99 protein-coding genes, 7 tRNA genes and 2 pseudogenes (1 of these 108 running past the window's edge) are annotated in these 115,343 nt (G+C 60.8%); 29 read left to right on the top strand and 79 right to left on the bottom strand.

Features of this window, described 5'->3' with window-relative positions:
* From OKW98_RS09865 to OKW98_RS09850, 4 genes are all read left to right on the top strand, one after another.
* On the top strand, positions 1–122 hold the end of the coding sequence (locus tag OKW98_RS09865; protein WP_265388980.1) for a RidA family protein. The gene continues 298 nt to the left of window position 1, outside the view; 122 of the gene's 420 nt are visible here — the last part of the coding sequence; its start codon lies beyond the left edge, outside the window; its stop codon occupies positions 120–122.
* Positions 119–1,300 carry an NAD(P)/FAD-dependent oxidoreductase gene (locus OKW98_RS09860; RefSeq protein ID WP_265388979.1) on the top strand — a complete coding sequence of 394 codons (1,182 nt, stop codon included), beginning with the start codon at positions 119–121 and terminating at the stop codon, positions 1,298–1,300. Before OKW98_RS09865 ends, OKW98_RS09860 begins: the two co-directional genes overlap by 4 nt.
* Positions 1,297–2,142, top strand: a complete 846-nt coding sequence (locus OKW98_RS09855) for a GNAT family N-acetyltransferase (RefSeq protein ID WP_265388978.1) — start codon at positions 1,297–1,299, stop codon at positions 2,140–2,142. Before OKW98_RS09860 ends, OKW98_RS09855 begins: the two co-directional genes overlap by 4 nt.
* 361 nt (positions 2,143–2,503) lie before the next feature.
* Complete coding sequence (locus tag OKW98_RS09850) at positions 2,504–3,967, top strand: aldehyde dehydrogenase family protein (protein WP_265388977.1); 1,464 nt, start codon at positions 2,504–2,506, stop codon at positions 3,965–3,967.
* Between the two features lie 238 nt (positions 3,968–4,205).
* On the opposite strand, the gene pepN is transcribed toward OKW98_RS09850, so the two are convergent.
* The 7 genes from pepN to OKW98_RS09815 all read right to left on the bottom strand — a co-directional run bounded on the left by pepN (position 4,206) and on the right by OKW98_RS09815 (position 11,276).
* Complete coding sequence (pepN, locus tag OKW98_RS09845; protein ID WP_265388976.1) at positions 4,206–6,902, bottom strand: aminopeptidase N; 2,697 nt, start codon at positions 6,900–6,902, stop codon at positions 4,206–4,208.
* Positions 6,903–6,931: 29 nt separating this feature from the next.
* Complete coding sequence (locus tag OKW98_RS09840; RefSeq protein WP_265388975.1) at positions 6,932–7,762, bottom strand: DUF2797 domain-containing protein; 831 nt, start codon at positions 7,760–7,762, stop codon at positions 6,932–6,934.
* On the bottom strand, positions 7,759–8,019 hold the full coding sequence (locus OKW98_RS09835) for a YeaC family protein (protein WP_074888021.1): 261 nt from the start codon (positions 8,017–8,019) through the stop codon (positions 7,759–7,761). The genes OKW98_RS09840 and OKW98_RS09835 overlap by 4 nt, the downstream gene beginning before the upstream one ends.
* A 29-nt stretch (positions 8,020–8,048) precedes the next feature.
* Positions 8,049–8,921: a rhomboid family intramembrane serine protease gene (locus OKW98_RS09830; RefSeq protein ID WP_265388974.1), complete on the bottom strand. Its 873-nt coding sequence runs from the start codon at positions 8,919–8,921 to the stop codon at positions 8,049–8,051.
* Positions 8,918–9,889, bottom strand: a complete 972-nt coding sequence (locus tag OKW98_RS09825) for a metallophosphoesterase (RefSeq protein ID WP_265388973.1) — start codon at positions 9,887–9,889, stop codon at positions 8,918–8,920. Before OKW98_RS09825 ends, OKW98_RS09830 begins: the two co-directional genes overlap by 4 nt.
* On the bottom strand, positions 9,889–10,779 hold the full coding sequence (locus OKW98_RS09820; protein WP_265388972.1) for an NAD(+) kinase: 891 nt from the start codon (positions 10,777–10,779) through the stop codon (positions 9,889–9,891). Before OKW98_RS09820 ends, OKW98_RS09825 begins: the two co-directional genes overlap by 1 nt.
* 179 nt (positions 10,780–10,958) lie before the next feature.
* Positions 10,959–11,276 (bottom strand): hypothetical protein, encoded by a 318-nt coding sequence (locus tag OKW98_RS09815; protein WP_265388971.1) that lies wholly within the window; start codon positions 11,274–11,276, stop codon positions 10,959–10,961.
* A gap of 71 nt (positions 11,277–11,347) precedes the next feature.
* Between OKW98_RS09815 and OKW98_RS09810 the strand changes: the two genes are divergently transcribed.
* The gene (locus OKW98_RS09810) at positions 11,348–12,394 is read left to right on the top strand and encodes a DUF1853 family protein (RefSeq protein ID WP_265388970.1); all 1,047 of its coding nucleotides are present in this window, start codon (positions 11,348–11,350) and stop codon (positions 12,392–12,394) included.
* Here OKW98_RS09810 and OKW98_RS09805 read toward each other — a convergent pair.
* The 5 genes from OKW98_RS09805 to OKW98_RS09785 form a co-directional block, all read right to left on the bottom strand.
* Entirely contained in the window at positions 12,357–13,640 is a 1,284-nt protein-coding gene (locus OKW98_RS09805) for an arsenic transporter (RefSeq protein ID WP_265388969.1), read from the bottom strand. The genes OKW98_RS09810 and OKW98_RS09805 overlap by 38 nt on opposite strands.
* Positions 13,634–14,872, bottom strand: a complete 1,239-nt coding sequence (locus tag OKW98_RS09800; protein WP_322114173.1) for an MFS transporter — start codon at positions 14,870–14,872, stop codon at positions 13,634–13,636. Before OKW98_RS09800 ends, OKW98_RS09805 begins: the two co-directional genes overlap by 7 nt.
* 257 nt (positions 14,873–15,129) lie before the next feature.
* A complete protein-coding gene (locus OKW98_RS09795) occupies positions 15,130–16,470 on the bottom strand; it encodes an MFS transporter (protein WP_265388968.1) in 1,341 nt (446 codons plus the stop codon).
* A 150-nt stretch (positions 16,471–16,620) separates the two neighbouring features.
* A complete protein-coding gene (locus OKW98_RS09790; protein WP_265388967.1) occupies positions 16,621–17,637 on the bottom strand; it encodes a 1-aminocyclopropane-1-carboxylate deaminase/D-cysteine desulfhydrase in 1,017 nt (338 codons plus the stop codon).
* A gap of 106 nt (positions 17,638–17,743) precedes the next feature.
* Positions 17,744–19,783 (bottom strand): NADPH-dependent 2,4-dienoyl-CoA reductase, encoded by a 2,040-nt coding sequence (locus OKW98_RS09785; RefSeq protein WP_265388966.1) that lies wholly within the window; start codon positions 19,781–19,783, stop codon positions 17,744–17,746.
* A 283-nt stretch (positions 19,784–20,066) separates the two neighbouring features.
* Here OKW98_RS09785 and OKW98_RS09780 point away from each other — a divergent pair, with 283 nt between their 5' ends.
* The 4 genes from OKW98_RS09780 (at position 20,067) to ilvA (ending at position 26,394) form a co-directional block, all read left to right on the top strand.
* On the top strand, positions 20,067–21,707 hold the full coding sequence (locus OKW98_RS09780) for a methyl-accepting chemotaxis protein (protein ID WP_265388965.1): 1,641 nt from the start codon (positions 20,067–20,069) through the stop codon (positions 21,705–21,707).
* A gap of 209 nt (positions 21,708–21,916) precedes the next feature.
* The gene (locus OKW98_RS09775; RefSeq protein ID WP_265388964.1) at positions 21,917–23,068 is read left to right on the top strand and encodes a carbon-nitrogen hydrolase family protein; all 1,152 of its coding nucleotides are present in this window, start codon (positions 21,917–21,919) and stop codon (positions 23,066–23,068) included.
* Positions 23,069–23,071: 3 nt separating this feature from the next.
* Positions 23,072–24,112: an AraC family transcriptional regulator gene (locus OKW98_RS09770; protein ID WP_265388963.1), complete on the top strand. Its 1,041-nt coding sequence runs from the start codon at positions 23,072–23,074 to the stop codon at positions 24,110–24,112.
* 767 nt (positions 24,113–24,879) lie between these two features.
* On the top strand, positions 24,880–26,394 hold the full coding sequence (gene ilvA, locus OKW98_RS09765; RefSeq protein ID WP_265389697.1) for a threonine ammonia-lyase, biosynthetic: 1,515 nt from the start codon (positions 24,880–24,882) through the stop codon (positions 26,392–26,394).
* Between the two features lie 186 nt (positions 26,395–26,580).
* On the opposite strand, the gene OKW98_RS09760 is transcribed toward ilvA, so the two are convergent.
* From OKW98_RS09760 to OKW98_RS09610, 31 genes and pseudogenes are all read right to left on the bottom strand, one after another.
* Positions 26,581–27,468, bottom strand: a complete 888-nt coding sequence (locus OKW98_RS09760) for a DUF2242 domain-containing protein (protein WP_265388962.1) — start codon at positions 27,466–27,468, stop codon at positions 26,581–26,583.
* A 261-nt stretch (positions 27,469–27,729) separates the two neighbouring features.
* A complete protein-coding gene (aroA, locus tag OKW98_RS09755; protein ID WP_265388961.1) occupies positions 27,730–28,995 on the bottom strand; it encodes a 3-phosphoshikimate 1-carboxyvinyltransferase in 1,266 nt (421 codons plus the stop codon).
* Positions 28,996–29,191: 196 nt separating this feature from the next.
* A tRNA-Asp gene (locus OKW98_RS09750) sits at positions 29,192–29,268 on the bottom strand.
* 122 nt (positions 29,269–29,390) lie between these two features.
* Positions 29,391–29,467 (bottom strand) — tRNA-Asp (locus OKW98_RS09745).
* An 83-nt stretch (positions 29,468–29,550) separates the two neighbouring features.
* Positions 29,551–29,626: transfer RNA gene (locus tag OKW98_RS09740), tRNA-Val, on the bottom strand.
* A gap of 162 nt (positions 29,627–29,788) precedes the next feature.
* Complete coding sequence (locus OKW98_RS09735) at positions 29,789–31,000, bottom strand: O-succinylhomoserine sulfhydrylase (protein ID WP_265388960.1); 1,212 nt, start codon at positions 30,998–31,000, stop codon at positions 29,789–29,791.
* 21 nt (positions 31,001–31,021) lie between these two features.
* On the bottom strand, positions 31,022–32,530 hold the full coding sequence (gene purF, locus OKW98_RS09730) for an amidophosphoribosyltransferase (protein WP_265388959.1): 1,509 nt from the start codon (positions 32,528–32,530) through the stop codon (positions 31,022–31,024).
* Positions 32,531–32,542: 12 nt separating this feature from the next.
* On the bottom strand, positions 32,543–33,130 hold the full coding sequence (locus OKW98_RS09725) for a CvpA family protein (RefSeq protein WP_037011737.1): 588 nt from the start codon (positions 33,128–33,130) through the stop codon (positions 32,543–32,545).
* 290 nt (positions 33,131–33,420) lie between these two features.
* On the bottom strand, positions 33,421–34,125 hold the full coding sequence (locus tag OKW98_RS09720; RefSeq protein ID WP_265388958.1) for an SPOR domain-containing protein: 705 nt from the start codon (positions 34,123–34,125) through the stop codon (positions 33,421–33,423).
* Positions 34,109–35,415, bottom strand: a pseudogene (folC, locus tag OKW98_RS09715) (bifunctional tetrahydrofolate synthase/dihydrofolate synthase). The gene OKW98_RS09720 and the pseudogene folC overlap by 17 nt, the downstream one beginning before the upstream one ends.
* Positions 35,412–36,332 (bottom strand): acetyl-CoA carboxylase, carboxyltransferase subunit beta, encoded by a 921-nt coding sequence (gene accD, locus OKW98_RS09710; protein ID WP_265389696.1) that lies wholly within the window; start codon positions 36,330–36,332, stop codon positions 35,412–35,414. Before accD ends, folC begins: the two are co-directional and overlap by 4 nt.
* 283 nt (positions 36,333–36,615) lie before the next feature.
* Positions 36,616–37,236 (bottom strand): phosphoribosylanthranilate isomerase, encoded by a 621-nt coding sequence (locus OKW98_RS09705; RefSeq protein ID WP_265388957.1) that lies wholly within the window; start codon positions 37,234–37,236, stop codon positions 36,616–36,618.
* A gap of 59 nt (positions 37,237–37,295) precedes the next feature.
* The gene (gene truA, locus OKW98_RS09700; RefSeq protein ID WP_265389695.1) at positions 37,296–38,120 is read right to left on the bottom strand and encodes a tRNA pseudouridine(38-40) synthase TruA; all 825 of its coding nucleotides are present in this window, start codon (positions 38,118–38,120) and stop codon (positions 37,296–37,298) included.
* A gap of 210 nt (positions 38,121–38,330) precedes the next feature.
* The gene (locus tag OKW98_RS09695) at positions 38,331–41,147 is read right to left on the bottom strand and encodes a FimV/HubP family polar landmark protein (protein WP_265388956.1); all 2,817 of its coding nucleotides are present in this window, start codon (positions 41,145–41,147) and stop codon (positions 38,331–38,333) included.
* A 116-nt stretch (positions 41,148–41,263) separates the two neighbouring features.
* Entirely contained in the window at positions 41,264–42,274 is a 1,011-nt protein-coding gene (locus OKW98_RS09690) for an aspartate-semialdehyde dehydrogenase (RefSeq protein WP_265388955.1), read from the bottom strand.
* A gap of 109 nt (positions 42,275–42,383) precedes the next feature.
* Positions 42,384–42,947, bottom strand: a complete 564-nt coding sequence (locus OKW98_RS09685) for a DUF1285 domain-containing protein (protein ID WP_265388954.1) — start codon at positions 42,945–42,947, stop codon at positions 42,384–42,386.
* A 10-nt stretch (positions 42,948–42,957) separates the two neighbouring features.
* Positions 42,958–43,563 carry a DUF4823 domain-containing protein gene (locus OKW98_RS09680; RefSeq protein ID WP_265388953.1) on the bottom strand — a complete coding sequence of 202 codons (606 nt, stop codon included), beginning with the start codon at positions 43,561–43,563 and terminating at the stop codon, positions 42,958–42,960.
* 116 nt (positions 43,564–43,679) lie between these two features.
* On the bottom strand, positions 43,680–44,366 hold the full coding sequence (locus tag OKW98_RS09675; protein ID WP_265388952.1) for a TetR/AcrR family transcriptional regulator: 687 nt from the start codon (positions 44,364–44,366) through the stop codon (positions 43,680–43,682).
* Positions 44,367–44,820: 454 nt separating this feature from the next.
* Positions 44,821–45,606, bottom strand: coding sequence for a TatD family hydrolase (locus OKW98_RS09670; RefSeq protein WP_265388951.1), 786 nt, complete (start codon positions 45,604–45,606; stop codon positions 44,821–44,823).
* Positions 45,607–45,620: 14 nt separating this feature from the next.
* Positions 45,621–45,977 carry a PilZ domain-containing protein gene (locus OKW98_RS09665; RefSeq protein ID WP_037011754.1) on the bottom strand — a complete coding sequence of 119 codons (357 nt, stop codon included), beginning with the start codon at positions 45,975–45,977 and terminating at the stop codon, positions 45,621–45,623.
* A gap of 43 nt (positions 45,978–46,020) precedes the next feature.
* The gene (locus OKW98_RS09660) at positions 46,021–47,007 is read right to left on the bottom strand and encodes a DNA polymerase III subunit delta' (RefSeq protein ID WP_265388950.1); all 987 of its coding nucleotides are present in this window, start codon (positions 47,005–47,007) and stop codon (positions 46,021–46,023) included.
* Complete coding sequence (gene tmk / locus OKW98_RS09655; protein WP_265388949.1) at positions 47,000–47,644, bottom strand: dTMP kinase; 645 nt, start codon at positions 47,642–47,644, stop codon at positions 47,000–47,002. The genes OKW98_RS09660 and tmk overlap by 8 nt, the downstream gene beginning before the upstream one ends.
* 43 nt (positions 47,645–47,687) lie before the next feature.
* The gene (gene mltG / locus OKW98_RS09650) at positions 47,688–48,941 is read right to left on the bottom strand and encodes an endolytic transglycosylase MltG (RefSeq protein WP_265388948.1); all 1,254 of its coding nucleotides are present in this window, start codon (positions 48,939–48,941) and stop codon (positions 47,688–47,690) included.
* 3 nt (positions 48,942–48,944) lie between these two features.
* Positions 48,945–49,760: an aminodeoxychorismate lyase gene (gene pabC / locus OKW98_RS09645; protein WP_265389694.1), complete on the bottom strand. Its 816-nt coding sequence runs from the start codon at positions 49,758–49,760 to the stop codon at positions 48,945–48,947.
* Positions 49,760–51,004 (bottom strand): beta-ketoacyl-ACP synthase II, encoded by a 1,245-nt coding sequence (gene fabF, locus OKW98_RS09640; RefSeq protein WP_265388947.1) that lies wholly within the window; start codon positions 51,002–51,004, stop codon positions 49,760–49,762. Before fabF ends, pabC begins: the two co-directional genes overlap by 1 nt.
* Before the next feature lie 107 nt (positions 51,005–51,111).
* Positions 51,112–51,348, bottom strand: coding sequence for an acyl carrier protein (gene acpP, locus OKW98_RS09635; RefSeq protein ID WP_016973676.1), 237 nt, complete (start codon positions 51,346–51,348; stop codon positions 51,112–51,114).
* Between the two features lie 186 nt (positions 51,349–51,534).
* Entirely contained in the window at positions 51,535–52,272 is a 738-nt protein-coding gene (gene fabG / locus OKW98_RS09630) for a 3-oxoacyl-ACP reductase FabG (protein WP_265388946.1), read from the bottom strand.
* 15 nt (positions 52,273–52,287) lie between these two features.
* On the bottom strand, positions 52,288–53,226 hold the full coding sequence (gene fabD / locus OKW98_RS09625) for an ACP S-malonyltransferase (protein ID WP_265388945.1): 939 nt from the start codon (positions 53,224–53,226) through the stop codon (positions 52,288–52,290).
* 138 nt (positions 53,227–53,364) lie between these two features.
* Positions 53,365–54,372, bottom strand: a complete 1,008-nt coding sequence (gene plsX, locus OKW98_RS09620; RefSeq protein WP_265388944.1) for a phosphate acyltransferase PlsX — start codon at positions 54,370–54,372, stop codon at positions 53,365–53,367.
* Positions 54,373–54,376: 4 nt separating this feature from the next.
* Positions 54,377–54,559: a 50S ribosomal protein L32 gene (gene rpmF / locus OKW98_RS09615; protein ID WP_003179396.1), complete on the bottom strand. Its 183-nt coding sequence runs from the start codon at positions 54,557–54,559 to the stop codon at positions 54,377–54,379.
* A gap of 13 nt (positions 54,560–54,572) precedes the next feature.
* Positions 54,573–55,100 (bottom strand): YceD family protein, encoded by a 528-nt coding sequence (locus OKW98_RS09610; protein ID WP_133777399.1) that lies wholly within the window; start codon positions 55,098–55,100, stop codon positions 54,573–54,575.
* Between the two features lie 106 nt (positions 55,101–55,206).
* On the opposite strand from OKW98_RS09610, the gene OKW98_RS09605 reads away from it, so the two are divergent.
* The gene (locus OKW98_RS09605) at positions 55,207–55,785 is read left to right on the top strand and encodes a Maf family protein (RefSeq protein WP_265388943.1); all 579 of its coding nucleotides are present in this window, start codon (positions 55,207–55,209) and stop codon (positions 55,783–55,785) included.
* 72 nt (positions 55,786–55,857) lie between these two features.
* Here OKW98_RS09605 and OKW98_RS09600 read toward each other — a convergent pair whose 3' ends face one another.
* The 3 genes from OKW98_RS09600 to rluC are packed head-to-tail and all read right to left on the bottom strand — an operon-like array spanning position 55,858 to position 58,487.
* The gene (locus OKW98_RS09600) at positions 55,858–56,850 is read right to left on the bottom strand and encodes a S49 family peptidase (RefSeq protein WP_265388942.1); all 993 of its coding nucleotides are present in this window, start codon (positions 56,848–56,850) and stop codon (positions 55,858–55,860) included.
* Positions 56,851–56,857: 7 nt separating this feature from the next.
* Positions 56,858–57,538, bottom strand: coding sequence for an HAD-IA family hydrolase (locus OKW98_RS09595; protein WP_265388941.1), 681 nt, complete (start codon positions 57,536–57,538; stop codon positions 56,858–56,860).
* Positions 57,528–58,487 (bottom strand): 23S rRNA pseudouridine(955/2504/2580) synthase RluC, encoded by a 960-nt coding sequence (rluC, locus tag OKW98_RS09590; protein ID WP_265388940.1) that lies wholly within the window; start codon positions 58,485–58,487, stop codon positions 57,528–57,530. The genes OKW98_RS09595 and rluC overlap by 11 nt, the downstream gene beginning before the upstream one ends.
* A 713-nt stretch (positions 58,488–59,200) precedes the next feature.
* Here rluC and rne point away from each other — a divergent pair.
* Positions 59,201–62,527 carry a ribonuclease E gene (rne, locus tag OKW98_RS09585; protein ID WP_416148246.1) on the top strand — a complete coding sequence of 1,109 codons (3,327 nt, stop codon included), beginning with the start codon at positions 59,201–59,203 and terminating at the stop codon, positions 62,525–62,527.
* 101 nt (positions 62,528–62,628) lie between these two features.
* Here rne and OKW98_RS09580 read toward each other — a convergent pair whose 3' ends face one another.
* From OKW98_RS09580 to OKW98_RS09545, 8 genes are all read right to left on the bottom strand, one after another.
* Positions 62,629–63,225 carry a nucleotidyltransferase family protein gene (locus OKW98_RS09580; RefSeq protein ID WP_265388938.1) on the bottom strand — a complete coding sequence of 199 codons (597 nt, stop codon included), beginning with the start codon at positions 63,223–63,225 and terminating at the stop codon, positions 62,629–62,631.
* A gap of 56 nt (positions 63,226–63,281) precedes the next feature.
* Positions 63,282–64,301 carry a UDP-N-acetylmuramate dehydrogenase gene (gene murB, locus OKW98_RS09575; RefSeq protein ID WP_265388937.1) on the bottom strand — a complete coding sequence of 340 codons (1,020 nt, stop codon included), beginning with the start codon at positions 64,299–64,301 and terminating at the stop codon, positions 63,282–63,284.
* A 46-nt stretch (positions 64,302–64,347) separates the two neighbouring features.
* Positions 64,348–65,112 carry a 3-deoxy-manno-octulosonate cytidylyltransferase gene (gene kdsB / locus OKW98_RS09570; RefSeq protein WP_265388936.1) on the bottom strand — a complete coding sequence of 255 codons (765 nt, stop codon included), beginning with the start codon at positions 65,110–65,112 and terminating at the stop codon, positions 64,348–64,350.
* Entirely contained in the window at positions 65,109–65,294 is a 186-nt protein-coding gene (locus OKW98_RS09565) for a Trm112 family protein (RefSeq protein WP_003174668.1), read from the bottom strand. Before OKW98_RS09565 ends, kdsB begins: the two co-directional genes overlap by 4 nt.
* A 17-nt stretch (positions 65,295–65,311) precedes the next feature.
* A complete protein-coding gene (lpxK, locus tag OKW98_RS09560) occupies positions 65,312–66,307 on the bottom strand; it encodes a tetraacyldisaccharide 4'-kinase (RefSeq protein ID WP_265388935.1) in 996 nt (331 codons plus the stop codon).
* Positions 66,307–66,738 carry an ExbD/TolR family protein gene (locus OKW98_RS09555; protein ID WP_065993112.1) on the bottom strand — a complete coding sequence of 144 codons (432 nt, stop codon included), beginning with the start codon at positions 66,736–66,738 and terminating at the stop codon, positions 66,307–66,309. The genes lpxK and OKW98_RS09555 overlap by 1 nt, the downstream gene beginning before the upstream one ends.
* Positions 66,735–67,409 (bottom strand): MotA/TolQ/ExbB proton channel family protein, encoded by a 675-nt coding sequence (locus tag OKW98_RS09550; RefSeq protein WP_265388934.1) that lies wholly within the window; start codon positions 67,407–67,409, stop codon positions 66,735–66,737. Before OKW98_RS09550 ends, OKW98_RS09555 begins: the two co-directional genes overlap by 4 nt.
* Positions 67,410–67,493: 84 nt before the next feature.
* Complete coding sequence (locus tag OKW98_RS09545) at positions 67,494–69,710, bottom strand: DNA internalization-related competence protein ComEC/Rec2 (protein ID WP_265388933.1); 2,217 nt, start codon at positions 69,708–69,710, stop codon at positions 67,494–67,496.
* 153 nt (positions 69,711–69,863) lie between these two features.
* On the opposite strand from OKW98_RS09545, the gene OKW98_RS09540 reads away from it, so the two are divergent.
* Positions 69,864–70,385, top strand: coding sequence for a DUF2062 domain-containing protein (locus OKW98_RS09540; protein WP_265388932.1), 522 nt, complete (start codon positions 69,864–69,866; stop codon positions 70,383–70,385).
* Between the two features lie 156 nt (positions 70,386–70,541).
* Here the strand turns inward: OKW98_RS09540 and OKW98_RS09535 are convergent, their stop codons facing one another.
* The 3 genes from OKW98_RS09535 to OKW98_RS09525 form a co-directional block, all read right to left on the bottom strand.
* On the bottom strand, positions 70,542–71,321 hold the full coding sequence (locus OKW98_RS09535; RefSeq protein ID WP_065993104.1) for an ABC transporter permease: 780 nt from the start codon (positions 71,319–71,321) through the stop codon (positions 70,542–70,544).
* A complete protein-coding gene (locus OKW98_RS09530) occupies positions 71,318–72,250 on the bottom strand; it encodes an ABC transporter ATP-binding protein (protein ID WP_265388931.1) in 933 nt (310 codons plus the stop codon). The genes OKW98_RS09535 and OKW98_RS09530 overlap by 4 nt, the downstream gene beginning before the upstream one ends.
* 219 nt (positions 72,251–72,469) lie before the next feature.
* Positions 72,470–73,093 (bottom strand): glutathione S-transferase family protein, encoded by a 624-nt coding sequence (locus OKW98_RS09525; RefSeq protein ID WP_265388930.1) that lies wholly within the window; start codon positions 73,091–73,093, stop codon positions 72,470–72,472.
* Positions 73,094–73,306: 213 nt separating this feature from the next.
* Between OKW98_RS09525 and OKW98_RS09520 the strand changes: the two genes are divergently transcribed.
* The 3 genes from OKW98_RS09520 (at position 73,307) to OKW98_RS09510 (ending at position 76,627) form a co-directional block, all read left to right on the top strand.
* On the top strand, positions 73,307–75,751 hold the full coding sequence (locus OKW98_RS09520) for an acyl-CoA dehydrogenase (protein WP_265388929.1): 2,445 nt from the start codon (positions 73,307–73,309) through the stop codon (positions 75,749–75,751).
* Between the two features lie 197 nt (positions 75,752–75,948).
* On the top strand, positions 75,949–76,152 hold the full coding sequence (locus OKW98_RS09515) for a hypothetical protein (protein ID WP_265388928.1): 204 nt from the start codon (positions 75,949–75,951) through the stop codon (positions 76,150–76,152).
* Between the two features lie 64 nt (positions 76,153–76,216).
* Positions 76,217–76,627, top strand: coding sequence for a PA2817 family protein (locus tag OKW98_RS09510; RefSeq protein WP_265388927.1), 411 nt, complete (start codon positions 76,217–76,219; stop codon positions 76,625–76,627).
* 477 nt (positions 76,628–77,104) lie between these two features.
* On the opposite strand, the pseudogene OKW98_RS09505 reads toward OKW98_RS09510, so the two are convergent.
* The 4 genes and pseudogenes from OKW98_RS09505 to OKW98_RS09490 all read right to left on the bottom strand — a co-directional run.
* Positions 77,105–77,266, bottom strand: a pseudogene (locus tag OKW98_RS09505) (class II aldolase/adducin family protein); the annotation flags it as partial.
* Between the two features lie 40 nt (positions 77,267–77,306).
* Positions 77,307–78,764 carry a calcium-binding protein gene (locus OKW98_RS09500; RefSeq protein ID WP_265388926.1) on the bottom strand — a complete coding sequence of 486 codons (1,458 nt, stop codon included), beginning with the start codon at positions 78,762–78,764 and terminating at the stop codon, positions 77,307–77,309.
* Positions 78,765–79,016: 252 nt separating this feature from the next.
* On the bottom strand, positions 79,017–79,835 hold the full coding sequence (locus OKW98_RS09495) for a class II aldolase/adducin family protein (protein ID WP_265388925.1): 819 nt from the start codon (positions 79,833–79,835) through the stop codon (positions 79,017–79,019).
* Between the two features lie 359 nt (positions 79,836–80,194).
* Positions 80,195–81,094, bottom strand: a complete 900-nt coding sequence (locus tag OKW98_RS09490; protein WP_265389693.1) for a LysR family transcriptional regulator — start codon at positions 81,092–81,094, stop codon at positions 80,195–80,197.
* Between the two features lie 110 nt (positions 81,095–81,204).
* On the opposite strand from OKW98_RS09490, the gene OKW98_RS09485 reads away from it, so the two are divergent.
* Positions 81,205–82,380, top strand: coding sequence for a saccharopine dehydrogenase family protein (locus OKW98_RS09485; RefSeq protein WP_265388924.1), 1,176 nt, complete (start codon positions 81,205–81,207; stop codon positions 82,378–82,380).
* A 96-nt stretch (positions 82,381–82,476) separates the two neighbouring features.
* On the top strand, positions 82,477–83,475 hold the full coding sequence (locus OKW98_RS09480) for an NAD(P)H-quinone oxidoreductase (protein WP_265388923.1): 999 nt from the start codon (positions 82,477–82,479) through the stop codon (positions 83,473–83,475).
* 341 nt (positions 83,476–83,816) lie between these two features.
* On the opposite strand, the gene OKW98_RS09475 is transcribed toward OKW98_RS09480, so the two are convergent.
* The 7 genes from OKW98_RS09475 to OKW98_RS09445 form a co-directional block, all read right to left on the bottom strand.
* On the bottom strand, positions 83,817–84,431 hold the full coding sequence (locus OKW98_RS09475) for a LysE family translocator (RefSeq protein WP_265388922.1): 615 nt from the start codon (positions 84,429–84,431) through the stop codon (positions 83,817–83,819).
* Between the two features lie 114 nt (positions 84,432–84,545).
* Positions 84,546–85,193 (bottom strand): 2OG-Fe(II) oxygenase, encoded by a 648-nt coding sequence (locus OKW98_RS09470; RefSeq protein ID WP_265388921.1) that lies wholly within the window; start codon positions 85,191–85,193, stop codon positions 84,546–84,548.
* Positions 85,190–86,467 (bottom strand): hypothetical protein, encoded by a 1,278-nt coding sequence (locus OKW98_RS09465; protein WP_265388920.1) that lies wholly within the window; start codon positions 86,465–86,467, stop codon positions 85,190–85,192. The genes OKW98_RS09470 and OKW98_RS09465 overlap by 4 nt, the downstream gene beginning before the upstream one ends.
* A 13-nt stretch (positions 86,468–86,480) precedes the next feature.
* Positions 86,481–87,650 carry a hypothetical protein gene (locus tag OKW98_RS09460; RefSeq protein WP_265388919.1) on the bottom strand — a complete coding sequence of 390 codons (1,170 nt, stop codon included), beginning with the start codon at positions 87,648–87,650 and terminating at the stop codon, positions 86,481–86,483.
* Between the two features lie 1,062 nt (positions 87,651–88,712).
* Positions 88,713–89,735, bottom strand: a complete 1,023-nt coding sequence (locus tag OKW98_RS09455) for a branched-chain amino acid aminotransferase (protein ID WP_265389692.1) — start codon at positions 89,733–89,735, stop codon at positions 88,713–88,715.
* A 650-nt stretch (positions 89,736–90,385) separates the two neighbouring features.
* Complete coding sequence (locus OKW98_RS09450; protein WP_265388918.1) at positions 90,386–91,249, bottom strand: NADP-dependent oxidoreductase; 864 nt, start codon at positions 91,247–91,249, stop codon at positions 90,386–90,388.
* A 600-nt stretch (positions 91,250–91,849) separates the two neighbouring features.
* Complete coding sequence (locus tag OKW98_RS09445; RefSeq protein WP_265388917.1) at positions 91,850–92,755, bottom strand: LysR family transcriptional regulator; 906 nt, start codon at positions 92,753–92,755, stop codon at positions 91,850–91,852.
* 212 nt (positions 92,756–92,967) lie between these two features.
* Here OKW98_RS09445 and OKW98_RS09440 point away from each other — a divergent pair, with 212 nt between their 5' ends.
* From OKW98_RS09440 to OKW98_RS09430, 3 genes are all read left to right on the top strand, one after another.
* Positions 92,968–93,573 carry a cysteine dioxygenase gene (locus OKW98_RS09440; protein ID WP_265388916.1) on the top strand — a complete coding sequence of 202 codons (606 nt, stop codon included), beginning with the start codon at positions 92,968–92,970 and terminating at the stop codon, positions 93,571–93,573.
* Positions 93,573–95,153, top strand: a complete 1,581-nt coding sequence (locus OKW98_RS09435; protein WP_265388915.1) for a rhodanese-related sulfurtransferase — start codon at positions 93,573–93,575, stop codon at positions 95,151–95,153. The genes OKW98_RS09440 and OKW98_RS09435 overlap by 1 nt, the downstream gene beginning before the upstream one ends.
* 298 nt (positions 95,154–95,451) lie before the next feature.
* Positions 95,452–96,474 carry an ABC transporter substrate-binding protein gene (locus tag OKW98_RS09430; RefSeq protein WP_265388914.1) on the top strand — a complete coding sequence of 341 codons (1,023 nt, stop codon included), beginning with the start codon at positions 95,452–95,454 and terminating at the stop codon, positions 96,472–96,474.
* Between the two features lie 121 nt (positions 96,475–96,595).
* Here the strand turns inward: OKW98_RS09430 and OKW98_RS09425 are convergent.
* The 4 genes from OKW98_RS09425 to OKW98_RS09410 form a co-directional block, all read right to left on the bottom strand.
* A tRNA-Gly gene (locus OKW98_RS09425) sits at positions 96,596–96,671 on the bottom strand.
* Between the two features lie 3 nt (positions 96,672–96,674).
* Positions 96,675–96,750 (bottom strand) — tRNA-Glu (locus tag OKW98_RS09420).
* A gap of 103 nt (positions 96,751–96,853) precedes the next feature.
* A tRNA-Gly gene (locus OKW98_RS09415) sits at positions 96,854–96,929 on the bottom strand.
* Positions 96,930–96,931: 2 nt separating this feature from the next.
* Positions 96,932–97,007 (bottom strand) — tRNA-Glu (locus OKW98_RS09410).
* A gap of 264 nt (positions 97,008–97,271) precedes the next feature.
* On the opposite strand from OKW98_RS09410, the gene OKW98_RS09405 reads away from it, so the two are divergent.
* Positions 97,272–98,045 (top strand): hypothetical protein, encoded by a 774-nt coding sequence (locus tag OKW98_RS09405; protein WP_133776437.1) that lies wholly within the window; start codon positions 97,272–97,274, stop codon positions 98,043–98,045.
* Positions 98,046–98,094: 49 nt separating this feature from the next.
* On the opposite strand, the gene OKW98_RS09400 is transcribed toward OKW98_RS09405, so the two are convergent.
* Both OKW98_RS09400 and OKW98_RS09395 read right to left on the bottom strand, forming a co-directional pair.
* Positions 98,095–98,577, bottom strand: coding sequence for a GAF domain-containing protein (locus OKW98_RS09400; protein WP_265388913.1), 483 nt, complete (start codon positions 98,575–98,577; stop codon positions 98,095–98,097).
* Positions 98,574–99,467 (bottom strand): ATP-binding protein, encoded by an 894-nt coding sequence (locus OKW98_RS09395; RefSeq protein WP_265388912.1) that lies wholly within the window; start codon positions 99,465–99,467, stop codon positions 98,574–98,576. The genes OKW98_RS09400 and OKW98_RS09395 overlap by 4 nt, the downstream gene beginning before the upstream one ends.
* Positions 99,468–99,554: 87 nt before the next feature.
* Here OKW98_RS09395 and OKW98_RS09390 point away from each other — a divergent pair, with 87 nt between their 5' ends.
* A complete protein-coding gene (locus OKW98_RS09390) occupies positions 99,555–101,873 on the top strand; it encodes a hybrid sensor histidine kinase/response regulator (protein ID WP_265388911.1) in 2,319 nt (772 codons plus the stop codon).
* A gap of 11 nt (positions 101,874–101,884) precedes the next feature.
* Here the strand turns inward: OKW98_RS09390 and OKW98_RS09385 are convergent, their stop codons facing one another.
* Positions 101,885–102,385 (bottom strand): glutathione peroxidase, encoded by a 501-nt coding sequence (locus OKW98_RS09385; protein WP_265388910.1) that lies wholly within the window; start codon positions 102,383–102,385, stop codon positions 101,885–101,887.
* Between the two features lie 84 nt (positions 102,386–102,469).
* Positions 102,470–102,868, bottom strand: a complete 399-nt coding sequence (gene msrB, locus OKW98_RS09380; protein ID WP_265388909.1) for a peptide-methionine (R)-S-oxide reductase MsrB — start codon at positions 102,866–102,868, stop codon at positions 102,470–102,472.
* Between the two features lie 192 nt (positions 102,869–103,060).
* Between msrB and OKW98_RS09375 the strand changes: the two genes are divergently transcribed.
* On the top strand, positions 103,061–104,272 hold the full coding sequence (locus OKW98_RS09375; protein ID WP_265388908.1) for a pyridoxal phosphate-dependent aminotransferase: 1,212 nt from the start codon (positions 103,061–103,063) through the stop codon (positions 104,270–104,272).
* A gap of 267 nt (positions 104,273–104,539) precedes the next feature.
* Entirely contained in the window at positions 104,540–105,427 is an 888-nt protein-coding gene (gene htpX / locus OKW98_RS09370) for a protease HtpX (RefSeq protein WP_265388907.1), read from the top strand.
* A gap of 74 nt (positions 105,428–105,501) precedes the next feature.
* On the opposite strand, the gene OKW98_RS09365 is transcribed toward htpX, so the two are convergent.
* On the bottom strand, positions 105,502–106,158 hold the full coding sequence (locus tag OKW98_RS09365) for a thiopurine S-methyltransferase (RefSeq protein ID WP_265388906.1): 657 nt from the start codon (positions 106,156–106,158) through the stop codon (positions 105,502–105,504).
* Between the two features lie 105 nt (positions 106,159–106,263).
* On the opposite strand from OKW98_RS09365, the gene OKW98_RS09360 reads away from it, so the two are divergent.
* From OKW98_RS09360 to OKW98_RS09350, 3 genes are all read left to right on the top strand, one after another.
* Positions 106,264–107,031 carry a DODA-type extradiol aromatic ring-opening family dioxygenase gene (locus OKW98_RS09360; protein WP_265388905.1) on the top strand — a complete coding sequence of 256 codons (768 nt, stop codon included), beginning with the start codon at positions 106,264–106,266 and terminating at the stop codon, positions 107,029–107,031.
* Positions 107,032–108,559: 1,528 nt separating this feature from the next.
* A complete protein-coding gene (locus OKW98_RS09355; RefSeq protein WP_265388904.1) occupies positions 108,560–109,528 on the top strand; it encodes a colicin E3/pyocin S6 family cytotoxin in 969 nt (322 codons plus the stop codon).
* Positions 109,525–109,758 (top strand): hypothetical protein, encoded by a 234-nt coding sequence (locus OKW98_RS09350; RefSeq protein WP_265388903.1) that lies wholly within the window; start codon positions 109,525–109,527, stop codon positions 109,756–109,758. Before OKW98_RS09355 ends, OKW98_RS09350 begins: the two co-directional genes overlap by 4 nt.
* Before the next feature lie 221 nt (positions 109,759–109,979).
* On the opposite strand, the gene OKW98_RS09345 is transcribed toward OKW98_RS09350, so the two are convergent.
* Entirely contained in the window at positions 109,980–111,656 is a 1,677-nt protein-coding gene (locus OKW98_RS09345) for a DEAD/DEAH box helicase (protein ID WP_133776427.1), read from the bottom strand.
* A 415-nt stretch (positions 111,657–112,071) separates the two neighbouring features.
* Here OKW98_RS09345 and OKW98_RS09340 point away from each other — a divergent pair, with 415 nt between their 5' ends.
* A complete protein-coding gene (locus OKW98_RS09340) occupies positions 112,072–112,863 on the top strand; it encodes a crotonase/enoyl-CoA hydratase family protein (protein WP_265388902.1) in 792 nt (263 codons plus the stop codon).
* On the opposite strand, the gene OKW98_RS09335 is transcribed toward OKW98_RS09340, so the two are convergent.
* Positions 112,864–113,619 carry a spermidine synthase gene (locus OKW98_RS09335; RefSeq protein ID WP_265388901.1) on the bottom strand — a complete coding sequence of 252 codons (756 nt, stop codon included), beginning with the start codon at positions 113,617–113,619 and terminating at the stop codon, positions 112,864–112,866.
* 249 nt (positions 113,620–113,868) lie between these two features.
* On the opposite strand from OKW98_RS09335, the gene OKW98_RS09330 reads away from it, so the two are divergent.
* Positions 113,869–115,215: a class II 3-deoxy-7-phosphoheptulonate synthase gene (locus OKW98_RS09330; RefSeq protein WP_265388900.1), complete on the top strand. Its 1,347-nt coding sequence runs from the start codon at positions 113,869–113,871 to the stop codon at positions 115,213–115,215.
* The last annotated feature ends 128 nt before the right edge of the window (positions 115,216–115,343 follow it).

Here is a 115,343-nt window from a genome sequence, read left to right as displayed (position 1 = left end):
GCGAGCATCGGCCCGCCCGCGCCGTGGTGCCGGTCCCGGTTTTGCATCACGGTTACCTGATTGAGATAGAAGCCATAGCCCGTGGCCTGCAACCCCATAACCTGGGAGAGGACCGTTCATGAACCCGCAAAAAAGCGATGTGCTGGTAATCGGCGGCGGCGTCATGGGCGCCTCGTCGACGTTTTTCCTGCAGCGGCGCGGCCGCTTGGTCACCCTGCTGGAGCGCGACCAGATCGGTCAGTACGCCAGCGGCGTGAACTTCGGCAACGTCCGCCGCCAAGGACGTTATCTGGGCCAGCTCGAACTGGCGAACCGGTCGTGGGGCTTGTGGAAACGCCTGCCGGAGCTGATCGACGATGACCTCGAATTCATCCCCAGCGGGCACATGCGCGTGTGTTACCGCGAGGACGAAATCGCCGAGCTGGAGGCTTATGCCGCCGCGCCGGAAGCCGAGCAACTGGACCTGAAAATCTATCGCGGTGCCGAGCTGCACACGCGTTTCGGCTTCCTCGGCGCGGAGGTCAAGGGCGGCTCCTACGCGCCACACGATGGTCACGCCAATCCGCGTCTGGCGGCCCCGGCCTTTGCCCGCGCGGCACGGCGACTGGGCGCACGCATCGAAGAACGCACCGAAGTCGCCGACGTGCAAAAGGTCGGCGGACAGTTCCACGTCACCACCACCGACGGGCAATTGTTTGTCGCCGAACAGCTGTTGATCACGGCCGGCGCGTGGGCGACCAAACTGTCTCAACAGTTCGATGAACCGGTGCCGCTGGAGCCCAATGGCCCGCAGATGTCGGTGACCGAGCCGGTGCCTTATGCCTTGCCCACGGTGATCGGCGTGTTCACCAAAATCAAGGAAGAGGTGATCTACTTTCGGCAGATTCCGCGCGGCAACATCATCATCGGCGGCGGCGCCCGTTGTGCGCCGGACATGGTCAACCGTCGGGCATTTTTCAAGCCTGAAAGCCTGATCAATCAGATGCGCCAGATGAAGCGGCTGGTGCCCGGCGCCGAGAAGCTCAACATCATCCGCACCTGGAGCGGCATCGAAAGCTACACGCCGGACTCGTTGCCGGTGATGGGCCCCAGCGGCATGGTTGACGGGCTTTTTTACGCCTTCGGCTTCTGCGGCCATGGCTTTCAGCTCGGCCCTGGCGTCGGCGACGTGATGGCCGAATTGATCAGCACCGGCAGCACCAGCACGTCCATCAGCCCCTTCGACATCCGCCGGTTTACCCAGCCATCGCTGGTGCCGCAACTGGCAAACAGCCTTATCAGTACAGGAAAACTCATATGAGTGACGCCTACGCTTATCGCATGGCCACTGCGGCCGACATGCCCGCCTCCCACGCGCTCTCCGTGCATTTGAAGTGGCCCCATCGCGAGGAAGACTGGGCGATGGTGCAGCGCACGTCCGAAGGCTTCGTTGCTGAACATCACGGGCAGTTGGTGGGCGTGGCGTTCGCCTGCCATCAGGGTGGTTATTCTTCCATCGGGTTGGTGATCGTCAGTGATCAGCACCAGAGCAAAGGCATTGGCCGCCAATTGATGAACCTGTGCCTGGACGCCACCGCGCGGCGCACGCCGATCCTCAATGCCACTGAATCGGGTGCGCCGCTGTATGTGAGCATGGGCTTCGTCGAATACGCGCGGATTCAGCAACATCAAGGCGTGCCGCAGACGCTGCCGGTTCTGGCTGCAACGGGAGGCGCGCTGTGTCGTGAAGTGACTCAGGCCGAGTACCCGCAGGTGATCGAACTGGCCAATGCCGGCAGCGGGCTGGACCGCACGGCGGTGCTCAACGATCTGCTGCCGATGGCGGAGTGTGTGGTGGGCGTCGAGGTGCACGGGCAACTGAAAGGCTGCGCCCTGCTTCGTCGCTTCGGGCGCGGCCACCTCATCGGGCCGGTGGTTGCGCAGAACCTGGAGCAGGCGCAGCAGATGATCACGCACTTGCTGGGCCTGATCCCCGGCGCGTTCGTGCGCTTCGACATTCTGGCCGATTGCGGTCTGGTGGACTGGCTGGAGGGTCAGGGGCTACCGTGCGTCGATCGCGCGCCCCGCATGGTACTGGGCGAACCGCCGCGGTCACGAGATGGGATTGCCCAGTTTGCGATGGTGACCCAGGCCATTGGCTGAGTGTTGGCAAGCGCTCCGCGATTTGTAGGACCGGCTTTAGCCGGGAAGGCTTCAGATGCCACGCCGCGAAATTGATGTCGCTCACACTGGCCTCTTCCCGGCTGAAGCCGGTCCTACAAAAACAGACCGCATACACCCCGCCAATCAGGCAGCGTACGCAATCCCTAGTGGGACCGGCTTTAGCCGGGAAAGCGTCAGGCGCCACGCCGCAAAATTGATGGCGTACACGCCGCCGGATTCAGCAGATTCTCCCTTGCAGACCGCAACAACGGCATCTTTTGCCTGGCCCGGTTTGTTAGCGTATCGAGACGTCAGGACTCGCTGTTCGCAGCCCTTATCACCGCTCCAGGGAGCTAGCTGGATGACCTCACACTCTTCAGATACCCACGGCATCGAGCTGCAAAACGCCGGGCATTTCTACATCAACGGCGAGTGGATCTCCCCCGCTGTTCCGGCCCGCCTGCCCGTGGTCAATCCGGCCACCGAAGAGGTTGTGGCGGAAGTGGCGCGGGGCTCGGCCGAGGACGTTGATCGCGCAGTCGCAGCAGCGCGTGCCGCTTTCCCTGGCTGGTCGGCAACGCCGGTCAATGAACGTGCAGCGATCCTGGGAAACATCCACGCGCTGATCCTTGAGCGCAAGGAGTCGCTGGCCCAGACCCTGTCGCTGGAAATGGGCGCCGCCATCAGTTTCTCCCGCGCCATGCAAGTGCCACTGGCCGCCGAACACGTGCGGGTCGCTCGCGATCTGCTGTCCACCTACCGCTTCCAGACCGTTGAAGGCACCACCGCCATTCAACGCGAAGCCATCGGCGTCTGCGGCCTGATCACGCCGTGGAACTGGCCGCTGTATCAGATCACCGCCAAAGTCGCGCCGGCCCTCGCCGCCGGTTGCACCGTGGTGCTGAAACCCAGCGAGCTGTCGCCGTTGAGTGCCCTGCTGTTCGCCCAACTGGTCCACGATGCGGGCCTGCCGCCTGGCGTGTTCAATCTGGTGAACGGCAGCGGCGCGGACGTCGGCGCCGCCATCGCCGCGCACCCCGACATCGACATGATCTCCATCACCGGCTCAAACCGTGCCGGCGCCCTCGTCGCACAAGCGGCGGCGGTAACGGTGAAGCGTGTGACCCAGGAACTGGGCGGCAAGTCGCCGAACGTCATACTGCCCGACGCCGACTTCGCCAAAGTCGTGCCCTTGGGGGTGATGTCGGCCCTGCGCAACGTTGGTCAGTCGTGCAGCGCGCCGACCCGAATGATCGTGCCCCGCGCCCGCCTCGCCGAAATCGAAGCGCTGGCCGCCGCCACCGCCAACGCATTGATCGTCGGTGACCCGCAATCGCCCGAAACCCAGCTCGGCCCGATTGCCAACGAAGCACAGTTCAGCCGCGTCCAGGCCATGATCCAAGCGGGCATCAGTGAAGGAGCAAAGCTGCTGTGCGGCGGCCCGGGCCGCGTGCCTGGGTTTGAAAAGGGCTTCTATACCCGGCCAACGGTGTTCTCCGAAGTCGACTCGGCAATGCGAATCGCTCAGGAGGAAATCTTCGGTCCGGTGCTGTGCATCCTGGCCTACGACACCATCGACGAAGCCGTGGCGATCGCCAACGACACGGTCTACGGCCTGGGCGCCCACGTGCAGGCGCAGGACCTGGAACTGGGCCGCGCCGTCGCTTCGCGCATCCGTGCCGGGCAAGTGCATTTGAACCATCCGGCATGGGATCCCATGGCGCCCTTCGGCGGCTACAAGCGCTCGGGCAATGGTCGTGAATACGGCGTGCAGGGGTTTGAAGAGTATCTGGAGACCAAGGCAATTATCGGCTTCAACGGCTGATCCCCCACTCGCCGGAATCCTCGGACGTCTGGACTTGTGGGACCGGCTTCAGCCGGGAAGGCGTCATTCGTTACACCGCAAAATGGATGGCGCACAAACCGGCCTCTTCCCGGCTAAAGCCAGTCCTACCAAGGTATCGCGGGCAAGACAGCATCCGAAGCCGCTAAAACCATAAATCAGCGGCCATAAAAAAGGGCTGTCCGCGCAAACGGACAGCCCTTTTCAACATCCGCCCGACTTACGCCAGGCTTTTGCTCACCACTTCATACACGTCCGGCGACAGCGGGCCGGAGGCAAGAATGCGCTCCAGTTCCGCCTTCATCAGCGCTTGCCGCGCGCTGTCGTATTTGCGCCAGCGGGTCAGTGGCGCCAACTGGCGGGAGGCGATCTGCGGGTTGAAGCCGTTCAGCTCGATGACCAGATCGGCCAGGAAGCGATAGCCCGAACCGTCCGCCGCATGGAAGTTGATCAGGTTCTGCCCGGCAAAGGCGCCGATCAGGGCACGCACCTTGTTCGGGTTCTTCATGGTGAACGCCGGGTGCTGCATCAGCGCTTTCACACGCTCCAGCCCGCCCGGCAAGCCGCTGCCGGCCTGCACGCTGAACCACTGATCCATGACCAGCGCGTTGTCCTTGAAGTTTTCCGCGAACACTTCCAGCGCCTTGGCCTTCTCGGCGTCGAACGGCGAGTTCACCAGCACGGCCAGCGCGGTGAGGCGCTCGGTCATGTTGTCGGCGCTGTCGAACTGGTCGATGGCGGCGGCCAGCACGTCCGGCTTGCCGGTCAGCATCAGGTACGACAGGGCAATGTTCTGCAACGCACGGCGAGCGAAGTGCTCGGATGCGGCCACGTACGGCGTCTGCTTCGACAGCTCGCGGTTAGTCTGATAACGCTGCCACAGCGCGTCGCTCAGGCTGTCAGCCAATTGCTGACGGGCAAATTCGCGCGCAGCGTGGATGGCGTCGACGTCAGCCACTTCGCTGATTTCGATCAGATAGGCCTCGCCCGGCAGCGAAAGCATTTCCGCGACCATGGCCTGATCCAGGCTGTCGTCGGTCAGCACGGTGTGCAGCGCGGTGATCAGACGCTGATCCATGGCCAGCGGCTCGCCCTTCTGGTGCTGGCCGATCAGGTCTTGCAGCACCTGAACCGACAATTGCTGACCGGCATCCCAACGGTTGAAGCCGTCGCTGTCGTGCTGCATGAGGAACATCAGCTGATCGCGGTTGTACGGAAAGCTCAGTTTCACCGGCGCCGAGAACCCGCGCAGCAACGAAGGCAGCGGCTGCTCGGCGATGTCGACGAAGGTGAAGGTCTGCTCGGCTTCGATCACCGAGAGCACGCGTGAGGTGTTCACCGCCGGGGCCTCGCCGTGCAGGCGCAGCGGCAGTTCCTGACCTTGGGCGTCCAGCAGGCCCATGGCGACCGGGATCACGAACGGCAGCTTCTGATCGCCCGGCTGGCCTGGCGTGGTCGGCGCGCTCTGACGGAAGGTCAGGCTGTAGGTTTTCGCGGCAGCGTCGTAAGACTCGCTGACCGCCAGACGCGGCGTTCCGGCCTGGGAATACCAGCGCTTGAACTGGGTGAAGTCGACACCGTTGGCGTCCTCCATGGCCTTGACGAAGTCGTCGCAGGTCACGGCCTGGCCGTCGTGGCGCTCGAAGTACAGATCACTGCCCTTGCGGAAGCCTTCGGCGCCCAGCAGCGTGTGGATCATGCCGACCACTTCCGAGCCCTTTTCGTACACGGTCAGGGTGTAGAAGTTGGAAATCTCGATGAAGCTGTCAGGGCGCACGGCGTGGGCCATGGGGCCGGCGTCTTCGGCGAACTGGTGGGTGCGCAGGTAGGCGACGTCCTGGATGCGCTTGACCGTGGCCGAGTTCATGTCCGCGGAGAAGCCGGAATCACGGAACACCGTGAAGCCTTCTTTCAGCGACAGCTGGAACCAGTCGCGGCAGGTGACGCGGTTGCCGGTCCAGTTGTGGAAGTATTCGTGGGCGACGATCGCTTCAACGCGCTGGTGGGCGGCGTCGGTGGCGGTTTCGGCGCGGGCCAGCACGGCGCTGGAGTTGAAGATGTTGAGGCCCTTGTTCTCCATGGCGCCCATGTTGAAGTCGTTGACGGCGACGATCATGAAGATGTCCAGATCGTATTCGCGGCCGTAGACCTCTTCGTCCCAGCGCATGGACTTCTTCAGGCTGTCCATGGCGTGCTGGCATTTGTCGACGTTTTCCGGCTCGACGAAGATGCGCAGCGTGACCTTGCGCTGACTCATGGTGATGAAGGTGTCTTCAATGCACCACAAGTCACCGGCCACCAGCGCAAACAGGTAAGCCGGCTTCTTGAACGGGTCTTCCCACGTTGCCCAGTGACGGTCGCCATCTTCGGAAGGACCGGCGGCGATCAGGTTGCCGTTGGACAGCAAAATCGGGAAGGCCTGCTTGTTGGCGCTCACGGTCGTGGTGAATTTGCTCATCACGTCGGGGCGGTCGAGGTAGTAGGTGATCTTGCGGAAGCCCTCGGCCTCACACTGGGTGCAGAACATGCCGCTGGATTTGTACAGGCCTTCCAGGGCGGTGTTGGTTTCCGGGTGGATCTTCACGGTGGTGTCGAGGGTGAAGGTCTCGGAGGCCGGCTGCACGGTCAGGCTGTCGGAGGTCAGCTGGTAGCCGTTCTGTGCAAGGTCGCCCTCGGACAGGTCGACATCCGCCAGCTTCACCGACAGCAGTTCAAGCTGCTGGCCGTCGAGTTCCAGCGGCGGCAGGGCCGCGCCCTGAGCAAGCGCGGCGCGCTCCGGGTTACGGCGCATCACCAACTGCGCGTGGACCAGCGAATGGTCCTCGAACAATTCGAACGTCAGGTGGGTCTCGTCAATGAGGTACTCAGGCGCCTGATAATCCTTCAGGTAAATCATTTTCGGCTGGTCGGTGCGCATGCGGTTGTCCCTTCTTCTGCTAATACGGGCTACTGATGCACGGCGAGTTGATACGCCGTGTATTTGCGAATATTGATCACGCCGGTGTCAAAGATCAGGTACTGCCCTTTGACGCCCATCAGGGTGCCTTCGGCGATCGGGTCCTTGTCCAGGTTGAAGCTGACGATCTTGGTCGGATACGCCTCTACCGGGTATCGGATCTCGATGGGCTCGACATCGTTCATCACCTGAATGGCCTGCAGGCCAAAGCGCATCTGCAACGCGACCAGGCCTTCGGCGCAGGACTCGAACAGTTGCTGACGAATCGCCGTCAGATCAACCGCCGGTGCGTCGCCCTTGAGCAGCGCGCGCCAGTTGGTGCGATCGGCCACCTGACTACGGAACAGGTCTTCGACGAAACCGGACTGTTGCCGCGTGGCGCAGCGCACGATCGGCAGTGCCTGGCTGGCACCCTGGTCCAGCCAGCGCGTTGGCAGCTGGGTGGCGCGGGTGATGCCGACTTTGACGCCCGACGAGTTGGCCAGATAGACCACGTGATCGGTCATGCAGAACTGCTCGCCCCACGCCGGATCGCGGCAGGTACCATGCTCGTGATGGCAGCGCTCCGGGCTCATAATGCACAGGTCGCACTGCGCCAGCTTGAGCATGCACGGGTAGCAATAGCCCTGGCTGTAGCTGGTTTTGGTGCGCTTGCCGCAATGGCTGCAATGAATCGCACCGAGGAATTCCAGGCGCACGGTCTTGCCGATCAGCGGGTTGACCGGGATCTGTGAATCACCCAGCCGAAACGCATATTCCACCCGCGAGGCCTCAAGCCGCGCGGACATTTTGTTGACGGAGCCTCTGCCGATTTCAATCAATGAATGGAATCCGATTTAAACAAGATATTGGGCACCGGCGCCGACTTCGACGCGCACTCTTGCGGGCCCATGTAGCCGATGCGCTGGTCCTCGGGCACGTTGCGCACTTCCCAGGCAATCAGCGCCTGCAGCGACAGCTCACGCTGTTCCTGGGTCAGCTTGCGGCCGTCGGACCATTTGCCGATTTCCACCGCCAGCTTCAGGCTTTCGTAGACGTCCGGGGTGATGTTTTCGATCATTTCGACAAAAGAGGACATTGGGTTCTCCCAGAATTAGGCGGGCGATTTTAATGTGTGCGGCGGGCCAGTGCACCGCCCACAAGACCTGTAGCACAACCGATGATCAGTCCGCCGACGTGGGCGCCGTTGGCGATTTCGCCAAAACCGAGCACACCGACGACACCGGACAGGCACACCACCAGCCAGATCAGCATCATCCCCAGAACACCGCGTGGTAGACGATACATGGGGTTGGGGGCGAGCAATTGAAAGATCCAGCAATGACCAAGCAAGCCATACAGTACGCCGGACAGCCCGCCGAACAGGCTCGGGCCGCTCCAGACATACTGGGCGTAGTTGGAAAACGCACTGAAGGCCAGGGTCAGCCCGAGCAGTTGCCAGCGGCCCTGGCGCATTTCGATGCGCCGGCCCAGCTCCCAGAACCACAGCGCGTTCATCACCAGGTGCAGCAGACCGAAGTGAATCAGCATCGGCGTGACGACCCGCCACCACTGCCCCGCCGCCAGTGAGGTTTCCACCGGCAGGAAGCTGATGTACTCGCCGCTGATGCGGAAGTCGTTGAAGGTCAGCCAGCTCAAGGCCTCGAAATTGTCGCCGAGCAAGGTCACGCCAGCGACAACCAGGCACAGCAGCAAAATCACGCTGGTCACCGGGCTGTTGCGCACTTGCACCAGCGGACTCGGCCGGCTGACGGCCACCACTTCCCGGCCCGGCGGCAACTGCGCGGTCGGGTCGCCTTCGGGGTATTGCTGATACAACTGGCGAATGTCATCGGCCAGTTGTGGAGCATCAGGCACCCACAGCACTTGCTCGCCGGCCTCCTCGCTGACCCGATGGGGCACGTTGAGGCGCCGCAGCAACTCGACAAAACCACTCAGGTCGGTGTTCAGCGGCAAACGCAATACAGCAACCGGACTCATTGACCAATCTCCGGTCGAGTAACGTCGACCCAGACGAATTTGTCCGGGTCGATCTGGGTTTCCTGATCCAGCCGATAGGCGACCAGCTTGCCGTACAGCACGGCGCTGTAATCCAGGCAGGCCAGATTGGGGCGGATCGGCGCGGGAATGCCGCTGCGCCAGTAGTGGCCGACGAACAACAGCGGCTCATCGGCGCCGTAACGCAGCAGCGCGTTTTTCTCGCTGGGGGACAGCGGCCGCCGCGCCACCGGTTCCGGCAGCGCGTCAGGCTGAAACACCACGTCGCCGTAGGTCTGCGGATCGTCTTCCCAGAACTTGGTGCGGAATGAGCCGCGGGTCAGGCCGTCACCACCGGTCAGGGTCATGCCGTGGGGCAGGCGCATGTCGGTACCGCGCAGCAGGCGATCAAACACCGCGCAGGCAAAACTGCCCGGCTCCGCCGACGCCTGCACGAAGGCCTGGTCGATGCGACCGTCACCGTAAACGCTGCGCAACGGCTCGATCACGCTGGCATCCCAACAGGCATGCACCACGCGGAAGCGCTCGGCGTCGATGAACAGCGGCAGCTGGTAAAACCATTTGAGGAAGTCGTTCCAATCACCGGGATGCTGCTCGAACTGCGCCAGAGTTTCGCCCAGCAGGCGGGCATGGCGCGGCGTGTGTTCGCGCACCCACTCATGGCCGCTGTCGGGCGGCGCCGGCGTGCTCCAGCCCAGCGCGTTGAATTCATGGTTGCCCATGATGCAGAACGCCTGGCCGGCCTCGACCATGTCACGGACGATGTGCAGCGCTTCGCGAATACGCGGGCCGCGGTCGATGATGTCGCCGAGGAACACGGCAATGCGTTCAGGGTGGCGCCAGACGCCGGCCTGAAAGCGGTAACCAAGGGTGTCGAGCAAGTGCTCAAGGGTCTGGGCACAACCATGCACGTCACCGATCAGATCGTAGCCACGCGCGGGATCGAGCATCAGTCGCTCCCGCCGCCAAGCCGACTGCCCCAACCGAGTTTGGTCCGGCAGACTTCGTAGTAGTTGTGATCGAGGGGGTGAATGAGTCGCAGCTTCTGCGGCTTCTTTTTCACGGTCACGGTGTCACCCGGCGCGCAGGTGAAGTGGTTCTGGCCATCGCAGGAAACCTGTGGGTAGATCGTCATGTCCTTTGAGACAACGATTTTCAGCTCACTGTTTCCGTCGACGACAATCGGCCTGCCGGACAGCGTGTGCGGGTACATCGGCACGATGACGATGGCGTCGAGTTTGGGGTGCATGATCGGGCCGCCCGCCGACAGGGCGTAGGCCGTCGAACCGGTGGGCGTGGCGACGATCAGCCCGTCGGCCTTCTGGCTGCAGACGAACTGACCGTCGATGTAGATTTCGAACTCGATCATCCGCGTGGATTTGCCGGGGTGCAGCACGACGTCATTGAGCGCGTCGCCCTGCCCGATCGCTTCACCGTGACGGCGCACTTCGGCCTGCAACAGGAAGCGGTTTTCCACCAGATAGTGGCCGTCGAGGACTTCGGCGACTTTGACTTCCAGCTCGTCCGGGCGGATGTCAGTGAGGAAGCCCAGGCTGCCGCGGTTGATGCCCAGCACCGGCACGTTGTGCTTGGCCAGGGCTCGGGCAGCGCCGAGCAGACTGCCATCGCCGCCGACGACGATGACCATGTCGCAGACTTCGCCGAGCATCTTGCGCGTGGAGGTCTGCAGACCATGCCCCGGCAGGACCTCGGCGATGGTGTCTTCGAGGATCACATGCAGGTGCCGCGATATCAGGAATTTCTTGAGTCGGCGAACGGTCTCCACCACCTGGGTACTGCCCAGGCGACCAATAATGCCGATATTTCGAAATTGCTCCATGGGGCTCCCGCAGGCTTGATGCGTGTAAAGAACGCGATTATGGGGCGAAGGGGTCGGGTGCGGCAAATGAAGCGCTCTGCCCACCGTGCTATCACCTCAAATCCGGCGCAAAAACAGAGCATCCGTAGGCGCCGCCTTGCTGGCGAATGCAGTGTGTCAGTCGGCGTATTGAGTGCTGGTTAATCGCGTTCGCCAGCAAGCCGGCTCAGTGGATTTACCTGAAACACGCCATTGGCGTCGGGCACAAAACCTGTAGGAGCGCGCTTGCCCGCGAAGACGTCGGCAGGTTCACCACCGACGGCGACTGACACACCGCTTTCGCCAGCAACCCGGGGCTCCCACAGCAGATTTATGTCAAACACACAATTGGCGTCGAGCACGAAACCTGTAGCAGCGCGCTTGCCCGCGAAGACGTCGGCAGGTTCGGCACTGATGAAAGCTGATACACCGCGTTCGCGGGCAAGCGCGCTCATACAGTAGATCTCGGCAGCGCTCATGATAGTCAGCGAGGCAGAACCTGCAGGATCCGCGTCAAACGGACGATGGGTGCCGGGCGTCGACGGGGATAATGATCCGGTGGCTGCAAGCGCCCATCACCCGCTATCCTGCCCCGATGACAAACCCGTTCCCGACCCTGAGCGCCCTGCCCCGTCAGCTGCGCACGCCCACCGTGCGTGACCTGGCGTGGGTGATCCTGTCACCGCCACTGCTGGCTGAAACCCGGTGGCCTCAACGTCACCCGCTCAGCGGCAGCGACTGGGTGCAGCACCCCGAAGCGCTGGAAGCTTTTTTGCAGAAACTGGACCGCGACAACAGCGCCCTCGACGACTGGCTGGCGAGAACCTCGACGCGCCGGCTCGGGCTGTATTACGAGCGGCTGTGGCAATTCGCAATCCAGCACGCGCCTGGCGTCGAGTTGCTCGCGGCGAACCTGCCTATTCAGGGCGAAGGCCGTACGCTGGGCGAGCTGGACCTGCTGCTGCGGGACAGTCAAGGCGTTCACCACGTTGAGCTGGCGATCAAGCTCTACCTTGGGCTTCAGAATAAGGACGGCGACGATCCAGCCCACTGGCTCGGCCCCGGCGCCCTCGACCGGCTGGATGTGAAGCTCGCGCACCTGAATCAGCATCAACTGCCCATGTCAGCGCGCCCGGAGAGCACCGCCATGCTCGCCGCGCGGGGTGTGGACACCTTCAGCGCTTCGCTCTGGTTAGGGGGTTATCTGTTTTATCCGTGGCCCCCTCATCCCTGGCCAGAGACCGCAGCTTCGCCACAAGGGGCGCACCCTGAGCATCTGCGCGGAAAGTGGCTGCATCAACAGAACTGGCCGGGCTACGCAGAACAAACGCTGGAAGGCCGCTGGCAATTACTGCCGCGTCCGGCCTGGCTGGCACCCGCGCGCTGCGACGAGGCCTGGACACCGCGCCAGTTTCAGGACTGGCTGGAGGCCCTCGACCCGCTGGCGCCCGCGCAACTGCTGGTGCGCCTGATCCGCCACGCCGACGGCCACTGGGAAGAGGCCGAGCGGTTGTTTCTGGTGTCGGACCTGTGGCCGAACCTGCCGGACGCGCGCCGGGTTACAGGCTCAGTCGCAGCACCAGCGCCGCGAGGGTAATCAACAGCACCGGCACGGTCAGCACAATGCCGACGCGGAAGTAATAGCCCCAGCCGATGGTCACGCCCTTCTTCGCCAGCACATGCAGCCACAACAAGGTCGCGAGGCTGCCGATCGGGGTGATTTTCGGGCCCAGGTCGCTGCCGATGACGTTGGCGTAAATCATCGCTTCCTGAAGCAGGCCGTGGGCGTGGCTTGCATCAATGGACAACAGCCCGATCAGCACCGTCGGCAGGTTGTTCATCACCGACGACAGCAGCGCCGTCAGCACGCCCGTGCCCATCGCCGCGCCCCACAAACCGTGTTCGGCGAAACGATCGAGCCAGGTGGCGAGGTAATCGGTCAGGCCCTGATTGCGCAGGCCGTACACCACCAGGTACATGCCCAGAGAGAAAATCACGATCTGCCACGGCGCGTCTTTCAGCACCTTGCGCGTCGAAATGCGATGGCCCTTGGCTGCAATGCCCAGCAGGATCGCCGCGCATACCGCGGAGATCGCGCTGATGGGAATCCCCAGCGGTTCCAGGGCAAAACAGCCCACCAGCAAGATCCCCAGCACCCACCAACCGGTCATGAAGGTCGCGCGGTCCTTGATCGCCGAAGACGGCTCGGCCAGTTGCGAGGCGTCGAAGGTTTCCGGGATATCGCGACGGAAGAACAGCATCAGCACCGCCAGGGTCGCCGCCACGCTGACCAGATTCACCGGCACCATCACCGAGGCGTAGCGGTTGAAACCGATGCCGAAATAGTCGGCGGACACGATGTTGACCAGGTTGGAGACCACCAGCGGCAGGCTGGCGGTGTCGGCGATGAACCCTGCCGCCATCACGAAGGCCAGGGTCGTCGCCGGCGAAAAGCGCAGCGCCAGCAGCATCGACATGACGATGGGGGTGAGGATCAGCGCGGCGCCGTCGTTGGCGAAAAGCGCCGACACCAGCGCGCCGAGCAGCACGATAAACGCGAACAGCCGCCGGCCCTTGCCGTTGCCCCAGCGCGCCACGTGCAGCGCGGCCCAGTTGAAAAACCCGGCCTCGTCGAGCAGCAGGCTGATGATGATCAGCGCAATGAAGGTGCCGGTCGCGTTCCAGATGATGTGCCAGACCTGGGGAATGTCACTCAGGTGCACCACCCCGAAAAGCAGCGCGAGCACTGCGCCAAAGGTTGCACTCCAGCCAACACCAAGGCCCTTGGGTTGCCAGATCACCAGGGTGATGGTGACCAGAAAAATCGCGACGGCTATCAGCATCTTTTTGAAGTTCTCGGAAGCAGGATGGCGAGGATGCCCAACAGCGGCAGGTAGGAGCACAGCGTGTAGACATAAACGATGCCGTGAAGATCCGCCAAGTGACCCAATAATGCGGCGCCGATGCCGCCGAAGCCGAACATCAGGCCGAAGAAGATCCCGGCGATCATGCCGACGTTGCCCGGCACCAGTTCCTGAGCGTAAACGACGATGGCGGAGAACGCCGAGGCAAGAATGAAACCGATGATCACGCTGAGGACACTGGTCCAGAACAGATCCGCGTACGGCAGCGCGATGGTGAACGGCGCCACGCCCAGAATCGAGAACCAGATCACCGCCTTGCGCCCGATGCGATCGCCAATCGGCCCGCCGAAGAACGTGCCCGCAGCCACCGCTGCCAGGAACATGAACAAGTGCAACTGGGAGCTGGCCACGGACAGCTGGAATTTGTCGATGAGATAGAACGTGAAGTAGCTGGTGAAGCTGGCCATGTAGAAGTATTTGGAGAACACCAGCATCGCCAGCACCACCAGCGCGCCGGTCACCCGACGTTTCGACAGCCCGTGGGTCGCCGCCTGTCCGGCCTTGATCTTGAACAGCGACAGGTGCGCCTTGTACCAGCGGCTGATCGCGTACAGCAGGCCCACGGAAAACAGCGCCACCAGCCCGAACCAGGCGATGTGGCCCTGACCGAACGGGATGATGATCGCCGCCGCCAGCAACGGCCCGATGGCAGAACCACTGTTGCCGCCCACCTGAAAGCTCGATTGCGCCAGGCCAAAGCGCCCGCCTGAGGCCAACCGGGCAATGCGCGAGGCTTCGGGGTGAAAAGTCGACGAGCCGATGCCGATCAACCCTGCGGCGAGCAGGATCAGCGGGAAGCTGCCCACGGTCGCGAGCATCATCACGCCGCCCAGAATGCACAGCGAGCCGACCGGCAGCACCAACGGGTTGGGATGACGATCGGTGTAATAGCCGACCCAAGGCTGCAGCAACGATGCCGTGACCTGAAACGTCAGGGTGATCAGCCCGACCTGGGTGAAAGTCAGGCCGTACGAGGCCTTAAGCATGGGGTAGATCGAGGGCAGGATCGACTGAATCAGGTCATTGAGCAGGTGCGCCAGTGCCACTGCACCAATGATGCGCATGACCAAGGGACTTGATTGCGTTGATTGCGAAGCGGGAACGGGTTGGGTATCGGTCGCGGGCACGGTTGCAGGGCTGGGAACGGCCATCGGGTCCATCCATCGAACGTTGATGCGCCGTCGGGACTCGTTACAGAACATGTCAGCGGCACAAGGGGTCGCCAATGTGCCATTTATTGGGGCGCCGCTGCGATGTTTTGTTGCGGATTTGTGTGATGGGGTCGCGTGGTGCAATGTTGCGGACGGGGACCTTATGGGAGTGAGCTTGCTCACGAAGACGGCCTGCGATCCGCCGAAACTCCAGCAGATATTCCGGCATCTACGCGAGCATAGAGCACCGCCGCCAGTCAGACCGCCGTCTGCAATCTCCCCCGCGCCGTCAACGAACCTTCCACCTCATGCAGCGACACTTTCGACGTCTCCGGCAACGCCAGCCCGCCCGCCAGCGCCAGCAGCGCAATCACGATCAGGTAAAACGCCGGCGCCAGGTTGCTGCCCGTCGCGCCGATCAGCCAGGTCGCCATCAGCGGCGCGGTTCCGCCGAAGATCGTGTACGCCATGTTGTAGGTGATCGCCGAAGCGGTGTAACGGGTACGCGTAGGAAAGGTCTCCGACAACAGCGCCGCCGTGACCACACCGCAGAGGACGGCGCCAATCGCCAGCAACATCACGCCGACGATCGACGCCACAAACGAACCGGAACTGGCCATCAAAAACGACGGATACACCACCACAATCAGCAGGACACAGGTGCTGAGCACCGTCTTGCGTCGCCCGACCTTGTCGGAAAACGCCCCGGCCACCGGACAGATCGCCGCGGCGAACAGCAAGGCAATCAACGACACCAGCAATGCGGTCGCACGGCTCAGCCCGCCCGCCACCTGCAAGTACGTCGCGAAGTACGTGGTGAACATGTAGAACGACAGCGCCGTCAGCGACACGAACGCGCCTAGGCAGCATATCGCCGCGCCATGGTTGCGCAGGGTTTCCTTGAGTGGCGAATGGGCAACCGCGTGTTCCTGCTTGACCGCCTGAAACGCCGGGGTTTCGTCCAGTTTCCAGCGCAGGTACAACCCGACCAGCCCCAACGGCGCGGCGATCAGAAACGGCAGCCGCCAGCCCCAACTGCCCATGGCCTCAACGCTCAAAGTGGCTTCCAGCGCGTAGGCAATAATCGCCGCTGCCGCGAACGCCGAAAAGGTCGACACCGGCACGAAGCTGCCATACCACGCCCGCTGCGTGCGTGGCGCGTGTTCCATCAAGTAAGCGCATGCCCCCGCGTATTCACCCCCGGCGGAAAAGCCTTGAGCGCAGCGGATAAGGGTGAGCAACACGGGCGCCATCACGCCGATTGCCGCGTAGGTCGGCAACAGACCGATGATCGTCGTCGCCCCGGCCATCAACAAAATGGTGAACGCCAGCGTGCGCTTGCGGCCGATGCGGTCGCCCAGCATGCCGAAGAACACACCGCCGAGGGGCCGAAACGCGAAGGCCACGGCGAACACCGCGAAGGTTTTCAATAACGCCGCGCTGGCATCGCCGCTGGGGAAGAACTGCTGGGCGATGGTCGTGGCCAGAAAGCCATACACCGCGAAGTCGAACCATTCGACGAAATTGCCGATGGCGGCCGCCACAATGACTTTTCTCAGGGTGGCAGGATCAACCTGCTCAAGGACGGGAGTGGTCATGGAAACCTCGGCGCGCGTGGGAAAGATCCGATTATCGGCACAGCGCCCTGCCCGTCCGACTCCAGAACTGCCGCCGACGTACTCAGGACCGACCTGTCGGAGGCTGTGGGCCGCAGGATTCGTGCCAGTGCGTGGAGGCGCGCTTAGGCGTCAGCGGTGTGCCAGCGCGGATTCGAAGGTCCGTCTGCCCTGCAATCCCCCGGTGTGCAGAAAAATCAGCCGCGTGCCTTCGGCGATCCGGCCCGCGATCACCTCTTCGTGCAGCGCAAGCAATGCCTTGCCGGTGTACAGCGGTTCGAGGGGGATACCGGATTCAGCCTCATGGCGCGCGATGAAATCGAGCAACGCGGAATCGGTCTTCGCGAAGCCGCCACGGCTGCTATCGAGCAAGCGGTAAGCCTGAAGTTTTTTTCGGTTTACTCCCACGTCCAAGCCTGTCAGTGGTTGATTCAGTATGCCCAGGGACGACGCAGGACCTGTGGGAGCGAGCTTGCTCGCGAAAGCTTCAAGAATGTCCTCTACATTGCCCTCAACCCCATGACCGTCAGGCACCGCCATCGCGCCGATCACCTCATGCTGCCCCGCCTCCGCCAGCATCAGTCCGGCAAGTGTGGTGCCGGTGCCGCACGCCAGCCACCAGGCGTCGTAATCCTTCCATCCCAGTTGACCGAGCTGACTGCGCGCCTGCTGAACGATTTCAGCGCAGCCCTCCGCGCCGTCGAGCCCGCCGCCGCCTTCAGGCACCGGAAATAGATGCGGATAACGCTCGCGCCACGGCACCCAGAAATCCGCGTCATGCCGCGCGCGATAACCGGCGTAACCCAGCCAGTGCAGCTCCATCCCGAAAGCCTGGAGATCAAGCACCGTCGGCGTCTCGACTATATGCCCGCGCATCAGCCCGACCGTGGCAAAACCGAAGCGCTTGCCCGCCGCCGCCAGCGCGTGAAGGTGATTGGAATGCGCCCCGCCGAGACTGATGACGCCCCGCGCCCCGACCCGCTCAGCCGCCGCCAGATGGTGCTTGAGCTTGAACCATTTATTGCCGCTGATCAGCGGATCGACGAGGTCCAGCCGCAAGATCGCCGCCTCCACGCCGGCTGCCTGGAGCCAGTCGAAATGGAGGAGTTGCAACGGAGCGGGAGGGAGCGGTGATGAGAGAGGGAACATGAAATCGGTCGGGCAATGGACGGTGCAGGAGTCTAGCACTCGTCGCTCTGGGTTCTAGGTTTTGGGGGCTGTGTAGGGGGATTCCCAACCGTCAGCCCCCATCCACTTACAACCCCGCCGCCAACCGCGATCCCTGATCAATCGCCCGCTTGGCATCCAGCTCAGTCGCCACATCCGCCCCGCCAATCAGATGCACGCTATGCCCCGCCGCCTGTAACCCGTCATACAGTTCACGCAACGGATCCTGCCCGGCGCAGATCACCACGTTGTCCACCGGCAGCAGTTTCTCCTCGCCCTCCGCGCCGATCCGAATGTGCAAACCTGCATCGTCGATCTTCAAATATTCCACGCTGTTGAGCATCTGCACCTGTTTGTTCTTCAGCCCCGTGCGATGAATCCAGCCTGTGGTTTTACCCAGACCGTCGCCGACTTTGGTGGCCTTGCGCTGCAACAGGAACACCTGACGCGCTGGCGCATGGGGATGAGCTTTGATCCCGGCAACGCCGCCACGCGCCGCCAGATGCGTGTCGATGCCCCACTCGTCCCAGAACGCATCGCGATTCAGGCTGGTGGACACGCCCTGATGGACGAGGAATTCCGACACGTCGAAGCCGATGCCGCCCGCGCCGATCACGGCGACGGACTTGCCAACCGATTTGCGGCCGAGTATGACGTCGAGGTAACTCAGCACCTTGGGGTTGTCGACACCGGGGATGGCGGGCGTTCGTGGCGCGATGCCGGTGGCAAGAATCACTTCGTCATAGCCTTTGCCGAGCAGGTCATCCACCGTGACGCGGGTGTTCAGGCGCAGGTCTACGCCGGTGGTCTGCAGCTTGCGGCCGAAGTAGCGCAGGGTCTCGAAGAACTCTTCCTTGCCCGGGATCCGCTTGGCGATGTTGAACTGCCCGCCGATTTCGCCGGCCGAGTCGAACAGCGTCACTTCATGCCCGCGCTCGGCCGCAACGGTTGCGGCAGCAAGGCCTGCAGGACCGGCACCGATGACGGCGATTTTGCGGACCTGGGTGACCGGCAGGTAATTGAGCTCGGTTTCATGACAGGCGCGGGGGTTGACCAGGCAGCTGGTGAGCTTGCCGCCGAAGGTATGATCCAGACACGCCTGATTGCAACCGATGCAGGTGTTGATCTCGTCGCTGCGACCCGCCGCGGCCTTGTTGACGAATTCGGGGTCGGCGAGAAACGGGCGCGCCATGGAGACCATGTCGGCGTCCCCTTCGGCCAGCACCTGTTCGGCAACCTCGGGGGTATTGATGCGGTTGGTGGTGATCAGCGGGATCGACACCGAGCCGCGCATTTTCGCGGTCACTTTGGCGAACGCAGCGCGCGGCACCTTGGTGGCGATGGTCGGAATGCGCGCTTCGTGCCAGCCAATGCCGGTGTTGATCAGCGTGGCGCCCGAATGCTCGATGGCCTGGGCCAGTTGCACCACTTCTTCCCAGCTGCTGCCGCCCTCAATGAGGTCGAGCATCGACAGGCGATAAATGATGATGAAGTTGGGGCCGACGGCTTCACGTACGCGGCGCACGATCTCCACCGGCAGGCGCATGCGGTTTTCGTAGCTGCCGCCCCAACGGTCGCTGCGATGGTTGGTGTGGGCGACCAGAAACTGGTTAATGAAATAACCTTCAGAGCCCATGATTTCTACGCCGTCGTACTCGGCGGTCTGTGCCAGGGTCGCGCAGGTGACGAAATCCTGAATCTGCTTCTCGATGCCCTCTTCGTCCAGCGCTTTGGGTGTGAAAGGGTTGATCGGCGCCTGAATGGCGCTCGGTGCCACTTGCTTGGGGCTGTAGGCATAACGCCCGGCGTGGAGGATCTGCATGCAGATCTTGCCGCCGGCCTCGTGCACGGCTTGGGTGACAATGCGATGGTTGGCCGCCTCTTCCGGCGTCGACAGCTTGGCCGCCCCCGAATACACGCCGCCTTCGTCGTTCGGCGCGATGCCGCCTGTGACCATCAGGCCAACCCCGCCCCGTGCGCGCTCGGCGAAATACACCGCCATGCGCTCGAACCCGCCCGGCTTCTCTTCGAGCCCGGTGTGCATCGAGCCCATCAGGGTACGGTTGCGCAACGTGGTGAAACCCAGATCCAGGGGAGCGAGCAAATGCGGGTAGTGGGGGGCGGCCATAAAAACTCCATCGAGCATCATCACGGGGCGCGAGCGCTCTGTGGCGCCCGTCGAGTCAGTCAGGGCCTTGGACCAGCGCCTTGTACATGGCGCAAACAGTAAACAGCCGCCCGGCCTTGCTCAATGACTGGAAGTGACAAATCAATGATCGAGCGATGCACCCTCTTTCATCGGACGACCCTCCAGCCTCGGACTTTCGCGCCGATAGCCCTATGACGACCTTGCCGCACCGCCGCGATGGCTGAGCAATGTCCTTCTTATCAACACCTCGGCAGGACGATCAATGAGCTGGATCAATGATGCAAAAATTTCGACCAAGTTGATCACAGCCTTCGTGCTGTGCGCATTCATCACCCTGGGAGTAGGCGTGCTCGGAAGCCGTGGCGTTTCCGAACTGTCGGACAGCCTGAAGCTGGTGTTCAGCAATAACCTGGTGTCCGTTGCGGACACCGGCCGCGCCAGAACCAATGCCGTAGGCCAAAACCGTGACCTTTACCGCTTATACAGTGCCGCTGCTGCCGGCATGCCCCAGGGTGTGAAGGACGAATTGCTGAGCTCGATGAACGCCAACCAGTTAGACAGCGAGAAAGCGTTTGCCAAATACCGCAAGACCCCGCTCGCCGACGATGAACGCGCCGCGGGCGACCAGATGGAAAAGGACTGGCCGGTCTACCAGGCGATGGTTCAGAAATACCTTGGCCTCGTGAAGGCCGGCGACCTTGATAACGGCCGCGCCCTATTGTTTGGCGATCTGCAGGCGGCCTACCGCGTTGTGCTCGATGAATTGACCCTCATCGTTAAGTCCAATGACCGGCAGATCGGCGAAGGCGCCGAGGATGCATCCAAGACGGAGTCATCCGCCAAGACCGCGCTGTACATCGGCATCGCCATTGCCTTTCTGGCTGCGGTTCTGCTGGGCATGTTCATAAGTCGCCTGATCAGCCGTCCTCTCGCCTATGCAGTCGCGAGCGCGCGGAGCATTGCCGGCGGTGATCTGACCCAACAGATTGTCAGCACCGGCCGCGATGAAGCCGGGCAATTGCTGACGGCGCTGGGCGAAATGCGGGGCAGCCTGAAAAGCACCATTCAGCAGATTGCCGATGCGTCCAGTCAACTGGCCTCTGCCGCAGAAGAGCTGACCGCCGTCAGCGATAACGGCAGCCGCGGGTTGGTCCGCCAGAACGACGAGATCCAGCAGGCCGCCACCGCTGTCACTGAAATGACCTCGGCGGTCGAAGAGGTGGCACGTAACGCCGTGTCCACGTCCGACGCGTCCAGGACCACCAGCAAACAGGCCAGCGAGGGCCGCGACCAGGCACGTGGCGCGGTTGAAGCCATCAACAGCGCAACCACCGAAATTGCCACTTCGACCAACATGGTCCGCGACCTCGCCGTGCAAGTCCGGGACATCGGCAAGGTGCTGGACGTAATTCGCGGCATCGCTGAACAAACCAACCTGCTGGCCTTGAACGCTGCGATCGAAGCCGCACGGGCGGGCGAGCAAGGCCGGGGCTTTGCCGTGGTCGCCGACGAAGTCCGGGCCTTGGCCGCACGCACCCAGGCCTCGACCGGTGAAATCGAAGGCATGATCAACAGCGTGCAGGCCAGTGCCGATCAGGCGGTGGGGGCGATGGGCAAAAGCCAGTCGCTGGTCACCGATACCCAAGCGTTGGCGCAGGCCACGGGCCGCGCACTGGAACAGATCGCCGAAGGCATCGCCCAGATCAACGACCGTAATATGGTCATCGCCACGGCCTCCGAAGAACAGGCGAATGTCGCGCGCGAGGTGGACCGTAACCTGGTGAACATCCAGGATCTGTCGACCCAGACCGCGGCCGGTGCGCACCAGACCAACGCGTCGACTCAGGAGCTTTCCCGCCTGGCCGTGTCGTTCAACACGCTGGTCAGCCGCTTCCGCTTGTAAATCGCGGCCCCCGTGATGCCTGCAAATCGCCGGCATCGCGGTTGATCCATACACCGCAGGCGGCCACCGATGCCGCCTCGCTTCAACCCATTTGCCGAATGGCCGCCCTGGCCGTTGGCAAACCTTCTCCCAATCGCCGTTTTGCCGTAGCCTTCCGGCAACGTTATGGCGCCCCGCGCGCTTTCTTCAGAGGCAGTTCTCCTTTCTTCATGCGCAAAGTTCTCGGCTCACTTACCGCTGCAGTGCTGGTGACGCTTCTCGTCAGCTACGGGCTGTGGACGGGCAAGCGTCATGTCGGGCATTACCTGACGGACTTGCGCATCCAGTTGGTGATCAACGACGGGCAACCTGGCGAACGCGGCAACCTGCTGGGCATTCAGCCCGAGCTGTTCCCTTCCGATTATTCGAGCGTCAAACGCCTGCATCGCAAGCTTGCGTCGTATCTGGTGCAGGCCCGCGACCAAGGGCTGCTCAACGATAAAACCATCGTGGTGCTGCCGGAGCACATCGGCACCTGGCTGTTGGCGGTGGACGAAAAAGCCCAGTTCTACGAGGCCACCACCTTCGAAGAGGCCATGAACTGGCTGGCGTTCAGCAACCCGCTGCTGTTTATCGACGCGGTTTTTCACGCGCGGGGCAGCAGCCGCTTCGAGGACGCACGCCTGCGCATGAAGGCGCACAGCATGGCGCAGGATTATCAAAACGTGTTTGGCGGGCTGGCGAAGGAATTCGGTGTGACCCTGGTGGCCGGCTCGATCGTGCTGCCCAGCCCGCAGGTGGAAAACGGCGAACTGCGCATCGGTCGTGGCGCGCTGTATAACAGCAGCCTGGTGTTCGGCCCCGACGGCCAGCCCTTGGGGCAGCCGCAGCGTCAGTTGTTCCCGGGCTGGAATCAGCGGGGTTATATCCGTCCCGGCAAGGACGCACCGCTCAACGTGATCGACACCCCGGCCGGCCGGTTGGCGACATTGATCGGCAGTGACAGCTGGTACCCCGACAACTACGCGCGCCTCAACGCCAGCGGCGTCGAGCTGATTGCGGTGCCGGCCTACGTCGCCGGCACGGACGGCTGGTCGCAACCCTGGCGCAGCGACAAACACAAGGCGCTGGCGGCCCATCTGAACCTGGGTGCCAAGCCGATCACCCAGGGCGAAGCCTGGCGTCGACTGACCCTGACACCGCCGAGCACGGCGAAGGCCGGCATCAGCGTGTTCATGCGCGGTCAGTTCTGGGACAAGGGCAGCGCCGGTCACAGTTTCGCCAGCCGCGACGGGCAAAGCATCGCCGAGCAATCCATCAGCGCCGCCCCGAAAGGCGTCCGCCCCGGTCATGGCGCGCGCCTGATCAATCTGTGGTTGTGATCGATGACCTCCCCTCGCGTGCGTCTGGGCGATCTGTCCGTGGGTTTCGTCCACAGCCTGGCCGACGCTGTTCGCAACGAAGGCAAGGACCCGCAACCGCTGCTGCAGCAATACGCCCTGGATGCCGCGCGACTGGGTGAGGCCGGCGCCCGGCTGTCGATCCCGCGCTACATGCGCCTGGGCCATGCGGCCATCGAGCTGACCGGCGTGCCTGCGCTGGGCTTGCGAATGGGCGAATCCAGTCGTTTGAGCCACGCCGGCCTGGCCGGCATCACCGCCGCCCAGGCGCCGACCGTGCGTGAAGCGGCGCGCACGCTGATTCGTTTTGAACCGCTATACGGCTCGAACTATCGCGGCCAGTCGAGCCTCCATGAGGACAGCGACGGCGCCTGGCTGCGCTTCTATTCCATCAGCCCGTACAACGACTACAACCGCTTCGTGGTGGATTCGATTCTCAGCGGCTGGCTGCATCAGCTGTCGACGCTGTGCGGGACGACGCTAAAGGCTGAACGCCTGGAGATCGAGTTCGATGCCCCCGCCTACGCCGCTGAATACGCCGCGCTCTGTGAGCAGCCCGTGAGTTTCGCGGCGAGCGTCAATCAGCTGCGCCTCAACCAGCATCAGCTTGGCCTGCGCAACCCCGATCACGTGCCGAGTACCTGGCGGCATCTGCTGCAGGTGTGTGAACGGGAACTGGAACAGCTCACGCGCACCCGCAGCCTGCGTGAGCGCATCACCCAATTACTGGGGCCGTTGTTGAATGGGGGGCGGGAGCCGGATCTCGAAGAAGTGGCGGCCCGGCTGAAATTGCCGACCTGGACCCTGCGCCGCAAGCTGGCGGACGAGGGCACGCAGTTTCGTGCGATCCTCAACGACACCCGGCGCGACCTCGCCATGACCTACATCCGGGACACCGAACTGGCCTTTGGCGAAATCGCTTATCTGTTGGGATTTGCTTCGGCCGAGGCTTTTCAGCGGGCCTTCAAACGCTGGACCGAACAGACGCCCGGTGCGTTTCGTCGCAGCCAACGCCAGTCGCTCTGACTGGCAGGCGCGGGTTTTCCTACAACTCGGTGGCGTCTTCTGCTGGTTCCAGCGGATCCATCTCGTACGCCTGGTATTCCAGCAATTCTTCTTGGTACTCGTCCATGTTTGCGCCCTCGTGGCGGGTTCTTGTGATCGATAGGGTTGTGGTGCCGCTAAATCATTCAACAGCAGATTCACTGACTACGAGCCCAACCCTAAAGTGCCCTCATGAACAAAAAATGAAGGCCTGTTGAACACTCGACGACACTGAGGTCCTTGTAGGAGCGCGCTTGCCCGCGAAAGCGTCATTTCAGTGACATCAACGCCACCTGAACCTCCCCATTCGCGGGCAAGCGCGCTCCTACATTCAAGCCATTCAGCCTCGCCTTATGGACGGTAATGATTCGGGCGGTGTTGCTGAGCCTTGCCTGCTTTTTGCCCGTGCGGCCGATTTGCTCCGCCAAAGCAGCGTCCATGACAGCGGCCCACTTGACGACTGCGCCATGTTCGCAATAGTCTCGACTCCATGAACGCACCCCAGCATTTCTTCGGCCAGATAATTATTACCGCCATTCCAGTCATGGCGGGTTAGCCGACGTTTGCACCCAACCCGCCCTAGAGGCGGGTTTTTTCTCTCTGTCTCCCGGGCCAAAACCACATCAGGAGCCAGACATGATCATTCGCCCTTCCCTCGCCGTTTTCGCCGCCCGCCTGATCATCGCAAGCCTTCCCACGAGGCCCACACGATGAGTCAGCTGCCAGCCCACCCGCCCGTTCAGGGCGACCTGCTCAATCACTATGTCAAAAAGATCCTCAACTCCCGCGTCTACGACGTCGCCGTGGAAACCCCGCTGCACGCCGCGCGCCAGCTGTCGGCGCGTTTGGGTAATAACGTGCTGCTCAAGCGCGAAGACTTGCAGCCGGTGTACTCCTTCAAAATTCGCGGCGCGTACAACAAGCTGGCGCAGTTGAGCCCGGAAGAACTGGCGCGGGGCGTGGTGACGGCGTCGGCGGGTAATCATGCCCAGGGCCTGGCGCTGGCGGCGAAGACGCTGAACGTGGCAGCGACCATCGTCATGCCGAAGACCACGCCGGAGATCAAGGTCGAAGGCGTGCGTTCCCGGGGCGGAAAGGTCGTGCTGCATGGCGACTCGTTTCCCGAAGCGCTGGCGTATTCGCTGAAGCTGGTTGAGGAACACGGCTACGTCTACGTTCACCCTTACGACGACCCCGACACCATTGCCGGGCAAGGCACGGTAGCGATGGAAATCCTGCGTCAGCATCAGGGGCCATTGGATGCGATCTTCGTGCCGGTGGGCGGCGGCGGGCTGATCGCCGGCATCGCGGCGTACGTGAAATACCTGCGACCGGAAATCAAGGTGATCGGCGTCGAGCCGGACGATTCAAACTGTCTGCAACAGGCCATGGCCTACGGCGAGCGCGTGGTGCTGCAGCAGGTCGGGCTGTTTGCCGATGGCGTCGCGGTGGCGCAGATTGGTCAGTACACCTTCGAGATCTGCAAGGATTACGTCGACGAAGTGATCACCGTCAGCACCGATGAAATCTGCGCGGCGATCAAGGACATCTACGACGACACCCGCTCGATCACTGAACCCTCCGGCGCCTTGGGCGTGGCCGGGATCAAGAAGTACACCGAACAGTACGAAGTCACCGGGCAGACGTTTGTGGCCATCGACTCCGGCGCCAACGTCAACTTCGACCGACTGCGCCACGTCGCCGAACGCGCCGAACTGGGCGAAGGCCGCGAAGCAATCATTGCCGTGACCATTCCGGAACAGGCGGGCAGCTTCAAAGCGTTCTGCGAAGCGATTGGTAAACGGCAGATCACCGAATTCAACTACCGCTACCACACCGACCGCGAGGCGCACATCTTCGTCGGTGTGCAGACCCACCCCGACACCGACCCTCGCAAAGCCCTGATCGCGAGCCTGACGGAGCAGGGCTTCCCGGTGCTGGACCTGACCGACAACGAACTGGCCAAGCTGCATTTGCGGCACATGGTCGGCGGGCATTCGGAGCGGGTGAGCGACGAAGTGGTGCTGCGTTTCGAATTCCCGGAGCGGCCGGGCGCGCTGTTCAACTTTCTGAACAAGCTGGGCGGGAAATGGAATATTTCGATGTTCCACTACCGCAACCATGGCGCAGCGGATGGCCGAGTGGTGGCCGGGCTGGTGGTGCCTGAAGACGAGCGGCATCTTGTGCCGCAGGCGCTGGCGGAGATTGGTTATCCGTATTGGGATGAGACCAAGAACCCGGCGTACAAGCTGTTTTTGGGGTGAGTTCCGAAGACTGACACTGCTGACTTCAGCGGTTCATGCCCGGACCTGTAGGAGCGAGGCTTGTCCCGCGATCTGCCGGGAACCGGCAGCAACCCGGTGCATGCGGTCTCCGGGCTGAAGCAGCAAGGTCGCTCATGGGCTGCCGCTTCGCGCCAGATCGCGGGACAAGCCTCGCTCCTACAGGGTTTACTGCGCTGGCGTTGACTCAACCGCAGGCGTAGCGCTCGGCTCGGTGGTCGTAGCCGGCGCAGGCGTTGTGGCTGGCGCGGCCTCGGCAGGCGTCGATGTTTCGGCCTTCAGCGGTTCCGGTTCGGCAGGCGCAGGCATCGGTTCGCTGCTTTGCTCGGCAGCGGCCGCAGGCTGAGTCGCAGGGGTCGCCAATGGCGCTGGTGCCACGGGCGTAGCGGCTGCTGGCGTGGCAGGTGCAACTGCAGCAGGTGCAGCGGCCGGCGTTTGCTCCTTCAACGCCACCGGTTTGCCCGGCACCGGCTCAGGCATGCCCAGGTCGGTTTTAGGCTTCTCTTCAATGTGCGCGGCCTTCTTCAGCTCAGGCGGCAGGAAGTTTTCCACCAGCGCGAAGAAGCGATCATAGAACTTGGGCGACGCCACGGTTTCACTGGCGACCTTGACCATCGAGTCGTCGGTCGAACCAATCGGCATCGAGACAGAGCCCAGCACGCCGACCCCCAGGCTCGCGGAGTTATTGACCTTCTTCAACGCATAGCGATCCTGCAGCGCGTTGGCGAACATCGTGGTCCGTTTATCGGCACTGCCGTCCGGCGCGCACACCACGTTGAAGCTGATCTCCATGTGGGTTTCGCCGGTCTGCTGGAAGCTTTTATGGCCACTGATCACTTTGGGGTCGCTGCTGGTGATGATGTAGCCCTGGCTCAGCAGTGCCCGTCGGGCCGCTTCGCAGGTGGCGGCATCCGAGACCGGATAGTTGCGGGAGAACGTCCCGGCATCGTCGAAATTCTCATGCTCATAGACCGTCGGTTTCTTCGACGAGCAGCCTGCGGCAGCCAGCAGGGTGATGACCCAGCATGCGGTACGAAAGCTCAGTAATTTAGGCATCAAACATCCTGGGGCAATTGGTCGACTGAAAGTGGACCGGAGAAAACGCCGGTAAGTCTGCAACAAGCCTGCCATGGGATCAACGCAGAGTTTGCAACCGTGTGGATACATCGATACGGCAACTGCACACGGGGCCTGCACCCATGGGCGTGTCAGGGGAGCGCAGGTGGCGCTGATCAGACCGCAACAGGGTCGGAAAAGTCGGCACGCCGGGCCTGGCGTCGATCAGTCGACGGCTCGCGGCCCGGGATACCCTACGCCTCAGACCTCGCCGTGCACCAGTTTCACGCCCAGAAACTCCAGCGCCCGCCAGTAGCCGGGGTAGGTTTTGCCGACGCACTCCGGATCCTGAATCCTCACGCCTGCCACCTTCAAGCCGGCCAGCGCGAAACACATGGCAATGCGGTGGTCGGAGTGCGTATTGATCAGGGCGTTACTGCTGGTGCCCGCCAGACTCGGATCAGCAGCGACCAACAGATCATCGCCTTCTACCGAGGCCAGTCCGGGCCGGACCTGATTCAGGCCATCGTGCAGCGCCTGAACACGGTCACATTCCTTGACCCGGAGGTTGGCCAGATCGACGAAGCGCACAGGCGTTTCGTTGAAGGCCGCCAGCACCGCCAGCGTAGGAATCGCGTCCTGCATCTGTGAGCCATTGATAACCGCAGGCATCTTCGGAAACTGCGCGATCACTTCCATGGCCTTGGCATCTGGCTGCGTGAACGCCTCCCCCGCCACGCCCAGGTCGATCTTGCCGCCCGTCAATGCCTCGGCCGCCCACAAATAAGTCGCGGCCGACGCGTCGGGCTCGATCTGGTAATCGCAGGCGGTGTAACCCGTCGGCGCAACCCGCCACAGCGCGTCATCCAGCACCTCGACCTCGGCACCGAAAGCGCGCATGCAGGCGATGGTCAGGTCGATGTAGCCACGGGCACCGATCTCCTTGCCGGTCAGCGCCACTTCAATCGGCGCATCACCGCAGGCCGCCACCATCAACAGGGCGGAGACGTACTGACTTGACAGGCCACCGTCGATTTCGAAGCGTGTGGCGGTGATGGAACCCGTCCCGTGCACCACGAGCGGAGGGCAACCGGTGGCGCTTTCCGCGTTCAGGCCGCCTTTGCGCAATGCCTCCAGCAACGGGCCGATCGGGCGCTTCTGCATGTAGTGATCACCGTCCAGCGTGACGCTGCCATTCACCGTGCACACCGCCGCGGTCAGGAACCGCACTGCTGTCCCGGCATTGCCGAGAAACAGCGCGTCTTGCGGCGCCTCAAGACGCCCGCTGCTGGTGACCACGAAACTGGTGTCGTCCGGCTCGTCGATGGTCACGCCCATCTGCCGCAGGGCATTGGACATGTGCCGGGTGTCGTCGCTTTTCAGCGCGCCGCGCAAGTGGCTGCTGCCCTTGGCGAGGGCAGCCAGGAGCAGCGCGCGGTTGGTGATGGACTTCGAGCCGGGCGGCGACACATGGCCCGTCAGCGGTACGCCCGGCGGGATGACAGTGATGGTTTGGTTCATGCCCATGGTCCAGCTCTCCAAATTCGAAATCAGGCACCGCACAGCGCCGCGTTAACAGCCGGCGATGATGGCATTTATCGCCGAGCTCTGCAGCATCCAGCGCGACAGGCGAAGCTTTCGCCAAATCGCAGGCACAAAAAAAGCGATCCTGGGATCGCTTTCTCTGTTGCTTCAAGGAGTTCAAGGGCCTCGAAGCTATGTATGGCGCAGCGGACGGGACTCGAACCCGCGACCCCCGGCGTGACAGGCCGGTATTCTAACCGACTGAACTACCGCTGCTTGTCGCACAGACTTTCATCTGCTTAACGCTGTTGAAACCGACCCTTGGGCCTGCTTCGTGAAACACTGACCGAAAACCTTGGCTTTCAATCTCAAACCGGGAAAACCCGATTCGGAAAATATGGCGCAGCGGACGGGACTCGAACCCGCGACCCCCGGCGTGACAGGCCGGTATTCTAACCGACTGAACTACCGCTGCGCATTGCGTGGACTTTCGTCCTGCTGAATCTCAGTAACATTCAACACGTACAGCTTTCAATGCAGCTCTGAAACACTCAACGATGGTGGGTGATGACGGGATCGAACCGCCGACCCTCTGCTTGTAAGGCAGATGCTCTCCCGGCTGAGCTAATCACCCTTGCTTCGCTGAGGCCGCGAAATTTACGCAGGTGACGAACCTAAGTCAATAGCCCACTTGAAGTTTTTTTCAAAAGAGCCATTTTTTGCAGGAAGCATGAAGCTGCACATCAGCAACAAAAAAGCGAGCCCCGAGGCTCGCTTTCGTGTTCAGGCACCGGGCTTACAACGCAGCCAGACCCCGCGCGAGATCCGCCTGCAGGTCAGCGACGTCTTCCAGCCCTACCGCAACGCGAATCAGGTTGTCACGAATACCGGCGGCCTCACGCTCCTGCGGCGACAGCCGGCCGTGGGACGTGGTGCCTGGATGCGTAATGGTGGTCTTGGTGTCGCCCAGGTTCGCAGTAATCGAGATCAGCCGCGTGGCATCAATGAAGCGCCATGCGCCGTCCTTGCCGCCTTTCACCTCAAAGCTCACCACTGCGCCGAACGCCTTCTGCTGACGTTTGGCCAGCCCATGCTGCGGGTGACTCTCGAGACCGGAGTAATGCACCTTCTCGATGCCCTCCTGCTGCTCGAGCCACTGCGCCAGTTCAAGGGCGCTCTGGCAATGGGCACGCATGCGGATGTTCAGGGTTTCGAGCCCCTTGAGGAACAGCCAGGCGTTGAACGGGCTCAGGCTCGGGCCCGCGGTGCGCAGGAAACCGACGACTTCTTTCATGAGTTCGCTGCGACCGACCACCACGCCACCCATGGCGCGGCCCTGCCCGTCGATGAACTTGGTCGCCGAGTGCACGACCACGTCGGCACCCATGCGCAGCGGTTGCTGAAGCGCGGGTGTACAGAAGCAATTGTCGACCACCAGCAGCACGCCCTTGGCGTGGGCGATTTCCGCCAGCCCGTTGATGTCGACCAGCTCGGCCAACGGGTTGGAAGGCGATTCGACAAACAGCATTTTGGTATTGGGCTTGATCGCCGCGTCCCAGCCGGACAATTCGGCGAGGGGGACGTAATCAACCTCCACTCCGAAGCGTTTGAAGTACTTTTCAAACAGGCTGATGGTCGAACCGAACACGCTCTTGGACACCAGCACATGGTCGCCAGCGCTGCAGAAGCTCATCACCGTGGCGAGAATGGCGGACATCCCGGTGGACGTCGCCACCGCCTGCTCGCCGCCTTCCAGCGCGGCCATGCGCTCTTCGAACGAGGCCACGGTCGGGTTGGTGTAGCGCGAGTAGACATTGCCGGGGATCTCTCCGGCGAAGGTCGCGGCCGCCTCGGCTGCCGTGCGGAACACGTAGCTGGACGTGAAAAACAGTGGATCGCTGTGCTCGCGTTCCGGCGTGCGGTGCTGACCGGCACGAACCGCGAGGGTGTCGAAACCGACACCCTCGAGATCGCTGTCCAGTCGACCGGCATCCCATTCCTGAGTCATGCCGCCTGCTCCTTGTCTGGATTAGTTGTTGTACAGATCGATGATCGCGCTCACCGCCTGAGTCTTGACCTTGGAGGCGTCGTTGCGCGCCTGCTCGATCTTGTTCAGGTAATGCTCGTCGATATCACCGGTCACGTACTTGCCGTCGAAGACCGAACAGTCGAAATTGTCGATCTTGATCTTTTTGCTGCCACTCACCGCCTCGATCAGGTCATTCAGCTCCTGATAGACCAGCCAGTCGGCACCGATGAGGTCAGCCACGTCCTGGGTGGAACGGTTGTGAGCGATCAGCTCGTGGGCACTCGGCATGTCGATGCCGTAGACGTTGGGGAAGCGCACGGCCGGAGCCGCGGAACAGAAATACACGTTCTTGGCGCCGGCTTCACGGGCCATCTGGATGATCTGCTTGCACGTGGTGCCGCGAACGATGGAATCGTCCACCAGCATCACGTTCTTGCCACGGAATTCCAGTTCGATCGCGTTGAGCTTCTGGCGCACGGATTTTTTCCGCGCAGCCTGCCCCGGCATGATGAAGGTGCGGCCGATGTAGCGGTTCTTGACGAAGCCTTCGCGGAATTTCACGCCCAGGTGGTTCGCCAGTTCCAGCGCCGCCGTACGGCTGGTGTCCGGGATCGGGATAACCACGTCGATGTCGTGGTCAGGACGCTCGCGCAAGATCTTGTCAGCCAGCTTCTCACCCATGCGCAGACGCGCCTTGTAGACCGAGATACCGTCGATGATCGAGTCCGGACGCGCCAGGTAGACGTGTTCGAAAATGCACGGGGCGTATTTCGGGTTGGTGGCGCACTGACGGGTGTGCAGCTTGCCGTCTTCGGTGATGTACACCGCTTCGCCCGGGGCAAGGTCACGAATCAGGGTGAAACCGAGCACGTCCAGCGAAACGCTCTCGGACGCGATCATGTACTCGACGCCTTCGTCGGTGTGACGCTGACCGAAGACGATCGGGCGGATGGCGTCCGGATCGCGGAAACCGACGATGCCGTAACCGGTGATCATCGCGACAACCGCGTAACCACCACGGCAGCGCTTATGCACGTCGGCAACGGCCGCGAAGATGTCTTCTTCGGTCGGCTGCAACTTGCCGCGCACGGCCAGCTCGTGGGCGAACACGTTGAGCAGGACTTCGGAGTCGGAGTTGGTGTTGACGTGGCGCAGGTCGGATTCGAAAATCTCCTTGGCCAGCTGCTCGACGTTGGTCAAATTGCCGTTGTGCGCCAGGGTGATGCCGTAAGGCGAGTTGACGTAAAACGGCTGGGCTTCGGCTGAAGTGGAGCTGCCCGCCGTGGGATAACGTACGTGACCAATGCCCATGTGCCCGATCAGACGCTGCATATGGCGCTGGTGGAACACATCACGAACCAGGCCGTTGTCCTTGCGTAGAAACAACCGGCCGTCATGGCTGGTCACGATACCGGCAGCGTCCTGGCCGCGGTGCTGGAGGACGGTGAGCGCGTCATAAAGCGCCTGATTGACGTTCGACTTGCCGACGATACCGACGATGCCACACATGCGACACAACCCCTACTTAGTGGAACTGGATTTACCGAACACTTCCGGCGGCGTTGTAGGCGGCAGGAGGTGATCCTTGAACGGGATGTCAACAGGTACGCTGACTCCGCTGGCGAGCCACTTGCTGGACATCCCGAGAATCAGGTTTTTCGACCAGTCAGCGACCATGACAAATTGCGGGAGCAGCCTGGACTGCTGCCACCATTGATCCTGTTGCACCGGGCCCAGGCTCAACAGCCCGACCGCGACGACAACCAGCAAGGCTCCGCGCGCCGCGCCGAAGACCATGCCCAGAAAACGATCGGTCCCGGACAGCCCGGTGACGCGAATCAGTTCTCCAATCAGAAAGTTGACCATGGCGCCGACCAGCAGTGTGGCGACGAAAAGAATGGTGCAGCCCGCAATCACGCGCGCCGAAGGTGCTTCGATGTAGTTGACCAGATACTGGGCCAGCGATCCGCCAAACATCCAGGCGACGGCACCTGCGATGATCCACGTCAGCAAGGACAATGCTTCTTTGACGAAGCCGCGCTTGAGACTGATCAAAGCGGAGATGGCGACAATTGCAATGATCGCCCAGTCAACCGGAGTAAATGACACGTCGCAGCCTACAGACTGATAAGGCGGCGGATTTTAGCAGAGCACTCGCCTGCCGGTAAGCAGCGATTGCGGATGAAGGTCAATTAAGGCGAACTATTGGACTTTGTTTAGGGTCGGGGTGAGTTAAACCCGAAATTGAGGGGGTCAGATCCGGCCCCTTCCCTGGTAGGACCGGCTTTAGCCGGGAAGGCGGCAGTGGCCACACCGCGAAATCGAGGGTGGCTGATCCGGCCCCTTCCCGGCTAAAGCCGGTCCTACAAAGGAAGGCGCCCGGGCAGACGCAACAGAACTTACTTACGCTCGGGCTGGAAGCGCACGACGATGCCTTTGATCTTCTGCTGCTTTTCCAGCGTGTCACGCAGGCGATCGGCTTCGACACGTTCGATCACCGGCCCGACGAAAACGCGGTTCACACCATCCGAAGTGCGGATGTAAGCGTTGTAGCCCTGAGTGCGCAGCGTCTTCTGCAGGTTGTCGGCATTGGCGCGGTTGGACAGGCTCGCCAGTTGCACCGCCCACGTGACCGACAGACCATTTGCATCGACCCGGCTGGTGTCGGCCGCCGATGCGACTGACGCTGGCGCTTGAGCGGGTGCAGGTGTCGGGGCCGGAGCAGGTTTCGCGGGCGCGGTCTGAACGGGTTTCGACGCGGCAGCCACAGGCCTGGAAGGCGCAGGCGCAATGGGCATGGCAGGTGGCTGCTGACTGGTGCGCTGCTGAACGGGCTGAGCAGCATGGGCGGGCTGAGCAGGCTGCGCCAGTTCGTCATCGGTCGGTACGGGTTCCTGCGGCAATGGCTGCTGCTCAGGCACGCTGACCGGCTCGACCTTGATCTGCGCGGTGGCCGGCGCTTGCGGAGCGGCAGGCGCATCGACCTGCACACGGCGGGCTTCGTCTTGACGCGAAAACAGCATCGGCAGAAAAATCACCGCGATGGCAATCAGCACCAACGCCCCAACCATGCGCTGTTTGTACGCTTTATCCAGCAAAGCCATGTGTCACTTCCTCCGTGACGCGCCAGCAAGCCATTCCAGGGCCTCGGCTACGCAGTAAAAAGACCCGAACAGAACAATCTCGTCGTCGGCTGTCGCGTGGGCGCACTGGGCTTCAAGTGCCAGCGCGATACTCGGGTGAGACGTCACGCGAGCGCCAAGGTTCTGCAACGCCTCTTCGATCTGTTGCGCCGGACGACTGCGCGGCGTTGGCAGCGGTGCGACGGCCCAACTGCTGAACGTTTCGCTTAACTGCGCCAGAACGCCTGCCAGATCCTTGTCACTGAGCAGACCGAACACCGCCAGCCGCTTGCCCGCCACCGGTCGCTGACTCAGGCGCTGGGCGAGAAAGGTTGCCGCATGGGGGTTATGGCCGACATCCAGCAGAAGGCCCAGGGATTTGCCCTGCCACTCGATGGTGCGACGATCAAGGCGCCCGGTGACGCGCGTATTGACGAGCGCAGCGCGAAGGGTCGCCTCGTGCCACGGTAAATCCAGCAGCAGGTAAGCCTGCAACGCCAGGGCAGCGTTCTGCATGGGCAGGTCGAGTAACGGCAGCGCGAGCAGTTCGACCTTCCGGCCGGTTGCGTCGGTGCCCGACCAGTCCCAACCCGTGGCGTCGATCTGCAGATCGAAATCGCGACCGCGCAACGACAGCGGGCAATTCAGTGCCTGCGCCTTGTCGAGCAGCGGCTGCGGTGGATCAAGATCGCCGCACAGCGCGGGGCGTCCTTCGCGGAATATCCCGGCCTTCTCGAAGGCCACGGTTTCGCGGGTATTGCCCAGAAATTCCGCGTGATCGACGCCAATGCTGGTGACCAGCGCCATGTCGGCGTCGATCAGATTGACCGTATCGAGCCGGCCGCCGAGCCCCACTTCCAGCACCACCACATCCAGTCCGGCCTGGCCGAAAAGCCAGAACGCCGCCAGCGTGCCCATTTCGAAATAGGTCAGGGTAATGTCGCCCCGGCCGCGCTCAACCACATCGAACGCCGCGCACAACTCGGCGTCGGTGGCTTCAACGCCCTGCACCTGCACACGCTCGTTGTAGCGCAGCAGGTGCGGCGAGCTGTACACGCCGACCTTCAGCCCCTGGGCCTGCAACAAAGAAGCAACGAATGCGCAGGTCGAGCCCTTGCCGTTGGTGCCGGTGACCGTGATCACTCTCGGCGCCGGCCGGGTCAGGCCCATCTGCGTCGCGACCTGCTGCGAACGCTCCAGCCCCATGTCGATGGCCGACGGGTGCAGTTGTTCCAGGTAGCTGAGCCAGTCGCTCAAAGAGCGTGCGGTCATATGTTCGCCGGAGCAGGCGGTACAACGATCGGCTCAAGTTTCGGCGCCACGAATGTCGGCGTCGGCAGCCCCATCATCTGCGCCAGCACGTTACCCAGACGCTGACGCAGTTCCTGACGGTGGATGATCATGTCGATGGCGCCGTGGTCGAGCAGGAACTCGCTGCGCTGGAAGCCTTCCGGCAGTTTCTCGCGCACGGTCTGCTCGATCACCCGAGGGCCGGCGAAACCGATCAGGGCCTTTGGCTCGGCGACAATGATATCGCCCAGCATCGCAAGGCTGGCGGAAACACCGCCGTAGACCGGGTCGGTCAGCACGGAGATGAACGGCAGGCCCTCTTCACGAAGACGCGCCAGGACAGCCGAGGTCTTGGCCATCTGCATCAGCGAGATCAGCGCTTCCTGCATGCGCGCACCGCCGGATGCGGCGAAGCAGATCATCGGGCAGCGGTTTTCCAGTGCGTAGTTGGCGGCCTGCACGAAGCGCTCACCCACGACCGCACCCATCGAGCCGCCCATGAAGGAGAACTCGAATGCGCTGCACACCACCGGCATGCCCAGCAGGGTGCCGCTCATGGAAATCAGCGCGTCCTTTTCACCGGTCTGCTTCTGTGCCGCGACCAGGCGGTCCTTGTACTTCTTGCCGTCGCGGAATTTCAGCCGGTCGACCGGCTCCAGATCAACGCCGATCTCCTGACGGCCTTCGGCGTCCAGGAAAATATTCAGACGGGCACGGGCGCCGATGCGCATGTGGTGGTTGCACTTCGGGCAGACGTCCAGGGTCTTTTCCAGCTCCGGGCGATACAGCACCGCTTCGCAAGACGGGCACTTGTGCCACAGACCTTCGGGCACCGAGCTCTTCTTGACCTCGGAACGCATGATCGAAGGGATCAGTTTGTCTACCAACCAGTTGCTCATGCTTTCTTTCTCCAGTACCGATGGCTCGAACGCGATGGCAATCGGTGCCATGCGCATGCCCTTAAACCAATGTCATGTACGGTGCCGCGAAATGTCGTACAACGATCGGCGCGAAGCCTGACCTGCCGAGACAACACTCACCAACACCACTCTCAACTTCCATCACGAGACGCAAGACGTCGTCGCTCAATCAATTCGGCCACGCGCATCAGCGGATGGCAGGCTAGTGGACGGCGACCGCTTGTCCGCCGTCACATCACAGCCGATGTTGCCGGACAACTATCTAGGCGCTGTGCACGGCACTCATGAACGCACGGATCTTGTCGTGATCCTTCAGGCCTTTGGATTTTTCCACACCGCCGCTCACGTCGACCGCGTAGGGACGCACCTGCGCGATGGCCTGGGAAACGTTTGCCGAGGTCAGGCCGCCGGCGAGAATCACCGGCTTGCTCAAGTGTTTTGGAATCAGCGCCCAATCGAAGGTTTCACCGGTCCCGCCCGGAATGCCCGCGACATAGGTGTCGAGCAGGATGCCGCAGGCATTGGCGTAGGCATCGCAGGTAGCCGCGATGTCGTCGCCGGCCTGGACGCGCAGCGCCTTGATGTAGGGGCGGTTATAGCCTTCACACTGCTCAGGGGTTTCATCGCCGTGAAACTGAATGAGGTCGAGGGGAACGACGTCGAGCAGCGCTTGCAAGTCGGCGCGCTCTTCATTCACGAACAGGCCGACGGTGCTGACAAAAGGCGGCAGCGCAGCGACGATCGCCTGGGCCTGCTCAACCGTCACGAAGCGCGGGCTCTTGGGGTAAAACACCAGCCCGATGGCATCGGCTCCCGCGTCAACGGCGGCCAACGCATCTTCTATGCAGGTAATCCCGCAGATCTTGCTGCGAACGGCTGACATGTAGTGGAGACCTCAAGCCTTGCGAAAGTCACGGATGGTAGCAAATGCAGTCACCCGCGTCAGCCGCCCAGTTCCGTGAAGCCGGTGAGAAAATGCGGTCCGATGTAGCGATCCGGTAATGGGAACTCGTCGCGGTATTCGACCTGAACCAGATACAGGCCGAAAGGATGAGCCGTCACCCCGCCGGTGCGTCGTACCCGGCTCTCCAGCACTTCCCTCGCCCACTCGACAGGCCGCTCCCCTGCCCCGATGGTCATCAGCACGCCGGCAATATTGCGCACCATGTGATGGAGGAAGGCATTGGCGCGGACATCGATGACGATCATCTTGCCGTGGCGGGTGACGCGCAGGTGGTGGAGCTGCTTGATCGGCGATTTGGCCTGGCATTGCCCGGCGCGGAACGCACTGAAATCGTGGGTGCCGACCAGATGCTCGGCGGCCAGCGCCATGCGTTCGGCATCCAGCGGGCGGTGGTTCCAGGTAATTTCCTGGCCCAGGTGCGCCGGGCGGATCTGATCGTTGTAAATCACATAGCGATAGCGCCGGGCGATGGCTTTGAAACGCGCGTGAAAATGCGCGGGCATGACCTTGGCCCAGGTCACGCTGATGTCGTGGGGCAGATTGATATTGGCGCCCATGGTCCAGGCTTTCATGCTGCGCTCGGCGCGGGTGTCGAAATGCACCACCTGACCGCACGCGTGAACACCCGCATCGGTGCGCCCGGCGCACATCAGCGACACCGGCGAATCCGCGACTTTCGACAGGGCGTTTTCCAGGGTTTCCTGGACGGTCAGCACGCCGGTCAACTGGCGCTGCCAGCCGCTGTAGCGCGAGCCCTTGTATTCCACGCCCAGGGCGATTCTGGAAAAACCTTCGGCGGCCAGTTCGGCTGCCGCTGTTTCTGCCTCGGTGTCTGTAGTTGCCAAGAGCTTAAAGCCTGTCGATGTGCGCAAGGGCGGCCATTATACGGATCGAAAAAAAAGACGCCATCGCCAGTGGCCAACGGTTGACCTTGTGCCGCGGAGAAGCCGAAAGGCCCGGCCCGGAAATGCAAACGACCGCCGAAGCGGTCGTTTTTTGCAGCGATAAACCGGTCAGACCAGACGCGACAACATGTCCCGCGCTTCGGTCTTCTGGCCATCGTCACCTTCGGCTACCACTTCATCGAGGATGTCGCGCGCGCCATCGGCGTCGCCCATTTCGATATAGGCCCGGGCGAGGTCCAGCTTGGTGGCCGCTTCATCGGTGCCGGAAAGGAAGTCGAACTCCGGCTCGTCGTCCGCCAGCAGCGCGTCGTCTTCAGTGAAACGAGGCGACGCTTCCACAGGCCTGTCCAACGGCGTGTCGAACGGCTTGGCGATCGGCGGCTGCTCCAGGCTCTGGGAAAGACGGTCCAGCTCGGCATTGACGTCGTCGATCTCGGACGCGAACGCCTCGGAGGCCTGCTCGGTCTCCATCTCGTCAGCCAGTGAGAGGTCGAAATCGGCAGGCAACTCGATGTCGTCTTCCAGCTCAGGCTTGGTGGCGCCCAGCGATGCAGGCTGTTCGAACGGCGGCAGATCACGCAGATCGTCCTCCATCCCCAGCAAATAATCGTCTTCGGCCTTCAACGCCGGCTGATCTTCTGCCAGGTCGAGGTCGAAATCGTCCAGCTCAGCTGGCTCAGCGGCAACGGAAGTCGCCTGCTGCTCGCGCAGGATCGCGTCGAAGTCCAGGTCATCGGAAGCCGACCCGGCAAACGGCGCGTCCAGGTCCAGATCGTCGAGGGCAGCGTTGTCCTGTGCCGCAGCACGGTTCGGCGCTTGCGCAGGCGATTCGCTGTCCAGATCATCAAGGCTCAAGTCGAAGGCGTTGTCGAACTCATCGTCCACTGGCACTTCGGTCACCGTTTCTGCCACCGTGGCAGGCTGTGCGGCGGCTTCAGGCTCGTCATGGAGCAACTCTTCAACGTACTTTGCGTCCATTTCCGCTGCCAAAGCCGCCGCTGCTGCCACCCCTGCTGCCGCCGCAGCCGCAGCGGCCATGGACGGATAGCGGGATTTCAGTTCTTCGACTTCAGCGTGGTTCTTTCCCGTGGCCACCAGTTGCCGCTCCTGCGCGACAAACCCGGACTTGTTGTCCTGCTCGGCGTAGACCTCCATGAGCTTGAGGCGCAGATCACTGCGTTGTGGCTCATGCTTGATGGCGTCTTCAAGAACGGCAGCAGCCTGATTGGTGCGGCCGTATGCGATGTGGATTTCAGCCTGAACGAGCGCGTCAGCCGGATGTTCGCGGACCGGCTCGGTGACGGTCGGCGCCGGCGGCGTCTTTGCGTAGGGCGCCGGCGCCTCCAGGCCTTCGAAGCTGCTGGCAGGCATGTCCATGTCGGACGCGAAGTCCGACTCTTCAGACAAGGCGCGCGCCATCTGGCGATGCCGTTCGGCTTCGATCAGCGCATTGCGTCGGCGAGCCAGCAGCAACAGAAGCAGCAGCAACACCAACAGCGCGCCGCCACCGATCAGGCCCATGAGCATCGGGCTGGCAAGGATCTTGTCGAGGGCGCTACGGTTGTCTTCATCGACCACCGGCTCAGTCGGAACGATCAGTGCTTGATCAGGCGTCGCGCTGGTGACCGCCGCGCCATCCACCGGCAATGCGTCTTCGGGCGCGATTTCGTTGGGTGCCTTGCCGGCAACGTCAGGCGCCGCCGCATTCGGCACCACTTGGGCCTGCATCGCCGGGTTGGCGGCGTTGTTGGGGTTGGTCACGCTGTTGGGGCTGACAGCGGGATTGGCAGGATTGGCGGCATCAACGGGCGGCGGAACCGCTGCGCCGGACGCCTGCATTTTCGCCAATTGGTCATTCTTCAGCTGAATCAGGCGCTGCAGTTTATCGACCTGGCTTTGCAGGTCGGTCATGCGGCTCTTCAGCTCCGCATTGTCCCGACGCGTGGTGTCCAGGCTTTCCTGGGTGGTCGCCAACTGGTTACTGACGTCGGCATTGTCGCCCGCCTTGCCTTTGGCACCCGCCTTGTTGGCAGAGACGAGGCTTAGATTGTCTTTGGCGTCAATCTGCGAAGGCGCCGCCCCAGCACGGTCGCGACGGGTCGCATCGACCTGACGGGCGCCGCTCGGCATGCGTCGGCCTTCGCGCCAGGCGCGATTCTGCTCGGCCACTTCGGCCACCGCGCGAGGCTGAGCCAGCGCGGTTGATTCCTGCGGCGACGGCAGACGCAACACCTGGCCTTTCTTCAGGCGGTTGATGTTGCCGGCAATGAAGGCATCAGGGTTCAACGCCTGGATCGCCAGCATGGTCTGCTGCACAGTCCCGCCATTCTTCACGCGCGCGGCGATTTCCCAGAGCGTGTCGTTATTGGCGGTGGTGTATTGGGTGAACTTGGGTTCCGGGGCCGGCGCTGGAGCGGGCGTCGGAGGCGCAGCGGCCGGCGTTTCGGCAGCAGGTGCCGGAGCAGGTGCGGCGCTCGGCGCCGTCGAAGGCAATTGCGCAGCAGCCGCAGCGGCTTGCGGCGAGAATTTCGGTGGGTCCAGCAACAGGCTGTACTCGCGCAGCGCACGGCCATTGGGCCAGAGCACTTGAACGAGGAACTTCACGTAGGGATCGCGGATGGGCTTGGTGGAGGTGATGCGCAACACGCTCTTGCCGCCGGGATTGACGACCGGGGTAAAGGTCAGGTCATCGAGGATCGCCACCCGGCCAACGCCGGCCTGGGCGAACTCCGCAGAGGTCGCCAGACTCGGCACCACCTGGGAGGCATTGAGGTCCTGAACTTCCGTCAGCTCGATTTCGGCCAACAGCGGCTGATTCAGGGTCGACTTCACGGTCAGAGCGCCGAGGCCGAGCGCTTGGGCCATTCCTGATGACAGCGCCGAAGCCGCAGCGATTGCTAAAACGAGTTTACGAACCTGAACCATAGCCCATCCCTTGTTTGAAATTTCCCCGGCAATCGCGAAGATAATGCCTGCTCGGGTGTAGGGCGTATCGACACGCCGCAGCTAGAATGATTCTTCGAATTGTGGGCAAGTATCTTTTACGCAACATCTTTTATCAACAACTCAGCCACCTGCACAGCGTTCAAGGCCGCGCCCTTGCGCACATTGTCCAGCGTGACCCAGAAATTCAGCTCACAACCGTCGTCGACGCCCCCGCGTAAACGTCCTACATAGACAGCATCCTGTCCTACGGCGTCGCCCACTGGCGTCGGGTAATCGCCAGCCTCAACCAGCTCGATGCCCTCGGCAGTTTCAAGCGCGGCATTGACCGCCCTGATGTCGACCGCCTCGCTTGTCTGCACCGACACGCTCAGACTGTCGCCGAAGAACACCGGCACCTGGATGCAACTCACGCCGACCTTGATTAAAGGCAGCGAGAGCAACTCGCGCAACTCGCTGACCAAACGTTTTTCCAGTGGCACATGACCGTCAGCGTCAGGCTTGCCCACCTGGGCGAGCACATTGAACGCCATCTGCCGGTCAAACACCTTGGGTTCCAGCGGGCGAACGTTGAGCAGCTCGGCGGTTTGCCGGGCCAGTTCGGTGACCCCTTCGCGGCCCATGCTCGACACCGCCAGGCACGCCGTCACGGTGATCCGCTCGATATTCAGCAGTGCGCGCAACGGCGCCAGCACCAGTGCGAGGGCGGCAGCGCTGGAACTCGGGCAGGCAACCTGCTGCGGTTTGGCCAGATCAGCCAGGCGGGCGCCATTGACCTCGGGCACCACATTCGGCGCCTGCTCCACCGACAACCCAGCGGAAAGGTCGATAACCACACAACCGGCGGCGGTGGCGCGCTCGGCATAACTGCGTGTCACGGCAGCGCCTGCTGCGAAGAAGACAATGTTGGCCTTGCTGAAATCAAAGGCGTCGACTTCACGTACACGGACGTTCTTGCCACGGTACGGCACCGAGCTTCCGGCCGATTCGACGCTGGCGAGCAGGTGCAAATCGCCGACCGGGAAGTCGCGCTCTTCGAGAATCTGGACGATGGTTTCGCCGACAGTACCGGTGGCGCCAATCACGGCGATATCAAAGGACTGACTCATGGAAAAACCTCAGGAAAAATCGGGGGGCGGCACTGTAACTGCCCGGTGAAAGTCAGGCAATTGGCCGCAAGCGGATAGGCGAACGTACGGACGAACAGAAATGAACGGATCAGGGCTCAACGCCGATGGGGAAGAACTCGCCACCGCTCCACACCCCCAGCCAGCGCTGGCCATCGATTTCACGCACAGCAGCAAGGTCCACCAGCTGATAGAAGACATTACGGTGGATCAGCGCTTCGAGGTTGTTGCGCACATGAATATAGGGTGCTGGCTCCTGGGTCTGCGGATCGACGTCGATACGCAGCGGGTGTTCAGCCCCCGCCTCCACCACGTCTTCAACGTTAGTGGTGAACCGCAGCAACTGCGACTCCCCGCTGCCTTCAACGTCCAGCAGGACTGCCACAAAAGGGGCGTCGTCGACCTTGATGCCGACCTTCTCCACCGGCGTGATCAGAAAGTAATCGTCGCCGTCCCGGCGAATGATGGTGGAAAACAGCCGAACCATCGGCTTGCGACCAATGGGCGTACCCAGATAGAACCAGGTGCCATCGCGAGCGATGCGCATGTCGATGTCACCGCAGAAATCCGGGTTCCACAGGTGCACGGGCGGCAAGCCCTTGCCGCTCCTGGCAATCTGAGCCAACAGATCATTGGCTTTGTCCTGCCCACTCATACGCCACTCCTCAGCGGGCTTCGACGCCCAGCAAACCGCGAGCGTAAGCTTCCATCGGGGGTCCTAGCAAATCCTCGGGCTTGGTGTCGTACAAGGTCAGCAGGCCGCCACGAAGGTGAATGCGTGCCGAATCGATGAGGTAGCGGGTGTTGGTTTCGATCAGCATCAGCTGGATGACGCCGTTGTCGATGCCCAGGCGGTCCACCGCTTCCTGATCCGACCACTCGTCAAACGTGCCGATGCGGTCATCGGCTTTGGCGAAACGGGTGTACAGCAGATAGTGCGCACCGGCGGCCCGGGCCTCGTTCATCGCCTCATCCAGACCTTCAGGAGCGCGAGCGCGGCGGACCATCGGGAAGTATTCGATAAACCCGTTGAACGCTTCTTCGGCCACGACGTTTGAACGCGGGTAGGCACCGCCCGGCGGAACGAAGGCGCCCTGGGCGATATAGATGAACGAGTCGGCTTGCACGCGGAAGTTGTTCAACCGACGGGTTGAGCTATGATCCAGCAGCCCGGCGTCACTGAGCTCATCGTGAGCGCCTTGTGCCAGATCGCTGACGTGCATGCAGCCACTCAACGCCAGTAGAGCCAGCAGTAAAACCAGGCTACGCATTTTTATCTCCAAAGTCCGGCGACGGAAAACCGGCGAATGGCCGGTTAATGCAGCTTTTGCGCCATGTCGGACCTGGAGAAGGTTTCGCTCGCTGAATCGGCTTACGGAGCTGCGCTTTATTCCGCAGCGGGGTCGGGCTGGGAGTCGAGTCGGGTCTCGGGTTTGGCCTCGTGCGTATGATCGACATCACGCTTGCGCTTGTTGCCCATGCGCACGCCGATGTCCATCAGGAACTGGAAGAAGCCTTCCTGATCTTCAAGCACATTGCTCCAGAACGGCGAGTGGTACAACGCTACCGCGCCGTGCACCAGCGCCCAGGCGGCGCAGTAATGGAAGTACGGAGGGACGTCTTCGAGCTTGCCTTCGGAGATCCGGCCTTTGATCAGCAACGTCAAGTGCTCGAAGTTAGAGGCGCGGATCTTGTGCAGCTCCTCGACCAGCTCCGGCACCTGATTGCCCTTGACGACCTTCTCTTCCAGCCGGTCAAACAACCGGTAGCGCTGGGGGTCGCGCATGCGGAATTCGAAGTAAGCGCGGGACAGCGCTTCCTTGTCCTTGTCGACATCCGCCGAATGCAGCAGCTCGTTCAAATCACGCTCATAGTCAAGCATCAGGCGCAGGTAGATCTCCGCCTTGGATTTGAAGTGCTTATAGATGGTGCCTTTGCCGATACCCACGGCGTCCGCGATCATCTCGACGGTGACGCTGTCTTCGCCCTGTTCGAGGAAGAGCTTGAGCGCGGTGTCGAGAATCTCCTGCTCACGGCGGCGAAACTCACGGACTTTACGAGGTTCTTTCTGCATAGGAGGAGACTGTGGATTCGGGGATCGGAAGCGGCACATTATGCCTATCCCGCAGCAGAATGCACGGATCATCCGACCTGCATCCGTTTTCTGACGGATTTCGAGGCCGGCAGGCAAAAAGGAAACGCTTGAGGCCCAGACAGTCTCGTTTTTTGGCAAGATGGGATGGACGGTCGAAAATCCGGAGCGTCAGTGGAATTGCGGTATCAGCAAGCCGTCAGGTATTCCAAAACTGTTTAAAAATCGTACAGCGAGCGGCTGGACGCCTGCGGATTATAGCCAATACTTATATTCGTCAACGCAGCATCTCCCCCAAGTGCCAGCGTTGGCAAGGACACCAACGGACAGCGTGTCTTTGTTTTACTCCTAATGGTCTTAACCCGGATTCACCCCCCAGAAGCCGGGTTTTTTTTGCGTGCGATTTGGTGAGCATCAGAGGCTTGCCAGGGGAGGATCAGCCTTTGACGCGCGCCAGCGGGAACAGCCGCTTGAAGTTCTCGCTGGTCTGCTCGGCAAAACGCTCGTAGGTCTCGCCGCGCAACATCGCCAGAAACTCGGCCACTTCACGCACGTACTGCGGCAGGTTGGGCTTGCCCCGATACGGGATCGGCGCCAGGTACGGTGAGTCGGTCTCGACCAGCAGCCGGTCGGCGGGCACTTTGCTGGCGACATCCCGCAGTGCATCGGCGTTGCGGAAGGTGACGATGCCGGACAGCGAGATATAGAAACCCAGATCCAGCGCGGCCCTGGCCATGTCCCAGTCTTCGGTGAAGCAATGCAGCACGCCGGCCTGAGGCAACGCGGCTTCGCGCAACAGCTCCAGCGTGTCGGCGCGCGCGCCGCGGGTGTGGACGATCACCGGCTTGCCGGTCACGTTGGCCGCTTGCAGATGTAGCCGGAACGAGGCCTGTTGCAACTCGGCCGCCTCAGGCTCGTAGTGATAATCCAGACCGGTTTCGCCGATGGCCACGACGCGCGGATGATTCAGCTCGCCCAGCAGCCACTCCAGCGCAGGCGCCTCCCCGGGCTTGAGGTCCAGCGGGTGAATGCCGACCGAGCAATCAACGTCGTTGTAACGGTCTGCAAGCGCCTTCACGGCACCGGCGTTTTCGGCGCTGACGCCGATGCACAGAAAGTGCCCGACGCCCCGCTCTCTCGCCGCTTGCAGGGCGTTGTCGAGGGAGCCGTCGTGGGCGCTGAGGTCGAGGCTGTCAAGGTGGCAATGGGAATCTACAAGCATGGCGGCGGGGCAACTTACATCGTATGGGTAGGACGGTCGGACTTAAGTGCTCCGGCCAGGTAGTTTTCAATCATGTTGCGCGCGGTGTTGTCGCCATCATTGAACTGCACCCCAACGCCAGCGGCGCGGTTTCCCTGAGCGCCCTTCGGCGTGATCCAGGTGACCTTGCCCGCGACCGGAATCTTTTCGGGCTCGTCCATCAGGTTGAGCAACATGAACACTTCATCGCCCAGCTTGTAGCTTTTGCTGGTGGGAATGAACAGGCCGCCGTTTTTAATGAACGGCATGTACGCGGCGTACAGGACGGACTTGTCCTTGATGGTCAGGGACAGGATGCCGTTACGTGGACCTGGACTCAGTGGCACGCTCATCTCGTTTCCTCAGGCAATGCATGATGTCATGCAGATGGCCAGTCTAACCCTGTCCGGTCAGGCCTGCCCACTGCACCAATAATGCTTCGAGCAACAAAACCCGGTTGAGGTTCGCTTTTGACATGACCTTCTGGCGCTGCAGCAGCACCCAGTCCTGAATCGCCAGCACATTGCGCTGGGACGATTTCTGCGCAAGATACTGCACGACCTTGCGCATGTCGGCCAGGCCAAGGCCCTCTTCGTCCTGGGTCAGTTGATAGCGCAGGATCAGGCTCGACCAGTCGCAGAACCAGTCGAACAGCAACAACAGCGGGATGTCTTTCCAGCCTTCGGCCAGCTGGGTCGGCGATTGCTGGCCCTTGAGCAGCTTTTTAACGCCGTCCACCACCAGCGCTCGTTGCTCATGCACACCCTGGGCCTGCAACTTGACCGCGACCAATGGCGAACCGGCCGCGAGGGTCAGCAGCTCGACGCGTTCCTGCTCGGTGCAATCAGGCAGTGCATCGGCCAGCCAGGCGATACTCATCTCATCGCTGGGCAGCGGACACGCCTGCTGCACGCAACGGCTCTTCACCGTGGGCAACAGCCGACTTGGCTGATGGCTGACCAGCAGCAGAATGGTGTTGCCCGACGGCTCTTCCAGACTTTTCAGCAGGGCGTTGGCGGCGTTGATGTTCATCGACTCGACCGGCTCGATCAGCACCACCTTGCGCCCGCCCATCTGCGCAGTCTGCACCACGAAACTGACCAGATCGCGCACCTGATCGACTTTGATGGCCTTGTCCGCCTCTTCAGGCTCCAGCACGTAATGATCAGGATGACTGCCGGCCGCCAGCAGCGAGCAGGATTTGCATTGGCCGCACGCTTCAAGGCCGGTCGGGCGTTGGCATAGCAGCAAGTACATCAAACGCTCGGCCAGCGCCCGCTTGCCGATACCGGCCGGGCCGTGCAGCAAATACGCGTGAGCATGCTGCTTGCGGCCTGCCAGTTGCTGCCACAGGCCGTGCTGCCAGGGATAGGCCTCAGCCATGCCGGCGCGCAGCCATCAAAGCGATCAGGTCGGGAATCAGCAGGTCGAGAGACGCTTGCACATCAGTCAGCGGCAGCGAAGCGTCCACCACGCGATAACGCTCGGGGGCCGCGGCTGCGCGGGACAGGTAGGTGCTGCGCACGGCGTCGAAAAACGCTCGGCCCTCTTGCTCGAAACGGTCCAGCTGACCACGCGCAGATGCGCGGGCCAGGCCGATCTCGATGGGCAGATCGAACACCAGCGTCAGATCCGGACGCAGCGCGCCCTGGACGAAATCTTCCAGCACGGCGATGCGCTCGATGGGCAGGCCACGGCCACCTCCCTGGTACGCGTACGTGGCATCGGTGAATCGGTCGCAAAGCACCACCGCACCCCGGGCCAGCGCCGGGCGAATCAGCGCGGCGAGGTGTTGCGCGCGGGCGGCAAACATCAGCAGCAGCTCGGTATCGACGAACATCTGCTCGTCACCGGGCGTCAACAGCAACTCGCGAATGCGCTCGGCCAGCGGCGTACCGCCAGGCTCGCGGGTCAGGACGACATCAATGCCCTCACTGCGCAGGCGCTCGGCGAGGTAGTCGCGGTTAGTGCTTTTGCCCGCGCCTTCGGGGCCTTCCAGGGTAATAAACAAACCGGTCACGGGCAGTCCTTGGTCAGATTCATGGCGAGTGTGCTCGCGGTTGTCATTTGCCGGGGTCATTGGCTGGGGCCGCGGGATCTGGGGCGTCCGTCTGCGGTTTCGTCGGCTGTTCGCTCGCGCCCGGCTCTTTGCCCTTGCGCTCTTCAGGCTTGGACTCTTCAGGCTTGGACTCTTTCGGCTGCGCACCAGTACCTTGTGGATTTGGGGACTGCTGCACGGATGCGGGCGTATCCACGGCATCCACAGGCTGCGCCGGTACAACCACAGGCGCAGGACTGGACCGGTAATCCGCGCGACGCTTGAGCTGGAACTCCTTGACCGCCGCGTTGTGCGCATCCAGATCGGCGGAGAATACGTGACTGCCGTCCCCTCTCGCCACGAAGTACAGGCTGTTGCCGGCCACCGGGTGCATCGCCGCATGGATCGCTTCACGCCCGACCATGGAGATCGGTGTCGGCGGCAAACCGGAGATGACATAGGTGTTGTACGGCGTAGGCTCTTTCAGCAAAGCCCGGGTGATCTTGCCGTTGTACCGCTCGCCGAGGCCGTAAATGACCGTCGGGTCGGTCTGCAACAACATGCCCTGATGCAAGCGGCGCACGAACACGCCAGCAATCTGGCCGCGTTCCTGGGGCACGCCGGTTTCCTTTTCCACCAGCGACGCCATGATCAGCGCCTGGTAAGGATCGGTGTACGGCACATCGGCAGCGCGTTGGTCCCATTCTTCCTGAAGCACTTCATCCAGGCGGTTGTAGGCTTGTTTGAGCAGCTCGACGTCGGTCATGCCGCGCACGTAGCGATAGGTGTCGGGGAAAAACCGGCCTTCCGGAAAGACGTCCGGATGCCCCAGCCTGGTCATGAGTTCGGTGTCGCTGAGGTCGCTCGCCGTTTGCTCCAGCTTGACCTGCTTGGCCAGCGCCGCGCGCACCTGACGGAATGTCCAGCCTTCCACCAGGGTGACGCTGTACTGCACCACTTCACCTTTTTGCCAGAGATCGAGCAGAGACTCGGCGCTCATGCCGGGCGCCATCCGGTATTCGCCACTGTGCAGCGACTGGCTCTGCAGATTGAAGCGCCAGTACAGCCGCAGCCAGAACGCGTCCTTGATGACGCCGTCGGCCTGCAGCCGATTCAGCACGCCGGTTGGCGAAGAGCCCGTCGGCACATCCAGCAGTTTTTCCTGGGTCAGATTGAGGGACTGTTGCAGCGCGCTGTTCTGCTGCCAATAAGCCCCACCCAGCAAGAGCCCCGCCAGAACCACACCTGTTTCCAGCAAGACGAGTAATTTTCGGATCACAAATCAGATATCCAGAAGCCCGCGAACAAGGTGTTGGAGTTTACGGGTCAGCGGCCCAACCGGCCAGTTCAGATGCTCGACGCCGCGCACCGGCCAGATGCCGTACACGCTGTTGCAGACAAACACCTCATCGGCCTTTTGCAAGTCGGACATCTGCAGATCCAGCTCGCGGGCCGGCATGTTCTCGCGCTCGGCCAGCGCCAGGATCTCGGCCCGCATCACACCGGCCACGCCACAGCGGCGCAGGTCCGGCGTCAGCAACACCCCGCCCTTGACCATAAACAGATTGCTGTAGACCCCTTCGACGATGCGCCCCGACACGTCTCGCATCAGCCCTTCGGCATATTCGGCACTTTGCCATTCCCCACGGGCCAGCACTTGCTCAAGGCGATTGAGGTGCTTGAGCCCGGCCAACAGCGGCTGCTCGGCGAGGCGGGTCTGACAGGCGAACAGTTTGACGCCCTGCTCTGCATGACCTTCGGGATAAGCCGGCAGCGGACCCGCCTGGAGGATGCGTCGCGGTAGCGCATCAGTCGCGGGCGCATAGCCACGCACGCCGTCGCCACGGGTGACGATGAGTTTCATCACACCTTCACCCAACTGAGCGGCGAAGCGGCGGCATTCCTCCTCGACCAGCGCCAGATCGAGGTTCAACGCCAAGCGCTGCGCACCCAACACCAGACGCTGCACATGACGCGGGAAGAGCACTGGCTGCCCGGCCTTGACGAGGACGGTCTCGAACAGACCATCGCCGTACGCCAACCCCCGATCCTTGACGGCAAGGGAGTCAGCTGCAAGGCCATCGATCCAGCTCACGATCATTCGGCGTACCGGCGGAAGACCAACGAACCGTTGGTGCCACCAAAACCGAAGGAGTTGGAGATCACCACGTCGATCGGCATTTTGCGCGGCTCATGGGGAACGAAGTCCAGGTCGCAGCCTTCGTCCGGCTCGTCGAGGTTGATCGTCGGTGGCGCGACCTGATCCTTGATCGCCAGCACACTGAAAATCGCTTCGATCGCCCCGGCAGCGCCCAGCAGGTGGCCCGTCATCGACTTGGTCGAACTGACGGCCAGCTTGTAGGCGTGCTCGCCGAACACCTTCTTGATGGCGCTGACTTCAGCCAGATCGCCCGCAGGCGTGGAGGTGCCGTGGGCGTTGATGTACTGCACCTCGTCCGGACGGATCTTGGCGTCGCGCAGGGCATTGGTGATACAGCGCGCGGCACCGGCGCCATCATCCGGCGGCGAGGTCATGTGAAACGCATCGCCGCTCATGCCGAAGCCGATCAGTTCGGCGTAAATGGTCGCGCCCCGCGCTTTGGCGTGCTCGAGTTCTTCGAGGACCATGGCGCCGGCACCGTTGGACAGCACGAAGCCGTCGCGGCCCTTGTCCCACGGACGGCTGGCACGCGCCGGCTCATCGTTGCGGGTAGACAGCGCGCGCGAGGCGCCAAAACCGCCCATGCCCAGGCCGCAGGCGGCCATTTCAGCGCCGCCGGCAATCATTACGTCGGCTTCGTCGTAGGCGATGTTGCGCGCGGCCATGCCGATGCAATGCGTGCTCGTGGTGCAAGCGGTGGCGATCGCGTAGTTGGGGCCCTGTGCGCCGAGGTGGATAGACAGGAACCCGGAAATCATGTTGATGATCGACCCCGGCACGAAGAACGGGGAGATCTTGCCTGGCCCCTGCTCATGCATCAGCCGGCTGGTGTTTTCGATATTGGTGAGGCCCCCGATGCCCGATCCCATCGCCACGCCAACGCGCTCGCGATTGGTGTCGTCGATCTTGATACCGGAGTTGCGCACGGCCTGAAAGCTGGCAGCCAGCCCGTACTGGATGAACAGATCGAGTCTGCGGGCCTCTTTGGCCGACAGGTATTCCTCGACGTTGAATCCCTTCACCGAACCGCCAAAGCGGGTCGTGTATTGGGACAGGTCCGTGTGTTCGATAGGCCCAATGCCACTCTGGCCAGCCAGAATGCCTTGCCAGGTGCTCGGGACATCCGTGCCCAAAGGCGTCAGCATACCCATACCGGTGACCACGACGCGTCTACGCGACACAGGACTCTCCTTTCTTCTATTAATGAAACGCTGCCCTATTCAAAGAAAAAACCGCACGCCAGGGGCAGTGCGGTTTCTCCAGGACAGCAAACTACGATTACAAAATCTTACGCCTGGTGGGCAGTAACGTAATCGATAGCCGCTTGAACAGTGGTGATCTTCTCGGCTTCTTCGTCAGGGATTTCGGTCTCGAATTCCTCTTCCAGAGCCATTACCAGCTCAACGGTATCAAGGGAGTCGGCACCCAGGTCTTCAACGAAGGAAGCACTGTTGGTGACTTCCTCTTCCTTGACGCCAAGTTGTTCGGCAACGATTTTCTTGACGCGCTCTTCGATGGTGCTCATACCGTGTTTTAACTCCTAGTGGACAAATTCAGGCAGCTGGCCGATGGGTAAGTGTATAGAAGAGGTTTTGCGCATTTCAAGCTAAACGCAATTCCCGCTACGCCCAACGCCCCTCTGCCCCTTAAAAGATTTCAGCTTTATAACGGATTTTAGACAGCCCGTATGACATTTTTTCGATACGACCGGTCACATGTACATGCCGCCGTTAACGGGGATTGTAGCCCCGGTAACGTAGCCTGCACCTTCTGAGGCAAGAAAAGCGACAACGTGCGCGATCTCTTCTGCCTGCCCCAGTCGGCCCAGAGGAATCTGTGCCGTCAGGGAGTCACGTTGCGCTTCCGGCAGCTCGCGCGTCATGTCGGTGTCGATGAAACCCGGCGTTACCGAGTTGACCGTCACTGCGCGCGACCCGACTTCACGTGCCAGGGCACGGCTGAAGCCTTCCAGACCCGCCTTGGCGGCTGCGTAGTTTACTTGACCTGCGTTGCCCATGGCACCCACCACCGAACCAATGCTGATGATCCGGCCCCAACGCGCCTTGGTCATCCCGCGCAGAACGCCCTTGGACAGGCGAAACAGACTGTTCAGGTTGGTGTTGATGACGTCATGCCACTCGTCATCCTTCATCCGCATGATCAGGTTGTCACGGGTGATACCGGCGTTGTTGACCAGGATCAACGGCGCGCCGACGCGTTCGGTAATCTGCGCCAGCACACTGGCAACGGACTCGTTACTGCCTACGTCCAGCGCCAGGCCGAAGCCTTCGATGCCGTTTTCCTTGAAATAAGCGGTGATCTTCTCGGCGCCGGCCTCGGACGTCGCCGTGCCCACGACGATGGCGCCGTTACGACCCAGTTCAAGGGCGATCGCCCGGCCAATGCCGCGGCTCGCGCCGGTGACAAGTGCAACTTTACCCTGACTCATGCAGGCGTCTCCTAATCAGGCCAGCGCCGCACGAGCGGCGGCGAAGGCGTCTGGGGTATTGAGGTTGTGGGTGGCCACGCCATCGGCGCAACGCTTGTTCAATCCGGCGAGCACCTTGCCCGGGCCGCACTCGACCAGTTGCAGGGCGCCCTGGGCCGCCAGGGTCTGGATCGATTCGACCCAACGCACCGGCTTGTAGAGCTGCTGCAGCAGGTCGGCTTTCAGCGTCTCGAGGTCGGACACGACACTCGCGGTGACGTTCTGCACCAGCGGGATCTGCGGCACCTGCCAGTCAATGGCAGCGATCGACTCGGCGAAGCGTTCGGCCGCCGGCCGCATCAGCTCGCAATGGGAAGGCACGCTCACCGGCAACGGCAAGGCACGCTTGGCGCCCTTGGCTTTACAGACTTCGATGGCGCGCTCCACGGCGGCCCTGGCACCTGCAATCACGACCTGGCCGGGCGAATTGAAATTCACCGCGCTGACCACCTCGCCCTGAGCCGCTTCGGCACAGGCAGCAATGACCACCGCATCGTCCAGACCCAGAATGGCCGCCATGCCGCCCTGCCCCGCAGGCACGGCGTCCTGCATCAACTGACCACGGCGCTCGACCAGCTTCACCGCGTCTGTGAGGGTCAGGCTGCCGGCCGCAACCAGCGCGCTGTACTCACCCAGACTGTGACCGGCGACATACGCCGGGCGCGCGCCGCCTTCCGCCAGCCACAGACGCCACAAGGCAATCGATGCGGTGAGGATGGCAGGCTGGGTTTTATCGGTCTGATTGAGGCGCTCTTCCGGTCCCTGCTGAGTCAGCGCCCAGAGGTCGTAGCCCAGAGCAGCGGAAGCTTCTTTGAACGTCTCCAGCACCAGCGGGTTCTGCGCGCCCAGCTCGGCCAGCATGCCGAGGGACTGCGAGCCTTGGCCCGGAAAGACAAATGCGACGGAAGCAGACATTAACAAGCCCCTGATTATTCTCGTCAAAATGAGCGTCCGGCGGGCCGAACGCGAGGTAATTCAATGTGTTGCGATGGACAATTGGATGACCATGCGGTCACAGGCGTCACATTCTAGCCCAAGACGCGCATTGAAGCCCTACAGCAGATCCTCAAGACGACCGCGCAGGCGCTGCGGCAGGTTTTCCTGTATCTCGATCAGCGCCCGCTGTATCGCGCTCTGGAAACCCTGCGCATCGGCCGAACCATGGCTCTTCACCACGATGCCCTGCAGACCGAGAAAGCTGGCGCCGTTGTGCCGCGCGGGCGCCAGATCGGCCTTGAGCCTGCCGAGCACGGGCCTTGCCATCAAACCCACCACTCGCGACAGCACATTGCGGCGAAACAGTCGCTCGATGCGCTCGCCAATCATCAATGCCAGGCCTTCGCTGGACTTCAGCAGCACATTACCGACGAAGCCGTCGCAGACCACGACATCCGCCTCACCCCGATACAGCCCATCGCCTTCGACAAAACCGATGTAGTTCAGCCCCGGCGCAGCCTGCAACAGACTGGCCGCCAGCTTGACCTGCTGATTGCCCTTGATGTCTTCGGTGCCGACGTTCAACAGTGCGACTCTGGGTCGCACCACCCCCAGCGTCTCCGCCGCCACCGAACCCATCACGGCGAACTGGTACAGCTGCCCGGCGGTGCAATCCACGTTCGCACCCAGATCCAGCAACTGGCAATAACCGCGCTGCGTGGGAATCGCTGCCACCATAGCCGGGCGGTCGATGCCCGGCAGGGTTTTCAGCACAAATCGGGACAGCGCCATCAAGGCACCGGTATTGCCTGCGCTGACACAGGCGTGGGCCTTTCCTTCGGAGAGAAGCCCCAACGCGACGCGCATCGACGAATCAGGCTTGCCACGCAGCGCCTGGGACGGACGCTCATCCATGGTGATGATTTCACTGGCGTGCACAACGTGCAGGCGCGAGCGATCGACACCAGAGTGGCGTGCGATGAGTTCTTCAAGAAGGGAGGCTTGACCGACGAGGGTCAGGTGTAACGAGGGAGTAGCAAGCAGGCAGGCAATGCTGGCCTGAACAATGTTGCGGGGACCGAAGTCCCCGCCCATTGCGTCGATCGCGATGACCGGAGCAGACAAGAAATTACTCGTCAGCGCCCTTGTCGATCACTTTACGGCCACGGTATACGCCTTCTGGCGATACGTGGTGACGCAGGTGAACTTCACCGGTGGTTTTTTCTACAGACAGAGTGCTAGCCTCGAGAGCGTCGTGCGAACGACGCATGTCACGGGCAGAGCGGGATTTTTTGTTCTGCTGAACAGCCATAATTGATTAACTCCTAAACGTTTGGGTCACGCTTTAACTGCGCCAATACACTGAACGGGTTGGACCGCGTTACCTCGTCCTCGCTCGGTTCGGACTCATTAAGGTCCGCCGGCGGCTGGCATTCTTTCGGATCATGAGTTGGAACAATGGGCAAGGCGAGCAGAAGCTCATCCTCGATCAAAGCCAGCAGATCCATGGGATCTTCGCCGAGTTCCAGCACGTCATAGCCTTTCGGCATCGACTGGGTGTTTGCACCCTCCTTCACCACGGCATAACTGCATTCGCTGTGGATCGGAAAGGTGACCAGCTCAAGACAACGCTGGCAAACCATTTTGACTTCGACGTCAATTTCGCTGTGGATAACCACAGCCCGTTGCTCGTCTCGCTCAAAAACGAATTTCGCCTGCACCGTACCGAGATTGTCAGCAAGCGGGTCGCAGAGTCTCTCCAAATCAGCCAGCAGCATCTCTCCCTGAAGAGTAGTGCCACGATCAGCTAATTTGCGCGGGTCAACGTGAGGTGGAATCGGGTCATTCAACATAGGCGCAGCATTCTAGGGACGACCCTTGCGACTGTCAAAGGAAATTCAGGCCTGTTCGTAACCTGAGCCGCTGATTACACTCGATTTTCATGTTTCGGAGCCACCCATGCTGCCTCTACTGCTTGCTTCCAGCTCGCCCTACCGCCGCCAATTGCTCGATCGCCTGCGCTTGCCATTCGTCTGCGCGTCCCCCGACATCGATGAAAGCCGTCGGCCAAACGAGCCGGCAATCGATCTTGTGACCCGCCTGGCGCGCGAGAAAGCCATGGCATTGGCTGAACAATTCCCCGACCACCTGATTATCGGTTCAGACCAGGTGGCAGTGCTGGGCGAGCAGATCCTCGGCAAGCCGCACAGCTTCGAGCGCGCCCTCGAACAGCTCAAGGCAAGCAGCGGCAACAGCGTCAGCTTCCTGACCGGCCTTGCGCTCTTCAACAGCCGTACAGGCGAGTGCCAGGTTGATTGCGTGCCTTTCACCGTGCACATGCGTCAGCTGGACGACGCCCGCATCAGCCGCTACCTGCACGCCGAGCAACCCTATGACTGCGCGGGCAGCTTCAAGGCTGAGGGACTGGGCGTCAGCCTGTTCCGCAGCACCGAAGGCCCGGATGCGACCAGCCTGATCGGCCTTCCTTTAATAAGGCTGGTGGACATGCTGATGAACGAAGGCATCGAGCTGCCCTGATCTCGATAAAGAAACAGATGCGAAAAACCCGACCAATGGCCGGGTTTTTCATCACGCATGAAGCTGAAGCGATCAGCGCAGGGACGGCCCGTTGAAGCCTGCCCACATCGCGATCTGCTCGGCGACGCTGGCGCCCATCTTTTTGGAGAAACGATCGAACGGCGACTCTTTAACCGTGTAATCGACCATGTCTTTCTCGCCAATGATGTCGCGCGCCACGTAGCTGGCACTGCCAAGCCCATCGATCAGACCCAGACCCACCGCCTGTTCGCCTGTCCAGACCAGACCCGAGAACAGCTCCGGATGGTCCTTGTCTTTCAGGCGATCACCGCGACCCGCTTTCACGCTGGCGATGAACTGGTTGTGGGTGGTGTCCAGAACACCCTGCCAGAACGCAGTCTCGTCAGGCTTTGGCGGCTGGAACGGGTCAAGGAACGCCTTGTGCTCGCCCGACGTGTAGGTACGACGGTCAACACCCAGTTTCTCCATCGTGCCGACGAAACCGAAACCGGCCGCCGTGACACCGATCGACCCCACCAGACTGGCCTTGTCGGCGTAGATCTGGTCGGCGGCGCTGGCGATGTAATACGCACCGGACGCGCCGAGATCAGTGATCACCGCGTACACCTTGATGTTCGGCTTCTGCGCGCGCAGCCGGCGGATTTCATCGTAGATGTAGCCCGATTGCACCGGACTGCCGCCCGGGCTGTTGATGCGCAGAATCACCCCCTTGGTTTTTTCGTCTTCGAACGCTGCCCGCAAGCTGCCAACGATGTTGTCGGCACTGGCCGCCTCGGTGTCGGCGATCATGCCCTTCACTTCAATCAGCGCCGTGTGGCTGGTGCTGCGGGAGGCGCCCTTGCCAAAATCCATCAGCGGCGAGAACAGCGCCAGTGCGCCGAACAGATAAAGAAAGGTCAGGGATTTGAAGAAGATCCCCCAGCGCCGCGACCGACGCTGCTCCTGCACGCTGGCGAGCAGGGTCTTTTCCAGTAGTTTCCAGCTTTTTGCATCGCCTGCGTCGTCGCGCTCTGGCGAAGACGGAGATTTCCATTCGTCCGACATAGATCAGTTACCCCAACAACGAAGTTTCAGCAGTCCGCGCACCCAACCAGGTGCGCAATTCGGAAAAGTGCTCGATCGCCAGACGCGGCTGGTATTGCAGCAGAGAGCCTAGCGCTTGCGCGCCGTACCCGACAGCCACTGAATCCATTCCGGCATTGCGCGCCATCAGCAGATCGAACGAAGCATCGCCAACCATCAGCGCCTTTTCAGGCCTGACGCCGCAATGCTGCAGGATTTCATTGAGCATCAGCGGATCGGGCTTGCTGGCCGTTTCGTCCGCTGCGCGCGTGGCGTCGAAGAAGTCCAGCCACCCATGGGCCTTGAGGACGCGATCCAGACCACGCCGGGCCTTGCCGGTGGCGACCGCTAAACGATAGCCGTCGGCACGAAACGCCTCAAGTGACTCGTGCACCCCGTCGAACAGCTTCGAAGGCTCAACGTCCATGGCCATGTAACGGTCGGCATAGTGCTGCCGGAAAACGATCAGGTCGTTGTCAGTGATGTCCGGGTACAGCGTGCGAATCGCCTCCGGCAATCCCAGGCCAATAATGCCCTTGATGGTTTCATCATCACGCACCGGGCGACCGGCAGGGTGTGCGGCGGCCTGCATCGCATCGACGATACGACCGATGGAATCGGACAGCGTGCCGTCCCAATCGAAGATCAGCAGCTCGTAATCAGGGCGCAAGCAGCAGTCGCTCCACGGTCTTGGCCCACATCTCGTCGACGGGCGCTTCAACTTTAAGCTCGCCGCCGTCCGGCAGCGGCACGGTCAGGGCGTAGGCGTGCAGAAACAGACGCTTGCCGCCGAGATCACGGATTTCGCGACTGAAATCCTCATCGCCGTACTTCGGGTCACCGGCAATGCAGTGGCCGGCATGCAGGGCGTGTACGCGAATCTGGTGAGTACGACCGGTGATGGGCCGGGCTTCGACCATCGTGGCGAAGTCTCCGAAGCGGCGCAGGACCTTGAACAGCGTCAGCGCCTCCTTGCCCTCTTCGTTGACCTCGACCATGCGCTCGCCGGAGCGAAGATTGCTCTTGAGCAACGGCGCGCGAACCTGCTTCTGAGCGGTCGGCCAGCTGCCACGGACCAGCGCCATGTAACGCTTGTCCACGCCGTCGCCGCGCAACTGCTCGTGCAGGTGGCGCAACATGCTGCGCTTCTTGGCGATCATCAGCAGCCCGGAGGTGTCACGGTCCAGACGGTGGACCAGTTCCAGCTCCTTGGCGTCGGGCCGCAGCTGACGAAAGGCTTCGATGACGCCAAAGCTCAAGCCGCTGCCGCCGTGAACCGCGATGCCAGCAGGCTTGTTGAGGACGATCAGGCCTTTGTCTTCATGGACGATGGCGGCTTCGAGACGCTGCAGCAAACCCTGGGCAACCGGCACAGGCTCGTCGCGCTCAGGCACGCGAACGGGTGGGACGCGCACGACATCGCCCGCCTGAAGCTTGTACTCGGGCTTGATCCGGCCCTTGTTCACACGCACTTCGCCCTTGCGCAAAATGCGGTAAATCAAGGTCTTGGGAACGCCCTTGAGGTACGTGATCAGAAAGTTATCGATGCGTTGACCGGCAAATTCCGGCGCAACCTCTACCAGCCGGACGCCGGGGGTTGGGGGGGTGATATTTGTCATGGCGCAAATCATAACAATTTTTTATGGATTTGAAGCACTTAATGATTGCTGCTATAGTCGCGAACGCCGCCAAAAGCGGCCTGGACAGCGGACAAACGGTATGACAACCGGCCCTGCCCAACGCAATTCACGAGGGCGCGAGGCCGTCCTACGGGGCTTTCGGTGACAACGGAAGATATGCAAGCGTAACGAGCGCAGGTGACATGAGGCCTGAAACAAGCCCGATCGCAGAGTGAGTCACTCGCCATCGAGGCCCACGTTCAAGGCCAGTTCACAAAGTGCAGTCGCTGGCAGTCGCACCGGGCGAATGCTTCGGAAACCATGCCTTATTTGAGCCATGACGCGCGAACTTCCCATGGAAGATTGCGATAAATGCAACCCGCTGCGGATTCAGCGCGCGGCAGCACCCGAATTATCAGGGATACGTGTGGGGTGGAGACGCACAACCGTCGGACTGTGTAGCACAAGGCTTTATTCAAGACGCTTAATATCGTCCGCTACCGATGGTTGATTCCTCCTCCTGACAAAGCTTTTGCTGACAGGGTGTCATTTGTCACCACAGCAAGCAGGAACGTCGTCGCGACTCGGCCCCGCTGGCCGAACCTCGTTAGACACTGGAGTGTTCAAGCACTCCTGACGTGCCCTGACACCGACCGTGAGAAGTCGTGTGTGCCGAACGCCGTTTCCGGCAGCCCGGAAACCGACGGTACTACATGAAAAGAATGCTGATTAACGCAACTCAACCCGAAGAGTTGCGTGTTGCGCTGGTAGACGGCCAGCGCCTCTACGACCTGGACATCGAATCCGGGGCCCGCGAACAGAAGAAGGCCAACATCTATAAAGGCCGGATCACGCGTATCGAGCCCAGCCTTGAAGCCGCGTTTGTCGACTTCGGCTCCGAGCGTCACGGCTTTCTGCCGCTGAAAGAAATCTCCCGCGAATACTTCAAGAAGTCGCCAGAAGGCCGCGTCAACATCAAGGACGTCCTGAGCGAAGGCCAGGAAGTCATCGTTCAGGTCGAGAAAGAAGAGCGTGGCAACAAGGGCGCTGCCCTGACCACGTTCATCAGCCTCGCAGGCCGCTACCTGGTCCTGATGCCGAACAACCCGCGTGCCGGTGGCATTTCGCGTCGCATCGAAGGCGAAGAGCGCAACGAACTGCGTGAAGCGCTGAACGGCCTGATCGCCCCTGCCGACATGGGTCTGATCGTTCGTACTGCCGGCCTCGGCCGCAGCAGCGAAGAAATGCAATGGGACCTCGATTACCTGCTGCAACTGTGGACTGCGATCAAAGAGGCCTCCCTCGACCGCTCCGCGCCGTTCCTGATCTATCAGGAAAGCAACGTCATCATCCGCGCCATCCGCGACTACCTGCGTCAGGACATCGGCGAAGTGCTGATCGACAGCGTTGAAGCCCAGGAAGAAGCGCTGACGTTTATCCGTCAGGTGATGCCGCAGTACGCCAGCAAGATCAAGCTCTACGAAGACAGCGTTCCGCTGTTCAACCGCTTCCAGATCGAAAGCCAGATCGAAACCGCCTTCCAGCGCGTCGTCGAACTGCCTTCCGGTGGCTCCATCGTCATCGATCCGACCGAAGCACTGGTGTCCATCGACATCAACTCGGCGCGCGCCACCAAAGGCAGCGACATCGAAGAGACCGCCCTGCAGACCAACCTTGAAGCGGCTGAGGAAATCGCCCGTCAACTGCGTCTGCGCGACATCGGCGGCCTGATCGTCATCGACTTCATCGACATGACCCCGGCCAAGAACCAGCGCGCCGTGGAAGAAAAGGTCCGTGAAAGCCTCGAGGCTGACCGTGCCCGCGTCCAGGTAGGTCGCATCTCGCGCTTCGGCCTGCTGGAAATGTCCCGTCAGCGTCTGCGTCCATCCCTGGGCGAGAGCAGCGGCATTGTCTGCCCGCGTTGCAACGGCACCGGCATCATCCGTGACGTTGAGTCGCTGTCGCTGGCGATCCTGCGCCTGATCGAAGAAGAAGCGCTGAAAGACCGCACGGCCGAAGTGCGCGCTCAAGTGCCGATCCCGGTCGCAGCGTTCCTGCTCAACGAAAAACGCAACTCGATCACCAAGATCGAACTGCGCACCCGCGCTCGCATTATCATTCTGCCGAACGACCATCTCGAAACGCCGCACTTCGAAGTGCAGCGTCTGCGTGATGACAGCCCGGAAGCGCACAACCTGCAGACCAGCTACGAAATCGCTGCAGCCGCTGCTGAAGTGGAAGAAGTGGCACCGCCTGCCGCCGCGACCCGCACCCTGGTTCGCCAGGAAGCGGCAGTCAAGACCGCCCCGGCCCGCGCCAACGCACCGGTTCCGGTTGAAGCCGCTGCGCCGGTTGCCGTTGCGCCTGCACCGGTCGCCCACGAGCCAAGCCTGTTCAAGGGTCTGGTGAAATCGCTGGTCAGCCTGTTCGCTTCCAAGGAAGAGCCAGCCGCTGCGCCTGCCGCTGTGGTCGAGAAACCGGCTGCCGAGCGCCCTGCGCGCAACGACGAACGCCGTAACGGCCGTCAGCAGAGCCGCAGCCGTAACGGTCGCCGTGACGAAGAACGCAAGCCGCGTGAAGAACGTGCGCCGCGTGCCGATCGCGAAGAACGCGCACCGCGCGAAGAGCGTGCCCCACGTGAGGAGCGCGCGCCTCGTGAAGAGCGTGCACCGCGCGAGCCGCGTGAAGCCCGTGAGGAAACAACAGCACCGCGCGAAGAGCGTCCGGCCCGTGCGCCACGGGAAGAGCGTCAGCCACGTGCTGGGCGTGAAGACCGCAAGCCGCGCGAAGAGCGCGTGCGTGAACTGCGTGATCCGATCGACGCCGCACCCGCTGTCAACCTGCCCCGCGAAGAACGCCCTGAGCGCGCCCCGCGTGAAGAGCGCCAGCCTCGTGCGCCGCGTGAAGAGCGTCAACCACGCGTTGAACAGGCTGCCGTTGCTGCCGAAGACGAAACCCTGCTGACCAGCGAAGAGCAACAGGATGACAACCAGGAGCACGCCGAAGGCGACCGCCCTCGTCGTCGTTCACGCGGCCAGCGTCGTCGCAGCAACCGTCGCGAGCGTCAGCGTGATGCCAACGGCAATGAAATCGAAGGCAGCGAAGGCGTTGAGGGTTCGGAAGGTTCTGAAGCCCATGACGGCGAAGGCAGCGAGCACGGTCATGATTCCCATGACGAAGTGCACGCAAATGCTGACCGTGGCGATGTCGCCACCGGTGCAAGCGTCGCGGCTGTAGCGGAGCGCGTCATCAGCGCCACCGCCGAAGCCGATGCTCACCGCCAGGCTGAACGTGCGAACACGTCCGTTGAAGCCAGCTCGACTGAAGCAGCACCCGTCGCTCAGGCTTACGAAGCAGCGCCTGAAGCGCCGGTCGTCGAAGCCCCTGCGCCTGAAGCCAAGCGCTCGGTGATGCCGGAAGTGGAAGTGGCGACATTCGACGCCTCGTTGAGCCCGTTCGAACGTCAGGTGAAAGCAGCCGCTGAAGCCGAATCGACCGACGCGCCAGCCAGTGCCGAGATGCCGGTCGCTGTTGACGTGCCCGCGTTCATGGAAGCTCCGGCTTCTGCAGCCGTTCACGAAGTGGTTGAAGTGGCCGTCGCTGAGCCGGTTCACGTCGTTGAGCCTGTCAAAGCGGCTGAGCCTGTTCAAGCTGCCGAGCCTGCCGAAGCCGCTGAACTCGTTCAGATTACTGAACCTGCTCAAGCTGCCGAGCCTGTGCATGCCAAGGCGTCGGAAATCGACGCGCCGACCGTTGTAGAACCGGTTGTTCAGCAGCCGGTGGCCGCTGAACCGGTCATCGCGCCGGCTATCGAAGCGCCAGCCCAGACTGCAGCGGCGGAAATCGTCGCTGCGCCAGTGGCGGTCGAACCTCCTCAGGCACCGGTTGCAGAACCTGTCGCCGAAGAGGCGCCTGCGCTGCCGGTTGCCAGCAATGGCCGTGCACCGAACGATCCTCGTGAAGTGCGCCGCCGTCGCCTGGAAGCTGAGCGTCAGCAGAAAGAGGCGCAAGCCTCGGATGAGCCTAAACCGCTCGTTTAATCGGCTGTAACTAAAAAGCCCCACCTGTGTAAGCAGGTGGGGCTTTTTTATGCCTGGGTTTTAGGAATGCGGCATCTGCGCAGGTTGGCTTGGTGATGAGATCAGCGCGGTTGAAAGATCAGCGCAGCGGGCACGTCCACGTCCCATAACACGCCTGGGTCGTCGACCTCGATCTCCTTGATCCGCGCGCCCAGGAACAGCCGTTTGGCGCCCTTCTCCCCGCCAAGCGCCATGAGCGCCGACCCGAAGGTGCGGCCAAAGGCGACGGGATGCCCATACTGTCCGCCATGCACCGGTACGCTGATGGCGTCGTCTTCTACCGAACGAGCTACGCGCTCAAGGGTGTCAGCGTGGATGAAGGGCATGTCGCCCAATGCAATCAACCAGCCGCGATGGGCAGGCTCGGCCGAAACGGCCGCGGCGATGCTGTCGCCCATGCCGGGGGAATCCAGCACCACCACTTCACAGCCGTGGCGCAGGCCCAGTTCAGCAACGCTGCAGTAATCGGCTCGGGTCAGCAGGACGGTTTTATCGGCGAGGGGTCTGACGCTGGCGAGCACCTGCTCCAGCACCGATCGCTCCGTGCCATCGCGCCCGAGGCATTGCGCCAGGAGCTTGTTGCGGTGGTGACCGGCGACCGCCCGGTAACGGCTGCCGAGGCCGGCAGCCAGCACGATGGCACACAGGGTTTCACTCATGTTCAACCCTCACTGGATAGACGCTGACTCAAACCGGGAGAGGACGGATCCCACGGTCAATACAGGTTAGGTTCCATTTCCAGCGCAACACCAAAGCGCTCGAGGATGTCCGCCTGAATCCGCTGCGCCAGACCGAGCAGTTGCTTGCCCGACGCCTGGCCATAGTTGACCAGCACCAGCGACTGCAGCGCATGAACGCCGGCGTCGCCCTCACGAAAGCCCTTCCAGCCCGCCTGCTCGATCAACCAGCCCGCCGCCAGCTTGACCTGGCCATCGGCCTGAGGGTAGCCGACCACGCCAGGATGCGTGAGCTTGATCACGGCAAACTGCTCGGCGGACACCAGCGGGTTCTTGAAGAAGCTCCCCGCATTGCCCAGCGTCGCGGGGTCCGGCAGTTTTTCGCTGCGGATGGCGCAGATCGCACGGCTCACGTGGATCGGCGAAGGTTCTTTGATGCCCTGCTCTTCCAGGCGCTGACGCACCGGACCGTAATCGAGATGCAGGGTCGCCGAGTAGCTGAGCTTGAACCGAACCCGCAGGATCAGCCAGCGGTTCGGCTGATGCTTGAACAGGCTGTCGCGGTAGCCGAATTCGCAGTCGGCCAGGGCAAATTCCCGCAGCTCGCCGCTGTGTCGATCCATCGCGGTCAGGCTGTGGAAAACATCCTTGAGCTCAACGCCGTAAGCGCCGATGTTTTGCATCGGTGCAGCGCCGACGGTGCCGGGGATGAGGCTGAGGTTTTCCAACCCGGCCAGTCCCTGGGCGAGCGTGTCCAGCACGAAAGGATGCCAGGGCTCGCCCGCCTCCGCTTCGACAATGGCACCGCCGCAATCTTCATAGGTGATGCGGATGCCTCGGTTGGCCATGCGCAACACGAGGGCGTCGACATCACGGGTCAGCAGCAGGTTACTGCCACCGCCAATGACCATCAGTGGCACGTCGTGGCTGGATGAATACGCGAGGGCCTCGCGCACGTCGTCGTCGCTGAACGCCTCGGCAAAACGCCGGGCGCGCACAGCCACGCCGAACGTGTTGTAGGGCTTGAGAGACACGTCGTGCTGCACGTTCAGCGTCATGGGTGCATCCGTGAAAACTGTGGAAGAACGACCAGACCCAGGCTCATCAAACCTCCAGCAGACGACGGACGCGTTCCAGGTCTTCGGCGGTGTCGACACCGGCCGGTGGCGCTTCAAGGGCATCGGCCACGTGGATACGCACGCCGTGCCAGAGCGCACGCAACTGCTCAAGGTTCTCGGTGTTTTCCAGCCAGCAAGGCCCCCAGCTGACAAAGTCGTGGAGGAACCCGGCGCGGTAGGCATAGATGCCGATGTGGCGGCGGTACGGCACGCCTTCCGGCAACTCTTCGCGGGTCTTCGCCAGCGCATCGCGAGCCCAGGGCAGCGGCGCGCGGCTGAAGGTCAGGGCCAGGCCATTGAGGTCGGAACAGACCTTGACCACGTTGGGATTGAACAGCGATGCCACGTCCTCGATCGGCTCGGCGAGGGTCGACATGCGCGCCTCAGGGTGCGCCGCGAGGTTGTCGGCAACCTGATCGATCACAGCCGGCGGGATCATCGGCTCGTCGCCCTGGACGTTGACCACGATGGCGTCGTCGGCCAGACCCAGCTTGGCGGCGACTTCGGCCAGACGGTCAGTGCCGGAATTGTGATCATCGCGGGTCATCAGTACTTCGGCGCCGAACGCCTGGCAAGCCTCGACGATGCGCTGATCGTCAGTGGCAACCACCACACGCTCTGCGCTGCTTTTGCGCGCCTGTTCCCAGACGTGCTGGATCATCGGCTTGCCGGCGATGGTTTTCAGCGGCTTGCCCGGAAAGCGACTCGACCCATAGCGCGCAGGAATGACAACGGTAAACGCTGCGGTCATTTGTCCAGACGCTCGTCGGTGGTGAGGGTGCGCGCTTCGCTTTCCAGCATCACCGGAATGCCGTCGCGGATCGGGTAGGCAAGGCCGGCGCCTTTGCTGATCAGCTCGGTTTTGTCGGCGCTGAGCTTGAGCGGACCCTTGCAGATCGGGCAGGCAAGAATGTCGAGCAATTTGGTGTCCATAAGAGATCCTGAGCGAGTCATGGCAAAAGACGGGTTAACTGCGAATCGAACCAACTGACGAACGCCGGAGAAGGCACGGCTTCCACGGCCAGGTACCACCAGTCGGACGCTGCGAAGGACACGCATTTGACGGCGTCCTTCTCGGTCATGACCACGGGCAATGCCGGTGTAAACAAGAGGGCCTGGGCGCTGAACACGGCGTGGTCGGCGAACGCATGTGGAACAGGCCGCCAGTGTAGTCCTTCGAGGGTGTTGAAGAAACGTTGCGGATTACCGATGCCGGCCACCGCGTGGATCTGTGTGCCGGGCGGGAAATGATCGACCGGCCGGCGTTCACCGCTGAGCAGGTTGACCAGTGCCGAGGGCTTGAGCTGAAACGCAAAACCGTCTTCGCGATCTGCGCTCGCGCCGTTGTACAGCAGCGCATCAACGCTCTGCAGCCGCTCGACCGGTTCGCGCAACGGGCCCGCCGGCAGGCAGCGGCGATTGCCAAGCCCGCGAACGGCATCGATCAGCACCAGTTCGAGGTCGCGATTCAGGCGATAGTGCTGCAGGCCGTCGTCTGAAAGAATGAGGTCCAGGGGCTCCTCGGCCAGCAAGGCGCGCACGGCTTGCGAGCGGTCCGGGTCGATCATCAGCGGCACGCCGGTGCGATTGACGATCAACAGCGGTTCATCGCCCGCGTGTTCGGCAGCCTGTTGCGGCAGTACACGCCAGGGCAGGCTCGGCGGCTTGGCGCCGTAACCCCGGCTGACCACACCGACGCGCAGCCCGCGCGCGCGGCAATGATCGATCATCCAGAGAATCAGCGGCGTCTTGCCGGTGCCACCGATGGTGATATTGCCGACCACCACGACCGGAACGGGCGCTGTGTAAATGTCGCCCTGCCCGGCGAGAAAACGCGCGCGCTTGCGGTTCACCACGCGCCGGTACAGGCATTCGAGCGGGCGCAGCAGCGCCAGCGCCGGATGGCCTTGGTACCAGGCGTCGAGCAGTCGGTCAGTGAATGCCATCAGTTAGCCGATGCGGCCTCGACGGTGGTCATGCGCAAATGGGCGAAACCGAGTTTGCCGGCGGCGTCCATGGCGGTGATCACCGCCTGATGGGGGGTCTTGCCGTCAGCGCTGATCGACAGGGGCAGACTGGTGTCGCCCTCGGATTCCTTCTGCAAGGCATCGATGAGGGTTTCCAGCTTGCTGTCGCCCAGCAGGGTGTTGTTCACCGAATAAACGCCGTCGGCATTGATAGTGATGTCGAGGTGTTTTTTGTCGACGTCATCGGCCGAAGCGCCGGTCACCGCCTGGGGCAGGTCGACGCGCAGCTGGGTTTCCCGGGTGAACGTGGTGGTCACGACGAAGAACAGCAGCAGGATGAACACCACGTCGATCAGCGACACCAGATTGATGTCGATGGTCTCCCTGGGCTTGCGACGGCGGAATTTCACTTCTTCTTGCCCTCGCCACGCGCGGCAGCCTTGATGTCGGGCTTGGCGTCGGTGAGGTCGACGTCACGATCGCCCTGCACGACTTCCACCAGTTTGATGGCTTCCTGTTCCATGCCGACCACCAGCTCGTCGACGCGGCTTTGCAGATAGCGATGGAAGAAGATCGCGGGGATGGCAACGGTCAGGCCCGAGGCGGTGCAGATCAGCGCCTTGCCGATGCCGCCCGCGAGCATGCCGGCGTTGCCGGTCATGCCGCTGCTGGTGAACGAGCTGAAGATGTCGATCATGCCGAGCACGGTGCCCAGCAGACCCAGCAGCGGCGCCATGGCGGCGATGGTGCCAAGGGTCGCGAGATAGCGTTCGAGCTCGTGAATGACCCGGGCCGCGGCTTCCTCGATGCACTCTTTCATTATCTCGCGACCATGGCGGGAATTGGCCAGACCGGCGGCGAGGATTTCACCCAGCGGCGAGTCGGCGCGCAGCTCCTTGAGCTTCTCGGCGCTCAGCTGTTTGTCCTGAATCCAGCGCCACACCTGACCGAGCAAATGCGGCGGCGTGATACGGCTGGCGCGCAGGGTCCAGAGGCGTTCGATGATGATTCCGACGGCGGCAATGGAACTCAAAATGATCGGCAGCATCATCCAGCCACCTGATTTGACCAGCTCCCACACAGCGACCACCCCCTCAAAAAAAGTGGCGCCACTCTAACATAGCGTCGGCGCCTCGCCGAACGTGTCGATGAATAACCCTCCCTTTCAGTCACGCCAGAAGCGTCGAGTCCTACGTTCAGCCCGGGCTTCTTCGTAGGCGCCCACTTGCAAGGTGATGGCACCCTGTTCGGCGCTGTCGTGAATCTCCATGCCGGACCACGCGTAGCGCGACAGCACCAGCGGATGCGGGTGGCCGAACGCATTATTGCGGCCTCGGGAAATCAGCACGCCATGCGCACCGACAGCGCGCAAAAAAGCCCGGGACGACGAGCTGCGGCTGCCGTGGTGGGGGGATTGCAGCCAGTGAGCGCTGACGTCGAAGCCGTCGTCGAGCATCGCGCGCTCTGCCTCTACATCGATATCACCGGTGAGCAACAGCCGCTCGCCGTTGGCCTCGACGCTGAGCACGCAAGAGGCCTGATTGCCTTCGGCGGCATGCTCCCAGATCCAGGTGGAGAAAGTGACCTCATCCCACGTCCATGTTTCCCCGTTACGGCAGGACTCGGCCGACAGTTCGGCGGGCATACGCCCTGTGTCGCCCGCCAGCACCCGCGCAACGGGCACGCCTTTGAGAACGGCAGCGGCGCCACCGGCGTGGTCGGAATCGGCATGACTGAGCAGCAGCGTGTCCAGCCGTTTGACCCCGGCGCGGCGAATGGCCGGCAACACTACGCGCTCGCCGATATCAAAATCACCAAAGCGCGGCCCCGCGTCATAGAGCAGTGCGTGGTCCCGGGTGCGCAGCAAAATGGCGAGGCCCTGCCCCACGTCCAGTTGCAGCACTTCGACTTGCCCGACGGGCACGGCTTTCTGCGGTGGGAAGATGCACAGCAATAGCAAGGGCCAACCCAGCGGGCGCATGGGCAGGCCTTTGGGCAGCAACAGCAGCAGCGCGCCGAGCAGGCTTAATGGCCAGACCCACAGCGGCACATGCGGGCCGGTCCAGGCGGGAGCGAGATCGGCCATGAACGTGAGCCAGCGAAACAAACCGTCCATCGAGCCGCCCGCCAGCCACAGCAGGCTTTCGCCCAGGGGCGGGATCGCCAGCAGCAGCGTGCCGAGCAACGCCAGGGGCAAAATCAACAGACTCAACCACGGTACGGCCAGCAGATTGACGGCCGGACCGCTCACGCTCACTGGCAAGTTCAGCGCCAGCAGCACCGGCAACAGCCCCAGCGCGATGAGCCACTGTGCGCGGGTCCAGCTTTGCAGCCAGCTCCAAGACCCGAGTCGCCCGCTGAAGATCAGCATTAAGATGCCGACGGCCAGAAACGACAGCCAGAAACCCGGCCGCAACGTGACCAGCGGCTCGGCGATCAGCACCAGATTCAGCGCCAGCAACAGTGGCCACGTGGTGCCCAGCTGGCGAAAACGCAGACGCCAGAGCAGCACCAGCCCCAGCATGATGACGGCCCGCTGCACCGGCACTTCAAAGCCTGCCAGCACGCCATAGGCCAGCGCGCCCGCGAACGCCGCGAGGCACGCCGAGTGCAGCCAGGGCAAAAACGGCGGCCACGCACCCCAGCGGGCCAGGCCGGCGACAAGGCCGTAGAGCAAACCCGCGAGCAAGCCGATGTGCGTCCCGGAAATGACCAGCAAGTGAACAGTCCCGGTGTCCTGCAGGACTTGCCAATCGGCGGCACTCAGCCCGGAATCGTCCCCCAGCACCAAGGCGGCCAGCCCGCCCTGTCGGCCTTGGGCATCCACACTGAGCAGGCGCTGGCGAATGCCGTCGCGCCAATTGCCCAGAGCCGGTTCAAGCAACTGGCCGTCCACCACCGTGCCGGTGGCGCCAATGCGCTGGGCCAGCAGCCATGCCTGGTAATCGAAGGCGCCGGGGTTGACCAGCCCACCGGGTCGCTTGAGCTTGACCGCCACACGCCAGCGTTCGCCGCTGCTGATGGGCGGGCCGCCATACCAGCCAATGCGGATCTGCTCCGGCAGCCGCGCCCGTCGTGAAACAGGATCCTCCAGCTGAAAACGCACCACGCCGTCGATCGTCTGCGGTAGCCCGATGACGCGCCCTTCCAGCCAGAGCGTTTGCCCATCGAGGCGCTCGGCCAGTCGATCGTCCAGCGCCGACGACGCGGACACACAGGCCCAGGCCAGGCCGAACAGGTAAAACGCCAGCGGGTAGGTACGAAACGGCAGCAGCATCAGCGCGACCACGGGCATCATCAGCAGCAACCAGACCGGCGGTAATGCCGGCAGAAAACGCAACGTCAGCAATCCGAGTGCAAGCGCGAGCATCCCTGTGCGCATTAGGCTTTCCTTGTTAGCGGGCGAATTCGACTCCAATGGCTTAGCTGATGCCCCGGCCTGCGCACTTATTAATTGTCACAAAGTCTGAATTTGCGTCTGCGACTATCCGTGCATACTTCCCCGAATTTCCCGCCCACCTCGCCGGATTCCCGTATGCCACGCCACCTGATCAAGCGGTACCTGCCCGATCCGAACAGCATCCGGGAACATAAGTCCTTACGCTTTCTTGGCTCTCTTCTGCACGCCCCCAACCTCTGGCACCTCAATCGACACTCCGTGGCGCGCGCGATGGGGATCGGGCTGTTCGCCGCCTTGATGCCCATGCCGTTGCAGATGCTGCTGGCCGCCGTGCTGGCGATCTGGGTGCGGGCCAATATGCCGATCGCGGTGAGTCTGTGCTGGCTGACCAACCCGCTGACGATGCCGCCGGTGTTTTATTGCACCTACAAAATCGGCGCGTTGCTGATGGGCTTGCCGCCGCGGCATTTCCCGGACGAACTGAGCTGGGACTGGATCAGCGGACAGCTGTCCACCTTGTGGCAGCCGTTTTTGCTGGGATCGGTGGTGGCGGGGATTGTGCTGGGTGTGGCGGGGTATTTCGGGACGATGGCGTACTGGCGCTGGTGGGTCGGAAGGCAGTGGAAGGCGCGTCAGGTGCGGCGTAAGTCAGTGTAGGAGCGCGCTTGCCCGCGAACGCGCCAAGCCAGAAGACATGATCGTTCCCACGCTCCGCGTGGTAACGGCCCGTTTGACGCTCGGCGTCACAGTCAACGCAGAGCGTTTGGGGCGGCATTACCACGCGGAGCGTGGGAACGATCGTTCTGAAATCCGTTACTGACGCATCCCGCGTCCGCTCACCAGCAGCCGAGCGCAGCCCAGGTACAGCACGATGGTCGCGACGACCATGAAGGCCAAGGCAATGCTGATCTTGATGTCCGACACGCCGAGAATGCCGAAGCGGAAGGCGTTGACCATATGCAGCACCGGGTTGGCCAGCGACACGGTCTGCCAGAAGGGCGGCAGCAGGTTGATCGAGTAGAACACCCCGCCCAGGTAGGTCAGCGGCGTCAGCACGAACGTCGGGATGATCGAAATATCATCGAAATTGCGCGCAAACACAGCGTTGATAAAGCCCAACAGCGAGAAAATCGTCGCGGTCAGCAGCACCACAATGATGGTGATGCCCAAGTGATGCACCTGCAGGTCGGTGAAGAACATCGACAGCATCGTGACGATCACCCCCACCGCCAGCCCGCGCAGCACGCCGCCGATGGTGTAGCCGATCAGAATGGTGTGCGGCGATACCGGCGAGACCATCAGCTCTTCGACCGAACGCTGGAACTTGGCGCCGAAGAAGCTCGACACCACGTTGCCGTAGGAGTTGGTGATCACCGACATCATGATCAGGCCGGGCACGATGTACTGCATGTAGGTGAAGCCACCCATGTCGCCGATCTGCCGACCGATCAGGTTGCCGAAGATCACGAAGTACAGAACCATGGTGATCGCCGGCGGCAGCAGGGTCTGCGGCCAGATCCGCATGAAACGCCTTACCTCACGATAAACGATGGTGTTCAGGGCAATCAGATTGGGGCGCAGCTCCGAGCTCATATCGCCACCTTCGCCAGATTCTTCTCGACCAGACCCACAAACAGCTCCTCAAGGCGATTGGTTTTATTGCGCAGGCTCAACACCTGAATGTTCTGCAGCGACAACTGACTGAACAGCGACGTGATGCCGATGGTTTTGTCGACCTGCACCTCAAGCGTCTGGTTGTCCACCAGTCGCACCGGATAGTCGTTGAGCTGAGGCGCGGCTTGCAGCGGATCGCGCAGGTCCAGCAGGAAGGTCTCAACGGTCAGTTTGTTGAGCAGCGTCTTCATGCCGGTGTTTTCGATGATCGTGCCGTGATCGATGATGCCGATGTTGCGGCACAGCTGCTCAGCCTCCTCCAGGTAATGGGTGGTGAGGATGATGGTGATGCCTTTTTCGTTCAGCTCGGTGAGAAAGGTCCACATCGAACGACGCAGCTCGATATCAACGCCCGCGGTGGGCTCGTCAAGGATCAACAGACGCGGCTCGTGAATAAGCGCGCGGGCGATCATCAAGCGGCGCTTCATGCCGCCGGACAACGAGCGCGAAGGCACATCGCGCTTGTCCCACAGCCCCAATTGAGTCAGGTACTGCTCAGCGCGCTCTTTGGCGATCTTCGGCGGAATGCCGTAATAACCCGCCTGGGTCACGACGATGTCGAAGGTCTTCTCGAACTGATTGAAATTGAATTCCTGCGGTACCACGCCGATCGAGCGCTTGAGCTGCGCCGGGTTGCGATCAAGGTCGTGGCCGAAAATGTTCACCGTGCCGCTGGTCTTGTTGACCAGGGTCGAGATGATCCCGATGGTGGTGGATTTGCCGGCGCCGTTGGGGCCGAGCAATGCGAAGAAATCACCCTCGGCGACGTCCAGATCAATGCCCTTGAGGGCCTGGAAACCGTTGCCGTAGGTCTTGGTTAGCTGCCGGATGGACAGAGCTGAACTCATGACTGAACACACACCAATAAAAATGAAAAAGGGAAGATAAACGAATACGAACGTGCAGTTGCCGGGCTCAGCGGCGCGCTGACATTTACCGTGCTGCGCACCTGGAATATCAGGCGCAACACATGCCTACAAATGCAGCGGCAGCAATGTTGCGTGCCGATGCCGCCCAAGTACAGCGACATCGATTGATAGTCAGTATTAACTCGACACGGGCTAAACTCAGGTCAGCGCGGTCATCACGGCCTTCTGATACGCCGGACGCTGCTGCAAACGTTCGTACCAGGCTTTGAGGTGGGGCAGCTCAAGGCGTTCAATCGGCATTTCGAACCAGGGGTAAGCGAAGCAGCCGAGGGGAATGTCGCCCATGCCGAATTCATCGCCCGATAGGTACGGCTGACGGGCCAGTGCTGCGTCGACGATGACCAGCAGGCGCTCGACTTCAGCTTTAGCCGCATTGATCTGCGTCCAGTCCTGCTGCTCGGCAGGGGTGCGCAACACGCCCCAGAACACCGGGCGGAATGGGCCGGCCAGCGTCGACGTGGTCCAGTCCATCCACTTCTCGGCCTGGGCACGCGCCTTGGGGCTGGCCGGATAGAGAGCCGAGTCCGGCGCGTATTGCGCGGCCAGGTAGCGAACGATGGTGTTGGACTCCCACAGCACGAACTCGCCGTCTTCGATCATCGGCACCACACCGTTGGGGTTCTTCGCCAGGTATTCGGGCTGATCGTTGACACCGAAGGCGCCGCCGGCATTCAGCGACTCATAATCGAGCCCCAGTTCCTCGGCGATCCACAGCGCCTTGCGCACATTGGACGAGTTCTTGCGGCCCCAGATCTTCAACATGTTGGCATTCTCCGTGTGGTCAACGAGCGGTGAGTGGCGTTTGCGGCGGGCCACAGTCTACTCCGGGATGCGGGTGTTCGAGCCACAACTTCCTGTGCATCGGCCACCCCCCGAACTCCCTTGGTAGCACGGGGTCACTATCGATGCGCGGGCCAGAGCGGTCGACTGCGCAGCCGGTCGCGCTCATCGCACCGTCATCATGGAGGGCTGTTTATGTTGTTGCTGTGGATCGTAGTGTTGGTGGTTGGCGTGGCCTGGCTGGCCCATCGGCGAGTTGCGCCCTTCCCCGCCCTGGGCATCGTCGCGGTATACCTGTTGGCGATGGGCGCGTTCAGCCATGCCCATGCCTGGATGATCATTCCGTGGGTGCTGTGGCTGGGCGTCGCGTTGCTGCTGGCGCTGCCGGACCTGCGACGCAAACACTTCAGTGCGCCGATGTTCTCGTGGTTTCAGAAAGTGCTGCCGCCGATGTCCGCCACCGAGCGTGACGCCATCGACGCCGGCACGGTGTGGTGGGATGGCGAGCTGTTCAGCGGCCGTCCGGACTGGAACACCCTGCTCAGCTACCCGAAGAGCAAACTGACCGATGAAGAGCAGGCTTTCCTTGATGGCCCGACCGAAGAACTCTGCGCCATGGTCAGCGACTGGGAAATCGGCCAGGCCATGGACCTGCCGCCGCAAGCGTGGGCGCATATAAAGGAACATGGTTTCTTCGCGCTGATCATTCCCAAGGAATACGGCGGCAAAGGGTTCTCGGCCTACGCCCACTCCCAAGTGGCGATGAAACTGGCGACCCGCAGCGGCGATCTGGCCTCGACGGTGATGGTGCCCAACTCACTGGGCCCGGCAGAGCTGCTGCTGCATTACGGCACCGACGAGCAGCGCAATCACTACTTGCCACGCCTGGCCCGTGGCGACGAGATCCCGTGCTTCGCATTGACCGGCCCGCTGGCTGGCTCCGACGCAGGGGCGATGCCCGACACCGGGATCATCTGCAAGGGCCAGTGGGAAGGTGAGGAAGTCATCGGTCTGCGCCTGAATTGGGAAAAGCGCTACATCACCCTCGGCCCGGTCGCCACTCTGCTCGGCCTCGCCTTCAAGGCCTACGACCCTGAGCATTTGCTGGGTGACGAAACAGACCTGGGTATCACTCTGGCGCTGATTCCGACCGACACGGCAGGTGTAGAGATCGGCCGTCGTCATGTGCCACTGGGCGCGGCGTTCATGAACGGCCCGAACTCGGGCAAGGACGTGTTCATTCCGCTGGAGTACCTGATCGGCGGGCAGGACATGCTCGGCAAAGGCTGGATGATGTTGATGAATTGCCTGTCGGTCGGGCGTTCGATCTCGCTCCCGGCCGTCGGTACTGGTGCAGCCAAATTCACCAGCCTGGTCACCGGCCAGTACACCCAGGTTCGCGAGCAGTTCAACGTACCCCTGGCGGCGTTCGAAGGAATTCAGGAGTCCCTGGCACGAATCGGCGGCAACGCCTGGTTGATGGACAGTGCGCGCATCCTCACCGCAAACGCAGTGGATCTGGGCGAGAAGCCTTCGGTGCTGTCGGCGATTCTGAAATACCACCTGACCGAGCGCGGCCGCGAGTGCATCACCCACGCGATGGATGTGCATGGCGGCAAGGGCATCATCATGGGCCCGAACAACTATCTGGGTCGCTCGTGGCAAGGCGCGCCGATCTTCATCACCGTCGAAGGCGCAAACATTCTGTCGCGCAACCTGATGATCTTCGGTCAGGGCGCCATTCGCTGCCATCCGTTCGTGCTGAAGGAAATGGCCCTCGCCGGTCGTAAGGATCATGACCGCGCAGTGGTGGAATTCGACGACCTGCTGATGCAGCACATTGGTTTCGCCGTGCGTAACGCGGCCAGTACGCTGGTGTTGAACCTGGGCCTTGGGCATTTCGAAAGCGTGCCGGGTGATCGCCTGAGTCAGGGTTATTTCCGCGCGCTGAACCGGCAGGCCGCAGCGTTTGCGATGCTGGCTGACCTGAGCATGATGCTGCTGGGCGGCGAGCTGAAACGTCGCGAGCGTCTGTCGGCGCGCTTGGGCGATGTGCTGAGCCACATGTACCTGGCGTCCGCCGCGCTCAAGCGTTACCACGATCTGGATTATCCCGAAGCGCTGGCCCCTCTGTTCTGCTGGTCCATGGAAGAAGCGCTGGGTGAGTCGGAGCGTGCGCTGGATGAGCTGCTGAGCAATTTCCCTAACCGCATTCTTGGCGGGCTGCTGCGGGTGATCGTGTTCCCGTTCGGCCGTCGCCACAAAGGGCCATCGGACAGGCTCGATGCGCAGGTCGCGGAAATCCTCGGCCGTGCCAAAGGCGACCCGGCGCTGGAATCGGTGCTTGCCGGTTGTTATCGCCCGACCGACGCCGAGGATCCGGTCGGCGCGTTGCAGCACGCCAGCGACTTGCTCATCGGCGCCAAGGCTATTCGCAGCAAGCTTCATCAGGCGGTGAAAAGCGGTCAGGTCAAGCCGGCGGGTGGGGAGCCTCTGATCGATGCCGCGCTCAACGCAGGCGTGTTGCAGGCGGCCGAGGCGGAAACCTTGCGCGCGGCAGAAGCGGCGCGACGCAAGGTGATCGATGTGGATGATTTCGACAAGGAAGAGCTGGTCGCCACTGCAGGCAAAATCCGCTGATTAATTGAGGCAAACCCTGTAGGAGCGCGCTTGCCCGCGATTGCGGTAGGTCAGCAACATGAACGTTAGCTGACACGACCTCATTCGCGGGCAGCGCGCTTCTACAGGTGCTGCCCACGACTTACGTCTACATACACCGCTCTGGCGAATTGTCCTACACTCCTTGGAACAACAAGAAAAACCCAAGGGGACGCACCATGATTGACCAACGCCTGACTCATCGCTGCCTGCTCTCTGAAATTGCCTCGGGGGAGGATCTTTACAGCGGCAAGCCGACCCAAACCCTGCAAACCCTTCTGATGATGGGCTTCGTCACCCGTCTGCCCAGTCCCGACCGCACCTTTGCGCACCTTGCCCTCACTGAGGCAGGCCACCGTTATCTGGCCGGGTTGTGGCATTGAGATAGCCGCAGGCGGCGGGGGGATCTATACTCCCGCGCCTGTTTTTGTCTCTGAGGGCTTCATCATGGCCGACGCCAATCTCGACCACATCATGAATCAGCTGTTGCATTTGCGCGGCATCCTGGTCGCGCTGGGAGAAGCCGAGCAGGTCCCCGAGGAAAGCCATGCGCTGTTTCTGGAGCGTTACGATGAGTTGCTGACGCTGTTGCCGGCTGATCCGATCGAGAGTCAGTATCTGGGGCAGGATTTGTTGTGTCAGGTGATTCAGCGTTACCCGCAGATTGCGCATTTGGTGCCGCGGGATTTGCTGTGGTTTTTCGCGGGCGATTGTCTGCATTTCATGCCGGACGACGAGATTGATTTGTATACGGCGCTGGAGGAGCGTCGGTTTGAGGCGATGGAGAACGAGGAGCCGTTTGACTGGAATCAGGAGAAGCAGTTGTTGGCGATGTCGCAGTCTGAGTTCAAGCATTGATCTGAGGTCGGCATTACGATCCAGATCAAGATCAAAGGCGTCGGCCTAACGGCCTCTGTTTCGCCTTCGGCGAGTTACTTTTGAAAAGCACCAAAAGTAACCAAAAGTGCCTGCTCTCGGTTTGGCCCCTCCTCCGTCGGGGTTCCTTCACTCCGGTCCCGCTCCGTGGGCACGCGCCGAACGGACATCCATGTCCTGACGGCGCTCTCGCCGCATCCATGCGGCTCGGCCCACTCCGCGAGACCTGCGTTCAGCCTGCACCCAAGTCGCGTTCGGCGGTGCCTGGACCTTCTGCGTTTAAAGATCAAAATCAAGATCAACAACAGACCAACGGCTTCCCGGCTAAAGCCGGTCCCACAGAATATGCGCGCTGCTCTTCGTGGGACCGGCTTTAGCCGGGAAGAGGCCAGTGCGAGCGCCGCGAATCGATCGTCCCCGCGCTCTGCGTGGGAATGCAGCTCAGGACCCTCCGCGTCACTCTGCACTCAGCCCTACCGTGAGCAGGCCGTGGTTGCTCAGGATCATCACGTTCTTGTCGCCCAGGTCCGCCACCCGCCGCTCGCGCCCGCCGAGGCCCTGCGCAGTACCTTCGTCACCGAGATACGTCACGGGCCCGGAAAAACCGAGACTTCGGCAGCTCGTGAGGCTGCGCGATGGCAAATGTCGTCGGGCAGACAGGTTACACAGGCGCAGGCTCGGCTGGATTGATGCCGACAATAGAAATCAGCGGTTCATCCAGATAAAGGCCGTCATAAAGGACCGGAACGCTTGTGTGGTTGCCGCTCAGTGCAATCTGGAAGAAACGCCCGTCTGCATCGGCTTCAAAGGAGCGCAGGTAGGTCCTGTCCTGGTCTTCGTTGTAGTCGAGCTTCAAGGTGCCATTTCGTCCATCGCCCGTGCGGTCGAACCCCAGATCGAGAATGAACAGACGGTCTCCGCTTTCAAAGTCGGTGATAAGGTCCGAATGACTGGCGTCCGCCGTGCGATAGCTGTCGGTCATGCGGTAATAAACGAAGTCATCAAGGCCGCTGCCACCGGTGAGTGTGTCCTTGCCCATGCCACCGGCCATGACGTCGTTACCAGCGCCCCCGTTTATGATGTCGTTGCCCTGAAAACCCACCATCTGATCATTGCCCACGCCGCCGACCAGGATGTCATTGCCGCCGGTGCCGAGCACATCCATGTTATCGCGGGTCATCGTATTGACGATCTTGGGCCCGGTGGTGTTACCGAAATCCACCGTGTCGCGATTCAGGTCGGCCTTGAGATTACCGCTGAACAGGATTTCAAACTGATTGCCGTCAGCATCGGCTTCCAGCGACTTCAAGGCTGTCTGCGTACCTGCGCCATTGACCACGACCTTCAGAGTGCCATTGAAGCCATTGCCCAGGCCGCTGAACCCCAGACTGGACAGATCCACGAGATCGCCCTCAGCTGCATTGAAATCAGTGATCAGATCCCGACCGGCAGTGTGGGCAGAACCTGTCGAAGTGCGGATGCTGTCGGACACGGAACTGAATACGAACTCGTCGGCGCCGGTGCCCCCGGTCAGGGTATCGCCGCCCAGGCCGCCCGCCAGACGATCATCGCCGGCCAGGCCAGACAAGGTATCGCGACCCCCGTAGCCCATCAGGGTCTCTGCGCCCGCCGAGGTGCCGACAACGCTGTCGCCCGAATCGCTGCCTGCAATCAGGCGCTGGAAGTTGGCGTTGGTCAGGGTGTAATCGCCACTCAGGAGTAGCTCGAACCGGTTGCCGCTTTCATCGACATCGTAGCTTCTGAGAATCGTCCGATAATAGCCGTCATCTGTATTGCTGACGATCTGAACGGTTCCGTGTGTGCCGTCACCAATGCCGGAAATGCCCAGCGCGGTCAGGTCAAGGCGATCAGCCTTATCGAAATAATCGATGTAGTCGACGTGCGAGCCGCTACTGTCGCTGATGGACGCATAGCGCAGTACGGCGTTTCCATAGGCGTAGAAACTGTCCGAACCGGCCCCGCCGATCAGCACGCTGTCACCTCGACCCTCAATGTAATCGTCGCCAGCACCGCCGTAGATAACATTGAGATCGAAGGAACTGAAAAATTCATCCTTACCCGCGGTGCCGTACCAAAAAACCTTTTGTTTATCTGCCATTGGAACGCTCCCTGAGCTGCCGCCAGAGTGGGCGGCGATAGCTGTGATAGGCAAAACGGCAGTTGGTTCGCGGGCAGCAGTGGCCAGTATCGACTTTCCGTGAACAAATGCTGTGCTGGTCTTCATAAGCTTGCAGCATCCTGTAGGAGCGCGCTTGCCCGCGAAGAGGCAGGTACATCCGACGCGTTTGTATCGGATGTACCTGCCTCTTCGCGCGCTCCAACAACGTTTCGCGTTGCTGAATCAATGTGATCACGCCTGATAATCCGTCCCGTGCCGATCCAGTTCGCGAATCAGCGCATTCCAGTGCCGTGTCACGCCAGGCCCCGTGCCGCTTTTGAGCACCTTGGCCTGTTCTTCCACCCTATTCACCACTTCCTCAGGCGGGAAGATCAGTTCGGCATTGCCCGCCGCCTGCGCGGCAATCTGGATGTTGCAGGCGTATTCGAGGTTGTGCAGCTGTTGAAACGCATGCTCGACACTCAGCCCTGCCGTGAGCAGACCGTGGTTGCGCAGGATCATCACGCTCTTGTCGCCCAGGTCCGCCACCAGTCGTTCGCGCTCGCCGAGGTCCTGCGCGATGCCTTCGTAACCGTGGTACGCCAAGCGCCCGGAGAAACCGAGGGAATGCTGGGAGATCAGCAATAGCCCGTTTTTCTGCGCAGAGACGGCAATCCCGTCGCGGGTGTGGGTGTGCAGCACCGCCTGCAAATCAGGGCGCGCTGCATGGATGGCGCTGTGGATCACATAGCCGGCGTTGTTGATGCCCAGGCCGGTCGGGTCATCGACGATGGTGCCGTCGATATCGACTTTGACCAGATTGGAGGCCGTGATCTCGTCGAACAGCAAGCCAAAGGCGTTGATCAGGAAGTGCTCGTCAGGACCCGGCACGCGCGCGGAAAAGTGCGTGTAGATGTGATCGGTCCAGCGTTTCAGGGCGGCGAACCGGTAAGCCGCCGCCAGTTTCACCCGCACCTCCCACTCTTGCGGGCTGACCCGATCGCGTACGCTGCTGGCATTAGCGATGGTGCTGACGCTGGACTGAACGGGTAAAGCACTGACGTTGCTCATGCATGACTCCCTGAGGGTCTGGTTCAGACTTGATCAGGGCAGCCTATGCGTTGTCGAAAACGATTAAAAATCACATTTTCTTCTAAGCTAATTATCAATATTTTTTATTATCGAACCGGAATGGGCCTTAAGCGGTATCCCGTTCCTGCCCAGCGATTGCGCCATCAGACCACTGAGCGATTCCTGCACGACCGCCAGAGGATAGGCGGCAGCTGATGGTTAGACCTACCGAGTCCGTTAGCGAAATTCAGACTGCCTAACGTGATATGCACTGACAGTTATCCGCCCTTCTCTCAAACGCATGTCTGTCGCTCAATACCGCCTGAGTCGAGAGGCAGCGATCGGCCAGAGGGAGACAGTCAGCGACCTGACTGATCACGCAGGGCATCCAGAAGCAGACGAAAAGCCGGTTTGTGTTGGCGCCGGCTTGGGTAGTAGAGGTGATACCCGGTGACGGTGCCAGTCCAGTCCTCAAGCAGCCGCACCAGGCGACCTTGTGCCAGATCTTGCTCGACCAGATGCTCCGGGAAGTACCCCAGTCCGGCACCCGCCCTGACAAAATCACGCATGAGCCAGATGTTGTTACTCACCAGATGCCCGTCGGCGCGTACTTTGATTTCTCTCCCGTTTTTTGCGAAAGGCCAAGCCCACAATCCTCCCGAGGTGGGCTGGCGCAGGTTGATACAGGCGTGCTCGGTCAGATCCTGTGGCGTCAGGGGTTTAGCACGGTGTTCCAGATAGGCGGGGGCGGCCACCAATGCCATGCGAAAATCCCGGCCGATGGGCATGCTGATCATGTCCTGAGCCAGCTGCGCCCCCAGGCGGATACCGGCATCGAAGCGCTCTGCAACGATGTCGACCAATGCGTAGCTGTCGTTGATTTCAACCTTGATGCCCGGATAGTCGGTCATCAATTGCAGCGCAGCCGGGGCAAGGACTAGATGGGTTGCGTGCTCCATGGAGGTGATGCGCAGGCTACCAGCGGGCATGCCGCTGAGTTCGCTCAGCTCGTTGAGCCCTGACTCGATCCCGTCAAAATGCGGCCCGATGCTCTCGATCAGGCGCGCTCCGGCTTCGGTCGGCGCGACGCTGCGGGTACTGCGGGTCAGCAATTGCACACCCAGGCGCGATTCCAGCTTGGTGATGGTGCGGCTCAGCGCAGGCTGGGAAACGCCAAGCTGGGCCGCCGCTTTGGTAAAACTGCCTTCACGGGCCACTCGAAGGAGGGCCAAGAGGTCGGTGACGGTGTCGCGCACGATTGATGCTCTGGGGTTATAGGTCTATTCCAACCATACCATCTAATCATTTGTAGGCAGGATGGCTAGAGTGTCGCCTTTGCTTCGCGGCCCTTTCAGGAATCATCTCCTCCATGAGTAAACAAACATTCGATGTGATCATTTTCGGCGCCACGGGTTACACCGGTCGGCTGGTCGCTGAATACTTCTTCACTCAATACGGCGTCGACGGCCCTGTTAAGTGGGCCATTGCCGGTCGCAGCTTGAGCAAGCTGGAAGCCATTCGGGACAGTTGGGCAAACGCCGCAGCGCTGCCGCTGATCGTGGCCGATGCCCAGGACCGGGCGTCCGTGCGCGACATGGTTGCCGCGACCCGGGTGGTGATTACCACCGCAGGGCCGTTTTCGGTCTATGGCTCGGACCTGGTGGCAGCCTGCGCCGAGTCGGGGACGGACTACGTCGACCTCTCGGGGGAGATCCCCTGGATTGCCCAAATGATCGGCAGCTATCAGGCCCAAGCCCAGGCATCGGGCGCGCGACTGGTGTTCTCCTGTGGTTTCGATTCGGTGCCGTTCGACCTCGGCGTATGGTTCACCCAGCAGCAGGTCATGAAGAAGTTCGCTCGCTACGCGCCTCGGATCAGGGGCCGCGTGCGCAAGATGCAAGGCGTGCTGTCCGGTGGCACGTTCCTGAGTGTCGATGCGGTGGTTGCAGCGGCAGCGCAGGATCCTGCGTTGGGCGCACTGGTCGCCGATCCATTTGCCTACACACCGGGATTCAAAGGTGTCGAGCAACCTGATGATCAGACCCCCTACCAGGATGAACTGGCTCAGACCTGGGTCGGGCCTTTCATCATGTCGGGCATCAATTCCAAGGCGGTGCATCGCACAAACTTGCTGGAAGGGCACCTGTGGGGCACGTCGTTTCAGTACGACGAAATGCTGATGCTCAAGGCACAACCGAGCGAAGACGATGAGCCTGGCCTGGCGGGCTTCTCCTTTAATGAGGGCGGTCATCCGCAACCGGGGCAAGGGCCGACACAGAAGGAGCTTGAGGCAGGCTTTTATGATGTGCTGTTCATCGCTGAACTGGCCGATGGTCAGGTGCTCAAGGCATCCGTGAGTTGCGACGAGGATCCGGGCTACCTGTCGACATCCAAGATGTTGGCCGAGTCAGCGATGGCGTTGGCGTTCGATGTGACACGTGAGGAGACCCCGGGCGGTTGCTGGACGCCCGCGGCGGCGTTGAATGAGGCGTTGCTCAACCGCCTGACTGAAAAAGCCGGACTGAGGTTTACAGTCGAGGGCTAATTCGACGGGCAGCTAAACAGGCTGAATGTCTTTGACGTTCAGCTTTCAGAGTCTTTAGCCCTCTCAACAATTAGCCCACTCAACAAAAGGTGTCCCATGAATGTGCCAAACCGTATGAACTACATCGAGATCACCGAACCCGGTGGCCCCGAAGTGTTAAAGATAATGCAGGCCGATGTGCCAACGCCGGGTGATCACGAGTTGCTGATCCGGGTTCACGCCGCCGGCATCAATCGTCCTGATGTCATACAGCGTTCGGGCAAATACCCGATGAAACCCGGCATGACCCCTGTGCCCGGGCTGGAAGTGGCCGGTGAGGTTGTTGGGGTTGGCGCAAACGTGGCCGATTTCAAGCTGGGCGACAAGGTCTGTGCGCTGACCAATGGCGGTGGTTACGCCGAATACTGCGTTGTGGCGGCCACCCAATCATTACCGGTCCCTGACGGCGTGGACATGATTCAGGCCGCGGCTATTCCGGAAACATTCTTTACCGTGTGGGCCAATCTTTTCGAACTGGGCCGTGCCCGAAAGGGCTGCACCGTATTGATCCATGGCGGCACCAGCGGCATCGGCACGACCGCGCTGATGCTGTGCAAGGCCTTGGGGATCAAGGCTTTTGCAACGGCCGGCAGCCAGGAAAAGTGCGACCGGATCCGCGCGCTGGGTGGCGAAGCGATCAATTACCGCGAGGTGGACTTCGCTCAGGAGATCGCCCGGCAAACCCACGAGAAGGGTGTGGACGTAATTCTCGACATCATGGGCGGGAGCTATTTCGAGAGCAACGTGGCGTCACTTGCACGACGCGGTCGACTGGTCATTATCGGTTTTCTGGGCGGCAGCTCCGTCAAGGACTTCAATCTGCTGGCGCTGATGGAAAAGCAAGGCTCGGTGACAGGGTCGATGATGCGTTCGCGCAGCGCGGAGGAAAAAGCCGAGATTGCTCGCGCCGTACTAGCCAATGTCTGGCCGTTGCTCAGTCAAGGCGAATGCCTGCCGATCATTGACCGTGTTTTTCCTCTCGCCGACGCAGTACAAGCGCATCAGCGAATGGAACAAGGCGACCATGTCGGCAAAATCGTGCTGAAGGTGGTGTAAATGGGAGTCGCCCGGTGCGTGGTATTGAATGCCCGCCGGGCGTGTTCATTTTTTGTTCGAGGTGTCCATGGTTGTGTGGGTGGCGAGCGGATGCTTCTGTTCGGTTTTAGCCACGTGCTGAGGGGCCGCTTTGGGTCAATAGCTGACTCTCTCGGACTCCGCGTAACGACGCTCGGCAATTGGTGTATGCACTGAGCCTATGCCGGCATGGATAGAAGCGACATGAGTCAGCAGAGTTCCAATCTGCGAGAATCCATCCTCGCAGTGCTGACTAGGTATCGACGTTGATAGCCGCTGCCTTAAAAAGCACGCGGCGTCATGTGGTGATAAGTGCCTTCCGTCTAAACGCCACTGCTTTCGAGCAATGGATAAAGTGACATTATTAGAAGAATCGCCATCGTGATGTTGAAGGCATGCAGGTACGACCGTTTCGTTAAAAAACGTCGTAACGCTGAGCCAAATCCCGCCCATGACAAAACACATGGAATGTTAACCACAGCAAAGCAAGCAGCGACGACAACGACGTTGTAAATATATCCCTCAGAGGGTGTGTAGGTCGTGATTGCCCCAATCGCCATGACCCATGACTTTGGATTAATCCATTGAAATGCTGCCGCGCCCAGGAAACTTAGCGGCCGGCTATTCACGTGGGATCCGCTCTCTAATGGGCCTGAGGTAGCTATTTTCCATGCTAAATAGATCAGATACGCGGCACCCGCGTAGCGCAAAAAGCTATAGATGGAAGGGAAGGCTTCCAATACAGCCCCTAGCCCTAACCCCACTGCTAAAACCATCGCCATGAACCCTAAACTGACGCCTAAGGCGTGAGGAATGGTCTGGAAAAAACCAAAATTTACGCCAGATGCTAAGAGCATAGTATTGTTAGGGCCAGGTGTAATTGATGACACAAATGCAAAAATCGCAAAGCTGTAAAGTAATTCGATAGTAAGATGCATATAAATAAATCCCCTTAAGAGGAGAGATCCCACTCGCCGTGGGATCATTTTGGATTCGGCTCCGTGGAGCGCTGATGGATAAGTAATGGACTGCCAACCTTGCGTTTTGAAAGGTTACGCCATAGCCGGTGTTTGGGGAGGACGACTCCGCCTGTTGTGATCTGCGTATTTACTTACAAAAAAAACCAGCGAGATCCGGTTACCTGCGGTCACTGTTTCGACCTCGTGCGCGAAAGTACAGTCGCTGATTACGACAGATGCCAGTGCTGGCTTTATCGACCGCGATACAGATCCCGCCTGGTCGTAGACTGTAAACTCTCCTCCCGAAAACCCGTCGCCGAGCTGCAGAACAATAGAATATGAATAATCAGGGTTGCTATCGATGTCCAGATGTTTCCCAATATATGAATTCGTTTGCATTTTATTTACCTGCATACGGCGTATGAAGAATTCTTCAGCGTCAAAGAGGCTAGTAAATATGTTCATGAGTTCGGGCTGGCAGACCAGATCTTTCATCTTGAGTGAGTGCGGAAGATTTACATACTTCGGTATATCTATATCGGTCATGAACCTGGCAACATGCAAATCATTTTTCTCATCCGCATCCCCGATGAGAATCTTCTCCCACGGCAAATCAGGTGATTTAATTAATAAATCGATTTCTTGCCAGACGATCTCATCATATATTCCACTACTCGGCGGAAGGTACGCCACTCCAAACGACCTGAGCTCATGCGCTATTCCTTCTGTAGTAAGTTTCATACTCTGCATTCCTCCTTTAGTGATTGAGTGGACAGCGCGCCTCGCTGCTTGTTGTCAAAGAAGGCGGCATATGTGTGTTTATTTGCTTGATACCAGCCTTCTATATCGAACGGGTCGCTTTGCCCGCGGCAAAGATGGTCCCGCGCGATTAGTATTCCTTCTTTCATGCTCCACGTCTCTGTCATCGGGCCGTATCGGGAAGGTTTGTTCTCATGAGCAGCTCGTTCGGGGGCAATACTCCAAAAACCTACAGCCGGGAAGCGATGATGGAAGTCGTGACTGGGCAGGTCTTGCATGTAAGCAAAAAGCCGGAGCGGAATATCAATGAATGTCACTTTTAAAACCCATTTACAAAACATAAAAGCGAACCGCCAGCCTTCGGCTTTGACAGGGTAAGGGCTGCCAAAGAAGCGTCCCCATGTTAACGATCCATAGAAAACGTGCTTTGGCCAATTCAGACGATTCACGCCAAACCACTGATGCTCAGTAATATGTTGAATCCAAGAAGAGAATTGAGTCACGACGAGAATCGAGCCTACATAATAAATCAGAAAGCTTTCGAAGTACCCCGAGGCGTAGGCCACCGTTATCAATATGAACCAATACGTAGCGCGACATAACCTCTCATTCCAATTACAGACGATAAAATTAACCAGTATCCGAAAGCGAATATGCTCGTAGATTCTTAGAGGATGAAACGGTGCGAGGAAGATTTTCAACCAAAACTCCGGCTCACGCATCCCGTTGTAGAAGCCGTGTTTAGTCATAAAAACTTGGTCGACGTCATGCTCGGTACTAAAGGTGCCTAGCCCGTGGTGCTTCACCACGTGTATCTTCATGTACTCATCCCAGGGCGTATGCAGAACTGGAATTGAAAGTAACCACTTGTAATAAAATCTCGATAAGGTTTTGCTTCGTAATACCGCCCCATGAATGACGTAATGGCTTGTATGTAAAAGCCCCCGCGAACGATTTACAATCATACAAAATATAGGTAGTGAGTACAGAACTTTAAGCATCCACGAAATATCAGCATCCAAGATAATTTTGCCAATTATCACGGAGGCAAAAAATACAGCATACCCCCAACTTATTTGCAAGATCAGCTGGGGTTGGGTTAAGAGGGTCTCTCTTGCATGCTTTGGCGCGGCGGAATTCAGTGATTTCCCTGTTACCCATGTCCAGAAGCCCTGAAAGGGCAGGTGTTCGTAACTTTTTCTAACATTTACACCGTAACCGTATTTTGTGTAGCGGGTTTCAAAATTGTTTTCCATAACATCCTCTGGGTCACACATAATCGGTCTTGATATACAGCACTGATGACGGGTGGAAATAAGAATAGAAAGGTTCCATCCTGTAATGGTCTACCGCGACTACCACATGGCGTCCATGATGCTCGTGAAAGAGCTTGCCCATCAATGCGTATTCTGCTGCTTGTGAAGTGAAGTTATTCCAGATCTTCTCTTCTGGAGCATTCGGAAACCACTTCGAATACAGCGGGAGTCTGGATTCGTAGATCTCTTGCATTGAAAATTTGTCCAGCCCGGTTTCGCCGTAGTCACCTGCACGTATTCGAGCACTAATGACGGCATGCTGATTAACCCACTCTTCCTCACCACCGCATCTTTGAAAAAATGAAACCGTTTGAAAATCAGTTTGAAGTTTCGCCCCAACTGTTACAAGTTGCGTTTCTACCTTGGACAGAAAGTCAGCCCTTTCCACCTCGGTGCACTGACCTTTGTAAAATGAATTGTATTCGAATTCTCCGCCATAGAGCATGTGATTAACGCGTAAGCTTGATTCACTCGCGAAGGTTTTAATAGCGTAACCGGCTTTGATAAGCTTGTCCCCTGCTAGCCCAGTTCCATGACCAACGCTGTTAAAAGTATAGTGAGGTCGTCCGGTAGCGTCTCTAATATATGCGTAGTCGGGGCAGATAGCGCTGACGAGAGTCAGCTGTTCATTACGGTCTTTGCAGTGATCGAGCGTTTCTATGAGTTTCTTCATTGAGTTCGGAGCCGGCGCCATGATATCGCTATCTGACAACAAAGTAGCTATCTGCGCTTTAAATGAGCTGTTTAGAACGCTTTCATACTTTAGCTCTATATCCGTTTTGGTCCCTATTGAGTCTGAAAGTAATAGGGCAGCCAATGAGGGTATTCGACCGCCTGTTTTGAATTTGTGAAGGTTGGTCAATACTTGCTTCTTGGAGTGGCGAAGCTCAAAGCTGAATTCGGAGTACTTTTCTTTCAACATTAGATAGAATAGGTAGTTGCTAACCGGAGCGTCAATTTTACCCCGTCCGATCCGCATTCCGTTGTACCGGTGACGCAATTCTGAAAGCCTGTTAGAGATCGCGTTAGAGTCACGATGCAGCCCGACTGGGTCGTAGGGTAGTCCATAGGATATGGATTTCAAAATGGCACGACTTGTCTTTGAATCAATTTCGACGAACATCACACGATCCCTCTATTCCTAGAACAGTAATTCCATTTGCGGCCCATTTCTCGCACTGGCATTTTACGCACGGTGCAATAAACTAGCGAAAATAAGTGGCTGCACTTCAAGCAGCGTTATCCACTCAGCGTTAACGAGGTGTGAGAACTATATGATAAAATGGGGGTTATCAGCTTCGATTATGTAGCAATACGTCAAGCTGGCGACAGGACTTGCAGCCACTTAACTCAAGAGGTTGCAATCCAGGTATGGGGAGTTGAGTTCTTGAGATTTTATTCATACTTCGCATACTGCGCTAGTCCTTCGTCCATGTGTGGATCCCAATCTAAAACAACAAGCGCCCCATTGGAAGCCAAGCGCGCGATTTTTTTGTAGACATACTGACACAATCTTTTGCACCGAAACTGGGCGCAGGTGTCAGTAAGAGCGCATTTCTTTCGCCGTGTCAGAACATTCAGTAAAAGAAAAATGTCGCTGGAAAAAATTATGGATTTAAGTCATTGAATTGACACCAAATACTCGAATTTTAAGTGATTCGAGTCACCTAGCTCTGCAGTCGGAGTGTGCCCCAAAATAGAACTCCCGCAGGTGTCTTCGTCGGTCCCTTTACTGACAAGCGCTCGCTTCAACACTCCTCCTGGCCTTATGCCCAATGCTTGAATACAGATGTTATGCGTCTACAAGGCTGGCGCCGGCCGGACGTGTACAGCGAAATCGACGCATTAAGCGCTCATGCCGGCTGCTCAATTTATTCGGTTCGTGCTTGCTGAGATCAGGCTAACGGCGGAAGAGGCCTACCTGCAGCGCCATCTTTAGGATGGCTGCAACGTAGGTGAGCACCGGCACGAGGATAAGTGTCATCTGGCTCGATTTCCGGACGGGTTGGCGGTTTGGCAGCAGACGGTTGTGTACCTTTTTGAGCGGAATACGAGGAGGTCGAGGAATTCCGCCACTGTGGCTGGGCTGCGGTGGTACCCATGCCTGGATATCTAATGAATTCGCGTAACGCCGACAACCGTTAGGCTGCCGACGGCTACGCCGCATCGACGTACAGTTACAACTTTATGTATCCACGAGCCAGTTAGGGAATGGCGATACGTCTCCTTTCTGGATGCCCGTCAGCTCCTGATAAAGACGTAGTGTGACTGGTCCGACCTCATCGCCTGCATCAAATGCATGTATAGCGCCGCGGTGTTCTATGCTACGGATAGGCGTGATCACGGCAGCTGTTCCGCATGCACCAGCTTCAGAGAGCTGATTAAGCTCATCGATCCGGATATGGCGCTGTTCCACCTGCAGCCCTAAACGCTGTGCGGCAATGGTGATCAGCGAATCAAGTGTGATGCCGGGCAGTATCGAAGACGAGCTAGGAGTAATGAATTTACGACGGTCTTGGGATATTCCAAAGAAGTTCGCCGCTCCAACCTCTTCAATGTTGCTATGAGTATCAGGGTCCAAATATATGCAGTCAGCAAAACCCCGTCCTCTCGCTTCCGCCGCAGGCAACAGCCCCGCAGCATAATTTCCGCCAATTTTCACGGAGCCAGTGCCGGCCGCGGCTACTCGATCGTAATCGGTAACTAGAAAATCATGCGGTTTGAGCCCACCTTTAAAATATGACCCTACCGGCACGCAGAACACGGAGAACAAAAACTCCGGTGCACTACGGATGCCCACGTTGTCCCCGACCCCGATAACATATGGGCGCAGGTAAAGTGCGCCGCCGCTCGAATAAGGAGGCATGAATTTTTTATTGGCCAAGACGACTTGGCGACAGGCTTCCACGAATAAATCTTCCGGCACTTCCGGCATTAGAAGGCGCCTGCAGCTGCGGGCCATCCTTCGCGCATTTTCAAGCGGACGAAAAATGTGATCAATTCCTGCTTGTGTACGGTATGCCTTCAGCCCCTCAAAACACTGCTGTCCGTAATGCAGCGCGGTGGATCCTTCGCTCAGGTGCACTTGGTTATCTGCGGTCAGAGCTCCTTTCTGCCACTCCCCCTCACGCCAAAGCATTCGGTAACGAAAAGCTGTCTTTATGTAATCAAAACCCAGCTTGTCCCAATTTATTTCTACACCCTGCATTTGCACCTCTGCATCCATCTTGAGAAATCCTTTTTTCATCGAAAAACAGTCCTCAGCATATCACCCAATGTCCAGTGCACATTCGGCACGTGACGACTGAACAGCTGAAGGATTGGACGTGAAGATTGCGGCTGGGTTGCGGCTACGTTGCCGTTTAGCGCTAATTGTCTGGAAGTCTGCTGGGTAGCCTCTATCAGTCGGTTAACGCAATCCTGCTTCAGATCGTAGGGAACGCTACACTTATTCCGCCGACCATATGGCCAATGCGGTGTGCGGTATGCGCAGCAAGCCAGCGCATATTGTGTTCGGATTCTTCATGGTCTTCTTCGCAGGCGTGGGAAACTGCCGCGTAATGAATGACCGCGATTGGCCGTTTGCTACCCTCAGCCAAGGGCCGCTAGGGTCGATAGCGGCCTTTCAATCCCGCCAGGAGGGGCAGCCCGAAAGGTTGGCTTCGCTGCTACTGCAGCCATAAGACCCCGCTCGTTCAAAGCGTCGTACTTTCTGATATCGCCTCGCATCAGCCTTGCCATCGGTTTACGAACTGAACGGTGTCTATGGCATCAAGATGTGCGCTAAGCACGGTTTGATCAGCCCAGCGTTCCATCAGAATGATTTTTCAGAGCTCTGAAATCCGAGGCGTTGATGACTCAGGCGATAAGTACGATCTTTCCTTGAATACTTCCCCGTGAAGCCCGGTGGTGCGCATCTGATGCCTGGGCCAGCGCAAACGTACTGTCGATTACCACGCGAACCGTTCCGTCCTCCAACAAGCGGCCAGCCTCTGCCAATTGCATGCCGTTGGAGCGCACCTGCGTTGAGGAAACGGTGATGCCAAGATCAGCTGCTTCTTCATGCCCGCAGAAGCCCATGGGGTTGACCAGGAAGAGAGCGCCGCCCGGTTTTATGACGCTCAGAAAGCGTTTCATATTCGCACCATCGACGGCGTCAATCACCAGATCCACATGCTTTGCGACGTCTTCAGCGGCCGTCATGGTGTGATCGATAAATGCCTCTGCGCCCAAGTCGCAAAGCAGGCTCTCATGCTTACCGGAGGCGACCGCGATGACGCGCGCCCCCTTCCATTTGGCAACCTGCACCGCCAGGTGCCCCACTGCACCTCCAGCACCGTTGACCAGCACGGTCTTGCCGCGCAGCGGTACGGGCTCATGTCGAAATGACTGAAAGGGATTCGGCTCGTCGTGGCCCAGATCAATCAGAAACTGCCAGACAGTGAGCAACGACATCGGCGCACCTGCGGCCTGGACGTGGTCTACGCCGGTGGGTTTCAACGCCAACTCGTTCTCATCGATGCGTATGTATTCGGCGTAGGCGCTGTTGCCCGTCCTCAGATCTTTGGGAAAACGCACCATTGCATAGACGTTGTCACCGACGCTGAATCTGGAGGCTCCGTCGCCGAGCGCGACTACCTCCCCCGACAAATCCGTGCCTAAGGACGCGATATTCATGAGCGTGTATTGCGGCTGTTGCGTCAGGCGGAAGAGATCGAACATCTTGCCAAGTCGGCACGCTCCGAGCCTGCTGGCACATTACGGATCGCGACATCACTTCCCATCGGGCTTCAATATCATCGCGCCCGCCATCACCGAGTTTCGTAAGCGCTAGCCGAAGGTATTAATCGATCTGCGGGTTAACGACCAGATCGTCGACCTGGTCGAGGAAGGTATTGATCTGGCGATAAGAATTGGTGACCTTCCCGACTCATCGCTCTTGTCCCGAAGGCTATCGCCGTAAACGCTTGGTTGTTATGCCTCTCCAGACTATCTGGCCAGGCGCGGCACGCCTCAGCATCCTGATGAGCTGGCCACGCACGAAACGGTGAATCTGCGCTATCAATCCACCGGTCAAACCTTACGCTGGCCATTTCGCATTGGAGATAAGGAAATCGAAATACTGCCGTCATCGCCTGTCGTCGTTGATGCAAGCGAGGGTGAAGCGGCAAGAGCTGATCCCGATTCTCTCGGAGTTTGCGGTGCAGAGGCACAATGTCACGGCTATTTGGCCAGAGAGTCGTCGCACCCATCCTGTGGTGCGCGCCTTTCTGGATAGGCTGATCGAACTTCCCTGAGGCCCACCGCCCAAGTGCAGAGCCCTTAAGCAGCGTCGCGTTCCTGTCTCAGCGATTGCGCCACCAAACTGCCGAAGGACGCCACCGGCGCCTGCAAATTGCCGAGGAAGCGCGGGTAGATCAGCCACAGGTCCATCACCGGCTTGAAATCCTTGAGCGGCATGACCGCGAGTGAATCGCGGTGGACGCTGCGCTCCAGCAGCGGACGCGGCACCAGACCCAGACCCATGCCGTCGGCGACCAGCCCCAGTTGCAGCTCGGTGCCGAAGGTTTCCAGATTGACCTTCAGGCTCAACCCCTGATCAGCCAGCGTGCGTTGCAGCCCGGCACGGAAACCGCAGCCGTCGGGGTTGAGCACCCAGCCCAGCGCGTAGCAGTCCGCCAGTTTCACCGGCTTTTTCGGCAGCGCGCTCTTGGCGCACACCACCACCAGCTCCATCTTGCCGATGGACTCGCCGACGATGCCTTCAGGAAAAATCTTCCCGGCCGGGAACAGCGCCGCAGCCGCGTCCAGTTCGCCGTTCTCGATTTTGCCGATCAGGTGGCTGCCCCAGCCGGTGACGACTTGCGCGCGCAGGTCGGGAAATTGCCCGCGCAGGTGTTTGAGCGCATCCAGCAGCACGACGTCGCCGATGGTTTGCGGCACGCCCAGCCGGAGCAAACCGCTGGGTGGCGTGTCGCTGGCGACGAGTTCGCGCAATGAGTCCATTTCCCGCAGGATCGCCAGGCACTTCTGATAGACCTGCGTGCCCATTGGCGTCGGCTTGAGCGGCTTGGTATTACGGTCGAACAATTCAACGCCCAGCGCCTGCTCGAAATTCTGCACGCGGCGCGTGATGGCCGGCTGGGTCAGGTCCAGGGATTCAGCGGCATGGCTGATCGACTGGCAGCGAATGACCGCTACGAACGCATCGATGTCATCAATTTTCATTCGGATCGCACATGGAATAAGGGAAACAAGATAGGCAAAAAATCATAATGGCTATCAAAGGCTCTGGATAGCCTCTGGTTAGCCACAGAGCGGCCAGCAACCCGTGAATCGGTTATCAGCTACGTTTTGGTTATAACCTAATCATCAATAAATAGCATATTAGGCTGCTGCATTATGCTTATATTGAGCATCCTTCTTTGCCCGGAGCCGACATGACCCACATCCGACACCCTGAACGACTCAGGGCTTTTATCGGCGAGCTGGCCGAGCTGATCGATAGCAATCCGGGGGAAGGCGACCTGCTTTCACGGGGTGGCAAGCTACTGGGGCAACTGGTCAGTCATGACGACTGGCTGCCGGATGAGTTCGCGATTCCCGATCCGACGCGCTATCAACAGTTTCTGTTGCACGCCGACTCAAGGCAGCGGTTTTCGGTCGTCAGCTTTGTGTGGGGACCGGGCCAGAGCACGCCGATTCATGACCACCGCGTCTCGGGCTTGATCGGCATGCTGCGCGGGGCGGAGTATTCGCAGGGGTTCGCCCGCAGCGCCGATGGCCGACTGGAACAGGAAGGCCCGGCGATCCGCCTGGAGCCCGGCCACGTCGAGGCCTTGTCGCCGCGCAGCAACGACATTCATCAGGTCCGCAATGCCTTCGACGACCAGGTGTCGATCAGTATTCATGTCTACGGTGCCAACATTGGCGCCGTGAAGCGCGCCGTTTATCAGCCCGATGGCAGCGAAAAGCTGTTCATCTCGGGTTATTCCAACGCCTTTCTCCCGAACATCTGGGATCTGTCAAAAGAGAACCAAGCCTAATGAGCCATCACACCCGTTCCTGTGCCGACATCCGCCGCGCCCTGCTCGCCCATGAAGAAGTCGCGCTGGTCGATGTCCGCGAAGAAGCCCCGTTCGCCGAAGCTCATCCACTGTTCGCCGCCAACATCCCGTTGTCGAAACTGGAGCTGGAAGTACTCGCGCGCATCCCCCGTCTCGACACCGCTGTGACCGTTTATGACAACGGTGAGGGTCTGGCCGAACGCGCCTTGAAGCGTTTTCAGGACTTGGGTTACACCGACGTGAAGCTGCTTGAAGGCGGACTGCAGGGCTGGCGCGACGCCGGCGGCGAGCTGTTCATAGACGTCAACGTGCCGAGCAAGGCGTTCGGCGAACTGGTGGAGCACCATCGCCACACGCCGTCGTTGGCCGCCGAAGAGGTCAAGCAGTTGCTCGACGCCAAGGCTGACGTGGTGGTGCTGGATGCGCGGCGGTTCGATGAATACCAGACCATGAGCATTCCCAGCGGCGTCAGCGTGCCCGGCGCCGAACTGGTGCTGCGCGCGCGTGAGCTGGCGCCCGATCCCAACACCCGCATCATCGTCAACTGCGCCGGCCGTACGCGCAGCATCATCGGCACCCAGTCGCTGGTGAATGCCGGCCTGCCCAACCCCATTTCCGCCCTGCGCAATGGCACGATCGGCTGGCTGTTGGCCGGGCAGACGCTGGATCATGGGCAATCCCGGCGCTTCCCGCAGGTCAGTGAAGCGACCCGGGAAGTCGCTCGGGCGGATGCGCGCAACGTCGCGGATAAGGCGCGAGTGAAACGCGGCAGCCGCGGGGACTTGCCGGTCTGGCGGGCAGAAACGAGTCGCACGACGTACCTGTTCGATGTGCGCACGCCGGAGGAATTCGAAGCCGGCCATGTGCCGGGTGCCCGTTCGACGCCGGGCGGCCAGTTGGTGCAGGAGACTGACCATTACGCCAGCGTGCGCGGCGCACGAATCGTGTTGCTGGATGACGACGGCGTGCGCGCGAACATGTCTGCTTCGTGGCTCGCGCAGCTAGGCTGGGAAGTGTTCGTGGTGGACGACCTGGGCCTTGAGGATTTCAGCGAAAACGGCGGCTGGAACGCCCCCAGTCCGCCCGCGCCGCAGGTCGAGGAGATCAGCGCCGAAACGCTGCGCGAGTGGCGCGAGCAAAGTGGCGTGGCGGTGCTGGATTTCACCGCCAGCGCCCACTACGTCAAGCAGCATATTCCAGGCGCCTGGTGGACGCTGCGTGCCGACCTTGCCAACGCGCTGCAGAACATCCCCGTCGCTGAGCGTTACGTGCTGACCTGTGGCAGCAGCAAACTCGCGCGGCTTGCGGTGTCGGAGGTCGAGGCGCTGACCGGCAAGCCGGTGTTTGTGCTGAAGGACGGCACCGCCAGCTGGGTGGCGGCGGAGTTCGAGCTTGAGCACGGCGAAAGCCATCTGGCCTCCCCGCGCATTGACCGCTATCGCCGGCCTTATGAAGGCACCGATGCCCCGCGTGAGGCGATGCAGGCCTATCTGGATTGGGAGTATGGATTGGTCGAGCAATTGGGCCGCGACGGGACCCACGGGTTTTATGTGATCTGAGCCAACGCCCATACGTGTAGGAGCGCGCTTGCCCGCGATGGCGTTGTGTCAGTTACCAGATATGGCGCGGGCAGGTTGCGTTCGCGGGCAAGCGCGCTCCTACAGAAAATGCATCGTGGGGGACATTTGTATGCATTAATTTAATATATTAAGCAAACATAATTACACAGATACATAATTAGCATATAACCAAAAGATACTACTATTACGCTTCTTATAGGCATAAGGTTAATTCCCTTGCCGACCCCTTCTCCAGGCGGAGGCCGAGAATCCACTTCTACGCCTGGAGACACGCACCATGTCCGCCCCCTTCACTCCCCTGCTCCGCGCCCGACACGTGATCCTCGGCGCATTGCTCGCGCTGTCGTTCGGCCAAGCCACACAGGCCGCCGAGCAGCTTCAGCCGCTGCTCGTCGCCAACCAGAAATCCGCGCTGAAGGTGCTGCTGGAGGTGTCCGGCGAGCTGAAAGACGTGCCGTACCAGATCAAGTTTTCCGAATTCCCCTCGGCATCGCCATTGGGCGAAGCCCTGAACGCGGGGGCCGTGGACGTGGGCGCACTGGGCGACGCGCCGTATGTGTTTGCGCTGGGCGCCGGTGCGGCGCTGAAAGTCATCAGCATCACCCACGTCGGTGGGCGCTACACGACTGCGCTGATTGTGCGCAACGACTCGTCGATCAAGTCGGTTGCCGACCTCAAGGGCAAGCGCATCGTCACCGGGCGCGGCTCCATCGGCCATTACCTGGCAATACGTGCGTTGAGCGAAGCAGGCCTGAAGACCAGCGACGTGAATTTCGTTTACCTCTTACCCAGCGAGTCGCGGCTGATCCTCGACAACGGCGACGTCGATGCGTGGGCCACCTGGGCGCCCTACACCACCGTCGCCACCCAGAACGGCGCGCGCATCCTGCCTAGTGGGCCGGACCTGCTGACCAACCATTCCTATCTCGCCGCGACCCGCTCAGCCATCGCCGACAAGCGCGTGCAACTGGACGACTTCGTGGTGCGCCTCGACCGTGCCTACCGCTGGGCCAACACCCACCCTGCCGAATACGCCGCCGCCCAGACCAGGGTCACCGGTCTGCCATTGGCCGTGCATCTGGCGGTCAATCAAGAGACGAAGATGGAACGCGTGAGCATCGATGACGGCGTCATCAGGGGCTTGCAGAACACGGCGGACATCTATCAGCGCGAAGGCATCCTCAACAAGCACGTCGACGTGTCCCACGGCTTCGACCCGGATTTCAATGCAATCCGCCTCGCTGCCGAGCAATCGGTGGAAAAAACTGCCAATCAGAACGACCCACAAGCTGGGCGCTGAGGCAGCGGGCTAATTTGGAAATATGCGGAATGTGCAGGACGAGACCGATCAACAGCGGGCGGTAGTTATAAATCCCGCACACACAAAAACGCCGCTCTGTTGAGCGGCGTTTTTGAGAATTTGGAGCGGGAAACGAGACTCGAACTCGCGACCCCGACCTTGGCAAGGTCGTGCTCTACCAACTGAGCTATTCCCGCAAATGGCGTCCCCTAGGGGACTCGAACCCCTGTTACCGCCGTGAAAGGGCGGTGTCCTAGGCCACTAGACGAAGGGGACACAGCCTGGAAACACCATGGTGTTGTGTTCCAGTTCCAGAAACACATCCGAAGATGCTTTCTGGTTTCACTCAACTTCGCCCGAAAGCAAAGCTGCTTAAAAATGGAGCGGGAAACGAGACTCGAACTCGCGACCCCGACCTTGGCAAGGTCGTGCTCTACCAACTGAGCTATTCCCGCAATGGCGTCCCCTAGGGGACTCGAACCCCTGTTACCGCCGTGAAAGGGCGGTGTCCTAGGCCACTAGACGAAGGGGACACGCTACAACATTCACTCCCTGCTACGCTCTGCTGTGTGCTTTACGCTGCAAGTGGCGCGCATTCTATGGATGGATATAGGGGTCGTCAACCCCTGAGTGAAAATATATTCAAATCAATGACTTCGCCCTTTATTTACGCAATGGACGGCCGATACACACGTGTCAGCCGCCATGGGCAAAATCAGGCGGAGCGACAGGACCACCTTCCCGCGATAGTGGATAGCCACTACACTCGCGCAAATTACTTGATTGAGGCTTGTGCGGTGACACCACTCATTATCACCCTGTTCGTCGTAGCAGGCATCGTGCTCCTTATAGCCTTCGGCTACCTGAACCATGTCGCAGAGGGCAAGAAGGTCGAGCGCGCGCGAAGTCTGGTCGAGCTCAATGATCGGCTACGCCGCTGCAGCGAGCTGTCCGAAACCTTTCCCGGTCAGTTGATGACACCGGCGCTGAAGCTGTTGCTGGTTCGCCTGGAACTGAACGTGCTCAAGCGTCTGCTCGCGCTGGAAAAAAAGAACAACCCAAACCTTCAGGAACGCCAGACTGAACTGGAAGCGCTGGTGGCCCAGGGCGACGCGATCACGGTCAGCAACCCGGCCAGCCCGATCCAGACCGAAGCCAAGGCCAAGGACGTTCGCTTTCTATTAGAAGCCATGCACGGCCAGGTGACGCGCGCAGCCCACGATGGTTTTCTGCAAACGGCTGAAGCCAAGCACTGGATTCGCGAGATTCGTAATCTGCTGGTGCTGCTGCACATCGAGTTCTTCAACAACCTGGGCCAGCACGCGATGAGTCAGGAGCAGCCTGGCCAGGCCCGTCTGGCCTTCGAGCGCGGCGTCCAATACCTGAAAAATCAGCCTGAGCCCGCGCCGTGGAAAGCCCACTTGCAGGCCATGGAACGGCAACTGGCCAAGTCCAACTCCATGGTGCTGGACACCATCGCACCGACCGAAGACGACAACAACGAGCTGACCGAAGGCTTGAAAGTCGTGGACGCGGATGCCGAGTGGAAAAAGAAAGCCATCTACGACTGATGGCTCAAGCCTGACGCACCGCGCGGTGCGTCAGGCGTCAGGGCTTCCCTCAGCAATCGGTTGATTTCAAGAAGATCGCCGCCAGCCGTTCAATCCCCGCCTGATCCTCCTCGCTGAAGCGCCCGACACTCGGGCTGTCCAGATCCAGAACGCCAATCAGCTGCCCATCCTTAACCAGCGGCACCACCAATTCACTGTTGGAAGCGCTGTCGCAGGCGATGTGTCCCGGAAACTCATGGACATCATGCACGCGCTGGGTTTCGCGGTTTTGTGCCGCCGTGCCGCACACGCCCCTGCCGAACGGAATGCGCACGCAAGCGATCTGGCCCTGAAACGGACCCAGCACCAGCTCTTCGTTGCGATTGAGATAGAAGCCTGCCCAGTTCAAGTCGTGGAGCTGGGTATAAAGGAAGGCCGAAAACTGCGCAGCGTTGGCGATGAAGTCGCGCTCGTCCGCCAGCAGGGATTCCAGTTGTGCAGCGAGCAGGCGGTAGCCATCAAGGCCCTCGCCTGCGGAATTCAAATCGATCATGCGTCTTGCTCCAGCATTTTCAAACCAACCCAGTAACGGGCGAACTGATACGCGCAACGACCGTTGCGGTTGCCCCGGCCGGTCGCCCAGCGCACGGCGTGGATCTCTAGCGCTTCGTCACGCTGCCATTGCAGGCCGGCCTTGGTCGCCAGCTCGCCGATCCAGTGCTCCACCACATCCAGAAAATGCTCCTGGGTGAACGGATAGAACGACAGCCAGAGGCCGAAGCGGTCCGACAGCGCGATCTTGTCCTCAACGGCTTCGCTCGGGTGAATCTCGCCGTCGTCACCACGCTGCCAGTGAGCGTTGTCGCTCTCTTTCTCCGGCACCAGATGGCGGCGGTTGGACGTGGCGTACAGCAGGACGTTGTCCGGCGCCTGTTCCAGCGAACCGTCGAGCACGCTTTTGAGCACCCGGTAGTCGCCTTCGCCGGATTCGAACGACAGGTCATCGCAGAACAGCACAAAGCGCTGGGGCAATTTCTGCAGTTGCTCGACCACGCGCGGCAGATCGCCCAGATGATCCCGTTCGATCTCGATCAGGCGCAGGCCGGCCTTGGCGTGCTCGGCCAGCAACGCGCGCACCAGCGACGACTTGCCCGTGCCACGGGAGCCCCAGAGCAATGCGTGGTTGGCGGGCAGGCCGTCGATGAACTGCTGAGTGTTGCGGCCCAGCTGCTCACACTGGCGGTCGACGCCAATGAGGTCGGACAGGCGCATGTCGAGGGTGACGTCCAGCGGCATCAGGTAGCCGCCGCGGCCTTCGTGAGCCCAACGCGCGGCCAGCGTCGTTTCCCAGCTCACGGGCTGCCGCACGGCAGGCAACAGAGGCTCGAGACGCGCCAGTACCGACTCGGCGCGCTCCAGAAATGCGTTCAATCGAGAATCCACGGTTTCTCCTTGATTTAACGGGTTAACGCCCGGCCGCGATCAGCTATGCTTGCCACGCGACGGACACAAGAAGTGACAGTGCCTTTTATGGATATAGCGATCACCCACCGGCTGTCATTCAAACAGGCCCGTTTGACTGTGCTGATCGGCTTTGTATTGGGCACGCTGCTCAGTCTGTTTCAAATTGCGCTCGATTATGCCAGCGAAGACGCGTCCATCGATCGTGAAATTCGCTCCTTGCTGCAAATCAGTCACAACCCTGCCTCGCGCATTGCTTACAACCTCGACGCTGAACTGGCGCAAGAACTGACTCTCGGCCTGCTGCACTCCCCTGCCGTGGTCGGCGCGAGGCTGACCGATAACAACAACGTTCAGCTCGCTGCCGTGTCTCGACCCTTGACGAACAGCCCTTACCGGATGGTCAGTGATTTCCTGTTCGGCGGGAATCGGCAGTTCGAAGATGTGCTGCACCTGGACCATATCCCCAATGAGTCCATCGGCACCTTGCAACTGGACGTCGACACTTTCGCCTTCGGCAGCCATTTTCTCCAGCGGGCCGTGATCACCCTGGTCAACGGCTTCGTGCGCAGCCTGTTACTGGCCGGCCTGCTGCTGGCGCTCTTCTACTTCACCCTGACCAAACCGCTGACGGGGATGATCCGTGCGCTGTCGGAACGTAACCCTCGCAGCCCCGTTCAACCGCCAGTGCCTTGCCCGCCTGGTCACGAAAATGACGAAATCGGCGTGCTGGTGGCGGTCACCAATCGCCAGTTCGAGAGCGTTGCCAGCGAGTTCGCGCGGCGGCGGGAGGCGGAAAACCGGCTCACCGACCACCTTAACGAGCTGGAAGACATCGTCTCGGCGCGCACCAATCAGCTCGAAGCCAGCAATGCCCGGCTTAGCCAGTCCAACGAAGAACTGCAGATCGCGCGTAGCACGGCGCTGGACATGGCCCATGCGCGCTCGGCGTTTCTGGCCCACATGAGCCATGAGATCCGCACGCCGCTCAACGGTTTACTGGGCATGCTGGCGTTGTCCCTTGATGGCCCGCTCAGTCCAGAACAACGCCAGCAGCTGTCCATTGCCCATGACTCGGGCAAGGTGCTGGTCGAACTGCTGAATGACATTCTCGACCTGTCGAAATTCGACGCCGGCCAGGTGGAGCTTGAGCGCATTCCGTTCGATCTGGCGGCCTTGATCGAAGACACCGCCAGTCTGCTGTCGCAGAACGCTGCGCCGAATGTCGAGCTGACCTGCCTGATCGACCCGCGCTTTCCGGCGTCCGTGCTGGGTGACCCGACCCGGGTGCGGCAGATCGTCAGCAACCTTTTATCGAACGCGCTGAAGTTCACCCGCGCCGGGCGCGTGGACGTGCGCCTCAGTCAGCACGGCGACCACGTGCGCATCGAGGTGTGCGACACCGGCATCGGTATCGCCCAGGACGCTCAGGCGAAGATTTTCCAGCCGTTCACCCAGGCCGAAGCCGCAATCACTCGACAGTACGGCGGGACCGGCCTGGGCCTGACCCTGACCCATAACCTGACCGATGCCATGAACGGGCAATTGAGTATCGAGTCCGCCGTTGGCGTCGGCAGCCGCTTCCGCGTGGACCTGCCGCTGCCGGCACACACGCCGGCACTGCAATGGCCGTTGCTCAAAGGCAAAGTGCTGGTGGGCAGTGACGCGAACAGCGGCTTGCTGGAAATGCTCAGCCGACTGCTGCCGGAATGGGGCGTCACCTGTCAGCACCTGCCCGACAGCGCGACACCCGATGCCGATGCGGACCTGCTGATCACCGATTGCCCGCAATGCCTGGTGGCCATCCGCGAGGCGTGCACGGTGCCGGTGTTGCTAGTGACGGCATACGGCAATTTCATGCCCGGCGAGCAGGTTGCGGCCCTGGCACCGCTGCAGCAGCAGGCGCGGCCGTTGTCGCGCAATGTGTTGCATCAGAGCCTGGCGCGCATTCTGGACGCCGACGGTCAGGCAGGTATCCGCCACGAACAGGGCGATCCTTCCCCCACCCATCGGGCGCGTATTCTGCTGGTGGAGGACAACCCGGTTAATCAGCTGGTGGCGAAAGGTATGCTTAGTAAGCTCGGTTGTGATGTGGTCGTCAGCAGCAACGGTGCCGAAGCGCTGCAGCAGCTTGAGCAGGATCACTTCGATCTGGTGCTGATGGACTGCAACATGCCAGTGATGAATGGCTACGACGCCACGCGCCGAATCCGCGAGAGCGGCCGCTGGGCTGATCTTCCAATCGTCGCGCTGACGGCCAATGCGATGCCGGAAGAGCGTGAACACTGCAAGGCCGCGGGCATGAGCGACTACCTGGCCAAGCCGTTTCGTCGCGAGGAATTGATAGCGTTACTGGATCAGTGGATCCCTCTGGAACAGCCGCATTAAAGCGGCTTCGATCAGCCGACTGCCTGTTCTTTCAACAGCGCTTCGATGTCGGCCTTGATGTCTTCCGGCTTGGTCAATGGGGCATAACGCTTGACCAGCTTGCCGTCGCGGCCCACCAGGAACTTGGTGAAGTTCCACTTGATGCCTTCGGAACCGAGCAGCCCCGGCGCGCGCTTCTTGAGCTGCACAAACAGCGGATGGGCATGGCTGCCGTTGACGTCGATCTTCTTGAACAGCGGAAAGGTCACGCCGTAGTTCAGTTCGCAAAAGTCGGAGATCGAGCCTTCGTTGCCAGGCTCCTGCTTGCCAAACTGGTTGCATGGAAAGCCCAGCACCACCAGCCCGCGGTCCTTGTAGCCCTGCCACAGTTCCTCAAGGCCCTTGTATTGCGGCGTGAAACCGCACTTGCTGGCGGTGTTCACCACCAGCACCGCCTTGCCGCCGAAATCAGCCAGGGTCTTTTGTTCGCCCTTGATCGTTTGCACCGGAATGTTCAGCAGTTCGTCGCTCATGGCGATGCCTCGAAATAGTAAACCGCAAAACTAGCGCGCCATTGTGTGGCGCGCTATCCCATTGTTGCCGGTGATAGGCCTGCATCAGGCGTTACGCGGCACCAGGTCCAGGCACACCGAGTTGATGCAATAGCGCAGACCGGTGGGCGCCGGGCCGTCCGGGAACACGTGGCCGAGGTGAGCGTCGCATTGGCTGCACACCACTTCGGTGCGGATCATGCCGTGACTGACGTCGCGCACTTCGACCACTGCGCTGCCTTCCAGCGGCGCATAGAAGCTCGGCCAACCGCAGCCCGAATCGAACTTGGTGGTTGAATCGAACAACGGTTCGTTGCAGCAGATGCAGTGGTAAACGCCGTCGGTCTTGGTCTCGTTGTATTTACCGCTGAACGGACGTTCGGTGCCCTTCAGCCGGCAGACGTTGTACTGCTCCGGATCGAGCATCGCTTTCCATTCTTCAAGGGTTTTATCCAGCTTAGCCACGGGTAGACCTCCGTAAATGAAAAAGCCCGATCTGTGTCTTTTCCACGGATCGGGTGGCACGTATGATTGCGCCTTCGTTGGACGCCAGTCTGTCACCCGTGTTTCTCGCGTACAAACCCATTTTGATGGCGTCATGCTCAACGGTCTGCGCTTCTTCACACAGCGGGCCGTCTCTTTTCGGGACCAATCACCATGCAGTTCAGCAAATCGAACAAGCTCGCCAACGTCTGCTACGACATTCGCGGGCCGGTGCTCAAGCACGCCAAGCGCCTGGAAGAGGAAGGCCATCGCATCCTCAAGCTGAACATCGGCAACCCGGCGCCGTTTGGTTTCGAGGCGCCGGACGAAATCCTGCAGGACGTCATCCGCAACCTGCCCATGGCCCAGGGCTACAGCGATTCCAAAGGCCTGTTCAGTGCACGCAAGGCAGTGATGCAGTACTACCAGCAGAAGCAGGTCGAAGGTGTCGGTATCGAAGACATCTACCTGGGCAATGGCGTCTCGGAACTCATCGTGATGTCCATGCAGGCCCTGCTCAACAACGGCGACGAAGTGCTGGTGCCGGCGCCGGACTATCCGCTTTGGACCGCCGCCGTTGCGTTGTCCGGCGGCAACCCGGTGCATTATCTGTGCGACGAGCAGGCCAACTGGTGGCCTGATCTGGAGGACATGAAAGCCAAGATCACGCCGAACACCAAGGCGATGGTGATCATTAACCCGAACAACCCGACCGGCGCCGTGTATTCCCGCGAAGTGCTGCTGGGGATGCTGGAGATTGCCCGCCAGCACAACCTGGTGGTGTTCTCCGACGAAATCTACGACAAGATCCTCTACGACGACGCCGTGCACATCTGCAGCGCCTCGCTGGCACCGGACCTGCTGTGCCTGACCTTCAACGGGCTGTCCAAGTCCTACCGTGTGGCGGGTTTCCGCTCAGGCTGGATCGCGATTTCCGGGCCCAAGCACAACGCGGTCAGCTATATCGAAGGCATCGACATCCTGGCAAACATGCGCCTGTGCGCCAACGTACCGAGCCAGCACGCGATCCAGACCGCGCTGGGCGGCTATCAGAGCATCAATGACCTGATCCTGCCGCCGGGCCGTCTGCTGGAACAGCGCAACCGGACCTGGGAATTGCTCAACGACATTCCGGGCGTCAGCTGCGTGAAGCCGATGGGTGCACTGTATGCATTCCCGCGCATCGACCCGAAGGTCTGCTCGATCCACAACGACGAGAAGTTCGCGCTGGACCTGCTGCTCTCGGAAAAGCTGTTGATCGTTCAGGGCACAGCGTTCAACTGGCCGTGGCCGGACCACTTCCGCGTGGTGACGCTGCCGCGGGTGGATGACCTGGAACAGGCCATTGGCCGGATCGGCAATTTCCTGAAGACCTACAAGCAGTAATGCTGCTTGCTGTAGGAGCCGGCTTGCTGGCGAACGTGGTTGATCAGTGACGACGATGTTACCTGACGCACCGGGTTCGCCAGCCAGCCGGCTCCTGCGGTTTTGAGTCCCATCGCTTTGCCCCTGACCTCTCGCTGAGGGCCTTTATTGCCGTGCCGGCGCCAGACGACACAGTTTGAAATGATCGCCCGGTTGAATACGCACTGACATCACCTTATATACCCCCGCAGTACGTTACATATTCTTCACGAGGAGAAACTCTTAACCATGATGCGCATTTTGCTGTTTTTGGCCACTAACCTTGCGGTCGTGCTGATTGCCAGCATCACCCTGAGCCTTTTTGGCTTCAACGGGTTCATGGCGGCCAACGGGGTTGATCTGAACCTCAGTCAGCTGCTGATCTTCTGCGCTGTGTTCGGTTTCGCCGGTTCGCTGTTCTCGCTGTTCATCTCCAAGTGGATGGCGAAGATGAGCACGGGCACCGAGATCATCACCCAACCCCGCACCCGCCATGAGCAATGGCTGCTGCAGACCGTGGAACAACTGTCCCGCGACGCGGGCATCAAGATGCCGGAAGTGGGTATTTTCCCTGCCTACGAGGCCAATGCCTTTGCCACCGGCTGGAACAAAAACGACGCGCTGGTCGCGGTCAGTCAGGGCCTGCTGGAGCGTTTTTCGCCCGATGAAGTGAAGGCGGTGCTGGCTCACGAGATCGGTCACGTTGCCAATGGCGACATGGTGACGCTGGCGCTCGTGCAGGGCGTGGTCAACACCTTCGTCATGTTCTTCGCGCGGATCATCGGCAACTTCGTCGACAAGGTGATCTTCAAGAACGAAGAAGGCCGTGGCATCGCGTTCTACATCGCGACCATCTTCGCCGAAATCGTGCTCGGCTTCCTCGCCAGCGCCATCGTTATGTGGTTCTCGCGCAAGCGTGAATACCGCGCCGATGACGCCGGTGCCCGCCTGGCCGGTACGGGTGCGATGATCAGCGCGCTGCAGCGGCTGCGTTCGGAACAGGGCGTTCCGGTGCAAATGCCTGAGAGCATGACGGCGTTCGGCATCAACGGTGGTTTGAAGCACGGCCTGGCCGGGCTGTTCATGAGCCACCCGCCGCTGGAAGAGCGCATCGAGGCGCTTCGTCGTCGCGGTTGATTGCTTAAAGGCTGCAACGAGAAAGGGCGACTTGAAGTCGCCCTTTTCTTTTGTGCTCATTTCTTTGCGCTGCGCTATCGGCGATACAGCCGATACGCATATTCCATCAGGGACGTCGCGCCCGCCTGCTTGAACTTCACGCCCTGCTCCAACACGTCCAGATCAGCGACGCGTTTGACCCGCCAATCGGGGGACAACAACTGCAGCACTTCATCCTCATCCACCGAGAACGGCGGGCCGGCAATCAGCGACTGGTCGTAATCCAGCGTCACCAGCAAGCCACAGGCATCGTTAGACAGCAAGTGATTGAGCTGTCTGACGTAGCGCCAGCGCAAGTCAGGTGGCAGCGCGATCAGGGCGGCGCGGTCGTAAAAAGCAGTGCACTCGCCAACGTCTTCGGGCTTAAGGGCGAAGAAGTCGCCGCACCAGATCTCGCAGCCCTCCGCACGATAAACCTTGAGCGCGCCACGCTCCTCGATCGTGGCCTGCAAGCCGTTCTCGCTGAAGAATCCGGCCACCGCTATTTCAGACAATTCTGCGCCCACCACATGAAAACCCTGGTTGAGCAACCAGATCATGTCGATGCTTTTGCCGCACAACGGCACCAGCACGCGCTCCCCCGGCATGGCGGTGAGCTCTGGCCACAGGCGCAACAGGTGGGAATTCACAGACGCCTGATTGAAACCGATCTGATTGATCGCCCAGCGCTCATGCCAAAACCCCGGCTCCATAGACACTCCTGATATCCCGATCAAAGCGGACGAAAACTTATATTGGATTTAGATGGATGTACTGCCCGATCATGCCCATCACCTTATACGCTCAGGACACTGCAAATGCTGCCTAGCCTGTTCATTTCCCACGGCTCGCCCATGCTCGCGCTCGAACCGGGTGAAAGCGGCCCGGCGCTCGCACGTCTGGCCGCCGCCCTGCCGCGCCCCAAGGCCATCGTGATGGTCTCGGCGCATTGGGAAAGCAACGAACTGCTGGTCAATGGCAATTCCCAGCCGGAGACTTGGCATGACTTCGGCGGCTTCCCGCCCGAGCTTTTCGCCGTGCAGTACCCGGCGCCCGGCATGCCGGAGCTGACGCAGCGCGTGCTGGAACTGCTGGCAGAGGCTGACCTGCCCGCGCGCATGACCACCCAACGGCCGTTCGACCATGGCGTCTGGGTGCCGTTGTCGTTGATGTACCCGAAGGCCGACATCCCCATCGTTCAGGTTTCACTGCCCACGCGCATGGGCCCTGCCCTGCAGACAAAGGTCGGGCACGCGCTGAATCGCCTGCGCGAGGAGAACGTTCTGCTAATCGGTTCCGGGAGCATCACCCACAACCTGCGAGAGCTGGACTGGCAGGCGGGACCTGAAAGCATCACCCCGTGGGCGCTTGCGTTCCGCGACTGGATGGTGGGAAAGCTGGCGGCCGACGATCTGCAAGCGCTGCACGACTACCGTCATCAGGCGCCGCATGCCGTGCGCAACCACCCGACGGATGAACACCTGCTGCCACTGTATTACGCGCGGGCGGCGGGCGGACAGTTCAGCATCGAGCACCAGGGTTTCACCATGGGCGCGTTGGGGATGGACATTTATCGGTTTGGTTGAGTTGAGGTGGATTTGTCCTATAGGATCGGCTTTAGCCGGGAATAGGCCAGTTCAGGCGCCATCAAACATGTGGCGTGCCATCTGACACCTTCCCGGCTAAAGCCGGTCCCACTGACATCAAAAGCCTGTCGGCGGCGTGCCAGGTAAGCCCCAAGCGTCTACCTGTTCAAGTTCAGACGGCAGCTCCAGCCCGGACGACGCGGACTAATGTGGGACCGGCTTTAGCCGGGAAGAGGCCAGCTCAGTCGACATCAATTATGGGGTGTGCCATCTGACGCCTTCCCGGCTAAAGCCGGTCCCACTGAAATCAAAAGCCTGTCGGCGGCGTGCCAGATAAGCCCCACGCGTCTACCTGTTCAAGTTCAGACGGCAGCTCCAGCCCGGACGACGCGGACTAATGTGGGACCGGCTTTAGCCGGGAATAGGCCAGTTCAGGCGCCATCAACTATGGGGCGTGCCATCTGACGCCTTCCCGGCTAAAGCCGGTCCCACTGAAATCAAAAGCCTGTCGGCGGCGTGCCAGATACGCCCCAAGCGTCTACCTGCTCAAGTTCAGACGGCAGCTCCAGCCCGGACGACGCGGACAAATGTGGGACCGGCTTTAGCCGGGAATAGGCCAGTCCGGGCGACATCGATTTTGCGGTGTGGCACCTGACGCCTTCCCGGCTAAAGCCGGTCCTACTGACATCAAAAGCCTGTCAGCGACGTGCCAGATAAGCCCCACGCGTCTACCTGTTCAAGTTCAGACGGCAGCTCCAGCCCGGACGACGCGGACTAATGTGGGACCGGCTTTAGCCGGGAATAGGCCAGTTCAGGCGCCATCAACTATGGGGCGTGCCATCTGACGCCTTCCCGGCTAAAGCCGGTCCCACTGAAATCAAAAGCCTGTCGGCGGCGTGCCAGATACGCCCCAAGCGTCTACCTGCTCAAGTTCAGACGGCAGCTCCAGCCCGGACGACGCGGACAAATGTGGGACCGGCTTTAGCCGGGAATAGGCCAGTCCGGGCGACATCGATTTTGCGGTGTGGCACCTGACGCCTTCCCGGCTAAAGCCGGTCCTACTGACATCAAAAGCCTGTCAGCGACGTGCCAGATAAGCCCCACGCGTCTACCTGTTCAAGTTCAAACGGTAGGTCCAGCCCGGACGACGCGGACTAATGTGGGACCGGCTTTAGCCGGGAATAGGCCAGTTCAGGCGCCATCAACTATGTGGCGTGCCATCTGACGCCTTCCTGGCTGAAGCCGGTCCCACTGACATCAAAAGCCTGTCGGCACAGCAACATCCCGAAACCGCCCTAGCGTTGACCACTCGTCGGACCGCCTGCATCCTGCGCCGCCTTAAATTGGCGGACATCAGGAAGGTCATGTTCAAGGACGACAAAACGATCCCTTTGAAGAACACTCGATGTTTAAAGGGCTTCCCAACGGAGGCGCGTCGTGGATAGCGTGGAGTCCGCCGCCCGAGCCCATGCGGGTACCCACTCCGATGCCAGAGCGATGGCCCGAGCCGAAGGAGCGTACCGACAAGGTGTTCGCCAAATCCTGTACAGGGGAATGGTGCAGCACTGACGCAGGCACCACCGTAGAACCCGCCTCCAACTTCGGCGCGATCATGATGGCGGGCGCCATGCTGCTGCCTTCCGCCTCCGACGCCATTGCCGCCGCCCTTGGCGCAGACATGGGATTGGGCCGCATGGCCGGCGGCGGCATCATGCAACGCAGCCATACCTGGCTGCTCCGCGGAGCCGGCGGCCCGGCGAGTCTGTTCATCCTGGGCATGCTCCCGGCGAAGATGGGCGACGGCACGCTCTACACCGATGACGAATTGCGCAAGCTGACTCAGGCGACAACACGGGTGCGTTTCCAGCTGCGCCGTGATGCCGAAGGTGAGTTGCAGATCTACGGCATCCATTCCAAGGCATCCGGCGACGACTCCGTGCGCACCGTGCAAGCCCGCTGGAATGCCGACAAAAGCGCGATGGAAGCCCATCTCAACGGCGTCACCATTCTCATGACGCCTCGCCGAGGTCGATATGGGACGCTGGAGCCGCTGGTCTACCCTGAAAACAGCGACGCGCGCTTAGGCACGATCCTCGTCCATCCGATCCCGGACGACACCGACAGCCAGCTCGAAGGCCTCCCCGGCGACGACATCACCGCCGAAGACTGCATCCTGGTCTTCCCCGCTGACTCGGGCCTGAGGTCGATGTATGTGGTGTATGCGCGGCCGTTTAATGGGGATCATGGGTATCATCCGCCTCCGAAAGAGCTCGCGGCATTTCCCGATGCAAAGGTTGCGCCTCGGAAGACGTCGGTCAAGGGCGGTGGAGGTCTCCGCAAACGGTGGAAAACCCGGGCAGGCGAGATTTTCGAATGGGACAGCCAGCACGGGACAGTTGAAAAATACAACAAGCGAGGAAAACACTTGGGAGAGTTCGACGCAGAAACAGGCACTCAAACCAAAAATGCAGATAGCACACGCGAGGTCGAACCTTGAAATACATCGTTGAAATATTCGACAAAGAAAGCGAACAGCTGGAGCTTGAAATCAATCTGCCCGAGGGATGCGACGCTCAGCTAAGCGAGATTATGGGATGGGCGAATCCGCAACGCGGCGACGAAGGTTACGACCTGAATCCTCAGCAGGCTTCTGCCATTGAGGCGTTGGCTGGCAGAAAATTCTTTGATGACCGCCATATTTGCCAACTCACCTGCAACGTCGAATGACGATCTATTGAAGATGACACGCATTAGAGGCTTTTCGCGGTTGAGTGGATTGCTTCTAGGAGGCTGACTTATTGAAGTCACCGTCAATTAATCTCTCTCCTTTAAAGGATCGGTGCCATTCACGGAGTCTGTATTTGTTCATCGGCCTTACAGCTTGAACACAAAAAAAATCCCCGAACCAGTCGGGGATTTTTTATTCAGACGATCAGCTCAAGAGCAGATCAGTCCTCGCGATAGCGACGCAGCTTCAGCTGCTTGCCGGCAACGCGGGTGTCTTTCAGCTTGGCCAGCAGACGCTCGAGGCCGTCTTCTGGCAGCTCGACGAGGCTGAAGCTGTCACGCACCTGGATGCGACCGATGGCTTCACGAGCCAGACCGCCTTCGTTGAGGATGGCGCCCAGCAGGTTTTTCGCGGCGATGCCATCACGGGCACCCAGCGCGGTACGGCAGCGAGCACGGCCTTCGGCCAACGGCACCGGGGCACGACGTTCGCGGTCGCCACGATCAGGACGGTCGCCTGCTGGACGCTCAGGACGATCACCACGTGGCGCGTTGTTCGGCACCAGCGGACGTTCTTTCTCGATCGCGCCCAGGGTCAGCGCTTGACCATTGGTCGCCTTGCGCAGCAGAGCAGCAGCCAGGGCACGCGGGGTGCAACCGATGTCGGCAGTCAGGCGGTCGAGCAATTCGCCATGGCTTGCTTCGGCATCAGCGACCAGCGGCGACAGGCTGTTGGTCAGTTTCTTGATGCGGGCATCGAGAACGGCCTGGGAATCCGGCAGGCGGACTTCGGCGATTTTCTGACCGGTCATGCGCTCGATCACTTGCAGCATGCGACGCTCACGCGGCGTTACCAGCAACAGGGCGCGACCTTCGCGACCGGCACGGCCAGTACGGCCGATACGGTGAACGTAGGCTTCCGGGTCGTACGGCATATCAACGTTGAACACGTGAGTGATACGCGGAACGTCAAGACCACGGGCAGCAACGTCAGTCGCCACAACGATGTCCAGACGGCCATCCTTGAGGGAGTCGATGACGCGTTCACGCTGGTTCTGGGCGATGTCGCCGTTCAGCGCAGCAGCCTTGTAGCCTTTGGCTTCAAGGGCGCTGGCCAGATCCAGAGTGGCCTGCTTGGTACGCACGAACATGATCAGGGCGTCGAAATCTTCGACTTCCAGCAGGCTCAGAACGGCAGAGGTCTTCTGGTCAGCGTGAACCAGCAGGTGAGCCTGCTCGATCGCGGTAACGGTCTGGGTCTTGCTCTGGATCTTGACGTGTTTCGGGTCTTTCAGGTGACGCTCGGCGATCGCGCGGATCGACTGCGGCAGGGTCGCCGAGAACAGTACGGTCTGACGGGTTTCAGGCATGGCCTTGAAGATGACTTCGAGGTCATCCATGAAGCCCAGCTTGAGCATTTCGTCGGCTTCGTCGAGAACCAGGTGGTTCACGGTCGCCAGGACTTTCTCGTCACGACGCAGGTGGTCACACAGACGACCCGGGGTAGCGACGACGATTTGAGCGCCGTTACGAATGGCTTTCAGCTGCGGGCCCATCGGCGCGCCGCCGTAGACAGCCACAACGGTCACGCCCGGCATTTGCTTGGCGTAGGTTTCGAACGCGGTGGCCACTTGCAGGGCCAGCTCACGAGTCGGCGCGAGGATCAGCGCTTGCGGCTCGCGTTTCGTCGGGTCGATCAGGCTCAGGATTGGCAGAGCGAAGGCGGCGGTTTTACCGGTACCTGTCTGCGCCTGACCGATCATGTCGTGACCAGCGAGAATAATGGGGATCGATTGCTGCTGAATGGCCGAAGGCTCTTCGTAGCCGGTAGCGATAACAGCTGCAAGAATGGTCGGGTGAAGGTTAAGAGCGGCGAAGCCGCCGGATTCCTGGGTCATGGGTCTGCCTCTGAGTGCATCCGCAAAGACCCATGCTTCAAAGCTGCGCGTGCCGTGTAAGACCCTAGAGTCACCCTGGCTGCTTTGTCGGCGGGGATTTGCGAAAACGTATTGATGAATGGATCGTCATGGGTGGTTCGTGACCGAACCGGTTCGAGAAGATGGCTTCGCGAACCCAAACCTTGACGAGGGCCCTATGAAAGGCCGGCGCGCACTATACCGGAAATACTGAAACAAGTGAGGATTTTTTTCGCGAAACAGCCCCTTGCGGCCAACTGTCACAGGCTTTGCGCAAAGCTGCGTCAGTGTCTACTTTTCAAGTGCCCGGTATCGGTTGCGAGCAGAGCTTAAACGATTCACCCAGACAGTGCGACACCTCACCCTTCCTTTCTCCTCATCTGCAGGAAATAGCGACATGACCTCTTCGATCAAAGGCCACGTCAGCCGGGAACAGCGCGGCGCAATCATGCTAATAGGCCTGGACCGGGTCGCCAAACGCAACGCCTTCGACATGGACATGCTCAATCAGTTGAGCCTGGCCTACGGCGAGTTCGAGCGTAATGACCAGGCGCGGGTCGCAGTGGTGTTTGCCCATGGCGAGCATTTCACCGGCGGGCTCGATCTGGCCGAGGCCGGGCCGGCATTGCGAGACGGCTGGACGCTGCCGCCCGGCGGTTTCGATCCCTGGGGGCTGTCGATCGGCCCGCGGGTCAGCAAGCCGGTGATCGTCGCGGCCCAGGGCTGGTGCCTGACACTGGGCATCGAGCTGATGCTCGCCTCCGATATCAATCTGTGCGCGAGCAATGCCCGCTTCGCCCACCTGGAAGTGCAGCGCGGCATTTTCGCCTGCGCCGGCGCGACCCTGCGCCTGCATCAGATCGCGGGTTGGGGCAATGCCATGCGCTGGCTGCTCACGGGCGATGAATTCGACGCCCATGAAGCCTGCCGCATGGGCCTGGTGCAGGAGGTGATGGCGCCCGAGGACCTTCTGCCCTCGGCGCTGCGTCTGGCCCAGCACATCGCAGACCGAGCACCGTTGGGGATTCGCACCACCCTGGAGTCCGCGCGTCAGGCGGTGCTTGAGGGTGAAAGCGTCGCGGCGAAGGCGTTGCCGGCGCTGGTCCGGCGAGTACTTGACAGCGATGACGCGGAAGAAGGCCTGAAGGCGCTGGTGGAGAAACGGCAGCCTGTATTCAGAGGTTGCTGATCAGGTGGCGGGCCGTAAGGTCTTGATCAGCGGCAACAGCGAATAGCCCAGTTGCGGCGCAAGGCTTTCGGCGCGCTGGGTCAGCGCGTCAATGTCCAGCGTCTGATCCAGGTCGGCAGGCACGATAAGGATGACGTTGCCCTCCTTGACCGGCAGCTCCCAGTAATGGCGGTGATACAAACCGCGAAGCAGCGCCGCGCCCAAAGGTTTGCCATCGTCCGACGCCCACTGATTGATGATCAGCCAGCCGCCGGGGTTGAGGCGCTGTTGGCATTTCTCGAGAAACCCCCAGGCCAGATGGCCCACCGCAGGGCCGGTGTCGGTGTAGAGATCGACGAAGATCAGGTCAGCGTCTTCGGCAGTCGGCAGCAGGTCAAGGGCGTCGCCGATGCGCACATACAGCCGGGGATCGTCCTGCAGGCCCATGAATTCCATGGCCAGACGCGGCACATCGGGGCGCAGTTCGATGGCTTCGACGTCGTCCAGGGGCAGAAACTTCAGACACGCCTGCGTCAGCGTGCCCGCACCCAACCCCATGAACAGCGCGCTTTCCGGGGCCGGATGGCAGAGCGCGCCAATGAACATGGCGCGGGTGTAGTCGTATTCGAGCCAAGCCGGATCGGCCGTGAACGTACAGCTCTGTTCGATGGCGTCACCGAACTCCAGGAAGCGGTAATCGGCCACTTCAAGTACGCGGATCTTGCCGAATTCGTCGTGAACTTCGGCCAACACGTTCTCTACGCGTTCCTCGGTCATTGCTGTTCTCGTGCCCATGGTCAGAGTGATTCGGGATCGCGCCCGCCGGATCGGCATTGCCGCACTGAGCAATCGGCATCGCCGTACTCAGCGATCGGCCTTGCCGCGCGCCGCGCCTTGAGTGCAGACAAACACAAGACGCGCCCCGGAAAAGCGCGGATTGTCGGCGAATCGCGCCCCGCAGGTCACGCAAATTCTCGGGGTGAGCTGCTAACATGCCAGTCCGATCGCACTGACTTCGAGTTCAAGATGAGCCAACCGTGGAGCCCCGACAGCTGGCGGAACCTGCCTATCCAGCAGCAACCTCAATACCCCGACGCCGACCACGTTCGCCGTGTCGAGCAGACCCTCGCCAGCTATCCCCCGCTGGTGTTTGCCGGGGAAGCGCGCGAGCTGCGCCGACAGTTTGCCGAGGTCACCGAGGGCCGGGCGTTCCTGCTGCAGGGTGGCGATTGCGCCGAGAGCTTCTTCGAATTCTCGGCGGCGAAAATCCGCGACACCTTCAAGGTGCTGCTGCAAATGGCAATCGTCATGACCTTCGCCGCCGGCTGTCCGGTGGTCAAGGTCGGGCGCATGGCGGGGCAGTTCGCCAAGCCGCGCTCCTCCAACGACGAGACGATAGACGGCGTGACCCTGCCGGCCTATCGCGGCGACATCGTCAACGGCATCGGCTTCGACGAGAAGAGCCGCGTGCCCGACCCTGATCGTCTGCTGCAGGCGTATCACCAGTCCACCGCAACCCTCAATTTGCTGCGTGCTTTCGCCCAGGGCGGTTTCGCCGACCTGCATCAAGTGCACAAGTGGAACCTGGATTTCATCGCCAACTCGGCGCTGTCGGAAAAATACAGCCAGCTCGCCGATCGCATCGACGAGACCCTGGCGTTCATGCGCGCCTGCGGCATGGACACCTCGCCGCAGTTGCGCGAAACCAGTTTCTTCACCGCCCACGAAGCGTTGCTGCTGAATTTCGAGGAAGCCTTTGTGCGTCGCGACAGCCTGACCAATGACTTCTACGATTGCTCGGCGCACATGCTGTGGATCGGCGACCGCACGCGGCAGCTGGACGGCGCCCATGTGGAATTCCTGCGCGGCGTGAAGAACCCGATCGGCGTCAAGGTCGGCCCGAGCATGAACACCGATGACCTGATCCGCCTGATCGACATCCTCAACCCGGACAACGATCCGGGGCGCCTGAACCTGATAGCGCGCATGGGCGCCAACAAGGTCGGCGACCATTTGCCAGGGCTGATCCGTGCCGTGGAGCGCGAAGGCAAGAAGGTGCTATGGAGTTCGGACCCGATGCACGGCAACACGATCAAAGCTAGCAGCGGTTATAAGACCCGCGATTTCGCCCAGATCCTGGCGGAAGTGAAGCAGTTCTTCCAGGTGCATCAGGCCGAGGGTACCTACGCTGGCGGCATCCACATCGAGATGACGGGACAGAACGTCACCGAATGCATCGGCGGCGCGCGCCCTATTACCGAAGATGGCTTGTCGGACCGTTACCACACGCACTGTGATCCACGGATGAACGCCGATCAGTCGCTGGAGCTGGCGTTTTTGATTGCCGAGACCTTGAAGCAGGTGCGGCGGTAGGTCATAGCTGGGTTTGACTGAGTGTGCATCTGATTGAATGCTGCGCACGTCCGGCTGCTGCATTGGCTAAATGCTGCGCACGTCCGGATGCTGCATTGGCTAAATGCTGCGCACGTCCGGCTGCTGCA

The sequence above is a fragment of the Pseudomonas sp. KU26590 genome, from assembly GCF_026153515.1.
Lineage (GTDB): Bacteria > Pseudomonadota > Gammaproteobacteria > Pseudomonadales > Pseudomonadaceae > Aquipseudomonas.
The sequence above is the reverse complement of the archived record's forward strand: the minus strand, read 5'-3'. Positions and strand labels throughout refer to the sequence as shown.

Coding starts and splice junctions, on each gene's coding strand:
- OKW98_RS09360 (WP_265388905.1), top strand. CDS start 106,264: ATGCTGCCTAGCCTGTTCATTTCCCACGGCTCGCCCATGCTCGCGCTC.
- pepN (WP_265388976.1), bottom strand. CDS start 6,902: ATGCGCACCGACCAGCCGAAAATGATTTACCTGAAGGATTATCAGGCG.
- OKW98_RS09675 (WP_265388952.1), bottom strand. CDS start 44,366: ATGCAGAAAGAACCTCGTAAAGTCCGTGAGTTTCGCCGCCGTGAGCAG.
- OKW98_RS09470 (WP_265388921.1), bottom strand. CDS start 85,193: ATGAAACTTACTACAGAAGGAATAGCGCATGAGCTCAGGTCGTTTGGA.
- OKW98_RS09345 (WP_133776427.1), bottom strand. CDS start 111,656: ATGACCCAGGAATCCGGCGGCTTCGCCGCTCTTAACCTTCACCCGACC.
- OKW98_RS09815 (WP_265388971.1), bottom strand. CDS start 11,276: ATGAGCGCTGCCGAGATCTACTGTATGAGCGCGCTTGCCCGCGAACGC.
- OKW98_RS09365 (WP_265388906.1), bottom strand. CDS start 106,158: ATGGAGCCGGGGTTTTGGCATGAGCGCTGGGCGATCAATCAGATCGGT.
- OKW98_RS09610 (WP_133777399.1), bottom strand. CDS start 55,100: ATGTTGAATGACCCGATTCCACCTCACGTTGACCCGCGCAAATTAGCT.
- murB (WP_265388937.1), bottom strand. CDS start 64,301: ATGACGCTGAACGTGCAGCACGACGTGTCTCTCAAGCCCTACAACACG.
- fabD (WP_265388945.1), bottom strand. CDS start 53,226: ATGTCTGCTTCCGTCGCATTTGTCTTTCCGGGCCAAGGCTCGCAGTCC.
- OKW98_RS09520 (WP_265388929.1), top strand. CDS start 73,307: ATGTTGTTGCTGTGGATCGTAGTGTTGGTGGTTGGCGTGGCCTGGCTG.
- OKW98_RS09545 (WP_265388933.1), bottom strand. CDS start 69,710: ATGCGCACAGGGATGCTCGCGCTTGCACTCGGATTGCTGACGTTGCGT.
- OKW98_RS09790 (WP_265388967.1), bottom strand. CDS start 17,637: ATGTTCCCTCTCTCATCACCGCTCCCTCCCGCTCCGTTGCAACTCCTC.
- OKW98_RS09390 (WP_265388911.1), top strand. CDS start 99,555: ATGGATATAGCGATCACCCACCGGCTGTCATTCAAACAGGCCCGTTTG.
- OKW98_RS09540 (WP_265388932.1), top strand. CDS start 69,864: ATGCCACGCCACCTGATCAAGCGGTACCTGCCCGATCCGAACAGCATC.
- OKW98_RS09495 (WP_265388925.1), bottom strand. CDS start 79,835: ATGAGCAACGTCAGTGCTTTACCCGTTCAGTCCAGCGTCAGCACCATC.
- rne (WP_416148246.1), top strand. CDS start 59,201: ATGAAAAGAATGCTGATTAACGCAACTCAACCCGAAGAGTTGCGTGTT.
- OKW98_RS09400 (WP_265388913.1), bottom strand. CDS start 98,577: ATGATCGATTTGAATTCCGCAGGCGAGGGCCTTGATGGCTACCGCCTG.
- OKW98_RS09335 (WP_265388901.1), bottom strand. CDS start 113,619: ATGACCGAGGAACGCGTAGAGAACGTGTTGGCCGAAGTTCACGACGAA.
- acpP (WP_016973676.1), bottom strand. CDS start 51,348: ATGAGCACCATCGAAGAGCGCGTCAAGAAAATCGTTGCCGAACAACTT.
- OKW98_RS09605 (WP_265388943.1), top strand. CDS start 55,207: ATGCTGCCTCTACTGCTTGCTTCCAGCTCGCCCTACCGCCGCCAATTG.
- OKW98_RS09485 (WP_265388924.1), top strand. CDS start 81,205: ATGAGTAAACAAACATTCGATGTGATCATTTTCGGCGCCACGGGTTAC.
- OKW98_RS09435 (WP_265388915.1), top strand. CDS start 93,573: ATGAGCCATCACACCCGTTCCTGTGCCGACATCCGCCGCGCCCTGCTC.
- OKW98_RS09430 (WP_265388914.1), top strand. CDS start 95,452: ATGTCCGCCCCCTTCACTCCCCTGCTCCGCGCCCGACACGTGATCCTC.
- OKW98_RS09805 (WP_265388969.1), bottom strand. CDS start 13,640: ATGCTGATAGCCGTCGCGATTTTTCTGGTCACCATCACCCTGGTGATC.
- OKW98_RS09510 (WP_265388927.1), top strand. CDS start 76,217: ATGGCCGACGCCAATCTCGACCACATCATGAATCAGCTGTTGCATTTG.
- OKW98_RS09810 (WP_265388970.1), top strand. CDS start 11,348: ATGATCCGGTGGCTGCAAGCGCCCATCACCCGCTATCCTGCCCCGATG.
- OKW98_RS09480 (WP_265388923.1), top strand. CDS start 82,477: ATGAATGTGCCAAACCGTATGAACTACATCGAGATCACCGAACCCGGT.
- OKW98_RS09705 (WP_265388957.1), bottom strand. CDS start 37,236: ATGTCAGCCGTTCGCAGCAAGATCTGCGGGATTACCTGCATAGAAGAT.
- OKW98_RS09780 (WP_265388965.1), top strand. CDS start 20,067: ATGAGCTGGATCAATGATGCAAAAATTTCGACCAAGTTGATCACAGCC.
- rpmF (WP_003179396.1), bottom strand. CDS start 54,559: ATGGCTGTTCAGCAGAACAAAAAATCCCGCTCTGCCCGTGACATGCGT.
- OKW98_RS09340 (WP_265388902.1), top strand. CDS start 112,072: ATGACCTCTTCGATCAAAGGCCACGTCAGCCGGGAACAGCGCGGCGCA.
- OKW98_RS09440 (WP_265388916.1), top strand. CDS start 92,968: ATGACCCACATCCGACACCCTGAACGACTCAGGGCTTTTATCGGCGAG.
- OKW98_RS09600 (WP_265388942.1), bottom strand. CDS start 56,850: ATGTCGGACGAATGGAAATCTCCGTCTTCGCCAGAGCGCGACGACGCA.
- OKW98_RS09665 (WP_037011754.1), bottom strand. CDS start 45,977: ATGAGCGTGCCACTGAGTCCAGGTCCACGTAACGGCATCCTGTCCCTG.
- OKW98_RS09860 (WP_265388979.1), top strand. CDS start 119: ATGAACCCGCAAAAAAGCGATGTGCTGGTAATCGGCGGCGGCGTCATG.
- OKW98_RS09385 (WP_265388910.1), bottom strand. CDS start 102,385: ATGAGCGACGAACTGCTGAACATTCCGGTGCAAACGATCAAGGGCGAA.
- rluC (WP_265388940.1), bottom strand. CDS start 58,487: ATGACAAATATCACCCCCCCAACCCCCGGCGTCCGGCTGGTAGAGGTT.
- lpxK (WP_265388935.1), bottom strand. CDS start 66,307: ATGGCATTCACTGACCGACTGCTCGACGCCTGGTACCAAGGCCATCCG.
- OKW98_RS09680 (WP_265388953.1), bottom strand. CDS start 43,563: ATGCGTAGCCTGGTTTTACTGCTGGCTCTACTGGCGTTGAGTGGCTGC.
- accD (WP_265389696.1), bottom strand. CDS start 36,332: ATGAGCAACTGGTTGGTAGACAAACTGATCCCTTCGATCATGCGTTCC.
- OKW98_RS09830 (WP_265388974.1), bottom strand. CDS start 8,921: ATGAGTCCGGTTGCTGTATTGCGTTTGCCGCTGAACACCGACCTGAGT.
- purF (WP_265388959.1), bottom strand. CDS start 32,530: ATGTGTGGCATCGTCGGTATCGTCGGCAAGTCGAACGTCAATCAGGCG.
- OKW98_RS09785 (WP_265388966.1), bottom strand. CDS start 19,783: ATGGCCGCCCCCCACTACCCGCATTTGCTCGCTCCCCTGGATCTGGGT.
- OKW98_RS09770 (WP_265388963.1), top strand. CDS start 23,072: ATGACCTCCCCTCGCGTGCGTCTGGGCGATCTGTCCGTGGGTTTCGTC.
- OKW98_RS09460 (WP_265388919.1), bottom strand. CDS start 87,650: ATGTTCGTCGAAATTGATTCAAAGACAAGTCGTGCCATTTTGAAATCC.
- OKW98_RS09695 (WP_265388956.1), bottom strand. CDS start 41,147: ATGGTTCAGGTTCGTAAACTCGTTTTAGCAATCGCTGCGGCTTCGGCG.
- OKW98_RS09720 (WP_265388958.1), bottom strand. CDS start 34,125: ATGGCTTTGCTGGATAAAGCGTACAAACAGCGCATGGTTGGGGCGTTG.
- OKW98_RS09660 (WP_265388950.1), bottom strand. CDS start 47,007: ATGGCTGAGGCCTATCCCTGGCAGCACGGCCTGTGGCAGCAACTGGCA.
- OKW98_RS09800 (WP_322114173.1), bottom strand. CDS start 14,872: ATGGCCGTTCCCAGCCCTGCAACCGTGCCCGCGACCGATACCCAACCC.
- OKW98_RS09670 (WP_265388951.1), bottom strand. CDS start 45,606: ATGCTTGTAGATTCCCATTGCCACCTTGACAGCCTCGACCTCAGCGCC.
- htpX (WP_265388907.1), top strand. CDS start 104,540: ATGATGCGCATTTTGCTGTTTTTGGCCACTAACCTTGCGGTCGTGCTG.
- OKW98_RS09685 (WP_265388954.1), bottom strand. CDS start 42,947: ATGAGTGGGCAGGACAAAGCCAATGATCTGTTGGCTCAGATTGCCAGG.
- OKW98_RS09690 (WP_265388955.1), bottom strand. CDS start 42,274: ATGAGTCAGTCCTTTGATATCGCCGTGATTGGCGCCACCGGTACTGTC.
- OKW98_RS09850 (WP_265388977.1), top strand. CDS start 2,504: ATGACCTCACACTCTTCAGATACCCACGGCATCGAGCTGCAAAACGCC.
- OKW98_RS09565 (WP_003174668.1), bottom strand. CDS start 65,294: ATGGACACCAAATTGCTCGACATTCTTGCCTGCCCGATCTGCAAGGGT.
- OKW98_RS09515 (WP_265388928.1), top strand. CDS start 75,949: ATGATTGACCAACGCCTGACTCATCGCTGCCTGCTCTCTGAAATTGCC.
- OKW98_RS09525 (WP_265388930.1), bottom strand. CDS start 73,093: ATGTTGAAGATCTGGGGCCGCAAGAACTCGTCCAATGTGCGCAAGGCG.
- OKW98_RS09500 (WP_265388926.1), bottom strand. CDS start 78,764: ATGGCAGATAAACAAAAGGTTTTTTGGTACGGCACCGCGGGTAAGGAT.
- OKW98_RS09825 (WP_265388973.1), bottom strand. CDS start 9,889: ATGCTCGATCCCGCGCGTGGCTACGATCTGATCGGTGACGTGCATGGT.
- OKW98_RS09795 (WP_265388968.1), bottom strand. CDS start 16,470: ATGACCACTCCCGTCCTTGAGCAGGTTGATCCTGCCACCCTGAGAAAA.
- kdsB (WP_265388936.1), bottom strand. CDS start 65,112: ATGACCGCAGCGTTTACCGTTGTCATTCCTGCGCGCTATGGGTCGAGT.
- fabG (WP_265388946.1), bottom strand. CDS start 52,272: ATGAGTCAGGGTAAAGTTGCACTTGTCACCGGCGCGAGCCGCGGCATT.
- OKW98_RS09530 (WP_265388931.1), bottom strand. CDS start 72,250: ATGAGTTCAGCTCTGTCCATCCGGCAGCTAACCAAGACCTACGGCAAC.
- OKW98_RS09445 (WP_265388917.1), bottom strand. CDS start 92,755: ATGAAAATTGATGACATCGATGCGTTCGTAGCGGTCATTCGCTGCCAG.
- OKW98_RS09580 (WP_265388938.1), bottom strand. CDS start 63,225: ATGAGTGAAACCCTGTGTGCCATCGTGCTGGCTGCCGGCCTCGGCAGC.
- aroA (WP_265388961.1), bottom strand. CDS start 28,995: ATGGGCATGAACCAAACCATCACTGTCATCCCGCCGGGCGTACCGCTG.
- OKW98_RS09535 (WP_065993104.1), bottom strand. CDS start 71,321: ATGAGCTCGGAGCTGCGCCCCAATCTGATTGCCCTGAACACCATCGTT.
- OKW98_RS09450 (WP_265388918.1), bottom strand. CDS start 91,249: ATGTTCGATCTCTTCCGCCTGACGCAACAGCCGCAATACACGCTCATG.
- OKW98_RS09835 (WP_074888021.1), bottom strand. CDS start 8,019: ATGTCCTCTTTTGTCGAAATGATCGAAAACATCACCCCGGACGTCTAC.
- OKW98_RS09820 (WP_265388972.1), bottom strand. CDS start 10,779: ATGGAGCAATTTCGAAATATCGGCATTATTGGTCGCCTGGGCAGTACC.
- OKW98_RS09775 (WP_265388964.1), top strand. CDS start 21,917: ATGCGCAAAGTTCTCGGCTCACTTACCGCTGCAGTGCTGGTGACGCTT.
- OKW98_RS09855 (WP_265388978.1), top strand. CDS start 1,297: ATGAGTGACGCCTACGCTTATCGCATGGCCACTGCGGCCGACATGCCC.
- OKW98_RS09760 (WP_265388962.1), bottom strand. CDS start 27,468: ATGCCTAAATTACTGAGCTTTCGTACCGCATGCTGGGTCATCACCCTG.
- OKW98_RS09455 (WP_265389692.1), bottom strand. CDS start 89,735: ATGCAGGGTGTAGAAATAAATTGGGACAAGCTGGGTTTTGATTACATA.
- OKW98_RS09375 (WP_265388908.1), top strand. CDS start 103,061: ATGCAGTTCAGCAAATCGAACAAGCTCGCCAACGTCTGCTACGACATT.
- OKW98_RS09735 (WP_265388960.1), bottom strand. CDS start 31,000: ATGACTCAGGAATGGGATGCCGGTCGACTGGACAGCGATCTCGAGGGT.
- OKW98_RS09475 (WP_265388922.1), bottom strand. CDS start 84,431: ATGCATCTTACTATCGAATTACTTTACAGCTTTGCGATTTTTGCATTT.
- OKW98_RS09465 (WP_265388920.1), bottom strand. CDS start 86,467: ATGGAAAACAATTTTGAAACCCGCTACACAAAATACGGTTACGGTGTA.
- OKW98_RS09330 (WP_265388900.1), top strand. CDS start 113,869: ATGAGCCAACCGTGGAGCCCCGACAGCTGGCGGAACCTGCCTATCCAG.